Source organism: Phyllobacterium sp. UNC302MFCol5.2 (assembly GCF_000686005.1).
GTDB classification, from domain to species: domain Bacteria; phylum Pseudomonadota; class Alphaproteobacteria; order Rhizobiales; family Rhizobiaceae; genus Phyllobacterium; species Phyllobacterium pellucidum.
Genome location: NZ_JMLL01000015.1, coordinates 1 through 113,681, shown reverse-complemented (window position 1 = coordinate 113,681; position 113,681 = coordinate 1). Strand labels below are relative to the sequence as shown.

The 113,681-nt window shown below is 59.0% G+C and carries 110 protein-coding genes (1 of these 110 running past the window's edge); 70 read left to right on the top strand and 40 right to left on the bottom strand.

Going from position 1 to position 113,681, the window contains the following annotated elements; genetic code table 11:
• From BR48_RS0119925 to BR48_RS0119905, 5 genes are all read left to right on the top strand, one after another.
• Positions 1-1,016, top strand: partial view of a patatin-like phospholipase family protein gene (locus BR48_RS0119925; RefSeq protein ID WP_197030374.1) — the end only. It extends 1,432 nt beyond the left edge of the window; the window shows 1,016 of its 2,448 coding nt (coding positions 1,433-2,448); its start codon lies beyond the left edge, outside the window; the stop codon is at positions 1,014-1,016.
• A 281-nt stretch (positions 1,017-1,297) separates the two neighbouring features.
• On the top strand, positions 1,298-3,007 hold the full coding sequence (locus BR48_RS0119920; RefSeq protein ID WP_027232924.1) for a thiamine pyrophosphate-binding protein: 1,710 nt from the start codon (positions 1,298-1,300) through the stop codon (positions 3,005-3,007).
• A gap of 52 nt (positions 3,008-3,059) precedes the next feature.
• A complete protein-coding gene (locus BR48_RS25585; protein ID WP_027232923.1) occupies positions 3,060-5,912 on the top strand; it encodes a peroxidase family protein in 2,853 nt (950 codons plus the stop codon).
• Positions 5,909-7,306, top strand: a complete 1,398-nt coding sequence (locus tag BR48_RS25070) for a hypothetical protein (protein ID WP_036815087.1) — start codon at positions 5,909-5,911, stop codon at positions 7,304-7,306. Before BR48_RS25585 ends, BR48_RS25070 begins: the two co-directional genes overlap by 4 nt.
• A 151-nt stretch (positions 7,307-7,457) precedes the next feature.
• The gene (locus BR48_RS0119905; RefSeq protein WP_027232922.1) at positions 7,458-8,267 is read left to right on the top strand and encodes a DUF2189 domain-containing protein; all 810 of its coding nucleotides are present in this window, start codon (positions 7,458-7,460) and stop codon (positions 8,265-8,267) included.
• An 80-nt stretch (positions 8,268-8,347) separates the two neighbouring features.
• Here BR48_RS0119905 and BR48_RS0119900 read toward each other — a convergent pair whose 3' ends face one another.
• From BR48_RS0119900 to BR48_RS0119860, 9 genes are all read right to left on the bottom strand, one after another.
• Positions 8,348-8,683: a cytochrome C oxidase subunit IV family protein gene (locus BR48_RS0119900; protein WP_027232921.1), complete on the bottom strand. Its 336-nt coding sequence runs from the start codon at positions 8,681-8,683 to the stop codon at positions 8,348-8,350.
• A 10-nt stretch (positions 8,684-8,693) separates the two neighbouring features.
• Entirely contained in the window at positions 8,694-9,362 is a 669-nt protein-coding gene (locus BR48_RS0119895) for a heme-copper oxidase subunit III family protein (protein ID WP_228017047.1), read from the bottom strand.
• A 67-nt stretch (positions 9,363-9,429) separates the two neighbouring features.
• Positions 9,430-10,134: a cytochrome c oxidase subunit 3 gene (locus BR48_RS0119890; RefSeq protein ID WP_027232919.1), complete on the bottom strand. Its 705-nt coding sequence runs from the start codon at positions 10,132-10,134 to the stop codon at positions 9,430-9,432.
• Positions 10,131-11,906, bottom strand: a complete 1,776-nt coding sequence (gene ctaD / locus BR48_RS0119885; RefSeq protein WP_027232918.1) for a cytochrome c oxidase subunit I — start codon at positions 11,904-11,906, stop codon at positions 10,131-10,133. Before ctaD ends, BR48_RS0119890 begins: the two co-directional genes overlap by 4 nt.
• A 49-nt stretch (positions 11,907-11,955) precedes the next feature.
• The gene (locus tag BR48_RS0119880; RefSeq protein ID WP_027232917.1) at positions 11,956-12,771 is read right to left on the bottom strand and encodes a cytochrome c oxidase subunit II; all 816 of its coding nucleotides are present in this window, start codon (positions 12,769-12,771) and stop codon (positions 11,956-11,958) included.
• A gap of 398 nt (positions 12,772-13,169) precedes the next feature.
• Positions 13,170-15,065 (bottom strand): adenylate/guanylate cyclase domain-containing protein, encoded by a 1,896-nt coding sequence (locus BR48_RS0119875; RefSeq protein ID WP_027232916.1) that lies wholly within the window; start codon positions 15,063-15,065, stop codon positions 13,170-13,172.
• A gap of 4 nt (positions 15,066-15,069) precedes the next feature.
• On the bottom strand, positions 15,070-15,603 hold the full coding sequence (locus tag BR48_RS0119870; protein ID WP_051615269.1) for a FecR domain-containing protein: 534 nt from the start codon (positions 15,601-15,603) through the stop codon (positions 15,070-15,072).
• Positions 15,604-15,755: 152 nt separating this feature from the next.
• Positions 15,756-16,505 (bottom strand): polysaccharide deacetylase family protein, encoded by a 750-nt coding sequence (locus BR48_RS0119865; protein ID WP_245273615.1) that lies wholly within the window; start codon positions 16,503-16,505, stop codon positions 15,756-15,758.
• Between the two features lie 88 nt (positions 16,506-16,593).
• A complete protein-coding gene (locus BR48_RS0119860) occupies positions 16,594-17,541 on the bottom strand; it encodes a LysR family transcriptional regulator (protein ID WP_027232913.1) in 948 nt (315 codons plus the stop codon).
• A gap of 120 nt (positions 17,542-17,661) precedes the next feature.
• Between BR48_RS0119860 and BR48_RS0119855 the strand changes: the two genes are divergently transcribed.
• Genes BR48_RS0119855 through BR48_RS0119815 form a run of 9 tightly spaced genes read left to right on the top strand, consistent with a single transcriptional unit; the run spans position 17,662 to position 26,827 of the window.
• The gene (locus BR48_RS0119855) at positions 17,662-18,711 is read left to right on the top strand and encodes a class 1 fructose-bisphosphatase (RefSeq protein ID WP_027232912.1); all 1,050 of its coding nucleotides are present in this window, start codon (positions 17,662-17,664) and stop codon (positions 18,709-18,711) included.
• 12 nt (positions 18,712-18,723) lie between these two features.
• The gene (locus tag BR48_RS0119850; protein WP_027232911.1) at positions 18,724-19,596 is read left to right on the top strand and encodes a phosphoribulokinase; all 873 of its coding nucleotides are present in this window, start codon (positions 18,724-18,726) and stop codon (positions 19,594-19,596) included.
• A gap of 10 nt (positions 19,597-19,606) precedes the next feature.
• Positions 19,607-21,625 carry a transketolase gene (gene tkt, locus BR48_RS0119845; RefSeq protein WP_036815039.1) on the top strand — a complete coding sequence of 673 codons (2,019 nt, stop codon included), beginning with the start codon at positions 19,607-19,609 and terminating at the stop codon, positions 21,623-21,625.
• Positions 21,626-21,630: 5 nt separating this feature from the next.
• On the top strand, positions 21,631-22,710 hold the full coding sequence (gene fba, locus BR48_RS0119840; protein WP_027232909.1) for a class II fructose-bisphosphate aldolase: 1,080 nt from the start codon (positions 21,631-21,633) through the stop codon (positions 22,708-22,710).
• A gap of 31 nt (positions 22,711-22,741) precedes the next feature.
• The gene (locus BR48_RS0119835) at positions 22,742-24,202 is read left to right on the top strand and encodes a form I ribulose bisphosphate carboxylase large subunit (protein WP_027232908.1); all 1,461 of its coding nucleotides are present in this window, start codon (positions 22,742-22,744) and stop codon (positions 24,200-24,202) included.
• 9 nt (positions 24,203-24,211) lie between these two features.
• Positions 24,212-24,631 carry a ribulose bisphosphate carboxylase small subunit gene (locus BR48_RS0119830; protein ID WP_027232907.1) on the top strand — a complete coding sequence of 140 codons (420 nt, stop codon included), beginning with the start codon at positions 24,212-24,214 and terminating at the stop codon, positions 24,629-24,631.
• Positions 24,624-25,565, top strand: coding sequence for a CbbX protein (gene cbbX, locus BR48_RS0119825; protein WP_051615267.1), 942 nt, complete (start codon positions 24,624-24,626; stop codon positions 25,563-25,565). Before BR48_RS0119830 ends, cbbX begins: the two co-directional genes overlap by 8 nt.
• A complete protein-coding gene (gene rpe, locus BR48_RS0119820; protein WP_027232905.1) occupies positions 25,565-26,254 on the top strand; it encodes a ribulose-phosphate 3-epimerase in 690 nt (229 codons plus the stop codon). Before cbbX ends, rpe begins: the two co-directional genes overlap by 1 nt.
• A 15-nt stretch (positions 26,255-26,269) precedes the next feature.
• Positions 26,270-26,827, top strand: coding sequence for a thioredoxin family protein (locus BR48_RS0119815; protein WP_027232904.1), 558 nt, complete (start codon positions 26,270-26,272; stop codon positions 26,825-26,827).
• Positions 26,828-26,867: 40 nt separating this feature from the next.
• Here BR48_RS0119815 and BR48_RS0119810 read toward each other — a convergent pair whose 3' ends face one another.
• Positions 26,868-27,257 (bottom strand): cytochrome c family protein, encoded by a 390-nt coding sequence (locus BR48_RS0119810; RefSeq protein WP_027232903.1) that lies wholly within the window; start codon positions 27,255-27,257, stop codon positions 26,868-26,870.
• Between the two features lie 571 nt (positions 27,258-27,828).
• On the opposite strand from BR48_RS0119810, the gene BR48_RS25065 reads away from it, so the two are divergent.
• The 5 genes from BR48_RS25065 (at position 27,829) to BR48_RS0119780 (ending at position 32,187) form a co-directional block, all read left to right on the top strand.
• Entirely contained in the window at positions 27,829-28,773 is a 945-nt protein-coding gene (locus BR48_RS25065; RefSeq protein WP_245273627.1) for an ABC transporter substrate-binding protein, read from the top strand.
• An 81-nt stretch (positions 28,774-28,854) separates the two neighbouring features.
• Positions 28,855-29,589 carry an ABC transporter permease gene (locus tag BR48_RS0119795; RefSeq protein WP_027232901.1) on the top strand — a complete coding sequence of 245 codons (735 nt, stop codon included), beginning with the start codon at positions 28,855-28,857 and terminating at the stop codon, positions 29,587-29,589.
• Positions 29,549-30,307: an ATP-binding cassette domain-containing protein gene (locus tag BR48_RS0119790; protein WP_027232900.1), complete on the top strand. Its 759-nt coding sequence runs from the start codon at positions 29,549-29,551 to the stop codon at positions 30,305-30,307. Before BR48_RS0119795 ends, BR48_RS0119790 begins: the two co-directional genes overlap by 41 nt.
• A 38-nt stretch (positions 30,308-30,345) precedes the next feature.
• Positions 30,346-31,254 (top strand): quinoprotein relay system zinc metallohydrolase 2, encoded by a 909-nt coding sequence (locus BR48_RS0119785; protein WP_245273620.1) that lies wholly within the window; start codon positions 30,346-30,348, stop codon positions 31,252-31,254.
• A gap of 81 nt (positions 31,255-31,335) precedes the next feature.
• Complete coding sequence (locus BR48_RS0119780) at positions 31,336-32,187, top strand: quinoprotein dehydrogenase-associated SoxYZ-like carrier (protein WP_051615265.1); 852 nt, start codon at positions 31,336-31,338, stop codon at positions 32,185-32,187.
• Positions 32,188-32,190: 3 nt separating this feature from the next.
• Here the strand turns inward: BR48_RS0119780 and BR48_RS0119775 are convergent, their stop codons facing one another.
• Positions 32,191-32,541, bottom strand: a complete 351-nt coding sequence (locus BR48_RS0119775; RefSeq protein WP_027232897.1) for a hypothetical protein — start codon at positions 32,539-32,541, stop codon at positions 32,191-32,193.
• Positions 32,542-33,041: 500 nt separating this feature from the next.
• On the opposite strand from BR48_RS0119775, the gene BR48_RS0119770 reads away from it, so the two are divergent.
• The 9 genes from BR48_RS0119770 (at position 33,042) to pqqE (ending at position 40,416) form a co-directional block, all read left to right on the top strand.
• Positions 33,042-34,895, top strand: coding sequence for a methanol/ethanol family PQQ-dependent dehydrogenase (locus tag BR48_RS0119770; protein WP_036815081.1), 1,854 nt, complete (start codon positions 33,042-33,044; stop codon positions 34,893-34,895).
• 168 nt (positions 34,896-35,063) lie between these two features.
• Complete coding sequence (locus tag BR48_RS0119765; RefSeq protein WP_051615263.1) at positions 35,064-35,588, top strand: c-type cytochrome, methanol metabolism-related; 525 nt, start codon at positions 35,064-35,066, stop codon at positions 35,586-35,588.
• A gap of 1 nt (position 35,589) precedes the next feature.
• Complete coding sequence (locus BR48_RS0119760) at positions 35,590-36,453, top strand: substrate-binding domain-containing protein (protein WP_027232894.1); 864 nt, start codon at positions 35,590-35,592, stop codon at positions 36,451-36,453.
• Positions 36,454-36,468: 15 nt separating this feature from the next.
• Positions 36,469-37,020: a PQQ-dependent catabolism-associated CXXCW motif protein gene (locus BR48_RS0119755; RefSeq protein ID WP_027232893.1), complete on the top strand. Its 552-nt coding sequence runs from the start codon at positions 36,469-36,471 to the stop codon at positions 37,018-37,020.
• A gap of 77 nt (positions 37,021-37,097) precedes the next feature.
• Positions 37,098-37,193, top strand: a complete 96-nt coding sequence (locus tag BR48_RS26355; RefSeq protein ID WP_113280421.1) for a pyrroloquinoline quinone precursor peptide PqqA — start codon at positions 37,098-37,100, stop codon at positions 37,191-37,193.
• Between the two features lie 115 nt (positions 37,194-37,308).
• Positions 37,309-38,247: a pyrroloquinoline quinone biosynthesis protein PqqB gene (pqqB, locus tag BR48_RS0119745; RefSeq protein WP_027232892.1), complete on the top strand. Its 939-nt coding sequence runs from the start codon at positions 37,309-37,311 to the stop codon at positions 38,245-38,247.
• Positions 38,244-38,999 carry a pyrroloquinoline-quinone synthase PqqC gene (gene pqqC, locus BR48_RS0119740; protein WP_027232891.1) on the top strand — a complete coding sequence of 252 codons (756 nt, stop codon included), beginning with the start codon at positions 38,244-38,246 and terminating at the stop codon, positions 38,997-38,999. The genes pqqB and pqqC overlap by 4 nt, the downstream gene beginning before the upstream one ends.
• A complete protein-coding gene (gene pqqD / locus BR48_RS0119735; protein ID WP_027232890.1) occupies positions 38,996-39,295 on the top strand; it encodes a pyrroloquinoline quinone biosynthesis peptide chaperone PqqD in 300 nt (99 codons plus the stop codon). Before pqqC ends, pqqD begins: the two co-directional genes overlap by 4 nt.
• Positions 39,292-40,416 (top strand): pyrroloquinoline quinone biosynthesis protein PqqE, encoded by a 1,125-nt coding sequence (pqqE, locus tag BR48_RS0119730; RefSeq protein ID WP_027232889.1) that lies wholly within the window; start codon positions 39,292-39,294, stop codon positions 40,414-40,416. Before pqqD ends, pqqE begins: the two co-directional genes overlap by 4 nt.
• Here pqqE and BR48_RS0119725 read toward each other — a convergent pair.
• Genes BR48_RS0119725 through BR48_RS0119700 form a run of 6 tightly spaced genes read right to left on the bottom strand, consistent with a single transcriptional unit; the run spans position 40,406 to position 45,492 of the window.
• A complete protein-coding gene (locus BR48_RS0119725) occupies positions 40,406-41,038 on the bottom strand; it encodes a hypothetical protein (protein WP_051615261.1) in 633 nt (210 codons plus the stop codon). The genes pqqE and BR48_RS0119725 overlap by 11 nt on opposite strands.
• The gene (locus tag BR48_RS0119720) at positions 41,035-41,838 is read right to left on the bottom strand and encodes an ABC transporter permease (RefSeq protein ID WP_051615293.1); all 804 of its coding nucleotides are present in this window, start codon (positions 41,836-41,838) and stop codon (positions 41,035-41,037) included. Before BR48_RS0119720 ends, BR48_RS0119725 begins: the two co-directional genes overlap by 4 nt.
• Positions 41,839-41,897: 59 nt before the next feature.
• Complete coding sequence (locus tag BR48_RS25060; RefSeq protein WP_051615259.1) at positions 41,898-42,704, bottom strand: ABC transporter ATP-binding protein; 807 nt, start codon at positions 42,702-42,704, stop codon at positions 41,898-41,900.
• 33 nt (positions 42,705-42,737) lie between these two features.
• Entirely contained in the window at positions 42,738-43,232 is a 495-nt protein-coding gene (locus tag BR48_RS0119710; RefSeq protein ID WP_027232886.1) for a hypothetical protein, read from the bottom strand.
• Positions 43,233-43,265: 33 nt separating this feature from the next.
• The gene (locus tag BR48_RS0119705; protein WP_027232885.1) at positions 43,266-44,240 is read right to left on the bottom strand and encodes a YVTN family beta-propeller repeat protein; all 975 of its coding nucleotides are present in this window, start codon (positions 44,238-44,240) and stop codon (positions 43,266-43,268) included.
• 19 nt (positions 44,241-44,259) lie between these two features.
• Complete coding sequence (locus tag BR48_RS0119700) at positions 44,260-45,492, bottom strand: ABC transporter substrate-binding protein (protein ID WP_081815969.1); 1,233 nt, start codon at positions 45,490-45,492, stop codon at positions 44,260-44,262.
• A 161-nt stretch (positions 45,493-45,653) separates the two neighbouring features.
• Here BR48_RS0119700 and BR48_RS0119695 point away from each other — a divergent pair, with 161 nt between their 5' ends.
• Genes BR48_RS0119695 through BR48_RS0119675 form a run of 5 tightly spaced genes read left to right on the top strand, consistent with a single transcriptional unit; the run spans position 45,654 to position 50,025 of the window.
• On the top strand, positions 45,654-46,847 hold the full coding sequence (locus BR48_RS0119695) for a (5-formylfuran-3-yl)methyl phosphate synthase (protein ID WP_027232883.1): 1,194 nt from the start codon (positions 45,654-45,656) through the stop codon (positions 46,845-46,847).
• Complete coding sequence (locus BR48_RS0119690; protein ID WP_027232882.1) at positions 46,844-47,479, top strand: hypothetical protein; 636 nt, start codon at positions 46,844-46,846, stop codon at positions 47,477-47,479. Before BR48_RS0119695 ends, BR48_RS0119690 begins: the two co-directional genes overlap by 4 nt.
• The gene (locus BR48_RS0119685) at positions 47,476-48,027 is read left to right on the top strand and encodes a flavoprotein (protein ID WP_027232881.1); all 552 of its coding nucleotides are present in this window, start codon (positions 47,476-47,478) and stop codon (positions 48,025-48,027) included. The genes BR48_RS0119690 and BR48_RS0119685 overlap by 4 nt, the downstream gene beginning before the upstream one ends.
• Positions 48,020-49,420, top strand: a complete 1,401-nt coding sequence (locus tag BR48_RS0119680) for a DUF6513 domain-containing protein (protein WP_027232880.1) — start codon at positions 48,020-48,022, stop codon at positions 49,418-49,420. The genes BR48_RS0119685 and BR48_RS0119680 overlap by 8 nt, the downstream gene beginning before the upstream one ends.
• Positions 49,417-50,025 (top strand): DUF447 domain-containing protein, encoded by a 609-nt coding sequence (locus BR48_RS0119675; RefSeq protein ID WP_027232879.1) that lies wholly within the window; start codon positions 49,417-49,419, stop codon positions 50,023-50,025. Before BR48_RS0119680 ends, BR48_RS0119675 begins: the two co-directional genes overlap by 4 nt.
• Here BR48_RS0119675 and BR48_RS25055 read toward each other — a convergent pair.
• Positions 50,016-51,101: a hydantoinase/oxoprolinase family protein gene (locus tag BR48_RS25055; RefSeq protein ID WP_051615257.1), complete on the bottom strand. Its 1,086-nt coding sequence runs from the start codon at positions 51,099-51,101 to the stop codon at positions 50,016-50,018. The genes BR48_RS0119675 and BR48_RS25055 overlap by 10 nt on opposite strands.
• Between BR48_RS25055 and BR48_RS0119665 the strand changes: the two genes are divergently transcribed.
• Complete coding sequence (locus BR48_RS0119665) at positions 51,100-51,822, top strand: HisA/HisF-related TIM barrel protein (RefSeq protein WP_245273613.1); 723 nt, start codon at positions 51,100-51,102, stop codon at positions 51,820-51,822. The two genes, BR48_RS25055 and BR48_RS0119665, sit on opposite strands and share 2 nt — an antisense overlap.
• A 130-nt stretch (positions 51,823-51,952) precedes the next feature.
• Here BR48_RS0119665 and fae read toward each other — a convergent pair whose 3' ends face one another.
• The 7 genes from fae to BR48_RS0119630 form a co-directional block, all read right to left on the bottom strand.
• Positions 51,953-52,459 (bottom strand): formaldehyde-activating enzyme, encoded by a 507-nt coding sequence (gene fae, locus BR48_RS0119660; protein ID WP_027232877.1) that lies wholly within the window; start codon positions 52,457-52,459, stop codon positions 51,953-51,955.
• A gap of 166 nt (positions 52,460-52,625) precedes the next feature.
• Positions 52,626-53,477 carry a triphosphoribosyl-dephospho-CoA synthase gene (locus tag BR48_RS0119655; protein WP_027232876.1) on the bottom strand — a complete coding sequence of 284 codons (852 nt, stop codon included), beginning with the start codon at positions 53,475-53,477 and terminating at the stop codon, positions 52,626-52,628.
• On the bottom strand, positions 53,474-54,388 hold the full coding sequence (locus BR48_RS0119650) for a RimK family alpha-L-glutamate ligase (RefSeq protein ID WP_027232875.1): 915 nt from the start codon (positions 54,386-54,388) through the stop codon (positions 53,474-53,476). The genes BR48_RS0119655 and BR48_RS0119650 overlap by 4 nt, the downstream gene beginning before the upstream one ends.
• A gap of 11 nt (positions 54,389-54,399) precedes the next feature.
• Complete coding sequence (gene mch / locus BR48_RS0119645; RefSeq protein ID WP_027232874.1) at positions 54,400-55,359, bottom strand: methenyltetrahydromethanopterin cyclohydrolase; 960 nt, start codon at positions 55,357-55,359, stop codon at positions 54,400-54,402.
• On the bottom strand, positions 55,356-56,537 hold the full coding sequence (locus BR48_RS0119640) for an ATP-grasp domain-containing protein (RefSeq protein WP_027232873.1): 1,182 nt from the start codon (positions 56,535-56,537) through the stop codon (positions 55,356-55,358). Before BR48_RS0119640 ends, mch begins: the two co-directional genes overlap by 4 nt.
• Entirely contained in the window at positions 56,515-57,411 is an 897-nt protein-coding gene (locus BR48_RS0119635; RefSeq protein ID WP_027232872.1) for an NAD(P)-dependent methylenetetrahydromethanopterin dehydrogenase, read from the bottom strand. Before BR48_RS0119635 ends, BR48_RS0119640 begins: the two co-directional genes overlap by 23 nt.
• Positions 57,412-57,447: 36 nt before the next feature.
• Positions 57,448-58,413, bottom strand: coding sequence for a beta-ribofuranosylaminobenzene 5'-phosphate synthase family protein (locus BR48_RS0119630; protein WP_027232871.1), 966 nt, complete (start codon positions 58,411-58,413; stop codon positions 57,448-57,450).
• A 103-nt stretch (positions 58,414-58,516) separates the two neighbouring features.
• Between BR48_RS0119630 and BR48_RS0119620 the strand changes: the two genes are divergently transcribed.
• From BR48_RS0119620 to BR48_RS0119600, 5 genes are all read left to right on the top strand, one after another.
• Positions 58,517-58,906 (top strand): 4a-hydroxytetrahydrobiopterin dehydratase, encoded by a 390-nt coding sequence (locus tag BR48_RS0119620; protein ID WP_027232870.1) that lies wholly within the window; start codon positions 58,517-58,519, stop codon positions 58,904-58,906.
• 83 nt (positions 58,907-58,989) lie between these two features.
• Complete coding sequence (locus BR48_RS25050) at positions 58,990-60,081, top strand: hypothetical protein (RefSeq protein WP_081815968.1); 1,092 nt, start codon at positions 58,990-58,992, stop codon at positions 60,079-60,081.
• Positions 60,075-61,709, top strand: a complete 1,635-nt coding sequence (locus BR48_RS0119610; RefSeq protein WP_027232869.1) for a formylmethanofuran dehydrogenase subunit A — start codon at positions 60,075-60,077, stop codon at positions 61,707-61,709. The genes BR48_RS25050 and BR48_RS0119610 overlap by 7 nt, the downstream gene beginning before the upstream one ends.
• Positions 61,697-62,605 carry a formylmethanofuran--tetrahydromethanopterin N-formyltransferase gene (fhcD, locus tag BR48_RS0119605; RefSeq protein ID WP_027232868.1) on the top strand — a complete coding sequence of 303 codons (909 nt, stop codon included), beginning with the start codon at positions 61,697-61,699 and terminating at the stop codon, positions 62,603-62,605. Before BR48_RS0119610 ends, fhcD begins: the two co-directional genes overlap by 13 nt.
• Positions 62,602-63,417: a formylmethanofuran dehydrogenase subunit C gene (locus BR48_RS0119600; RefSeq protein ID WP_027232867.1), complete on the top strand. Its 816-nt coding sequence runs from the start codon at positions 62,602-62,604 to the stop codon at positions 63,415-63,417. Before fhcD ends, BR48_RS0119600 begins: the two co-directional genes overlap by 4 nt.
• Positions 63,418-63,430: 13 nt before the next feature.
• Here the strand turns inward: BR48_RS0119600 and BR48_RS0119595 are convergent, their stop codons facing one another.
• The 3 genes from BR48_RS0119595 to BR48_RS0119580 are packed head-to-tail and all read right to left on the bottom strand — an operon-like array spanning position 63,431 to position 65,895.
• Positions 63,431-64,132, bottom strand: coding sequence for a hypothetical protein (locus tag BR48_RS0119595; protein WP_027232866.1), 702 nt, complete (start codon positions 64,130-64,132; stop codon positions 63,431-63,433).
• 4 nt (positions 64,133-64,136) lie between these two features.
• On the bottom strand, positions 64,137-65,075 hold the full coding sequence (locus tag BR48_RS25580) for a hypothetical protein (protein WP_051615248.1): 939 nt from the start codon (positions 65,073-65,075) through the stop codon (positions 64,137-64,139).
• 1 nt (position 65,076) lies between these two features.
• Positions 65,077-65,895 (bottom strand): hypothetical protein, encoded by an 819-nt coding sequence (locus BR48_RS0119580; RefSeq protein ID WP_027232864.1) that lies wholly within the window; start codon positions 65,893-65,895, stop codon positions 65,077-65,079.
• Between the two features lie 445 nt (positions 65,896-66,340).
• Here BR48_RS0119580 and BR48_RS0119575 point away from each other — a divergent pair, with 445 nt between their 5' ends.
• The 3 genes from BR48_RS0119575 to BR48_RS0119560 all read left to right on the top strand — a co-directional run bounded on the left by BR48_RS0119575 (position 66,341) and on the right by BR48_RS0119560 (position 70,521).
• Entirely contained in the window at positions 66,341-67,441 is a 1,101-nt protein-coding gene (locus tag BR48_RS0119575; RefSeq protein ID WP_051615245.1) for a helix-turn-helix transcriptional regulator, read from the top strand.
• A gap of 274 nt (positions 67,442-67,715) precedes the next feature.
• Positions 67,716-68,468 (top strand): response regulator transcription factor, encoded by a 753-nt coding sequence (locus BR48_RS0119570; RefSeq protein ID WP_051615243.1) that lies wholly within the window; start codon positions 67,716-67,718, stop codon positions 68,466-68,468.
• Positions 68,469-68,892: 424 nt separating this feature from the next.
• On the top strand, positions 68,893-70,521 hold the full coding sequence (locus BR48_RS0119560; protein WP_027232861.1) for an MFS transporter: 1,629 nt from the start codon (positions 68,893-68,895) through the stop codon (positions 70,519-70,521).
• A gap of 6 nt (positions 70,522-70,527) precedes the next feature.
• Here the strand turns inward: BR48_RS0119560 and BR48_RS0119555 are convergent, their stop codons facing one another.
• The 4 genes from BR48_RS0119555 to BR48_RS0119540 all read right to left on the bottom strand — a co-directional run bounded on the left by BR48_RS0119555 (position 70,528) and on the right by BR48_RS0119540 (position 73,185).
• Positions 70,528-70,950, bottom strand: a complete 423-nt coding sequence (locus BR48_RS0119555; protein WP_027232860.1) for a nuclear transport factor 2 family protein — start codon at positions 70,948-70,950, stop codon at positions 70,528-70,530.
• 80 nt (positions 70,951-71,030) lie between these two features.
• Positions 71,031-72,272, bottom strand: coding sequence for an RNA polymerase sigma factor (locus BR48_RS0119550; protein WP_027232859.1), 1,242 nt, complete (start codon positions 72,270-72,272; stop codon positions 71,031-71,033).
• On the bottom strand, positions 72,269-72,643 hold the full coding sequence (locus tag BR48_RS0119545) for a YciI family protein (RefSeq protein WP_027232858.1): 375 nt from the start codon (positions 72,641-72,643) through the stop codon (positions 72,269-72,271). The genes BR48_RS0119550 and BR48_RS0119545 overlap by 4 nt, the downstream gene beginning before the upstream one ends.
• Positions 72,644-72,771: 128 nt before the next feature.
• Positions 72,772-73,185, bottom strand: a complete 414-nt coding sequence (locus BR48_RS0119540; protein WP_027232857.1) for an SH3 domain-containing protein — start codon at positions 73,183-73,185, stop codon at positions 72,772-72,774.
• Between the two features lie 156 nt (positions 73,186-73,341).
• On the opposite strand from BR48_RS0119540, the gene tam reads away from it, so the two are divergent.
• The 3 genes from tam to BR48_RS0119525 all read left to right on the top strand — a co-directional run bounded on the left by tam (position 73,342) and on the right by BR48_RS0119525 (position 76,383).
• Positions 73,342-74,118 (top strand): trans-aconitate 2-methyltransferase, encoded by a 777-nt coding sequence (tam, locus tag BR48_RS0119535; protein WP_027232856.1) that lies wholly within the window; start codon positions 73,342-73,344, stop codon positions 74,116-74,118.
• 294 nt (positions 74,119-74,412) lie between these two features.
• The gene (locus BR48_RS0119530; protein ID WP_027232855.1) at positions 74,413-75,705 is read left to right on the top strand and encodes an NCS2 family permease; all 1,293 of its coding nucleotides are present in this window, start codon (positions 74,413-74,415) and stop codon (positions 75,703-75,705) included.
• Between the two features lie 72 nt (positions 75,706-75,777).
• The gene (locus BR48_RS0119525) at positions 75,778-76,383 is read left to right on the top strand and encodes a nucleoside deaminase (RefSeq protein ID WP_027232854.1); all 606 of its coding nucleotides are present in this window, start codon (positions 75,778-75,780) and stop codon (positions 76,381-76,383) included.
• Between the two features lie 79 nt (positions 76,384-76,462).
• Here BR48_RS0119525 and BR48_RS0119520 read toward each other — a convergent pair whose 3' ends face one another.
• Both BR48_RS0119520 and puuE read right to left on the bottom strand, forming a co-directional pair.
• Positions 76,463-76,948, bottom strand: a complete 486-nt coding sequence (locus BR48_RS0119520) for an ureidoglycolate lyase (protein WP_027232853.1) — start codon at positions 76,946-76,948, stop codon at positions 76,463-76,465.
• A gap of 12 nt (positions 76,949-76,960) precedes the next feature.
• Positions 76,961-78,379 carry an allantoinase PuuE gene (gene puuE, locus BR48_RS0119515; RefSeq protein ID WP_027232852.1) on the bottom strand — a complete coding sequence of 473 codons (1,419 nt, stop codon included), beginning with the start codon at positions 78,377-78,379 and terminating at the stop codon, positions 76,961-76,963.
• A gap of 174 nt (positions 78,380-78,553) precedes the next feature.
• Between puuE and uraH the strand changes: the two genes are divergently transcribed.
• Genes uraH through xdhC form a run of 4 tightly spaced genes read left to right on the top strand, consistent with a single transcriptional unit; the run spans position 78,554 to position 83,606 of the window.
• Positions 78,554-78,916, top strand: coding sequence for a hydroxyisourate hydrolase (gene uraH / locus BR48_RS0119510; RefSeq protein WP_027232851.1), 363 nt, complete (start codon positions 78,554-78,556; stop codon positions 78,914-78,916).
• A 6-nt stretch (positions 78,917-78,922) separates the two neighbouring features.
• Positions 78,923-80,401 (top strand): xanthine dehydrogenase small subunit, encoded by a 1,479-nt coding sequence (gene xdhA, locus BR48_RS0119505; RefSeq protein WP_027232850.1) that lies wholly within the window; start codon positions 78,923-78,925, stop codon positions 80,399-80,401.
• Between the two features lie 10 nt (positions 80,402-80,411).
• Positions 80,412-82,742, top strand: coding sequence for a xanthine dehydrogenase molybdopterin binding subunit (xdhB, locus tag BR48_RS0119500; RefSeq protein WP_027232849.1), 2,331 nt, complete (start codon positions 80,412-80,414; stop codon positions 82,740-82,742).
• 6 nt (positions 82,743-82,748) lie between these two features.
• Positions 82,749-83,606, top strand: a complete 858-nt coding sequence (xdhC, locus tag BR48_RS0119495) for a xanthine dehydrogenase accessory protein XdhC (RefSeq protein ID WP_027232848.1) — start codon at positions 82,749-82,751, stop codon at positions 83,604-83,606.
• 11 nt (positions 83,607-83,617) lie between these two features.
• Here the strand turns inward: xdhC and BR48_RS0119490 are convergent, their stop codons facing one another.
• A complete protein-coding gene (locus BR48_RS0119490) occupies positions 83,618-84,532 on the bottom strand; it encodes a LysR family transcriptional regulator (RefSeq protein WP_027232847.1) in 915 nt (304 codons plus the stop codon).
• 134 nt (positions 84,533-84,666) lie between these two features.
• Here BR48_RS0119490 and BR48_RS0119485 point away from each other — a divergent pair, with 134 nt between their 5' ends.
• Together BR48_RS0119485 and guaD are read left to right on the top strand one after the other, a co-directional pair.
• Positions 84,667-85,908: a urate hydroxylase PuuD gene (locus tag BR48_RS0119485; protein ID WP_027232846.1), complete on the top strand. Its 1,242-nt coding sequence runs from the start codon at positions 84,667-84,669 to the stop codon at positions 85,906-85,908.
• Entirely contained in the window at positions 85,905-87,257 is a 1,353-nt protein-coding gene (guaD, locus tag BR48_RS0119480) for a guanine deaminase (RefSeq protein WP_027232845.1), read from the top strand. The genes BR48_RS0119485 and guaD overlap by 4 nt, the downstream gene beginning before the upstream one ends.
• A gap of 17 nt (positions 87,258-87,274) precedes the next feature.
• Here the strand turns inward: guaD and BR48_RS0119475 are convergent, their stop codons facing one another.
• Positions 87,275-88,105 (bottom strand): IclR family transcriptional regulator, encoded by an 831-nt coding sequence (locus BR48_RS0119475; RefSeq protein WP_027232844.1) that lies wholly within the window; start codon positions 88,103-88,105, stop codon positions 87,275-87,277.
• Between the two features lie 168 nt (positions 88,106-88,273).
• On the opposite strand from BR48_RS0119475, the gene gcl reads away from it, so the two are divergent.
• From gcl to BR48_RS0119460, 3 genes are read left to right on the top strand one after another with little or no spacing between them, the layout of a single operon-like run.
• Entirely contained in the window at positions 88,274-90,058 is a 1,785-nt protein-coding gene (gcl, locus tag BR48_RS0119470) for a glyoxylate carboligase (RefSeq protein WP_027232843.1), read from the top strand.
• A 31-nt stretch (positions 90,059-90,089) separates the two neighbouring features.
• Positions 90,090-90,905 (top strand): hydroxypyruvate isomerase, encoded by an 816-nt coding sequence (gene hyi / locus BR48_RS0119465; RefSeq protein ID WP_027232842.1) that lies wholly within the window; start codon positions 90,090-90,092, stop codon positions 90,903-90,905.
• A gap of 4 nt (positions 90,906-90,909) precedes the next feature.
• Positions 90,910-91,794 (top strand): 2-hydroxy-3-oxopropionate reductase, encoded by an 885-nt coding sequence (locus BR48_RS0119460; protein WP_027232841.1) that lies wholly within the window; start codon positions 90,910-90,912, stop codon positions 91,792-91,794.
• A gap of 57 nt (positions 91,795-91,851) precedes the next feature.
• On the opposite strand, the gene BR48_RS0119455 is transcribed toward BR48_RS0119460, so the two are convergent.
• The gene (locus tag BR48_RS0119455; RefSeq protein ID WP_155810934.1) at positions 91,852-92,742 is read right to left on the bottom strand and encodes an MBL fold metallo-hydrolase; all 891 of its coding nucleotides are present in this window, start codon (positions 92,740-92,742) and stop codon (positions 91,852-91,854) included.
• A 191-nt stretch (positions 92,743-92,933) separates the two neighbouring features.
• Here BR48_RS0119455 and BR48_RS0119450 point away from each other — a divergent pair, with 191 nt between their 5' ends.
• From BR48_RS0119450 to ugpC, 7 genes are all read left to right on the top strand, one after another.
• Positions 92,934-93,854, top strand: a complete 921-nt coding sequence (locus BR48_RS0119450; protein ID WP_027232839.1) for a PfkB family carbohydrate kinase — start codon at positions 92,934-92,936, stop codon at positions 93,852-93,854.
• Positions 93,855-94,014: 160 nt separating this feature from the next.
• Complete coding sequence (locus BR48_RS0119445; protein WP_027232838.1) at positions 94,015-94,905, top strand: dihydrodipicolinate synthase family protein; 891 nt, start codon at positions 94,015-94,017, stop codon at positions 94,903-94,905.
• 39 nt (positions 94,906-94,944) lie between these two features.
• Positions 94,945-95,604: a GntR family transcriptional regulator gene (locus tag BR48_RS0119440; RefSeq protein WP_027232837.1), complete on the top strand. Its 660-nt coding sequence runs from the start codon at positions 94,945-94,947 to the stop codon at positions 95,602-95,604.
• Positions 95,605-95,661: 57 nt separating this feature from the next.
• Positions 95,662-96,990, top strand: coding sequence for a sugar ABC transporter substrate-binding protein (locus tag BR48_RS0119435; RefSeq protein WP_027232836.1), 1,329 nt, complete (start codon positions 95,662-95,664; stop codon positions 96,988-96,990).
• 32 nt (positions 96,991-97,022) lie between these two features.
• The gene (locus BR48_RS0119430; RefSeq protein WP_027232835.1) at positions 97,023-97,928 is read left to right on the top strand and encodes a sugar ABC transporter permease; all 906 of its coding nucleotides are present in this window, start codon (positions 97,023-97,025) and stop codon (positions 97,926-97,928) included.
• Positions 97,929-97,939: 11 nt separating this feature from the next.
• Entirely contained in the window at positions 97,940-98,764 is an 825-nt protein-coding gene (locus tag BR48_RS0119425) for a carbohydrate ABC transporter permease (protein WP_027232834.1), read from the top strand.
• 18 nt (positions 98,765-98,782) lie between these two features.
• Positions 98,783-99,853, top strand: a complete 1,071-nt coding sequence (ugpC, locus tag BR48_RS0119420; protein WP_027232833.1) for a sn-glycerol-3-phosphate ABC transporter ATP-binding protein UgpC — start codon at positions 98,783-98,785, stop codon at positions 99,851-99,853.
• A 15-nt stretch (positions 99,854-99,868) separates the two neighbouring features.
• Here ugpC and BR48_RS0119415 read toward each other — a convergent pair whose 3' ends face one another.
• Positions 99,869-100,618: a ferredoxin reductase gene (locus tag BR48_RS0119415; protein ID WP_027232832.1), complete on the bottom strand. Its 750-nt coding sequence runs from the start codon at positions 100,616-100,618 to the stop codon at positions 99,869-99,871.
• A gap of 10 nt (positions 100,619-100,628) precedes the next feature.
• Complete coding sequence (locus BR48_RS0119410; protein WP_027232831.1) at positions 100,629-101,234, bottom strand: sulfite oxidase-like oxidoreductase; 606 nt, start codon at positions 101,232-101,234, stop codon at positions 100,629-100,631.
• Positions 101,235-101,576: 342 nt separating this feature from the next.
• Between BR48_RS0119410 and BR48_RS25040 the strand changes: the two genes are divergently transcribed.
• Complete coding sequence (locus tag BR48_RS25040; RefSeq protein WP_036815018.1) at positions 101,577-102,329, top strand: FadR/GntR family transcriptional regulator; 753 nt, start codon at positions 101,577-101,579, stop codon at positions 102,327-102,329.
• Positions 102,330-102,356: 27 nt separating this feature from the next.
• Here the strand turns inward: BR48_RS25040 and araD1 are convergent, their stop codons facing one another.
• Complete coding sequence (gene araD1 / locus BR48_RS0119400; protein WP_027232830.1) at positions 102,357-103,349, bottom strand: AraD1 family protein; 993 nt, start codon at positions 103,347-103,349, stop codon at positions 102,357-102,359.
• Between the two features lie 305 nt (positions 103,350-103,654).
• Here araD1 and chvE point away from each other — a divergent pair, with 305 nt between their 5' ends.
• The 8 genes from chvE (at position 103,655) to BR48_RS0119360 (ending at position 113,238) form a co-directional block, all read left to right on the top strand.
• A complete protein-coding gene (gene chvE / locus BR48_RS0119395; protein WP_027232829.1) occupies positions 103,655-104,716 on the top strand; it encodes a multiple monosaccharide ABC transporter substrate-binding protein in 1,062 nt (353 codons plus the stop codon).
• Positions 104,717-104,873: 157 nt separating this feature from the next.
• The gene (gene mmsA, locus BR48_RS0119390) at positions 104,874-106,406 is read left to right on the top strand and encodes a multiple monosaccharide ABC transporter ATP-binding protein (RefSeq protein WP_027232828.1); all 1,533 of its coding nucleotides are present in this window, start codon (positions 104,874-104,876) and stop codon (positions 106,404-106,406) included.
• Positions 106,403-107,602: a multiple monosaccharide ABC transporter permease gene (gene mmsB / locus BR48_RS0119385; RefSeq protein WP_027232827.1), complete on the top strand. Its 1,200-nt coding sequence runs from the start codon at positions 106,403-106,405 to the stop codon at positions 107,600-107,602. The genes mmsA and mmsB overlap by 4 nt, the downstream gene beginning before the upstream one ends.
• 134 nt (positions 107,603-107,736) lie before the next feature.
• Positions 107,737-109,380 carry a N,N-dimethylformamidase beta subunit family domain-containing protein gene (locus BR48_RS0119380; RefSeq protein ID WP_027232826.1) on the top strand — a complete coding sequence of 548 codons (1,644 nt, stop codon included), beginning with the start codon at positions 107,737-107,739 and terminating at the stop codon, positions 109,378-109,380.
• Positions 109,381-109,393: 13 nt separating this feature from the next.
• Entirely contained in the window at positions 109,394-110,773 is a 1,380-nt protein-coding gene (locus BR48_RS0119375; RefSeq protein ID WP_228016824.1) for an aspartate aminotransferase family protein, read from the top strand.
• Positions 110,774-110,780: 7 nt separating this feature from the next.
• The gene (locus BR48_RS0119370; RefSeq protein ID WP_027232824.1) at positions 110,781-111,713 is read left to right on the top strand and encodes a 3-keto-5-aminohexanoate cleavage protein; all 933 of its coding nucleotides are present in this window, start codon (positions 110,781-110,783) and stop codon (positions 111,711-111,713) included.
• The gene (locus BR48_RS0119365; RefSeq protein WP_036815012.1) at positions 111,713-112,216 is read left to right on the top strand and encodes a GNAT family N-acetyltransferase; all 504 of its coding nucleotides are present in this window, start codon (positions 111,713-111,715) and stop codon (positions 112,214-112,216) included. The genes BR48_RS0119370 and BR48_RS0119365 overlap by 1 nt, the downstream gene beginning before the upstream one ends.
• Positions 112,213-113,238 carry a histone deacetylase family protein gene (locus BR48_RS0119360; RefSeq protein ID WP_027232822.1) on the top strand — a complete coding sequence of 342 codons (1,026 nt, stop codon included), beginning with the start codon at positions 112,213-112,215 and terminating at the stop codon, positions 113,236-113,238. The genes BR48_RS0119365 and BR48_RS0119360 overlap by 4 nt, the downstream gene beginning before the upstream one ends.
• Positions 113,239-113,681 lie beyond the last annotated feature (443 nt).

The window sequence follows — 113,681 nt, the reverse complement described above, 5'->3', positions numbered from 1 at the left end:
CAAATACAGCGATCAATCTCGAAGCCTCCGAAGACCTCAACAAGCGCGGGCGCAACGGCGATACCTTCATCTTCAGCCCGTTGCATGTCGGCAGCTGGTGGACGGGATATGTCCCGACGACGCGAATGGAAGCCATCGTGCCGGATTTCAGCCTGGCGACGGCAATGGCAGTCTCGGGTGCCGCCGCCTCGGCGAATATGGGCCGAAATACCATCAAAGTCCTGACGTTCAGCCTGTCGCTCCTCAATATCCGCCTTGGATATTGGCTGGCAAATCCGGCGCGGCTCGACGACTTTCATTCCTGGCGCAATCGCTGGAAGGCTAAACTCGGCACCTGGTTCTTTGCCATGGAGACCCTCGGAAAGCTCAACGAGAAGCGCCTCAACGTCTATCTGACCGATGGCGGGCACATCGAGAATCTCGGCATCTATGAACTGCTGCGCCGGCGCTGCAAAGTCATCGTTGCGGTTGATGCTGAAGCGGACCCCAACATGACGTTCTCTGCTCTGGTCAACCTCGAGGTCATGGCGCGTATCGACCTCGGGATCCGCATCGAACTGCCATGGCAGGCACTGCAGTCCAGCGCAACCGGCGTCACGGCGACGGCGCTCTATGGCCGGAACGGACTTCCCGGCAAGCTTGGGCCGCATGCTGTGATCGGTCAGATACGATACGATGACGGCCAGGGCATCCTTATCTATATCAAGGCGTCGCTGAGCGGTGACGAGAACGATTATGTCCTCGACTACAAGCGCCATAACCCGGCCTTTCCACACGAAACGACGGTCGATCAATTTTTCAGCGAGGAGCAATTCGAAGCTTATCGGTCGCTCGGCTTCCACGCCACGCGAGGATTGTTTGCCGGCGCCGATGATTTTGCCAAGCCACGATCGCCTTCGGCCGAATGGGAAGCGGAGGTTTCATCCGCCCTCCAATTGCTCAACATTCCCTACGATATGCGAACTGCGATCCTTGGGCACATTGCCGAACAGCGAAATCGCGAGGGCGAGGGATAGCGCGTCAACGAAGTTGTGCGGCCTCCAAAAATTGGGCTAATCCCTATGGGTGAGAAACGCTTAAGTTTATCCGAAGAGATTGCAAGTCATTCAAAGAATGCTATGATCCGTAAAGGGTTTCCGCTCGATAAAAGACAGCATTTATTGACAGTCGTGTAAGACAAGTTCTGCCGAAAATACGATCTGTAATGTAAAGTCATCACTCTTGGTCGGGGCGCTTGCCTCGCTGGTGAGTATTTGTTGTGCAGGAGGAAGTCCTGCGCAGCCGGAGAGCGCTCGCAATGAGGATCTACGAGGCGTTGGTGAAGGGCCTGGAGAGCGTTGGCGTCGGCGCTGCGTTTGGAGGCGCCGGCGAGAACGCTGCCCAGCTGATGCTGGCGCTCAAACATTCCAAGACGATCCGGCCGGTGATCACGCGCCACGAACAGGCCGCAGCCTTCGCGGCATGCGGCTACGCCATGTATTCGCGCCGCCTTGGCGTCTGTTTTGCCACGGCGGGCCCCGGCGCCTTCAATCTCTTTTCAGGGCTCGCCGTCGCCATGTCGGACTCCTATCCGATCCTTGCGATTTCGGGTTATTCGTCGCTGGAATGGAAAGGCAAGGGCGCTTTGAACGAGACGTCCGGTGTCAGCCGGACACCCGACTCTCATGCGATGTTTGTGGCGACCACCAAGAAGTCGTTTCTCCTTGAGGATGCGGCCAAGGCTTGCGACGTGCTGGAGGAGGCTGTCAACGTCGCCTTTGACGGCCGTCCGGGGCCTGTTCATATCCACGTGCCGGAAAATCTGACCCATAAGGGCGTTTCCGTTGCCAACTATCGCGACGTCGATTTGCAGATCAAGCCGGTTGTGCCCGAGACGGCAAGGGTCGAGACGGTCGCGGAAATTCTGATCGCCGCTTTGGCAAAAGGCGAGAAAGTACTCGCGCTCATCGGTTTCGGCGCAATTTTGAGCGACGCCGGCGAGCCCCTGCTTCGCCTACTCGAACGCTACCAAATCCCGTTCGTGACGACGCTCGACGGGAAAGGGATTATCGACGAGAGCCACCCTTTGGCGATCGGCGTTTTCTGCGACAGCGGTCACAAAGCGGCGCGGGAAGCATTCAAGCAGGCGCAGATCATTCTCGCGATCGGCAACTCCTTTGCCCAGCATGCGACCTTCAATTTCCGCAACGACCTTCTCAAGGGCAAGAAACTCATTCACCTGAATATTGACGGCGGCGAAGTGGACAAGGTCTACAAGGCGGATGCGGCGATTATCGGCGATGCAAAGCTTGCAATAACGGCGCTCTACGACCGCATGTCGGCCGAACTCGAGCCGCAGCCGAAGCGAACCTTCCCCCGCTACGACTATCGATCCGACAAGATTCACGATCTGGTGGGCAAGATTCATCCGGGCCAGCTTGCCCAGGCTCTCTCACGCCGCCTGCCTGACGATGCCATCGTGCTTGCAGATGCGGGCGCGCATCTCACTTGGCTCGGATATTATCTCGAACTCAAGTCGCACCAGCGGTTTCGCAAGCCGGGCGGCTTCGGGCCTATGGCCGGCAGCGTCAATGGCGCGCTCGGCGTCAAATGTGCTCATCCCGACCGCACCGTCATCGTCGGCTGCGGCGACGGCTGCTATCTGCTTTCCGGCTTCGAATTACTGACGGCGGTTCAGTACAACTTGCCGGTGATCTGGATCATCTTCAATGACAACCAGTTCAAATTGATCAAGATTTACCAGTTATCGACCTATGGCGAATCCGGTCTCGTCGAATTCGAAAATCCGGACTACGTCGCCTATGCCAAGGCGTGTGGTGCGCAAGGTTTCCGGGTCGAAACGGTCAGCGAGTTTGAATCGGCCTTGGACAAGGCGCTTGCCCTCAACAAGCCGGTGCTTATCGACGCCCACATTTCACGCATGGAACTGCCGAAATACAGCTCATCGCCCGAAGGAACGCTCGCCGGATTGGTCGAGCGACTGGGAGAGAGGGTTCGTGCGCACTGAAGGCGTGAAAAAGTCGCATATTTTCTGATGTAGCCTGCGTAGGGGAACAAAAATGTCGACGTGGCGTGAGGAATATCAAGGTAGTGCGGAAGCCGAGCGGCTGACGTTCGAGCGTCTGGCCCAGGACATGATGGATGTTCAGGTCAAGGCAAAGAAGCATGGCAAGGCGCCGGCAATCCAGCGTGCGTTTCACAGCAAGGCCGTCTTTTCCGCCATTGACGCGAAACTGACGTTCGTTGACGACCTTCCGGAGGAATTCCGCGCAGGATTTGCGCAGCCCGGGGCGTCATACACGACGATCGTCCGCTTTTCGAACGCCAACGGCTATGGGCAGCCTGACTACAAGCCCGACATGCGTGGCGTTGCCTTGCGCGTGAAGGTGTCGGACGACGAATTCCACGACCTGCTTGCCACCAATTTTCCCGTTTCGCATGCGCGCAATGCCGAGCAGTTCGTGGCGTTCGCCAAAGCAACGTCCGGCGGCATTTTCAGTAAACTCGCCGGCCTTGTGCAACTCGTGGTTAAATTCGGGCCGTCCGAGGTCATCCGCATGCTCCGCAATGTCACGACCGCACGCAAACGCAAGGTCTCGAGCGTCGCGCTTGAGTCCTTTTGGAGCCGCGGTGCCATCCGTTGGGGTGACAAGCTTGCCGTGCGCTTCATCCTGCGCCCCGCTGCCGACGCGCCCGCCGCACCCGAACCTTCCGACAAGGATCCCGGCTACCTTTCAAACGAGTTCGCGCGCCGTCTTGATCGTGACGACGTCCGCTTCGAACTCTGCCTCCAACCCTACGTCGACGTGGCGTCCACGCCGATCGAGGACACGGCGGTCGAATGGCTGGAATCGGTATCTCGCCCGATCAAGGTGGCCGACCTCACGATTTCGAAGCCCAATTCGGGCATCGCCGAGGCGTTCACCAATGCGAGGGTCATCGACGAGCTTTCGTTCAATCCGTGGAACACGACCGATGAATTTCGGCCCTTGGGCAATCTCAACCGTGCCCGTAAATCGGTCTACGATGCAAGCTCGGCACATCGGCATGTCTATCGCTGGCGAACTGAAACGCCGCTCCGCAACCGCGTGCTCGGTGCTATTGCACGACAGGGCTTTCTGGTCATCAATCGCTACATCGAGTGGCATAAACTATCGCTGCGCCTGAGCCTGCTCAACCTTGACGCGTTTCGCTATGTGCTGCGCGAAAAGAACCTGATCGACACGGAAGTCTATGAAGCACCGCCGACAGCCCGTCCGGTCCCGCCGTCCAGCGTCGATGAGACAGTCCGCCAGGCGCGCACTTACGATGGAACGTTCAATGATCTTTCCCAGCCAAAAATGGGATCGATCGGCTCGGCCTTCGGCCGCAATCTGAAGCCGGTCTTTGAGCCGGATCAGTTCGACAATCCAAATCCAGTCGAGGTGGCTCGGGAACTCCTGCACCGCGACACGTTCATTCCCGCGCGCTCGCTGAACATTCTGGCGGCCGCATGGATCCAGTTCCAGGTGCACGACTGGGTCAATCATGCGCGCAACCCGCTCGGCAAGGACGATGTCATTGTGCCATTGCCAAAGGGAATGACCTGGCAGAGCAGCGTCGGCGGTCCGCGCGAAGACGTCATGCGCATCGCCAGCAACGTGGCCGGGCGCGATCCGGTCGACGGTCAGCCACCCATCTATTTCGGCAATGCTGCCTCTCAGTGGTGGGACGGTTCGGAGGTCTATGGCCCGGACAGCAAGTCCGCCAATCTGTTGCGCGAAGGCCCGAAGCTGCGATTGGTGGACGGGCATCTGCCGGTCGACATGCGCGGCATGGAGGTTACCGGCTTTAACGAGAGTTGGTGGCTCGGTCTCAGCGCCCTGCACACGCTGTTTGCGCGCGAACACAATCTCCTCTGCGACGAGCTTCGCTCGCGGTACCGCAATTGGGATGACGAGCGCGTCTATCATACGGCCCGCCTGATCGTCTCGGCCCTGATTGCCAAGATCCACACCGTTGAATGGACGCCGGCGATCCTCGCAACGAAAGCCATAGACGTCGGCCTATCCAGCAATTGGAACGGTCCGCCAGCCAATGACTGGCTGACCAAGCTCGGCATATGGCTGCTCGACGCGCACGCGCTGACCGGCATTCCGAAGACCCTGCCGGATCATCATGGCGCGCCCTACTGCCTGACGGAGGACTTTGTCACCGTTTACCGGCTGCACCCGCTCCTGCCTGACGATTACTGCTTCTACAACCACGCCAATGGCAGCAAGATCGCGGATAAGGGGTTCCTCGACATCCAGGCAGCGGCGGCCGACGATGCGATGCGGGCGTTCGGCCTGCGCAACACGCTTTATTCGTTCGGCATCGCGCATCCTGGTGCGATAACGCTGCACAATTATCCCCGCTCGCTTCTGGCGCTCGAACGCGACAACGAGATCATCGACCTTTCGGTGGTCGACCTCGTGCGCACAAGACGGCGAGGGGTGCCGCGATACAATGATTTCCGTGCCGGCCTGCATCGGCCGCGATTGAGAAGCTTCGAAGAGTTGACGACGAATCCCGCCGACATCGAGCTCCTGAAAAAGTTCTATGGAAGTATCGACCGCGTCGATACGGTCGTCGGTCTCTTTGCCGAACCCGCGCCCACCGGCTTCGGTTTCAGCGATACGGCGTTTCGTATCTTCATACTCATGGCATCACGCCGGCTGCAGAGCGACCGCTTCCTGACCGTCGATTTCAGGCCGGAGGTCTATTCGTCATTCGGCATCGACTGGATCGCCAACAACAACATGACCAGCGTCATCCTGCGGCACTGTCCGGAACTTGCCTCGGTGCTGCCCCGCACCGGCAGCGCCTTTGCGCCGTGGCGCCCTATCCTGCCGAACAGCACAATGCCGTCGATGACGGGAGCGACGCCGTGACCGAGCCGCTCCCCACCAATGCTCCCGCATCCACCGGACACCGGGGGCTCGATGCGCTCCTGAAGCGGCCGCTTTTAGAGACGATCTGGCGCCGGCGTACGCATCGGGTCAGCCAGGGAAGTACGGTGCTGGCGGGTACGATGAGCTACGAGTCGGACAAGCCGCGCGAGCCGCTCTCCGAACTCGAGGAAGCCGTCCTGATCGCCATGACCGGTTGTACCGGCCTGACCATGCCGGACCGGCCCTTCGAGGATCCTGCAACGCGCAAGCCGATCATGGCCAAGCCCAATCTCAACATGGCGGGACGAACGGCGGGAAGCCCGGACAACGCACAAGGAACGCACTTCTTCCTCATCAACGATTCCGGAACCTATTTCCTGCGCAAGCTGCCGCCGCCGGCAGACGGCAACAGGGCATTCAGCACCGAGCTTCTGTTGGAGCGCGCCAATCAGGCTAAAGTCAAAATACTCGATCACCGCCTCGATGTGCCCAACGGCAAGCGCGACTTTCCGGCCTATCTCGATTCCAACCGCTTCCTTTCGAACCTTCCCGGAACGACGGTGCTGCTCCCGGTGGTTGACCTGTCACGGCAGTATATCAACGGGATGATGTACATCCTGACTCAGCCTGATGGAGCGCGCCCGGCGATTGTCGACGACCGCAACTTTTATCGGTCGGCGGGCGTAAAGAAATGGGTCGAGAAGGGCTTTCTCAACAAGGACCTGAAGGTGCCGCTCGGCGCAATTGGTTCGCTGCGCACGCAGATCGAAGCTGACCTTCTGTTGCAGAATATCTTTCTTGTCGCCGATGCGATGGGGCTCGGCGCCTGGATACACGCCTCGATCAGTCCGCCCGTCTTGGTTGGAGACCCGAAGTTCACCAAGGACTACGGGCCCATGCTCGGACTCGATGTGGAAACGCCGAAGTGGCGCATCATGGATCTTCTGCGCTGGCATGTGCCGCTGCCGCGCCACTCCAACCTCAGGAGCAATCCGATCGGCCTGCGCCACAAGGGCGAGCATCTGATCAAGGGCATGTCACCGCCCTACTACGACTCCATGGCGAGCGCCGTTCAGGAGGTTGTACGCGAAAAATTTGGCGAGAAGGGCGGTTTCTACACAGACAAGGCCCTTTTCGCGCAGATTTACAAAGGCGACTACGGCAATCGGTACCTTTCCGAAGCTGCTGTCTACAGTTCGGATGTGATTGAGTGCGTCCAGGATATCTGCACCTATATCTATGATACCCATGGCAGGTTCCCGGCCCATTGCGATGCGATCCATGTTCCCGGCGTCTGGCTGCAGGTGCATCACGTCGATATCGAATACTATGAACGGTTCTTCCAGAACGGCCTGACCGAAGCACACCATAATCACCATCGGGATTGGCCATAGGACGGGCTTTCTACCAGCGGTTGCCGATAGATCTGGCAAATGCATGCCGATCAGGTTATGTTTTGCTTGTGCAGGTTTAGGTCCCTTGGCCCCGCCTTTGCACGGTGCCCCCGGTACCTTTCCCGCTCGAACGAGATTGGGAGAATTGTTCATGGCACAATTTCACGTGATAGCTGGTGCGAATGAAACGAACGTCTATCCAGAGGTTCGTCGAATTGGTGTGGCCGATGTTTTTGCCGCGCTGCGCGAGGGGCTCGATGATTTCTGGGACAAGCCCTCGCACTATGTCTTTCTCTGCCTGATATATCCGATAGCCGGTCTGGTCCTGATACGGTGGACATCCGGAGCCAACATGCTGCCGCTGCTCTTCCCGCTGATGTCGGGCTTTGCACTGGTCGGGCCGTTCGCGGCGCTGGGCCTTTATGAGATCAGCAGGCGCAGGGAACTCAATCTCGACACGTCCTGGAGCCATGCCTTCGAGGTACGCCACTCGCCGGCAATCCCATCCATCATCGCGGTCGGCGTCATGCTTCTCGTTCTGTTCGTCGCCTGGATACTGGTGGCCCAGACGCTTTATACGAACCTCTTCGGTGACCAGGTCCCAGCATCGATCGGCACATTCATGAGCCAGGTGTTCGAGACCCCGGAGGGCCTGAGGATGATCCTGCTCGGCAACGCCATCGGCTTCGTCTTCGCCGTCGTCGTTCTCTGCACGACAGTTATTGCTTTTCCGTTGCTCCTTGATCGCGACGTCGGCGCGTTTGCGGCCGTCGTCACCTCAGTGAAGGCAACGCTTGCCAATCCCGTACCGATCGCGCTCTGGGGCTTGATCGTTGCCGCGCTCCTTCTCGTCGGCTTCCTGACTTTGTTCGTCGGCTTGGCCGTGTTCATCCCGGTGCTCGGCCACGCGACCTGGCATCTCTACAAGAAGATTGTCGTGCCTGCTCCGACTGCAGCGTAACGACGATCAATTCATTTGGGCACAATGGAAACGGCGCCAGATGGCGCCGTTTCCCGTTAAGCGACGCGCGAGAGCACTAATCACGGACCGGCGCCGAAGAAATTGACCCGTGTCAGCAGTGTATAGTGCGACTCCGAGACCATCATCGCGACGAAGACCAGGACCAGGACGGGCGGTACGATGATGGCGTAGATGAGCGCCAGTCTCTCCCAGGCCATATGCATGAAGACAGCAACGATAAGCCCCGCCTTCAGCACCATAAAGATGAGGATCAGGCCCCACCGCAAATATCCGTGCAGGCCGAAATAATCGACGAGATAGGAACAGACGCTGAGGACGAAGAGCAGCCCCCAGACAAGCAGATAGAGCTTGATCGGATGTTCCTGATGTTCGGCATGTGCTGCAGTCTGTGCCATGTGACCCACCTCACCACAGATAGAAGAAAGCAAAAATGAAGACCCAGACGAGATCGACGAAGTGCCAATAGAGGCCCGTTATCTCGACAATCTCATAGCGTCCCTTGCGGCTCGTAAAGAAGCCGCGCTTTTCCTGATCGAAGTCCCCGCGCCAAACCTTGCGGGCAATGATGATGAGGAAGATGACGCCGATCGTCACGTGCGTGCCGTGGAAACCGGTGATCATGAAGAAACTCGACCCGAACTGGGCTGCGCCAAAGGGGTTCTCCCAGGGACGGACACCTTCATGGATCAGCTTGGTCCATTCAAAGGCCTGCATGCCGACGAAGGTCGCGCCGAAGAGCGCGGTAAGGAGCATGAGCGCGGCGGTCTTGCGGCGGTCTCGCCGGTAGCCGTACATCACCGCCATGGCCATGGTGCCGCTGCTGCTGATCAATACGAAGGTCATGATCGCGATGAGGATCAGCGGAATATCCTGCCCGCCAATATTGAGCGCGAAGACCTCGCTGGGGTTCGGCCAGGGCACGGTGGTCGACATGCGCGCGGTCATATAGGCAAGGAGGAAACATCCGAAAACGAATGTATCGCTCAACAGGAAGATCCACATCATCGCCTTGCCCCAGGAGACATTCTTGAATGCCCGCTGGTCGGAGGCCCAGTCGGAGGCAAAGCCCTGCATTCCGGGAGCGAGCGGAGGAAGGGCAATGCCAGGCTTGGTCTTTGTGGTTTCGTGCATCGTCACACCTCTAAGTCAGCAATTGCCGGCAGATTTCGACGAAATCGTTCGCCCAGCCCGCAAGCAGGGCGAAAAGGATCAGCCATACGAGCAGCATGAAATGCCAGTACATGGCGCACAGATCGACGCTTAGCCGGATCGCCTTGGCTGGCACGCCTTTGAGAGCCCTGAAGGATGTGCGACCAAGTGCGACGAGGCCGCCGAGAATGTGCAAGCCGTGCATGCCGGTGATCAGGTAGAAGAAGCTGTTCGCCGGGTTGTCGGCGACGAGATACCCTGCCGCTGTCAGTTGACGCCAGGCCAGGATCTGACCGACGAGAAAGCCGACCGAGGTTACGAAGCTGAGGCCAAGTCCGGCCTTCACGGCTTCGAGATTATCCCGCTGCGCCTTTGCCTTGGTCCACTGCAAAGCGAGGCTGCTTGCAACGAGCAGGGCAGTATTGAACCACAACAAGCCCGGGATCGGCACGGCCCACCAGTCATTGAGGCCCATGCGCATGAAATAGGCGCTGATCAGCAGCGTGAACAAAGCGCCGACGACCGCGAGGAAGACGCCAAGCCCGATCTTTGCCGTAGGAATGGAAGATCCTTCACGCTGGGGCGTGTCGCCGGCATGCCCGACCTCAAGCCAGGGTTTTGACATGAGTCCTTGTTGCGCCATCCACCAGGTGATGATGACGGCAAGCGCCGCGAGGAAGACGAGGATCGCGCTCAAGACGGTTCCCTCGATATCCGGTCGTCGTTGGGCTGGTTCTGCGGAATGAAATCTTCCGCCGCGCCCGGCACGCTGTAGTCATATGCCCAACGATAGACGATCGGCAGGTCCTTGCCGAAATTGCCGTGCGGTGGCGGTGTCGTCGGCGTCTGCCATTCGAGAGTGGTTGCCCGCCACGGATTGCCGCCGGCGTCCTTGCCGTGCCGGACGCTCCAGAAGAGGTTGAACAGGAACACCATCTGGCCGACGCCGACGATGAGCGCCACGATAGTGATGAACTCGTTCAGCGAATGTGCAGAGGGCGGCACAAAGGCGGTTTCACCCATTTCGTAGTAGCGGCGAGGCATGCCGAGCAGGCCGAGATAGTGCATCGGGAAGAAGATCAGATAGGCACCGAGGAATGTCACCCAGAAATGGATCCGCCCGAGCGTCTCGTCCATCATCCGCCCGGTGATCTTCGGATACCAATGATAGATCGCACCAAAAACAACGAGGATCGGCGCGACGCCCATCACCATGTGAAAGTGAGCAACCACGAACAACGTATCGGACAGCGGAACATCGACGACGACATTCCCGAGGAAGAGGCCGGTTAGCCCGCCATTGAGGAAGGTGACGATGAAGGCGAGGGCAAACAGCATCGGCAGCGTGAGATGGATGTCGCCTCGCCAGAGAGTCAGCACCCAATTGTAGACTTTAAGCGCCGTCGGCACGGCGATGATCAGCGTCGTCGTCGCAAAGAAGAAGCCAAAGTTGGGGTTCATGCCGCTGACATACATGTGGTGCGCCCAGACGACGAAGCTGAGCGCGCCGATGATGACGATGGCCCAGACCATCATGCGATATCCGAAGATATTCTTGCGCGCGTGGGTGCTGATGAGATCTGAGACGATGCCGAATGCCGGCAAGGCAACGATATAGACTTCGGGATGCCCGAAGAACCAGAAAAGGTGCTGGAAGAGGATTGGGGTTCCCCCGGCGTGCTGCAACTGCTCACCCATTTCGACAATCGCCGGCATGAAGAAGCTCGTCCCCAGCAGGCGGTCGAACAGCATCATGACGGAGGCAACGAAAAGGGCAGGAAAAGCCAGGAGGGCCATGACGGTCGCGGTAAAAATGCCCCAGATCGTCAGCGGCAGGCGCATCAGCGTCATACCTCGGGTACGGCCTTGGAGCACGGTGACCACATAGTTGAGCCCGCCCATCGTAAAGCCGATGATGAAGAAGATGAGCGACAGAAGCATCAGGACGATGCCCCAATCGGCGCCGCCGGGGGTGCCTGAAAGAACAGCCTGCGGCGGATAGAGCGTCCAGCCGGCGCCTGTCGGTCCGCCGGGCGTAAAGAAGCTGGCAACAAGTATCAAGACGGCGAGCAGATAGAGCCAGTAGCTCAGCATGTTGGCGTAGGGGAACACCATGTCGCGAGCGCCGACCATAAGCGGTATGAGATAGTTACCGAACCCACCGAGAAAGAGGGCGGTCAGCAGGTAGATGACCATGATCATGCCGTGCATGGTGATGAACTGGTAATAGCGCTCGGCATCGATGAAGGTGAAAACGCCCGGAAAGCCGAGTTGCAGGCGCATGAGCCATGAAAGCACGAGCGCAACGAGGCCGATCGCCATTGCCGTCATCGAATATTGAATGGCAATAACCTTGGCATCCTGGCTGAAGACGTAGGTCGTCCACCAACTGTGCGAATGATAGAGCTCCACGTCTTCGACTTCCGCCGGCGGGATGGGGTCGTCCATGCTGGATGGAATATTGACCATCAATTGCCTCCCTCAATGCTCATCGCTTCGTCTCCCGAAAAGCGCATGCTCAGTTCACGGTCTTGGTCTCTCCCGATGCCATCAACTGCGTAAAGGTCTGCTGCTGCCCAAGCCACGTCTTGTAATCCTCGTCGTTGTCGACGATGACGGTGCCGCGCATCTGCGGATGGCCGACGCCGCAAAGCTCGGCGCACAGCACTTCGAACGTTCCGGTGCGGGTCGGCGTGAACCAGAAATAGGTGACCATGCCCGGTACCATGTCCATCTTGGCCCGGAACTCTGGCACGTAGAAATCATGCAGCACATCAATGGAGCGCAACACCATCTTTACCGGCTTATCCATCGGCAGATGCAGCTCGCCCCCCTGAATGATGATGTCGTCGAGCCCGGCCGGGTCGTTCTTGTTGATGCCCAGCGGATTATCGCTGGTCACATCGCGCGTCTCCGACGTGCCGAGTTTTCCGTCGGCGCCCGGCAGGCGGAAGCTCCATAGCCATTGCTGCCCGACGACCTCGACTTCGGTGGCGTCGCTCGGGACGGTCACGAACTGATGCCAAACGAAGAGGCCAGGCGTAAGCATGGCCGCAACCCCGATGGCGGTTACCGTCGCGAGCCAGAATTCGAGCTTTCGGCTTTCAGGTTCGTAGTGGGCCTTCATTCCCGGCCTGTGGCGGAAACGATAGACGCAGTAGGCAACGAAAAGGACAACCGCGACGAAGACAACGCCGGTGATCCAGAATGTGACGATGATTGTATTGTCGATGTAGTGCCAGTTGGAGGCAATAGGCGTCCACCACCAGGGACTCAACAGATGAAACAGAACTGACGCAACCGCTACTAGAACCAGAATGAGTACGACAGCCATTTCTTGCCACCTCCCTGCCGACATCGGCTGTGGACATGAACATGCAATCTGTAGGCGCCCAAAGGTAGCATTGCACAAAGACGAAAAACAGGCAATGACAGCAAAATTTATACCCTAGGTTGTATTGTCCGCGACCGCGAAAGGTTTTGTGCAGTGCACAACTTTATGTACGGAAGATTTACTGAATGAATACTTATTACCCATCCGGCAGGTGGTATCCGCCGTTAACAGGCAATGACAGAATTTCCCGTTTGGAGTCTGCCCGCGCAGTGAGTTGGCTAAAATATCACAACGGCCGCAGCTGCTTAGTTGCCGTACCATTTGCCTTGATGCCAAGACGGGCCTCATCCGCAGCGACGAAACGCCGTTGCGCGCTATTACGGGCGTCGAACTGATCTTTACTTCGACATTTCAATTTGCCCGCGCGCACTGTCGGAAGCCTTGCCTCGCCATAGCCATATGGCGATTGACCCTGCGCGCCCGCGTATCCGGGTCTCGAGCGGACCGCGAAGGACGCCCGACTTGAATGGATCGGCATTCTCCCCGGCGGCGCGCAAAATTTCTTCGCTCAACGCCAGTTCCGCCCCGTTGCTTGCGGCCACTTCCATCAACCGGCTCGCGACGTTCACCGTGTCGCCCGTCGCGGTGATCTGCTGCCGCGTGCCGCTCCCCAGCCGCGAAGCCACGATCGTGCCGAAATGGGCGCCGACCTTGAAGCCGATACGGGAACTGACGGCCTCAGGCAGCGCATCCAGCCACGCGCGCGTCCGGTCACAAAGGCCAACGCAGCAATGGGCGGCATTGAGCGCGTCATCGGGACGCGACGCGGGCAATCCGAAAAGGATCATGGCGCCATCGCCCATGAAGCTCGTGATCGACCCGCTGCTGGCGGCGACTTCTTCGTCCACCAGCTGGTAGAATCCGTTGAGGAGTTCGCGCGTTGCGTTGGGTCCCAAGGTTTCGCTTAGACCGGTGAACCCTGAAAGGTCGACAAACACGACGGCGGCATCCTGGCGCACCGGCGCTGCGAGGAAATCGGGATTGCGCGCCAGCCAGTTGCCGAGTCCCGGCGCCTGCACTTGCTGCAGAAGCTTGCTCTGTTCAGCAAAATGTTGGGCCCGTCGCCTTCCGATCCACAACTGCGTTGCTCCGAAGGCGAGTGCCGGCGGGATGGCCGCAACCAGCGGCACGGCGGCGCTCAGCCAGACACCGTTGAAGAAGGCGGCGAGGTTGAGTGCGAACCAGGCAAGAACCACGCATAACGCTGCGATAAGGCCAATGGCATTGCGCCGCCAGGCGAGAAGGCTGACCAGGATGACGGGAAGGGCGGCAGCGAATCCCGCATCGACCAGCCTGACGGTGTGATCGCGGATGAGAGCGCCACCGCTCATCAAGTGGGTTATCGCTGTCGAAACAACCTCCACTCCCGGCAATACCGGATCGAAAGGAGTCGGAAAAACGTCGCCGCCGCCGGTAACGGTGGTTCCGATGACGACAATCCGGTTCTCGATGCTTTCGCGTGGTAGTTTACCAGCAAGCACGTCCGCGGCGCTGATGGTGCGGATCGATCCGCGGGTGCCATAGAAACTGAGTGGGAGGCCCTGGCCGATATCGGTTCGGATAATTTCGTCGCCGAGCAGCAATCTGCCGGGTTCCACGGCAGGTTCGACACCTTTTGCAATTGAAACCACCCGAAGCGGAAAGGATGCCTCGATGTCGCCGCCACTCTTGAACAGCATCGGAACGAGCCGTGGCGTTCCGTTTCGATCGGTTGACACGTTAACGACGCCGGTCGCAGCCACATCGCCAAAGGCAGGTAAGGGCAACAGGAAGCGCTCAGCGTCGGGTACGCCCGATAGCGGGTCGGCGGCGTCATTCTGGGTTCGTTGCTGACCCTGCGGAAAAACGGCCGCCGCCGCAAGCACGACCGGCGCTTTGGCCAGAGACTGAACCAGCCGTTGGTCGCCCTCGGCCGGCCCCGGATCGATCAGCAACGTATCCACGCCGATGACCTTGGGCTTCAAGGCGGCAATTGCGTCGATCAACTCGGCAAGCTTTGCTCGCGCCAGGGGATAACTGCCAGTTTGGCTGACAGCCTCGTCGTCTATGGCGACGATGGTGACGACGTCAGGTGCTGGCTTCTGGCCACGGATGACTGTTCGCAGGTCGGTCATTGTCGCTTCGACCCGATCGATGAACCACATGTCGCCGCGTAGATGCGCAAGGCCAAGCCCTGCGCCCCAAATTCCTGCGACAACGAGGGCGATCAGCGTCTGGAGCGCTCTTCCGCTCATGAAATTATTGGCCGAAGCGTGCCATCAATGCCGCTACGCGGGGACGCGGCCAGCGTTTCACGGTGAGGGGGCTCGTGCCTTGATCGACATCGACACCTTCGCCTGGCCCGAGAACGACCCCGGCATTTGCGGAGGGTCGCTGCACGCCGACTTGCCCACGCTCGACGAAGACCGAAGTCTTGCCAGCGCCGACATCTACCGCCCACTTCGTGCCGCGCACCGCAGCGATCGCCTGTGGGGTTGTCACCTGAAACCCGGTGCCGGAACCCGGGGCGAAGTCCAGGAGCAGCGCCTTGCTCTGCAGCCGGACGCCGTCCACACGGTTGTCCCGGTTGCGGTCGACAAGCGAGTAGCGGGCACCCTTTTCAGCAATGATCGTCAAGCCACCCGTGCACTTGAGCATTTGGCGAGATGTGCCACCGACCTGCTGCAGCGAGCAGCCTGACTTGCCGACCTGCGCCGATGCTATGTTCGCCGAAAACAAGATGGCGAACAGCGACAGCGCCGCACCGCGGAAATAACGGGTCATCAGTCCCATGGAAATCTCCTTGCTTGTACCGGCGACTACGATCGTCCTGGACGATGGCACCACGCCCCTCCGTGAATATAGCCAATCCACTGGCTATAGTCCGCCATTTTGCAACTCTTGCGTGAACCAGATATACCAGGGTTGCAAGTTCATCATTTGAACTAGTCGTCAAAAGCAGAAATCTGTCCAAACTTGTAGCTGCGTTTCTTGAGCGACGCGATGAGCGATTGCAGGTTGGCTGTTCCGTTGAAGCTGTCCTGAAACATTTCGTCATGCATGAGCAGGATCAGCTTGTTCGGTCTTGCCAGCTTACCGTAGGCAAAAAGATGCTCGATCTCGCTGACGAGGTGATCGACACTCTGCACCGGCTTGCCGCTGTCGTCGTGTACCCATTCGTGATCCCAGCCGTAAAGATAGTAGCCGGAGGCAGCCACGAATTCGAAGCCGGGCTCCTCGCGGTGATCCTCCGGTTTGCCGATCGCCATGTCGTCGGATGACATGTCGGGCAGGCGGAAGACGTTTCGCCCGGGCAGGCGTGCATAAATCGGTGGACCCTTCAATCCGAGAACCTTGTTCGCCCTGGCGAGGTCGGCAAGGAGCCCTTCGACCGAAGCATAGAAATATTTGTAATGGTTATAGGCATGGCTGTAACTGTGATTGCCGATCGTCACGAAGGGCAGCGACTTCGCTTTTGCCACGAGCGCCTGCCGTTCCTTGCTCGCCTCGGCATGCAAACCGACCATGAACAAGGTTGCCGGCACTTGCTCGGCGTCCAGGACATTAAGGATATTCGACGTTCCGTTGAGCGGGCCGTCGTCGAATGTCAGGTAGATCGTTTTGTCGGCGGCCATTGCCGGCGCGGGTCCGAGCAAGATTGCAAAGAGCAGAGCGCGATAAAACGATGAATTCACGAACGACCCCTACGACAATCAGACTGCAACCTATTGCTCGCGAGCAATGAGTCAACCATCGGGCGAAGCATTTTCCGGTCTGTTTGCGCTATCTGTGGATGCTGCCCATATCCGGATAAAGCTTGTCGAAGAAAGGCAGGCACTGCGCGCCCTTGCGGTTGAGAAAATCCTGGAACGCCTTCATGGCCGGCGACAGGGTGCGGTCGGTGCGCACCACGGAGAACCATTGCCGGCGGATGGGCATGCCGACCACGTCGAGCATGACCAGTTTGCCGACTTCGAGTTCGAGGGCGATCGTGTGAGCAGAAATGAATGCGACGCCGAGCCCGGCCATGACCGCCTGCTTGATCGTTTCGTTCGACGACATTTCGGTTCCAAGATCATCGAGCCTCCCGGGCAACTCGCTCAGAAAGATCTCGAGAGAGATGCGTGTCCCTGATCCGGGCTCGCGTACGAGGAAGTGTTCCTGGGCTATGCGTTCCTTGGTTATGTCACGGCGTTTGGCCAAGGGATGGTCTGGAGCGGCGATGACGACAAGGGGGTGATCGCCGAATACGGCCGAGCGGAGCGGGATATCCTTTGGTGGCCGGCCCATCAGGGCGATGTCGACCTCATGGCTCTTGAGGCTGGCAATGGTTTCGGCCCGGTTGCCGATAAGAAGTTTGATGGCAATATCCGGATGTTCGTTCCTGAAGGTCGCCATCAGGCGCGGCGCAAAGTATTTCGCGGTCGAGACGACCCCTAGGTTGAGGCTGCCGACCCGCACGCCCTTGATTGCGTCAATCTCGTCGTCAAGGACACGCAGCCTCTCTTCGATCATCTGGGCGGCATCCAGAAATGCGAGGCCAGCGGCAGTAGGGCGAAGCCCTTCATTGGTCCGGTCAAACAGCGATACCTTCGCCTCCTCCTCGACGAGCTTCAACTGAATTGTGACCGCTGGCGGGGTCAGGCGAAGCGCGTTCGCCGCCGCAGCGATGGTTCCGTGCTTCATGATGGCCTGGATGGCACGCAATTGCTTGAGGGTAAGATTTCGCATGGAGTGAAGTTAAAATAATTTAGTGATCCAGTAAATATATTAAATTTTACTTACGGATGTGAAGCTGTTTCCATGAACCCGAAGCTTGACACGGGAGACGTCAGGTACGGGAGGAATACGATGACCACGGCGACACTAGACGCGTTTCTTGGGTCCTATTGCGAAAAGGGCGACGAGATCCGCATCGCGGTTTCCGCCGCCGTTCGCCACCTTTCTCTCACCGCCGTCAAGGTGCGCAACACCATCAATCAAGGGGCTCTGGGAAAGGCTTTCGCGAGTAGCCAGGGCAACAGGAATGCGGGTGGCGACACACAAAAGGAACTCGATATCCTTGCTGATGACATGTTCATCGAAGCGATGCGGCAGGCCCCCGTGGCGGTCTACGGTTCGGAGGAACTTGAGCATCCGGCCATTCTCAACCCTTCAGCACCCCTGGCGCTCGCCATCGACCCGCTCGACGGCTCCTCGAACATCGACACCAATGTCTCGATAGGGACAATCTTCTCCATCCTCCCGGTGGCTGGTGAACCGGACAGCGAGCCTGATGCTTCCTTTTTGCAAAAAGGGGAGGCTCAGCTCGCTGCCGGCTTTTTTATCTATGGACCGCAGCTCGCCCTGGTTCTGACCCTCGGCAGCGGCACCCACATCTTTGTGTTTTCCTCGAGGCTCGGCACCTTTGTCCAGGCCTATGAGAGCATCGTCATTGCCGACCGTGCCCATGAGTTTGCGGTCAACACGGCCAACTACCGCCATTGGGACGAGGCTGTACGTCTCTATGTCGACGACTGCCTCAAGGGCAATGAAGGTCCCCGGGGACGCGACTTCAACATGCGCTGGGTCGCCTCGCTTGTTGCCGAGGCCTATCGCATCCTCGTGCGCGGCGGCGTTTTTCTCTACCCCGGCGACCGGCGCAAGAGCTATGGCGAGGGACGGATCAGGCTCGTCTACGAAGCAAATCCGGTAGCTTTTCTGATCGAGCAAGCCGGCGGCGCCGCAACCGACACGCAAAACCGCATTCTCGGGCTGACGCCGCGAGGCATGCACCAGCGGGTTCCGCTGATATTCGGCTCGTCCCGGGAAGTCGCGCGGATCAGCCGGTATCACACGCAGCCAAGCAGCATCGGCGAGCGAGCACCGCTCTTCAGCAACCGTGGCCTGTTCAGGGCCTGATGGGAGACGACCATGTCAGCAAAGCATCCCATCATCTCCATCACGGGATCTTCAGGCGCCGGGACCACCTCGGTCAAGCGCATTTTCGAACTGATTTTCCGGCGCGAGGAGATCGAAGCGGCGTTCATCGAAGGCGATGCCTTCCATAAGTATGACCGTAACGCCATGAAGGAAAAGGTCGCGGAGGAAGAACAAAGGGGCAATCCCAACTTCACGCACTTTCATGCCGATGCAAATGAACTCCACAAGCTCGAGGAAGTTTTCGGGGAATATGGCCGGCGCGGCACGGGCCAGACGCGTAGCTATATTCACGATGAGGATGAAGCGAAGGTGCATGAAGCGCCGGCCGGAACCTTCACGCCATGGCGCAACTTTCCGCCGAGCGACCTGCTCTTTTATGAGGGACTGCATGGTTGCGCCGTGACGGATGAGGTCGACCTTGCCCGCCATGCCGACCTGAAGATCGGCGTCGTCCCGGTCATCAATCTCGAATGGATCCAGAAGATCCACCGCGACCGGGCAACGCGCGGCTATTCGACCGAGGCGGTTATGGATGTGATCCTGCGCCGCATGCCGGACTATGTCCGCTATATCACACCCCAGTTCACACTTACGGACATCAATTTCCAGCGTGTTCCGATCGTCGATACGTCCAACCCGTTTATCGCGCGCTGGATACCGACTCCCGACGAATCGATGCTCGTCATTCGCTTCGCCAAGCCGCGCGGCATCGATTTCCCCTACCTGCTGTCGATGATCCACGATTCCTTCATGTCCCGGGCGAATTCCATCGTCGTTCCCGGAAACAAGCTGGATCTCGCAATGCAGCTGATTTTGACCCCGCTGATCATGCAGCTGATGGAACGCAAGAACCGAGCCTCGTGAGGAGAAGACGATGAACACCCAAGCTTTCCTTCAAGAGACCCCAACCGCCGAGATTGTCAGCGAAAGCGACATGGCCAATGCGATCCGTGCGCTCGCGATGGACAGCGTGCAGAAGGCCAATTCCGGCCATCCGGGCATGCCGATGGGGATGGCCGACGTTGCGACGGTTCTGTTCAACCGCTTCATCAAGCTTGATCCCCTGCATCCACAGTGGCCGGATCGCGACCGCTTCGTCTTGTCGGCCGGTCACGGCTCAATGCTGCAATACGCTCTGCACTATCTGATCGGCTATCCCGATATGCCGATCGAGGAATTGCAGCGGTTCCGCCAGCTCGGCGCCAAGACCACCGGCCATCCCGAGTACGGCCATGCCCAGGGTATCGAGACGACCACGGGGCCGCTCGGGCAGGGGCTTGCAACGGCGGTCGGCATGGCCATGGCCGAGCGGCTTCTGCGCCAGCGCTATGGCGAGGAAATTGTCGATCACTTCACCTATGTGATCGCCGGCGACGGCTGCCTTCAGGAAGGGATCAGCCATGAAGCGATCGATCTTGCCGGACACCTGAAACTGGCGCGACTTGTGGTGCTTTGGGACAATAACTCCATCTCGATTGATGGCCCGACATCGCTCTCGACGTCGATGGATCAACTTGCGCGGTTCAAGGCGGCCGGCTTCGAGGTTGAAGAGATCGACGGGCACGATTTCGAGGCAATTGCCGCCGCCATTACGCGGGCGCGTTTATCCGACCGGCCATCGCTGATCTCATGCCGGACGATTATCGGCAAGGGTGCACCGAAGCTCCAGGGAACCGAGAAAACCCACGGCGCACCACTTGGCGAGGCCGAGATCGCCGCCACCCGGCTCGCCATCGGCTGGCAGCATCAACCTTTCGACGTTCCGGAAGCAATCGTCGAGACATGGCGCAACGTCGCCCGCCGCGGTGCAGACGAACGCCGTGAGTGGTGCGTGCGGCTTTCCGCGTCGCTCCAGACGGAAGCGTTCAAGCAGGAGGTTCAGAAGGAGCTTCCTGCGGAGCTGTTTGACGCGCTGAATGCGTTTCGCCGGGAGCACGTGGAAAAAGCGACCAAGGTTGCAACGCGCAAGGCCTCGGAGATGGTACTCGGCGTCATCAATGGTGCAACGCAAATCACGATTGGCGGGTCAGCCGACCTTACCCATTCGAACCTGACGATTACCCCAGGGCTTCGCGACATTACGCCTGACGATTTTACCGGCCGCTACATTCACTACGGCATTCGCGAACATGCGATGGCCGCCGCGATGAACGGCATCGCGCTGCATGGCGGCTTCATTCCCTATGGCGGCACGTTCCTGGCCTTTGCCGACTATGCGCGCGGCGCCATTCGGCTGTCGGCGCTAATGGGTCAGCAGGTCATCTACGTCATGACGCATGACTCGATCGGCCTTGGCGAGGATGGCCCGACCCACCAACCGATCGAACATCTTGCGATGTTGCGCGCAACGCCCGGCATCAACGTGTTCCGCCCTGCCGACATCATCGAGACGGCGGAATGCTGGGAACTTGCCCTGCGCTATACGGACCGGCCGAGCATCATCGTTTTGTCGCGGCAGAACCTGCCCATGCTGCGCCAAGCGCATGTTGAGGAAAATCGTTCGGCCCGCGGCGCCTACGTCCTTCGCGAGCCTGCGGAGCCCCGCGCGGTCACCCTTCTTGCAACAGGCTCGGAAGTCGAGATCGCCTGCACGGCCGCCGATATCCTGCGCGGGCAGCACAAGATCGCGGCAGCGGTGGTTTCGATGCCGTCCTGGGAGCTGTTCGAAGCCCAGACCCCCGCCTATCGCCGGTCGATTCTCGCTGCTGCGCCGCGCGTTGGAATCGAGGCGGCGGCCCGGCTCGGCTGGGATCGCTGGATCGGCGAGAAAGGGGCCTTCATCGGCATGCAGGGCTTCGGCGCGAGTGCGCCCGCCTCCGATCTTTACCGTCATTTTGGCATCACGCCGGAAAACATCGTCGCGACCGCGCGCAAACTCGTTAACAAGGAATAGCGATCATGGCTCGAATTACCCTGCGGCAATTGCTCGATCATGCGGCCGAGCATGGCTACGGCGTTCCCGCCTTCAACATCAACAATATGGAACAGGGGCTTGCCGTCATGGAAGCCGCTGGGGCATGCGACGCGCCGGTCATCCTGCAGGCCTCGCGGGGGGCCCGCTCCTACGCGAAAGATCTGATGCTGGCGAGCATGATCGATGCGCTGGTCGATATCTATCCTTCCATTCCCGTCTGCATGCACCAGGACCACGGCAACGACGAAGCCACCTGCCTGACGGCGATCCGGCATGGCTTCACCTCGGTCATGATGGACGGATCGCTCGAAGCTGATGCTGCAACGCCTGCCTCCTATGCGTACAATGTCGAGATCACCCGCCGCGTTGCGACGATTGCACATTGGGTCGGGGTCTCGGTTGAAGGCGAACTCGGCGTGCTCGGATCGCTGGAGAGCGGCGCGTCGGAGGCCGAGGATGGACACGGCGCGAGTGGTGTACTCAGCCATGAGCAACTGCTGACCGACCCGGATCAGGCGGTTGATTTCGTCTTGCGCACTAAGGTGGACGCACTGGCGATTGCCTGCGGTACGTCGCACGGCGCCTACAAGTTCACCCGCGCGCCGGATGGCGACATACTTGCGATGGGTGTGATTGAGGAAATCCATCGCAAGCTGCCCAATACCCACCTTGTCATGCACGGCTCGTCCTCCGTTCCTCAAGCGCTGCAGGACGTAATTAACCGGTTCGGCGGAGAGATGCCGCAAACCTATGGCGTACCGGTCGAAGAGATCGAGCGCGGCATTCGTCACGGCGTTCGTAAGGTGAATATCGATACGGACTGCCGCATGGCAATGAGTGGCCAGTTCCGCCGCATCGCTGTCGAGCATCCCGGGGAATTCGATCCGCGAAAATTCCTGAAACCGGCCATGGATGCGATGCGCGACCTTTGCCGCGATCGGCTCGAACGTTTCGGAACCGCGGGCCAGGCATCGAAAATCAAGGTCATCGGCCTCGACGACATGGCCAAACGCTACGCCGCGGGCAAACTCGACCCGCAGATCGCCGCAGCCAAGGCTGCCTGACAGGACCCAATCAACGGAAAGGACCCTACAAATGCTGAACAAGTCAGAGACGGTTACGGGAAAGGAGCGCTACAGATCCGGCGTGATGGAATACAAGAAGATGGGCTACTGGGAGCCGGACTACGAGCCCAAGGATACGGACATTATCGCCATGTTCCGCATCACGCCCCAGGACGGGGTCGATCCCATCGAAGCCGCGGCTGCCGTTGCCGGCGAATCCTCGACCGCCACCTGGACGGTCGTCTGGACCGATCGGCTGACAGCAACGGAAAAGTACCGGGCGAAGGCCTACCGCGTCGATCCCGTTCCAAACGGGGAAGGCCAGTATTTTGCCTATATCGCCTATGACCTCGATCTCTTCGAACCGGGTTCGATCGCCAACCTGACCGCATCGATCATCGGCAATGTATTCGGCTTCAAGCCGCTGAAGGCGCTGCGTCTTGAGGATATGCGCCTGCCCGTCGCCTATGTGAAGACTTTCCAGGGTCCGGCAACCGGCATCGTTGTCGAACGCGAGCGCCTCGACAAGTTTGGCCGTCCTCTGCTCGGAGCGACGGTAAAGCCGAAGCTCGGCCTTTCGGGTCGCAACTACGGCCGCGTCGTCTACGAGGCGCTCAAGGGTGGGCTGGACTTCACCAAGGATGACGAGAATATCAATTCGCAGCCCTTCATGCACTGGCGCGAACGCTTCCTCTACTGCATGGAGGCCGTCAACAAGGCGCAAGCCGCCACCGGCGAAATCAAGGGTACCTACCTCAACGTGACGGCCGCCACCATGGAGGACATGTATGAGCGCGCCGAGTTTGCCAAGGAACTCGGCTCCAACATCGTGATGATCGACCTCGTGATCGGCTACACCGCCATCCAGTCGATGTCGAAATGGGCCCGCCGCAACGACATGATCCTGCACCTGCATCGTGCCGGCCATTCGACCTATACCCGGCAGAAGTCGCACGGCGTCTCGTTCCGCGTCATTGCGAAGTGGATGCGGCTGGCGGGTGTCGACCACATCCATGCTGGAACTGTGGTCGGCAAGCTCGAGGGCGACCCGGCGACGACACGCGGCTATTACGATATCTGCCGCGAGGACTTCAACCCGATGCGGCTTGAGAACGGCGTGTTCTTCGATCAGCATTGGGCATCGCTGAACAAGATGATGCCGGTTGCGTCCGGCGGCATCCATGCCGGACAGATGCACCAACTGCTCGATCTTCTCGGGGAAGATGTCGTCCTCCAGTTCGGTGGCGGCACGATCGGCCATCCGCTCGGAATCGCCGCCGGCGCGACCGCCAACCGCGTAGCGCTGGAGTGTATGATCCTTGCCCGCAACGAAGGCCGCGACATCGTCAACGAGGGTCCCGAGATTCTCCGCATGGCCGCGCGCACCTGCCAGCCGCTCCAGCAGGCGTTGGATATCTGGAAGGACGTCACTTTCAACTACACATCGACCGACTCGCCGGATTTCGTTCCGACAGCAACCGCAGCAGAATAGGAGGACAATATGCGTGTCACACAGGGAGCCTTCTCGTTCCTGCCGGATCTGACCGACGAACAGATCGCAAAACAGGCCCAGTACTGCATCGACAATGGCTGGGCGGTGAGCCTGGAATTCACCGACGATCCGCATCCGCGCAACACCTATTGGGACATGTGGGCCCACCCGATGTTCGACAATCCCGATGCGGCGGCGCTGATGATGGAGCTTAGGGAATGCCGCAAGGTCTATGGCGGCCGCTATATCCGTTTCGTCGCCTTCGATAACAGCCATGGCTGGGAGTCGGTGAAGCTTTCGTTCCTGGTCAACCGGCCGGCGGAAGAGCCCGGTTTCCATCTGGCCCGGCAGGAAGCGGGAGGGCGTGTCGTGCGCTATACGACGCGCGCCTATGCAGCCGACAAACCAGCGGGGCAGCGTTATGGCTGATACGGCCGTCCAGGAACTTCCGGCCGAGGACAGAATCGCGGCGGCACCTGCCGCCGTCGATCTGCGCGCCGAATATGTCGAATCCGGCGCTAAGGACGTGCTTGATGAGCTTGACCGTGAGCTGATCGGGTTGAAGCCGGTAAAACAGCGCATCAAGGAAACGGCGGCGCTGCTCCTGGTCGAGCGCGCCCGCCGGCACATGGGATTGGCGCATGAGACGCCGACTCTGCACATGAGCTTCAGCGGTAACCCCGGTACTGGCAAGACCACGGTCGCGCTGCGCATGGCCGATCTCCTGCATCGCCTCGGCTATATCCGCAAGGGACACCTTGTTTCGGTGACGCGTGACGATCTCGTCGGGCAGTATATCGGTCATACCGCGCCGAAAACGAAGGAAATCCTCAAGAAGGCGATGGGCGGAGTGCTCTTCATCGACGAGGCTTACTATCTTCACCGGCAGGAAAACGAGCGCGACTATGGCCAGGAGGCCATCGAGATCCTGCTTCAGGTCATGGAAAATCAGCGCGACGATCTCGTGGTAATCCTCGCCGGTTATGCGGACCGCATGGACAAGTTTTTTGAAAGCAATCCGGGCTTCCGCTCGCGTATCGCCCACCACATCGATTTTCCTGACTACGGCGATGACGAATTGCTGAGTATTGCTGAAACGATGCTGTCGAAACAGAACTACCATTTCGACGATGAAGCCCGCGCCATCATGGCAGATTACATCACGTTACGCCGGCAGCAGCCACATTTCGCCAATGCCCGTTCCATCCGCAACGCACTCGACCGGGCGCGCCTGCGCCAAGCGAACCGGCTCTTTGAAAGTTCGGATGGTCCCATCGATTCGCGTGCGCTTTCAACGATCACCGCGGCCGATATCCGGGTCAGCCGCGTCTTCGCAATGTCCAGGCAGGAGGAACGATCATGATAGGCCAGAAGACCATCATCGCCCCGTCCGTGCTCTCGGCGGATTTCGCCAGGCTCGGTGAAGAGGTGGAGGATGTCATTGCGGCCGGCGCGGACTGGGTGCACCTCGATGTCATGGACGGACATTTCGTCCCCAATATCACCTTTGGTCCGCAGATCATCAAATCGATCCGCAACCGGACTAAAGCCATCTTCGATTGTCATCTGATGATTGCTCCGGCCGATGCCTATCTTGCCGCCTTCGCCGAAGCCGGCTGCGACATTATCACGGTTCATGCGGAAGCCGGACCACATCTTGATCGCTCGCTGCAGGCGATACGCAGCCTTGGCAAGAAGGCCGGTGTCTCATTGAACCCCTCGACCCCGGAGAACGTCATAGAATATGTCCTCGACCGCCTCGACCTCGTCCTGCTGATGACCGTCAATCCGGGTTTTGGCGGACAGGCTTTCATTCCTTCGGTCATCGACAAGATACGCAGGGTCAAGTCCATGATCGGCAGGCGTCCGATCCATATCGAAATCGATGGCGGTGTCACACCGCAGACCGCGCCACTCGTAGCGGCGGCGGGCGCCGATGTGCTTGTAGCGGGTTCTGCGATATTCAAGGGAAATGGCAAGCTCGCCTATGCTGACAATATCGCAGCGATCCGTCATGCTGCCGACGCGGCAATGCACGCGCGGGCAGCTTGAACGGAGGCGAGGACAATGGCGGCGATCCCACCCGTATGCGATTTCGGCTGGAAGGCTATCGACTCCCGGCTCACCGGTATCGATGGCGAGACACATTCGATCCTGGCGCAGGCCGGTCGAAGGGGACTGGTGGTGGCTTTCATTTGCAACCATTGTCCTTACGTCAAAGCAGTGATCAAACGCATCGTGCGCGATGCCCGGGATCTCAAGGATTTCGGCATTGGTTTCGTCGCGGTCAACGCCAACGATGCGGCGGCATATCCGGCCGACTCTTTCGAAAATATGCAACGCTTCGCCCGGGAACATGACTTTCCATTCCACTATCTTCATGACGCCGATCAAACGGTGGCACGGGCCTATGGAGCGGTCTGTACGCCCGACTTTTTTGGGTTCAACTCTGCTGGGGAATTACAATATCGCGGCCAGCTTGATGCATCGCGCAAGGAGGAAGGCGATACCGATCTTCGCCGCGATCTTTTCGAGGCGATGAAACAGATAGCAAATTCGGGCCAGGGCCCGCGCGAACAGGTCGCTTCGATCGGTTGCTCTATCAAATGGCGCGAACCGGCGTGAATGCGGGGGAACGCCGCCGCGTTCAGCGGCGGCATTGCGCTTATTTCGAATACTGCTTCAGGTAGGCTTCCAGATTGGCGATATCCGTATCATCCTTCAAACCGGCAAAGGCCATCTTGGTGCCTTTGACCTTGGCTTTCGGATCATGCAGGTAGTCTTTCAGGCTTGCCGGGTCCCAGACGAGACCACCCTTGCCAGCCTCGACCATGGCAGTCGAATAACTGAAGCCAGGATGCGTTCCGGCAGTCCTGCCGAACAGGCCGAACAATGAGGGCCCGACCTTGTTCTTGTCGCTATCGGCGACATGACATACCGCGCATTTCTTAAACACCGTTGCACCTGCCGTGGCATCACCCTCCTGGGCCCGCGCTCCAACAGCTGACAACGAAACAATTGATAGACCGATAAGTAGGGCATTCTGGTATCGCATGGCATTTCCTCATTTTCGCCAAGGGTGCCCTGGACGAAGACTGGCACCAATTTCCATGCATTGGTGTCCACCATTTAGAACTCTTCCAGAGTTACCCGCCGTTCCTGAGAAGTCAATCGCTTACACCGAGAAATTGCGGGCCGATTTTTCCATGCTCGCCGTGATTGACGTTCGCATACGGGAACCGTAACCTGTTGCAATATTTCTCATTCGGGCACCTTGAGAAATCCGATCAGCGTGACTGAGTCTTTCTCGCGCCGGACGTGCGGCTGAGCGTAGGAAGACCTCGGCAGAAGGCGGGAGGTGCCGACAATGAATGTGATCGATCTCGTCCTGACAATATGCCTTGCGTCGAATCCTTCGAGTTGTCGGGAGGAGCGGCTGCATTTCGAAGACCGTGGTGGCCAGCTGAACTGCATGTTTCTCGCCCCTGCCGAGATCGCGAAATGGTCGGAGCTCCATCCCAAGCAGAAGGTAGTCCGGTGGAAGTGTGATTATCCGACAGATGAACGCTCACTGTGAGGAGAGCGTCGTGATTCGCGTATGCATACGGGCATTTTTCAGTCTGGCAATTCTGCTTCTGGTTTACGAAGCGGGTATCACCCGCGCCTTGGCTGCCGAAACGGTACGGATCGGGGTTCTCAAGTTCGGCACGGTGAATTGGGAACTTGATACGATCAAGTTTCATAAATTCGATGAGAAGCACGGTATCGATCTCGATATCCGGTTCTTCGCTGGCGAAGATGCCACCAACGTTGCGATGATGGCCGGCGACGTGGATATCATCGTCAGCGATTGGTTATGGGTATCGCGCCAGCGATCCTCAGGCGAGGACCTGACATTCGTCCCATACTCAAGTTCGGTCGGCGCCATCATGGTGCCAGCACAATCGCCCATTAAAAGCCTTGGAGACCTCAAGGGCAAGAAGCTCGGGGTGGCCGGTGGTCCCCTGGACAAGAGCTGGTTGCTGATCCAGGGTCTGGCGAAACAGCAGTACGCATTCGACCTTGCTGCTGAAAACGAGATTATCTACGGCGCGCCGCCCTTGCTGGCCGAAAAGGCGATGCAGGGCGAGCTCGATGCGGTCCTCAACTTCTGGAATTTCTGCGCGCGGCTCGAGGCAAACGGCTTCCGCCGTCTGCTGAGCGCGAATGATGCCGCGAAAGCGCTTGGCGCGTCCGGCACCACTTCGGCCATCGGTTACATCTTTCATGAAAAATGGGCGAAAGCGCATCCGCAGGCCGTTGCCGGCTTCATTGCGGCCAGCCGCGACGCCAAGGCATTGCTGGCAACCTCGGACGAGGATTGGCGGCGCCTCGCCCCCGTCGTGAGGGCCGAAGGCCGGGAACTGGACGTTTTGCGTGATCGCTACCGGGACGGAATCCCCGACGATTCGATCGAGGAACAGCAGGCGGATGCCACGAAGCTTTATTCTGTGCTTGCCGAACTCGGTGGGCCGCGGCTTGTGGGACCGGCCAAGACACTGGCGCCAGGCACGTTCTGGGGAGACGAATGAATGGGGCTGGCAAGCGCTGAATCCGACCGCATGCACCGGGGAAGGGCACCGGCAGATCGCAGCAAACTGACCTCGCCGATCATGATCGCACTGTCTTTTGCTGTCCTTTTGGCCGCCTGGCATTTCGCTGCCGTTACATGGCCAAGCCGCTCCCTACCGGGTCCGTTGCCGGTCTTCCAAACTTTCCTGCGCGAAACGGCGAGCGGTGATTTGCCTTACCATCTTGGCATGACGCTTTGGCGCGTCGCGGCATCGTTCGTCCTTGCCATGGTCATAGGCTCGGTCATCGGTGTTTTCCTCGGCAGTTTCCGGCGCGCCGACCAATTCTTCAACCCGTGGCTCATACTGTTTCTCAACATTCCGGCGCTCGTCGTCATCGTCCTCGCCTATATCTGGTTCGGCCTCAACGAGGTGGCGGCGATCGGTGCCGTGGCCGTCAACAAGATCCCAAACGTCATCGTCACCATGCGCGAAGGCACGCGCGCGCTTGATCCGCGCTATGCCGAGATGGCAGCCGTCTATCGATTTGGACCCCTTGATCGGCTTCGCCATATTCTCCTGCCGCAATTGCAGCCCTACATCGCCGCTGCGTCGCGTTCGGGTATTGCCTTGATCTGGAAGATCGTACTCGTCGTCGAACTGCTCGGCCGGTCGAACGGTGTCGGTTTCGAGATCAACCTCTTCTTCCAACTTTTCGACGTCGCGGCGATCCTGGCCTATGCGCTTGCCTTCGTCGCGGTCATGCTTTTCATCGAACTCCTCCTGGTACAACCCCTTGAACGCTCATCAACTCGCTGGCGCCGCCGCGCGGCTTAAGGTCAACATCGAAGAGAAATCGTTCCGCACCTCGGACGGCGGAACGATCGAGGTGTTGCGCGACCTCAATTTCGAGGTGGGGGAGAATGAATTTGCCTGCGTGCTGGGACCCTCCGGATGCGGCAAGACGACAATGCTGCGCATCCTGCTCGGGCTCGACCGAGAGTTTCGCGGCTCCGTCCAGCTGCCTGGAAAGGTGGAGGCGCGCATGGGTGCCGTATTTCAGGAACCACTGCTTTTGCCCTGGCGGACCGTAGAACAGAACGTTCGGCTTGCCCTCCCGACGCACCTTCGCGACACCAGCCTGGACCAGCTTTTCGCAAGTCTTGGCCTCGCCAAGATGCGCGGCTTCTACCCTTCGGAGCTCTCACTCGGCCTTGCGCGCCGCGCAGCAATCGCCCGGGCATTGGCTATCGAGCCCGATATTCTCCTCCTCGACGAACCGTTTGTTTCCCTTGATGCCTCGACTGCCCAGCAATTGCGGCATCTCCTGCTTGGCGTCTGGTCGGACCGCCCCACGACGGCCTTGATGGTAACGCACAACCTGCAGGAGGCAATCATGCTTTCCGACCGCATTGTCGTCCTCTCCGACAGGCCGACCCACGTCCTTGGCACGTTCGACATCCGGCTGCCGCGCAATTATCGCAACGAACAGATAAATGCCGATCTGCTGCGATCATTCCGGGAGAAATTCGCCGGCATAAGGACTGAACCATGATTTCGGCGCCCACCCGGCGAAGCGTCATCAAGACAGGAATGCTCTTTGCCTGTTGCGGTATGATGCATTCCGGCTTCGCAAGGGCGCAGTCATCGCTGACGGTGACCGAGATTGCTAGCGGGGTTTACGCCTTCAGGGGTGTTCCAGCCCTCATGCTAGCCGCCAACGAGGGGAAGATCTGCAATCTTGGCTTCATCGTTGGCAATGAGAGTGTTGCGGTCATCGATAGCGGAGGAAGCACGGCCGAGGGAAGGGAACTCGTCGCTGCGATCCGCGCCGTGACCGACAAGCCGATCCGCTACCTGATCAACACCCACATGCATCCGGATCACATCTTCGGCAATGCCGCTTTTGCCGAGACGGGCGCGACAATTGTCGGGCACCACAATCTGCCGCGAGCCCTTGCCGCCCGCGGCGAATTCTACTTGCAGAGCTACCGCGATGCCATGGGCGCTGCGCTGATGGCAGACGTCAGGATCATGCCGCCGACACAACTTGTCACCGACGTCGTTGAGATCGACCTTGGCGGGCGCAAACTGACGCTTAAAGCGTGGAAACCTGCCCATACGGACAACGACCTGACGGTTTTCGATCAACAAACCGCGACGTTCTTTACCGGCGACCTTTGCTTTCTCGGGCATCTGCCGACGATGGACGGATCCTTGCGCGGCTGGATGGCCCAACTCGGCGCCTTGGCATCCATCGAGGCCCAACGTGCAGTCCCGGGCCACGGCGACGTGCCCGTGAACTGGCCGCAGGCGCTCGACGCCGAGCGTCGCTATTTCGACGTGCTTGCCGCGGACATCCGCAAGTCGATTGCCGATGGCGTGCCAATGGCCAAGGCCGTCACGACCGCGGCCAGAAGCGAAAGAGATAATTGGCATCTCTTTGACGACTACAATGAACGCAATGCGACGGCAGCCTTCGCCGAACTCGAATGGGAATGACGGTGTTGTTTGCCAGACAGTTCGGCGTGGTGGTATAATGGCAGTTGGCCGGGCACCGCCAAAACTTGGTGGAGGCAAAGCATGACTTTTAATTTCACAGATCGGCGCAGCCGTTTTGCGATCGTTTTGTCGTTGGCATTTCTTGGCGGCTTGGCGCCGAACGCCATGGCGCAGAGCGCTTCAGGGCCGGAACCGACGACCTGGAACAGCCTCAAGGGCGACGTGTTCGGCGCGAAGCCGATCGAGCCAGCCGATGGCATCATCAGTATCGAGGCACCGAAACGCGCGGAAGATGCGGCGATCGTTCCGGTCGATCTGCGTTTCAAGACCGACGCCGCGTCAGGCAGGCTGAAAGCCGTTACCCTTATCGTCGATGAAAACCCTTCGCCGGTCGCCGCGGTCTTTCAATTCGGCAAGGATGCCGGCGTCACGCATCTCGCCACACGTTTGCGCGTCAACGCCTACTCTTATATCCGGGCGATTGCCGAGACCGAGGACGGCAAGCTGCACATGACAGAGACCTTCGTAAAGGCCTCAGGCGGCTGTTCGGCTCCAGCAATGAAGAACCAGGACGAAGCATTGGCTTCGCTCGGCCAGATGAAGCTCAAGGTTTTTCCGTCGACGGCTGCGGGCACTGAGCCGATGACACGCGCCACGGAGATGCAGCTGATGATCCGGCATCCTAACAATTCCGGGCTCCAGATGGATCAGGTCACGCGCTATTACATTCCGCCGCATTTCATCGACGGGTTGACGATCACTCAGGGCGATCGCTTGATCATGTCCATGGTAGGCGGCATATCGATCTCGGAGGATCCCAACTTCCGCTTCGACTTCAATGCAAAGCCCGACGAAGACATCAAGGTCGATGCGGCTGACACGAAAGGTAAGAAGTTCCAGAACGAGTGGCCGATCCAGTCATCTACCCTTTGAGGATCAGAAGCAGCGCACGTCAGCCTCTGCCTGCGCCCGCTTCAACTCTGCGTTTGCAGCCTTGGCCGGCGCACTCTCACGGAACAGTGCGCCGTTCTCGCCAGGAACCAGTCCCATCTGCTTGAAGGTCTCAGCCGCCTCGTAGTGAGGATAGGTCACGACGGAGGCAATAACGTCGATGGAACACGAGCAGCGCTGCAGCATATCCCGGTTTTCGCCATTGGATTTCATGCAGGCGTACACGTATTCTGCGACCGTCGCCGTGGGGTAGTCTGACGCAGCATTTGCCGGCAAACTGAAGCCAGATGCTGCAACTGCTAACATGGCGAATTTGGCAACTTTGAACGCGGCCATGGCATTCTCGCTTTCGTGGTGTTGAAATATACATTTTCCAAGTAGATAGCAAAAGGTAAGAACGATCTGCAAACATTTATGCCGATTTTAAGTATCAAATTGTGTGACAGCCGCAAAAAGCAGAATATATGAATAAAATAGGAGGGTTACTGCAGTGCAATAGAAGTGTATTGCAATGCAGCAAATATAAATTGATAATCCTGCTTGCTTAATGCATTTGTTTCTCCTATCGTCGGTTTGTTTCCGGCTTCAAGGACGTTACCGTCAAGGGAGTGGTGACAGTCTTCGTAGGCCAAGCGGGGTGGGCAGTAACGGTGCCCTCTGCTCGCCTGGCTTAGGTCGTGACACGCTGCCGGAAATACTTCCCATTTGCGTGAGCTGATGGAGCGGAGTCGTCCTTTGAGATGGCGCCGTCCGATGGTTCATTAAAGTGAACTTAGGGAGGACTCAGAATGCGTGTACACAAACACTTCATTGGCATTGCACTCGCTACCACAGCCATGACGCTCTCGTTGGTGGGAGGAGCATTTGCCAATGATGATCTTCAGACCCTGTCTTCGGATGCCAAGAACTGGGCTATGCAGACGGGCGATTACGCCAATACTCGATACTCGAAACTGAAGAAGATCACCAAGGACAACGTCAAGAACCTCCAAGTCGCCTGGACGTTCTCGACCGGTGTACTGCGCGGCCATGAAGGCGGTCCGCTCGTAGTTGGCGATGTCATGTATGTCCATGCTCCTTACCCGAACACGGTCTATGCGCTCGATCTCAACAATGACGGCAGAATCCTGTGGCGGTACGAGCCAAGGCAGGATCCGAACGTCATTCCGATCATGTGCTGCGATACGGTTAATCGCGGCGTTGCCTATGGCGACGGCAAGATTTTCCTCTACCAGGCTGACACGACCCTTGTTGCTCTCGACGCCAAGACCGGCGCCGTTGTCTGGTCAGTCAAGAATGGTGAAGCAGCTGACGGCAGCAAGGGTGAATCCGGCACATCTGCGCCGGTTGTCATCAAGGACAAGGTTCTCGTCGGTGTTTCCGGCGGTGAATTCGGCGTCCGCGGTCATCTGACAGCCTATAATATCAAGGACGGCAAGCAGGCCTGGCGGGCCTATTCTATGGGATCCGACAAGGAAACCTTGATCGATCCGCAAAAGACGACCGCGCTCGGCAAGCCAGTCGGACCTGATTCTGGAACGAATACCTGGGAAGGCGATCAATGGAAGATCGGCGGCGGGACGACATGGGGCTGGTACTCATACGATCCGAAGCTGAACCTGATCTATTACGGCACGGGCAACCCATCGACCTGGAATCCTAACCAGCGCCCGGGCGACAACAAATGGTCCATGACCATTATGGCCCGCGATGCCGACACCGGCATGGCAAAATGGCTCTATCAGATGACCCCACACGATGAGTGGGACTATGACGGTGTCAATGAAATGATCTTGGCCGATGGCATCAAGATCGACGGCAAGGATCGCGATGTGCTCGTGCATTTCGATCGCAACGGCTTCGCCTATACGATGGATCGTGCAACCGGTGAGCTTCTGGTCGCAAAGAAATATGATCCGGCTGTCAATTGGGCCACTGAAGTCGACATGGACAAGAGCAGCAAGACCTATGGCCGTCCAAAGGTCGTAGACAAGTATTCGACCCAGGCTCAGGGTGAGGATACGAATACGACCGGTATCTGCCCGGCCGCTCTCGGTACGAAGGATCAGCAGCCTGCGGCCTATTCGCCGAAGACCAAGCTCTTCTATGTTCCGACGAACCATGTCTGCATGGACTACGAGCCCTACAAGGTCAGCTACACCGCTGGTCAGCCTTATGTGGGCGCCACGGTTTCCATGTATCCGGCTCCCAACAGCCACGGCGGCATGGGCAATTTCATTGCCTGGGATGCTGCCAAGGGTGAAATCGTCTGGTCTATTCCCGAGCAGTTCTCGGTTTGGTCCGGCGCCCTTGCCACGGATGGCGACGTCGTCTTCTACGGCACACTCGAAGGCTACCTGAAGGCGGTCGATAAGAACGGTAAGGAACTCTACAAGTTCAAGACACCTTCCGGGATCATCGGCAATGTCACCACCTACGAACATAAGGGCAAACAATATGTTGCCGTTCTGTCCGGTGTTGGTGGCTGGGCAGGCATCGGTCTCGCAGCCGGTCTGCTCGAAGCCAAGAATGCAGCTGCCTGGCATGGCGCAGTCGATCAGGGCAGGGCCCAGGGCGACGAAACCAAGTCAGTCGGAACTGCAGGTCTCGGCGCCGTCGGAGGTTACGCCGGTTTGGCCGACTACACCACGTTGGGTGGTCAGCTGACCGTATTCACCGTTCCTGAATGACAGGAACGATGTCGGACACATTGGGAGCGTGCGCAGGCAGGCTCTGAACAATAGGGCCCGGTCCTTCCAGGCCGGGCCCTTCGTGTCTCAAATGCCGAAACATTGATCAATAACAACCGTGGGCCTGTATCGTGAGATGCTGACCGCGGATTGGAAAGAGGACTCCGGATGCCCATTCGAAAGACATTGCTTGCCGTCGCTGCCGGACTCGCCCTTCTGGCGAGCCAGGGCAGCACTTACGCCGACGACGCAGCAACCGCTGCAGTCGCATCCGACGCCAACGGCAAATATGCCGACAAAGAGGGAAATCCCACATACAAGATACAGGAAGATGGCACAGTCGACTGGTACACCTATAGCGGCTACCGGCGGTTCAACTCCGAATGCCACGTCTGCCATGGCGCTGATGGTGCTGGTTCGTCCTTTGCCCCGGCCCTCGCAACTTCGCTGAAGTCCATCAACTACGCAGATTTCATGGCGATCGTTGCCGGCGGGCGCAAAAATCTCAGTGGTGGCAATGAGAAGGTCATGCCGGCCTTTGGCGATAACAAGAACGTCTACTGCTACATGGACGATCTTTATGTCTATCTGCGTGCGCGCGCTGTCGGTGACTTGCCGCGCGGTCGCCCGGCAAAGCACGAAAACAAACCCGATGCGGCCAAGGAGCAGGAAACATCCTGTATGGGTGGTTGATATGAATCTGCGCCTCCGCTCTCTTCCGCAATGGATTGCCGCATTATCATTGGCGGCATTCCTGGCATCGCCCTCTACGGCGTTGGCGCAGGGGGCGGGGCTCGGTGCGGCCGGTGAACTTGTCGATCCAGACGTTTTGCGGGTTTGCGCCGATCCCTCCGACATGCCGTTTTCCGACGAGAGCGGCAAAGGTTTTGAGAACAAGCTCGCGGAGCTCGTTGCGGCAAAGACCGGCCGCAAGTCGGTTGCCTATACCTGGTATCCGATGGCAACAGGTTTCGTTCGCAATACGTTGCGTGCGCATCGCTGCGATATCATCATGGGTTACGCCCAGGGCGATGAACTCGTCCAGAACACCAACGCCTATTATCGATCGACCTACGTTCTGATCTATAAGAAGGGCGCCGGGCTTGATGGCGTGGACAGCATCGAGGATCCGAAGCTTGCCAACAAGAAGATCGGAGTGGTTGCCGGTACGCCGCCATCGGTAAATCTCGCCAAGGCAGGCTATATGCGCAACGTTCATCCGTATCCGCTGATGGTCGATACGCGCCTCGCTCCGTCCATGGCCGAAGTCATGATCAAGGAACTGAAGAGCGGTGTCATCGATGTCGCCATTCTGTGGGGGCCAATGGCAGGCTACTATGCCAAGCAGATCGATCCCGATCTCGCCTTCGTGCCGCTCCTGAATGAGAAGTCGGGGCACATGGCATTCCGCATCACCATGGGCGTGCGCCCGTCCGACCAAGAGTGGAAACGGACCCTGAATAAGGTGATCAGGGAAAACCAGGCGGAGATCAACAAAATCCTGCTCGATTACCAGGTTCCGTTGATCGATGAGAACAATAAGCCGGTGACGCAATAGGATGACGGAGGACGCTTGAAATTGCAGTGGAACCGGCTTGTGGCGGCAGTCGTTCTGATAGTGGCAGGGACAGGCTTTGCACTTGCCGCAGAAACGGTTCCCGAGCCCGCCGGTTACAGGACTGAAGCCTACAGGGCGCCGACGCCGGCGACGCTGAAGGGCGCAAAGGTGATCACGACGGACGAGGCGGTCGAACTATGGAAGAGCAACGATGCTGTTTTCGTCGATGTTCTTCCCCATGATCCGAAGCCAGCAGAATTGCCGGCTGGCACGATCTGGAAGGAAAAGATTCGAGAGGACATTCCGGGAAGCATCTGGCTACCCAATGTCGGATACGGGGTCATCAACAAGGAGACTGAGGCCTATTTTCGCAAAGGGCTCAAATCTCGACTGGGTGATGACGTGAACAAGAAGGTGATTTTCTACTGTATGGAGAACTGCTGGATGTCGTGGAATGCAGCCAAAAGGGCCGTCGAATGGGGATACACTTCGGTGATCTGGTTTCCCCTCGGCACCGATGGATGGACCGCTGCCAAGCAGGCCACACAAAGAAATGAACCCTACTGATTTCAATCCTGCGCCATTGTGGCGTATGATGCTGGAGAAAGATCGGGAATGATCTTTGATTTGAGAAGGAGGAAAGCATGAAGAAAACCTGGACAAAGCCAGTCATGTGCCAAGTTGCTGCCGGCATGGAACTTTCGCGTTACCTGCCAGCGGAACTGAAGGCCAAGAAATAAGCCACATACCTCTCGCCCCACGCACATATGGAGCGTGGGGCGGCCTTCTGGTTCAATCGTAAGCTGAAAGCACGTGCTAATGCTTGCTGTTCGGCTGTGAGGATGCGTGCCTGCAATGCGTTTGAAGATAATTGGTTCAGCGGCAGGTGGCGGGTTTCCGCAATGGAATTGCAACTATCGATTGAGCCGAGGTGCCCGGAGCGGCGATATCAATCTTCGCCCCCGAACCCAGTCCAGCCTCATTGCCAGTGCAAACGGCACGGATTGGGTGGTGTTTAATGCGTCTCCGGATATCCGTGAGCAGATTGCCGCGACACCCGAGCTCCAACCTGCTTCTGCAGGCCCGTTGCGGTCTACACCAATCCGCGCGGTCGTTCTGACCAACGCCGACGTCGACCATATTGCCGGGCTTCTCAGCCTGCGCGAACGCGAGCCATTTGCGATCTACGCCTCCCAGCGAATCCTGGAAGTTCTCGCAAGCAATTCCATTTTCAACGTGCTCGATCCAGCGATCGTCAAGCGGTGCGAGCTTCTGCTCGATGAGCCTACGAAAATCGCTGACGCCAGCGGCAAGCCCACCGGTCTCGTTGTCGAGGCATTTGCCGTTCCAGGCAAAGTGGCGCTATTTCTCGAAGATCCAAGTTTGGCCGCGCAGGGTTTCGGCACCGAGACGGGCGACACGATCGGCCTTCGTATCTCGTCGTCGCAGACGCCACATGCAGCATTTTACGTTCCGGGCTGTGCAGCCGTGGACGCCAATCTGAAGCGCCGCCTGTCGAATGCCGATTGCCTGCTCTTTGACGGAACGCTTTTCACCGATGACGAGATGATCACTGCAGGCGTCGGCTCCAAGACCGGCGCGCGGATGGGCCATGTGCACATTTCAGGGCCCTCCGGTTCGATCGATGCACTGAGCAATCTCGGGGTCAAGCGGCGGATCTATGTCCACATCAACAATACCAACCCGATCCTGGATGAAGCATCGGCGGAGCGCGCCGCGGTCGGGGAGGCGGGATGGGAAGTCGCCCATGACGGCATGGAGGTAAGGCTTTGAGCGATTTCAGCAATGCGGCGGGAAGCGGCCTTTCGCCGGCGGAACTTGAGAACGTTCTGCGCGAAGTGGGGGCGGTCCGCTATCACAATCGCCATCCCTATCATCACCAGATGACCAGCGGAGCGCTGACCAAGGCGCAGATGCAGGCCTGGGCGCTCAATCGCTACTGTTATCAGTCGGTGATTCCGCGCAAGGATGCCATGATCATCGCACGCGCCGAGGACCCGGAATTCCGCGCCGAGTGGCGCAAGCGGATCGAAGACCATGACGGAAGTGATGGCTGGAACGGCGGAATTGCCCGGTGGCTGAAACTCGCAACGGGGCTAGGCCTCGATGCTGACGCCGTCAAAAGCGAGAAGCTGGCGCTGCCTGCGACGCGCTTTGCAGTCGGCGCCTATCTCTCGTTCTGCACCAACCGCACGCTGCTCGAGGCGGTGGCATCGTCGCTCACCGAACTCTTCTCGCCGGTCATAATCGGCGAGCGCGTTCCGGCGATGCTGGCGAAATACGATTATGTTACGCCGGAGATTCTGGCCTATTTCGACAAACGTCCGACCCAGGCATCGCGCGATTCCGACTTTGCCCTTGCCTATGTCATGAAACATGCAGACACGGCCGAGAAGCAGCAGGCGGTTATCGATGCGCTGGTTTTCAAGTGCGACGTCCTTTGGGCGATGCTCGATGCGCTGGCGCATGCCTATGGCGAAGCGGGCCACGTTCCGCCAGGCGCCTTCGATCCGGAGAGAACATGATCGAAACCGCCCGTGCCCGTTCGCTCGTGTCGATGCAATCGAAACCGATCCTGAAGCGGCATGTCCGTCTGCAATATGATAGAGTGCGTGAAGCATGGGCCCTCCTGTCGCCAGAGCGCGTGTTCTGGCCCAATGAGGTCAGTCTTGATATCTTGCGTCTATGCGATGGGCGGCAGACCGTGGCTGAAATGATTGCCTCGCTCGGCGACCAATATGGAGCGGACGAAGCGGAAATTGCGCCGGATGTGACCGGCTTTCTGCAAGAATGGTCCGACAAATTTCTGGTGACGTTATGACGGAACCTGTCTTACCCCCGATCGGCATGCTGGCGGAATTGACGCATCGCTGCCCGCTGCAATGCGCCTATTGTTCCAACCCCGTTGAATTGCTCAGGGCCAATCGCGAGATGGACACGCAGGGCTGGGTCTCGCTCTTTGAACAGGCGGCCGATCTCGGTGTGCTGCAGGTGCATCTTTCGGGCGGCGAGCCGACCTTGCGCGCTGACCTCGTTGACCTCATCGCGTGCCTTGCGCGGCGCGGCGTCTATACGAACCTTATCACAGCGGGTGTCGGCATTGCTGAGGGCCGCATCGAGTCCTTTGCTGAAGCGGGACTTGATCATGTCCAGCTGAGTTTCCAGGGAGCGTTTGCAGCGACGACCGAAAAGATCGGCAATGCGCGCGGCGCACACGAAAAGAAACTGGAGACGGCGCGACGCATTCGCGCCGCCGGCCTGCCGCTGACCATCAATGCGCCGATCCATCGGCACAATATGGAAGAGGTGCCCGACTTCATCGATCTCGCACTCTCACTCGGTGCCGAGCGGCTCGAAATCGCCAATGTGCAATATGCGGGCTGGGCCTTGCTCAACCGCAATGCGCTGATGCCGGAACGGGAAGCTGTCGAACGCCAGGTCGAGGTGGTCGAGGCAGCGCAGGAGCGGTTGCGGGGCATCATGACCATCGATTTTGTCACACCCGATTACTTTGCCATCTATCCAAAGCCCTGCATGGGCGGATGGGCCCGCGACGCCTTCATGGTAGCCCCTGACGGCACTGTGCTTCCCTGCCACGCCGCCGCTACCATCAAAACCCTGAATTTCGAACGCTTCGGCGATTGGACTCTAAGCCGCATCTGGCATGAATCCTCAGCTTTCAATGCCTTCCGTGGTACCGATTGGATGCAGGAGCCGTGCCGGAGCTGCGAGCGGCGCGAGATCGATTGGGGCGGCTGCCGCTGCCAGGCGCTGGCGATCGCCGGCGATGCCGCCGCTACCGATCCAGCCTGCATCAAGTCTCCGCTGCACGCACGCATGGGCGCGCTCATCAACGAAGCGGCGGGAACCAGCACGTCGGCGAATGGCGCCGAAACATTCACCTATCGGCGAATCGGACGGGTCACGGAGCCTACGGCTTGACCAGCGACTGGCTGATTGTCTTCGCCAAACCGTAGAGGCGCTGCTCGATGATCGTCGGAACCTCACAGACATAGGTCAGGGATTGCACGCGCTCGTCGAAGATGCGTGTTTCCCATTTCAGACGTTCGTCCTGCCGGTCCAGTTCTTCCGGATCCGCATCTGGCTTGGCACGCATGGCATCGACAAGTGCGGCTTCCTTGCGCAGGTCCTCCGCCATGTCACGCTGGCGCATGGCGTAGCGTGAAATACCGGTCATCACCTGTTGGCGCTCGCGGCTGAGCGTGTCGAAGACCCCCTGAAAAACCTGAAAGAGCTTGTCGTTGGCCTGGTCTTTGGGAAGTCCGGCGGCAAATTCCGTTATCTGTTTCTGTGCGGCGTCGAGCGGGTTACGGCGGGCAGCAATCTCGCTGACCAGATCATCTATCTTGGGATCGTTGCCCCAGTCGCTGGCTGTTTCGGGAATTTGCGGTCCGTTCCAGACCTGCCCGACCGAAATTTCCGGCACTTTGCGCTGGATGCAGGGCCAGTCCGGATCGTTGCTCGCCGCCGCATAAGCGGGAAGCGTAGCAAAAAAGGGAAGAAGCGTTGCCGAAATCAGGGCAATATTGCGCGCTTGTCTCACGTATTTCCTCCCTCCTGCTTGCGAATGGTGAGACCCCTCGAAGGGTCGTAGGCAATGATGGCGCCGGTCATGAAGGCAAGCGTAAATCCGCAGACGACGGCAAGCGAGGTCCATTCGACCTGCCCATAGAAGGCAAACCGGATCAATTCCACGGCATAGGTAAACGGATTGAGCTGGCAGATTTTGTAAAGCAGCGGGCTTGCCTCCTGTACCCGCCACAGCGGATAGAGCGCCGACGAGGCGAAATACATCGGGAAGATCACGAAGTTCATGATCCCGGCGAAGTTTTCGAGCTGCTTCACCACCGAAGACAGCAGCATGCCAAGCGCGCCTAGCATCATGCCGGCAAGGAAGAGGGCGGGGAGGGTCAGGAGATAGCCAATGGGCGGCGCTTTGACACCCCAGAACCATGCAATGAAAAGGAAGGCATAGACCTGGGTGATCGAAACGGCGACACCGGCCAGGAGCTTCGCAACCAGCAGGAACCACCGCGGGAAAGGGCTGACGAGGAGCGTGCGCATGTTTCCCATCTCGCGGTCATAGACCATGGACAAGGATGATTGCATGCCGCTGAACAAAAGGATCATGCCGCACAGGCCGGGGGTGATATAGACCTCATAGAGCACATAGGTCTGATAGGGCGGGATGATCGAGACACCGAGGACCTGGCGAAAGCCGGCCGCGAAGATGAAGAGCCAAAGCAGGGGCCTGACCAGCGAGGAAATGAACCGCTCGCGCTGGTTGAGATAGCGGAGGCCCTCACGGATAAGAATGCCCTTGAGGCAGACAAGATATTGCATCAGGCCGAAGCGTTTGCGCGCCGAGGACCGGGGAAGCGGTACGTTTCCGGCAATGTCCGTCATGGTTTCAGCCCTGGGGTTAACGCCACGATGCCCGTAAGCCGCGAAAATGCTTCGTTGATCGTCTCGGCGCCCGCGCGTTTGATGACGTCGTGCACGGGGCCATTGGCGACGAGCTTGCCCCGATCGAGCACGATCACCTGGTCGGCATGGCTGACCTCGTCGATGAGATGGGTCGCCCAAAGTACGCTGATGCCCTCGTTCTGGACGAGCTTGCGGATATCGGAAAGGATCGTTGCGCGCGACTTGATGTCGAGCCCGACCGTCGCTTCGTCGAGCAGCAGCAGCGACGGCTGGTGCAAAAGCGCGCGTATGATTTCGACGCGGCGAATCTGGCCGCCGGAAAGGCTGCGCGCCTTCTCGTGCAGGCGGTCGCTCATGTCTATCGACATCAGGAGTTCATTGATGCGCTGGTTTGCCTGCCGCGAGCCAATGCCGTGGAGCGAGGCGTGGTAGGCGAGGTTCTGGTGTACGGAAAGGTCGAGATCGAGCGTTCGCGCCTGGAAAACAATTCCCAGGCGCCGAAGCGCGTCGCCGGACTTGCGGTTTATATCGTGCCCGAAGACCTGAATATTCCCTTGCCGCGTGGCAAAGAGGTGGCTGATCAATGAGAACAGCGTCGTCTTGCCCGCTCCATTCAAACCCAAAAGAACGGCAAAACGTCCGGGCGCAATCGAGAATGATATGTCATCCAGCGCTTGTCGTTTGCCATAGGCGTAACTCACCGAAGTCAATTGCAATGCGGGAACGTCTGCTTCCGGCAAAGTCCTGCCTTCGATACTTCTCAGTCCGGCATTTGTACCCATTGAGCTCCACCCTGGTACCGTATGCGGTATCACTTATTTGACGGTAATCTTACCCTTCATTCCCTTGTCGGCAAGGTCGGGAACCGACCATGTGTATTCGCCCGGGCGAACCGCGGTGAATTGAACATTGATCGTGCCGGGTGAATCGAATTCGAGCCAGGCGGGTGCCCCGTTCATGTGCACCTCGAGCTCGTTGATGACGATCTGATTCATCCAGACGTTGCGGAAAAGGTCGGTAAAGAACTTGTATTCGAAACCGGCGGCCGAGGTGATCTTCCAGCGGTAGCCTTGTCCGGCGACAAGCTCGAAATCCTTCTGGTTTACGGCGAAGTCGTCGGTCTTGGAGCCAAGAATGAGTTCCGGGAGGTTCTTGCTCGCACGCGTGACCGCCGGTGCCTTGGTTTGTGCTTCGGCCTTCGGCTTCGGTGCCGCCTGATCGTCGTCGTCATCATCGGCCTGTGCAAATGCCGTTTGGGCGGCCACAATGCTCAGGAATGTCGCGAGGGCGACCGTCTTGAAATTTCTCATACTTTTCCTCCCTTGATATGCGTCATTCATTGGTCAGTTCGGCGCCACCACGACACCCCAGGGCAGTTGCCCGACGGTAACGGACTTTATCGGCTCGTCCGTGGCCGTATCGATGAAGGTGATGTCATTCGAAAGCCCGTTGGTGCTGATGATGTTCTTGCCATCCGGTGTGAAGGCGAGCTGCCATACGCGTTGCCCAACGAGGATGTATTTCTCCACCTCGTAGGTTTCGGCATTGACGACCGCGACGCGGTTGGCCGGTCCGAGAGCGACATAGGCTTTTTTGCCGTCGGCGGTGATGCGAATGCCGACGGGCTGGATCTGTTCCGACCGCAACCCCTGGATCTCGAACGTGATCTTGTGGGTCACTTCGCGCTTGGCGTTGTCGATAACCGACACGGTGCCGCCGACTTCGGCTGACACCCAGACCTCGGAGCCGTCAGGTTTGAACTGGGCAAAGCGCGGGCGGGAGTCGACAAGGACATTATCGGTGATTTCGTGAGTGTCGGTATTGATGAAATGCGCCATGTTGGTCGTTTCCGACGTGTTGACGATGGTCTTGCCGTCAGGGCTGACACCCATGCCTTCCGGCTCAACCCCGACCGGTATCTCGGCGATGACATTCTTGCTCTCGATATCGATAACCGTGACGAGATTGTCGTCTTCATTGGCAATGTAGAGCTTCTTGCCGTCAGGCGAGAGCACGAAAAGTTCGGGATCAGGGCCGGAGGGAAGCGATCCTACGATCTCGCCGGAGGCGGTATCGATGATCTCCACCGTATCGTCGTCGCTGGCGCAGACGTAGACGAATTTACCGTCCTGCGAGATGGTAATTCCCCGCGGCCTCTGTCCGACTTCGAGCGTCTTGACGACTTCCATTGATTTCGAATCGACGACGGTGACCGTGTTGTCTTTCTCGTTCGACACGTACACCATATTCGCAAGGCTTGGGCCCGCAAGGAATGGCACCGCCGCGGTCGCGGCGAGCAGGCGTAAGGTCCGTCGCATTCAGTCCTCCCAGTATTTTCTAGTTCAGTTTACACTTGGTCTCCGGCCTGTCGACGCCGAGCGTATCCAGCTCGGAGAATTGATGCAGGAAGCCCTCCTGCGGCGAAGTCGACACCACCCCGTGGCCATCGCCGATCAGAACAGGTTGGCGCAACTGCCAATTCCAATTGCGGAAGGTCAGCTTTTGGCCCTTGAACGCGGCAATCGAGAAACCATCGGACTTGATGTAGTCCTCGACCTGCCTCGGATCATTGGCTTTCGTGCGTGTGACCGCCTCACCGACAATGCGGACCGCAGTCCATGCCTGCATGTCCTTTGATAGCATCCGGCGACCCGTCGCCTTGGCGAAACGGTTCTGGATTTGCGATCCGCCCCATTGTTCGCTGGCGGGATGCCAGCTCGAAGCCACAAGCCCCGCCGTGCCTGCAACTGGACGCGGCGTCCAGGTCCGATAGGGCACATAGCTGCCGAAGACCTCGCTTTCATCAGCAACGATGACGACGTCATGCTCGGGCAGGTTCTGGGTGAAGACCGGCATCTGCTTTTGAACCTGGATGACGCCTGTGTCAGTGCGGCGTGCGGTGCCCTTGTCCTCGTAAAGCCGCTCTTCGACGATGGTCGCGCCGAAACGCGTGGCGGCGCGCCTGATCGCATCGGCGTAAAGCTTGTCGCCGTCGTGGGAGCCATAAAGCAGCACCCATTTGCGCCATTGTTTCCAGACAAGATATTGCGCGAGGCCGTCAGCCAGCATCGAGCGGGTGGGCGCCGTATGGAAGACATTCGAACGGCATTCCTCTTCCCGAAGCGAATCGTCGGTGGCCCCGACATTGAAGAGGATTGCGCCATTTTCCTTGGCAAGATCGGCGATCGAAAGCAGTTGCTTGGCTGAAATGTCGGCGAGGATAAAGCGATCGCCCCGCGCCAGCATTTCCTTAAAAACGGGCACAATGTCGGCCTGCGGCTTGGCTTCCGTTACATCGAGAATAAAGGATTGGCCGAGAAACTTGCCGGTCGTATTGTTGTCGTTAATGGCAACGTTTGCGCCGGCCACGCCCTCGTCGCGCGGCGGAATATCGAGTACGGAGAGCGCAAGTTGCGGCTCGTAGGCGCGCAGATAACCGATGCGTACATCAACCGCAGGTTTTGCAGATTTGTCGGGTTGTGTAGCTTGTGCGTTTAGGGAAGGGACGTTGACGAAGAGCAAAAAAAAGCCGAATAAAAACACGAGAGTGTTTGGCACCGTACTCTTCATGATCATACCATTCCGTTTTGCCGCCATTCGCGTCATGGCGGTCGCTTAAGAACAGAGGTGCCCAGAGTGTTTTTAAACAAGCCCGCCGAAATCTCAACCCACCGTGTCAGCTTTTCTCGCGCGTTGGTTGATGTGATGTGCATTCTGTCGGGAGCGCGCCAATGACGCAGATGCTGGCCAGCGTAAGGGATCGCCAGGAAGCGGAAATCGTCTTTCTGAACGGCGCCGATATCATCGATCTGAAGGATCCGGCAAACGGTGCCCTGGGCGCGGTGGAACTATCCAAGCTATTGGAAGTAAAGGATTATATTGCCGGGCGCCGACCGCTAAGCGCTGCCTGCGGCGATCTGCCGATGCATCCGGACACAATCCGCAGCAAGGTCGAGGAAATTGCGGCGACCGGGATCGACTATCTCAAGGTGGGGTTCTTCCCGAACGCGCAGCTCGATGCCTGCATCAAGGTGCTGAAGCCGCTTGCAACGCACGGAAAATTGATTGCCGTTCTCTTTGCGGATCATGTCGCGGAATATGATGAAAACCTCGTCGAGAAGCTGGCCGCGGCGGGGTTTCATGGCGTTATGATCGATACCGCGGAAAAGGCCTCGGGGCGTCTGCTCGACCACATGACGCCGGACCAGATCGGCCATTTCATCAAGGAGTGCCATTCGCACGAACTGATGTGCGGCGTAGCGGGATCGCTCGAGGCGCCGGACGTTCCACGGCTCCTTGTCTTCAAGCCGGATTTTCTCGGATTTCGCGGGGCGCTGTGCGCGGGGCTCAGCCGTAATTCGCCTGTTGACGCGCAGGCGACAGCGAAGATACGTGGCCTTATTCCGGAAACGGAGGGGCTGCGTGCGCCTCCGGGTGTCGACTACAAGCTGCTCGCCGCCCGCGCCTATTTTCCCGATCCCGCAGAAGCCGGCCTCGGAACCGACAAGATCTTCGTCAGGGATTTCGTCGTTCCCGTGCAGATCGGCGCCTATAGTTTCGAACACGGCAAGAGCCAGAAGGTTCGCTTCGATGTTACTGCGGATGTGCTCCGCGTGACGCGCAATCCCGAGGACATGCGCCATGTCGTTTCCTACGACCTCATAATGGACGGCATCCGGGCGATCGTTGCGCAGGGCCATGTCGAGCTCGCCGAGACATTGGCGGAACAGGTGGCGGCGCTGGTTCTGGAAAATCCACGCGTGACCCGTGTTGTCGTCCGGGCGGAGAAACTGGAACTCGGGCCAGGCGGCGTCGGCGTCGAGATCGAGCGCAAGAACGACATGCGAAATTCGGCCAAGTCGAGACAGGGCAAGGCCGAGCAGGTGCATGTGCATGGAGGTAGGAAGGGCGGCGCCTCCTCATGAAACCCCTTGTCGTGAAGCTCGGTGGGAGCACGGCGGGAAAGGCGGAAATGCAGCACTGGATCGACGCTCTGGCGAATTCGACCTTTCCGCTCGTAATCGTCCCCGGCGGTGGCCCCTTTGCGGACCAGGTGCGGCTTGCGCAAAAGCGGTTCGGTATTTCGGATGACGCTGCTCACGCCATGGCGATCCTCGCCATGGATCAGTTCGGCATGGTGCTTGCCGAGCGCCATGACAGGCTTCGCCTTGCCAGAACTGTCGGCGAGATAGGTGAAGTGCTTGCGGCGGAACGTATTCCCGTCTGGCTGCCTTCGACCATGACGATCGACGCAGCGGATATCGAGCGCTCTTGGAATGTGACGTCCGATTCGCTGAGCGCTTGGCTCGCAGGAAAACTTGGTGCCAAAGCGCTGCTTCTCATCAAACAAACGGACGAATACCTGCATTGCGCATCGCTTTCCGCCCTTGCTGACGCCGCTATTGTCGATCCGCTGCTGGACAAGATGCTTGCCCCCGACATTGATCTTTATATTGCCGGTCCGCAGACACTCGACGCGTTGAAATTACCCTTGGCAACGATCCCCGGACACCCGATCATGCGTTACAGTATTGTTGAAGACATGGGTGCTCAATGACACAACTTCATACGCCGCGCTGGGCCTGGGCCCTTACCGGCTCGGGCCATTTCTTCATCGAAAGCTTCGAGTTGATCCGTACGCTCGAACACTGCGATATATTCGTATCCAAAGCGGCGAATGAGGTCCTGCGCATGTATGGCCTGAAGCTCGATTTCCCCGATACGATGCGCGTTCTCCACGACAAGACGGCCAGTTCCATCCCGATCGGAGGGTTCTACCACGGCGTTTATCATACGGCAGTGATTGCACCGGCTACCTCGAATACGGTGGCGAAATGCGTGGCTGGCATATCGGACTCCTTGCCCACCAATGTTTACGCGCAGGCCGGCAAGTGCCGCGTGCCGTCGATCGTCTTTGCCTGCGACACCGCGCCGGAACTTGAAACCATGGCGCCGGGCGGCATGGTCAAGGTCTATCCACGGCCCATCGACCTGGAAAACACCGAGCGCCTGAAGGCCTATCCCCGTACCAAGGTTGTGGAATCACTTTCCGAACTGCAGGGGCTCATCGCACAGCGGCAAAATGAGATTGCCAGCGATGGCTGAGCGCCTGCTGTTCCTGACCGGGCACTTGGCGCGCTCGCGGCTGGAGCGGGTTCTCGCGGACCTCGGGGAAACGACTTTTTCCTATGAGATCGTCGATATCGGCGTGAAGGTCGCGGCCTTGATGACCGAGGAAATAATTTCGCGCCGTTTGAAGCCGCCGTTCACTGCGGACCGCGTGATCCTGCCTGGGCGCTACCGGGGTGATCTTGCGCGGCTGAGCGACAGGTTCGGTGTGGCTTTTGTGCGCGGTCCGGATGAGGTGGCCGATCTTCCCGCCTTCCTTGGGAGGTCCGGTAGGCCGGTCGACCTTTCGCGCCACGACATGAGGATTTTTGCCGAAATTGTCGACGCATCGACATTGGGCATCGAGGCGCTGGTGCGGCGTGCAATGACGCTCAGCGCCGCTGGCGCCGATGTAATCGATCTTGGTTGCCTGCCGGAAACGCCGTTTCCGCATCTCGCCGAGGCCGTTCGCAGCCTGAAGGCATTGGGCCTCAAGGTCAGCGTTGATTCCGCCAATATCAAGGAGCTGGAGGTGGGGGCCGCAGCTGGCGCCGACTATCTCCTCAGCCTGACTGAGGAGACCGTTTGGCTTGCCGAAAAATATCGTGCGACCCCCATCCTCATCCCCGCGGCTGCCGGCGATCTCGATTCACTCGGCCGTGCGATTTCAGCGGCGCAGACGGCCGGTGTCTCCTTCATAGCCGATCCGGTTCTCGATCCCATTCATTTCGGCTTTGCGGCCTCGATTGGCCGTTTCATCGAAGCGCGGAAACGCTGGCCGGACATTGCCATGATGATGGGCACAGGCAATCTCACCGAACTTACCGACGCCGACTCTTCAGGGGTTACGGCAGTCCTCGCCGGACTATGTTCCGAGCTCTCGATCCAAAATGTGCTCGTCGTCAACGTCAGTCCGCACACGGTGCGCACCGTTGAAGAGCATGACCGCGCCCGCCGCATGATGTTCGCTGCAAAGGGGGATCACGCCTTGCCGCGTGGTTACGATGCTGGACTGTTGCAGGTGCATGATCGCAAACCCTATCCGCACAGTATTCAGGATGTCGATACGCTTGCCGCTGACGTTCGCGATGCGAATTTCCGCATTATGACCGCGCCGGACGGCGTCCATATTTTCAACGGCAAGGGCCACCGGACAGCGCAGGACGTGTTCGAACTTTTCCCTGGTCTCGGCGTTGAGGCTGATGGCGCGCACGCCTTCTATCTCGGCGCGGAACTGACCAAAGCGGAAATCGCCTGGAAGCTCGGCAAGCGTTATGCGCAGGACGAGCCGCTCGCATGGGGCGCTGCTGCGCCTGAGAAACAAGAGGACCGCACGAGGCTGGCCGAGGCCGGACATACGTTGCGGACAAAAAAGGATGTGGCGCCATGACCTACATCAGGGAAACGATCGTAACGACCGTGGACAATCAAGGCGCGGTGCATATCGCTCCGCTCGGCATTATCCAGCAGGACGACAAATGGATCATTGCGCCGTTCCGGCCGTCAAAGACGCTGGAAAACCTCGCTGCGGTGCCCTATGCAATCGCCAACTACACGGACGATATGCTGGTTTTTGCCGGATGCCTGACCGGGCGCAAGGACTGGCCCACTGTCGCCGTCAAGGGTTGCAAAGTTCCCCGCCTCCAATCGGCGCTCAGCCACTCGGTTCTGAAGGTTGTTTCGGTCAATGATGACGGCCTTCGACCCCAGCATCTTTGCGAGATCGTGTCGGAAGAGACGCACGCTCCGTTTACCGGGCTCAACCGCGCCAAGGCAGCCATCCTCGAACTCGCGATTCTCGTCAGCCGATTGCACATGCTGTCATCGGAAAAGATCGAGGCCGAGATAAAATATCTATCGATAGCCATGGAGAAAACTGCCGGCCCTGACGAGCAACAGGCCTGGTCATGGTTGATGCAAAGAGTGAAAGACCATCACGATGCCCGCGATGCGAAAGGCAAGGATGCCATCCATCATGAGCATCATCACGGCTGATCGGGCGCTTCAGTTCCTTTAAGATGCATTGAGCCCAAAAGTGCGACCGCAGCAGCCGGCGCCGCCTTGCTCGCATCATCGCGCGCAGCATCGGTTGCCGGGATAAGCGATCCGAAATCGAGAAAGGGGCGTTCAAGTCGCGCTGCAAGACGCTTGATCTGCGGCCGGCCAATGCCCGCACCGACGATAGGTGCCGCATAATTCGACCCTATGCGCCGCGCGACGCGGAAGGCGCCGTCATGGATCATCCGCAGCTGATGCTCGCTGCACCACCGCGCGATATCCACCCACTCGTCGTATTCCAGATCGGCACTGTCGCGCCCGACCATGCGTGCGAGACGCGCCATAGAGCCGGCGACAGACTTTGCCTGGCGATCGGCCGATGGATATTTGTCGTCGGCTTCATCCAGCGTGCCGAGAATGCGGCCGAGATCGGCGGTGTTGGCGAAATACTCGTTCATCAGGGGTGTCATGCGGCCTTGCACCGGCACCAGTGCCGCGATGCCGATGAGCGCCGAACGGGCAAATCCGGTATAGACCAGTTCCCCGGTCAAAAGCCGCTCAGCGTCGGTATAGCCGCCGTTCGCGAGCTCGCCGGCCTTGAAGGCAAGGATGTCGGTGGTCGTCGAACCCATATCGACGAAAAGCCCGCTGTCCAGGAGCTTGGCGCTTAAACTTGCCGTCGCGTGCCAATTTGCAGAAGCGATGTCGCTTCCAAGCCCGCGTGCCGTCGTGATATCGCAAAATCCCGCCCGGCCCGCATAGATGAGCGTTTCATCACTGCCGAACTCGGCTTCAATAAGATCGAGCAGGCTGGCGATCCCTGCGTCGCGCGACGCAAAGGTGTCGGAAAGTTCGCCGGTCATGGTGAAGGCATTGACGTTGCCCGCTTCGCGCAAAGTTCCCATTTCACGCAGCGCTGTGCGCAATTGGTCGATGCCGAGCCATAGTGGGGTCTTTACGATTTGCGCGGAGACGATCTCACCGCTCAGGCATTTCGCCTGTTTCAGATGCGCGCCGCCAAGATCCCAACCGGTTACGAGGGGCTTTCTTTCGTTGGCAAATCGCGGTTTCATGGCACTCTCATCACGTGGATTCGACCCTGTGCATATCATTCCGGTAATCGACATAAAAGACGGCCGCGTGGTGCGGGCGCATCTTGGCGATCGCGCCAATTATCGGCCGATCGAGACCCCGCTGAGCCCGACGGCCGAGATAGGCGATGTCGCACGGGGCCTCGCCTCGCTTTATCCGTTTCCACTTATCTACGTCGCCGATCTTGATGCAATCGAGGGTCGCCATCGGCCACTTCACCTCGTGTCGAAACTACAGGACGCCCTCGCACCCTCAACCATCTGGCTTGATGCCGGATTCTCGGCACGCGAAGAGGTTGAACAAGCACTGTCGTTCAAGGGAATTGTTCCCGTCATTGGTTCCGAGTCCCAGCGCGATTTGGCGCTTCTCAAGACGCCTGGCATTGTTCTGTCCCTTGATTTTCGCGGCGAGGTATTTCTCGGTCCGGAAGCGATCCTCGCGGATGCCCAAAGCTGGCCGTCGCATATCATCGTAATGACCCTTGGCAACATAGGCGCGAACGCCGGACCGGACTTCAGTTGGCTAGCTGACATAAAGTGGCGTGCCGGCAATCGATCGGTCATCGCCGGCGGCGGTGTCCGGGATGCCAACGACCTTCACCAGCTCGCCACGATGGGCATCGAGGGCGCACTTGTAGCCACGTCGCTCCACAATGGTGCTCTCGCCTCACAGGCGATCGCATCTTTCATGAACAAAGTGTGAAAAGGCGCAGAGCATTCGAGGAAGAGGGTGTCCCCTTCCTCGAAACCTAGAATCCCAAGAGTTTTGCCAACCGGCGCAGCAGGCCATCCGGTTCAACAGAGGGCGCGCTCTGTGCGGGGTTGTCTCTTGTCTATGCGCTGAAGGGGTGCTTCACGGAATCGCGCTGGGCGGTTGCTTCCGCGGCCGTCGGCTTGCCCGTTACTGCGCGTTGGATTGCTTCCTTCGTGGCGCGATAGTTGTAGTCCTGGATCTTCGCGTCGCTCTCTGCTTCCCAATGGATGAAAACGCCAACGCAGATGAAGATATCGTCGGCTTCGTCCGCAGGAATCGTTCCGTCGGCAACACTATCCTGAACCGCCTTGGCAACAGCATGCTGTGCCGGTCCGAACATCTGGACGGCCTGCTTGGCGCCCTTGATGGTAACCTTGTTGAACAGGATCGTATTGGGTTTGCATGCGAGGTTCGGAGCAATGACGGCAAGTAGGGAGGTGAACCCATCCTTGTTGTTCGTCAACGCATTGCAGAATGCCGTCTCAACGGCACTGCCACGCGGCCCGATCAGAAGATCGATATGCGCAACTTCATTTCCGTCGCCAACCAGCGACTCGCCAACCATAACTTTATTGATTTTCGCCACAGCCTATTTCCTCCCTATAGCGGTCCCAAATGGTTCGTCCAAAGATGCCGCACCTCGAGACACGACGCTCGATGGACAGCTATCCTTGTTCGCAGCACCCTTGAGTTGGGGGTCGGTTGGCCAGATAGCAGCGGATGAAATCCACTAACGAAATTCAACCATTTACCTAGGGAATATGCAAGACCAAGTTGAGTTGTAGCGCAAAAAGGGTTGCAACGGTGAGGTCGGCGGACGTGCCCGGGTTGATGCCATCATGCTTGAGCTCGGCATCGAAGGCGAGGAGCAGCTTTTCCCGTTCAGTGCCGTCCTTAAGAGCGTGTACACGCTCCAGTATATGCGCTGCCTTCTTGCGTGTTGCTTCAGCGCGCGCCGCACCGAACTTGCGAGCGATGTGGCTGTCGGCAAAGGCCGACAGGTAATGGAGATAGACGAAAACGACGGGCCACATCTGCTCCTCGCCCGCTTGGACAGCGGCAGCGTGCGCGGCGAATCCGCCGCTGAAGATATCAGCAAAGCCGGTGGCATATTGCCGGGCAATCATGTCACGGTCGGCGGCTTCGCGCATCGCTTCGAGAAGCGTGACTGCGGGTTCTTCTGCCACGTCATGCCTGGTGGCGGAGCCGAGCCCGCCGGGCTGCGCAAGGACGATCGCGGCGAACGCATTGCGCGCGTCATCGATGTCGAGCGCCGCAAGCACGGCATCAAGGTTCGCGCGCAGGTCGGCGCCGCCGCGCTCCGCAGCCTGTGCCAGCGGCGCGCAAAGGAGAACGATGCCGAGATTGGTGTTGGTTTCGACCTTCTGCCGCGTAGCCCTGATCGCGGCAAGGATGCGCGCACCAATGGCAAGTTCAGGGTCCGCAATCGGCGTAGCCGAAGCCTGCGCGCTTTCGAAGAACTGTGCGGCGCTCATCTTGTGGCCGTCAGCAAATCGATGCACGTTTCCCGGTTTGAGCGCGTCGATCTCGTGATCACAGGCATCGATATAGGCACGCCTTATCTGCTCCCGTGTCGGTTTCACGCTGCAGGCCTTTCATCGAGTGCAGGAGCGATGCGGGCGGCGAGGGCACTGGCGATACGATCGGCAATGCGCACCGGCACGACCGATTGCAAGCCGGTCCAGGCGGGCATGCTGTTGACCTCAAGGACTAGAAGGCGGCCATCGGCGGCAGGCACGATATCGATGCCGGCAAAGTCCGTGCCGATGGCTGCAGACGCGGCGAGCGCCAGACCTTCGAGCAGCGGGCGCACGGTACCGATGACGCGTTCGGCCTTGGCGCCCTTGGCCATGTTGGTGATCCAGCCGTCGGCGCGGCGCGCCATCATGCCCAGCACCTCACCCGCGCACGTAAAAACCCGGTAGTCGCAGAAGGGCGGTCCCGAATGCGCAACGTAACGCTGCAGGTAATAGATGTCGTCGACTTCCTCGGGCTGGGGGAGGTCATCGACGCTCCTGATCAGGCGAAGGCCCTTGCCCTGCGATCCAAATAGCGGTTTCAGCACCAGGGGGCCGTGCCCAAGCTCGCGCTCGGCAACGTCGCGCGCGTTGGCGAGGTTCTCGACGGCAAAAGTCTGCGGCGTCGGCAGACCGGCATGCGCCAACAGAAAGGTGGTCGTCGATTTGTCGACGCAGCGCTCGATGGCCTTGGCCGAGTTCCACACCGGAACGCCCATTTGCGCGAAGGCATGCAAAATGCCGAGCCTTCGGGTAATCGCCTCGAACGATCCTGATGATATCGAACGCACGATGACACCCGCTGGCAAAGCGCCGTTCAATCCCGGGATCGCAAGTCCCGATGAGAAACGGGTATCGAAAGCGATATCGGCAAGGTGCAAGGTGAGGATATTGAAGCCGAGACGCTCAAGCGAAGCCTGTAATTGTCTGACCTGCCGATCGGCCCGGTCGGATAGGATCAGTATCGTATCTGGCATTTACGGTCGTCTCACCCCAAGGATTGCTCGAGCATTTCATCATCGCGGCTGCCGCTGCGAAACGTATCGCCGGTTTCGATTGCGGTTACAATCACCTCGGCAGGGCTGAAGAGATGCGGATCGATTGCGTAGAAGTCGCCTTTGAATGCCTTGAATATGTCGGCGAACGGCCGTCCATGGTCGCGTGAACGGTGGCTCGGCAGCTGTTCGGCAAGGTCGCGGGCCGCTTGCGAACTGCCACGCACATAAAGCTGGACGATGCCGCCGTAGATAATGGCGTCGTTGGTTCGGCCCATGGCCTTCAGAAAGTCCGGATGCGGGGCAGGTATTGGAGCCCGTCCCGCGCCGTCGACAATGGCATCAAGCGGAAAGTTGAGATCGTGCGCCTTGTGGAGCGCGACTTCGAGGACCCGCCCGACGATCTGCATCGAACCGGTGAGGCTCTGCGTCGGCGCATAGATGAAGGTCAATTGCGATGGGTCGAGCTTCGTCGCCTTCGCTACTTTTTCGACGATTTCCGCCGGGGGTGGCGTCGCTGCTTCAAGCATCACCACGGAAGACTGCGCCTCGAGCTCGCGATAGGGAATATCCTTGAATAACGGCTCGACTCGAGCGAGAGCCCGCACCGGTCCCGATCCCATGGCGAAGTATTTTTCGTGCGACAGATTCCACCCGGCGTACTGACTGGCAAGGCAGGCAAGGACCGGCTGCGAAGAACGCACGTCCACTGTGTATGGCCATTTGCCAAAACTGCGATCGAGGCTGGCCGAGACGGTGGCAAGCCCGCCCATGCAGATTTCGACAATGCGCAGGCCGGCTTCTATGCCGCCGCGAGCCTTGGCCCCGGCGTCGATCAAGTGTTCGCCGAGACTGCCGCGACCATGGCTTATCCCGAGCCGATCGGCGTCCTCGATCATCGCGTCAGCGAGGCGCTGCGCATTCCTGTTCAGATAGGCATGACCGTCCCTCATGCGAAATCCTCCTCCCAATTGATCGCCAACGTCCTGACGCGGTGCCTCACTGCGCGCTCGGCTGCTGCTGCCGAGGACGCCGAGGCAAACACGGTGCAGACCGGATCCCCCGCACTGAGTGGAGTTCCGGATGTCTGGTGATCGGCTGTCATCGCCGGCCAGTCGACCGGCGGAAAGGCCCTGATTGGCCTATTGGTGTAAGCGATGGCCGATGCGGCCGAGCCACGATAGGCAGGAACCGAAATTGAAGCGCCCGCAACTGCGCGCAAATGTTCACGCAGCAGCGGCGTCCCGTCGCTGTCGAAAATGTCGAGTGTTGCCCCCGGGCGGGGATTGATTTCGATAAGACTGAGACCGTTTGCAGCCTCGATGAAATCGGCGCTGCACAGACCGACAAGGCCGGCGCGCTGCGTCAGGGCGGAGAGCCAAGCCTCAATTTGTAAAGCCTTGCCACGGTCGTAGCGGCGCAGCCGAACCGCGCCGCCATAGCGAAACGGCGCACCGGGATGCGGCGATGGCCACTGCCGACTGAAGCCGACAATATGCGCCGTCGTTGCATCTGCAAGGAACAGCGCTGAAAGGTTTTTGCCTTCGACGAAGCGCTGGAAATAGTGTCCCGTTTGCGGGCTATTATGTTCGAAACGGCTCCCCTCCGTCACCGATAGGGGGGGCTGGATGGCACTATGCCCATTCAAACGTTTGACATGTGAGCCGCCTGCTCCCCCGCCTAGTTTTGTCAGCCAGCCCGTTGCTTCCAAGGGATTGTCGAAGCGAATCTCCGGATGTGGGATGGAAAACTCATGGCAGAGGCTTGCGAGGCTGGCGGGTTCTTTCATCAGCCGAACAGTGCCTGCCGCATTGCCGCCAAGCGAAAACCTCTTGGCGATTGCTTCCAGCATTTCGGGTCGGCGCTCGAACCCCGATCCGTACACCAGCGCGACTGGTTGGGCCTCACCGGCAAGTCCGGCAAGCGTCTCGACGATTGCATGCGGATCTATACCGGCCTCAAGGCTGCCGTGAAGCTTGACGGCCCGTTCAGCAAGCTTGAGCGTATCGGCATCGTTGAAAAGATCGGCAACCAGTGGCCGCAGACCGGCGCGCCGAGCGGCGGCCGCCAGCGAGCGCCCGGATATCGCGGCGATCAGGATCGCGGCATTATTTGGCAAGTTCGCGAGCAAGTGTGAAAGCGTCCCGGAAATCATAGACGACCGGCTTCTTGGCCTTGATCATCTGTTCGAACAAACCAGCCTGCGTCTTGTATTTGACGTTGCCGATGGAGAGTGGACCAATGCCGACAGCCTGTGTCGCATCGAGCGGTTCGCCGTTGGCATTGACCTTGAGCCCTTCAATGCCGGCCGGAGGTACCGCGTTGACGTCGGCGGCGACGAGCAGCCCGCCTGCCGATCCGAGTTGCGCCTTTGACAGGACCTGCACGCCGGCCTTGGCGGCGGCGAGCACCACCTCTGTTGCGCGCACGATGGCGGCTTTGTACGCATCGGTCGAGCCGTCTGCAGGCTCGACCACGACGCCGAAACGCTCCTTGATCGACGCTGCGATATCCGTCACGCGATCAATGCCGTCATGGCCAACGATGGTAACGTTGGCGCCTTCGCTGGCGGCGATCACCGCCGTGCAATAGCCAACGACCCCGGTTGCGCCAAACACGGCGACAGCCGTTCCGGCAAGGCCGCGATCATGGTGTTTGATAAGGGCCTTTTCCACCTTGGCGACCATGGCAGCGGCAGTGGTGAACGATCCTGCCGGATCGGCAAATACCGAGACCTCGAACGGCGGAACCATGGCTTTTTTTGCTGCACCCAGCATGTCAAGCGCGAGCGGCGCATCCTTGCCGGCGATGAAGATGCCGGTTGCGACGCCGGCATCGGGCGGGCGGGAAAAAATCGCATCCTGAACAAGGTTGCCGATATCGGCGAGGCCGACTTCCGTATAGGGAATTGCCGCATCGAAACCGGCATCGAGCGCCATGTTCACATCGAACGGGCTCATGTGCCGGAGTGGCGTCAACATGTGAAGGATCGTCTTGCGGCTCATCGTGCCCGCTCCTTTCTGGCTGTGGCGCCCATGATTTCAAGCTCTGGCGAGATTGAGGGCGCTGTGCGTGATCTCCGCGCCCGCGTTCCGGCCCGCAACGATCTGGATCGTCGTGCCGGGAGCGCGGCCGCCAATGGCGCTGACGATACGTTCCGCCTCGGCTTGCGTCTGTGCAAAGGCAAATCCGGTCGGACCCCAGGAACTTTGCCCAATGCCAAGGGCGCCCGCGTCGGCGAGCCGGTGCAATGTCGCCTCGACCTTGCGACTCGTGAAAACGCCCCCTTGGGCCGGCGCGAAATAGCTGCCGATTTCAGTCTGGATGGACGCAATCCCGCGCGCGAAGGCAGCAAGGTCGCGCTCGACCAGTGACGGCATGATCCCCAAGAGTACGGTGCGTGCGATCGAAGCGGATGTCGCGACAGGAAACAGAGGAAGCGCGCGGAAAGCAGCGATCTCGGCCTCGCCGTGGATGCCATGTGCAGCATTGTCGAAGACGAGAATGATGCGCCAGGCGTCGGGAAATGCGAAACGGGCAACAACTGTCGGTGCCCGGTTGGTATCGCCTTTCCCAGCGTCGATGATGACGCCGCCTTCCTCGAACGCCGCAATCCCGATGCCCGATCGCGATCCGCGCTTCAAGAGCACGGCATCGTTGGCTGGCTCAAGCGGTAGTCCGTGGAGAGTGCGCAATGCGGCTGAAACGGCGAGGGCAATCTGCGTACCGGAGCCAAGACCGATGTGGCGGGGGATCGCATGTTGGATGCTGATCCTGTGGTGCGCCTTGATGCCGAGATATGTGCAGAGCGTTTCCAGGTGCTGGGTGATACGCGCCTGTTCGTCGCCGGCCACATGCGTCTCGGCGCTACGTGCAATCGTCAATGTCGTCGCAATGTCTTCGACGGGCAGGCCAATGCTGCCGAAGCGATCGTCCCGCGAGCGGGGAATATCGAGAAAACCAAGATGCAGGCGGGCCGGGACTTTGATAGTGACGGAATCCGACATTTGCTTATTCTTTACATAATCTCAAAAATCGGGCCCACCGCTATGATATCGTCTTTCGAATTCGGCGCAAGCGCGATGCGCGACGAAATAGGGAGGAATGCCAATGACCGATGAACCGAAAATCAAGGAACGCGTCTATTCCGAAAGCGAAATCGTCGCAAAGCTCAAGGAAGAACTGCCTCACTGGCGCTACGAGAACGGTTGGATTCGCCGCAAATACAAAACGCATAGCTGGAAGTCGACATTGATGGTCATCAACACGATCGGTCATCTCGCGGAGGCCGCATGGCACCATCCGGATCTTAAGGCGTCCTATGCCTGGGTCGAGGTCCTGCTCCAGAATCACGCGGCCAAAGGCATTACCGACAAGGACTTCGAACTCGCCAAGAAGATCGAAGGTGTGGTCCAGTGGCAACCCGGCAAGGAGACGGGATCGCTGGAAGGAACGCCGCAAACAGACCAGCGCTTTGCCTATGTAAAATACGACGATTGACCGCGTGATTTTTGCCTGGCGTCAGGGTTCACAATCGAAAAAGAAGTAGCTAAGTTAATCTTGGCACCAGAAAGATGCGGAATATGTCGGTTGCATGGATTGGCAGCCAGCCGGTATCCTTGATGGATGCGATACAGAACGTTGCAAAGCTTCTGGTATCAAGCCGCTGTCCAGTATTCACCATAGATGCGGATGTGCATGGTACGCGCAGTGCGATCGCACTCGCGGAAAGGGTAGGCGGCGCCTTTGATCATATTCATGGCGACATGCTCGCAAGGGAAGTGGCGCTGTTCGCCGATCAAGGCGCCATGATCACAACGCCGGGTGAGACGCGGCGCCGTTCCAGCCTCGTCGTTCTCGTCGGTGACATTCCCGTTGCCCATCATGAACTCCTCCTCCATCTGGCAGGATCCAATCCTGATCTCGGCGATCGCAACAAGCGGGTCTGGTTTCATGTCGAGGGCGCATTGGAGCCCCCCTCAGACGCGTGTCGCCTCCATCGCAAGCTCAGATCCGTTGCGATCGGTGGGGAGGGTCTCGGGCTTGCGGGCGTGCTCGCTGCCCTGCGCGCGGATTTGCTGGGGCGAAATCAGACTGGTTCGCTGGCAAATGTAGATCGTCTGAAGAGCGCGCTCGGCAAGAGCCGGTTTCCGGTTTTTGTCTTTTCCGGCACTATGAATTCGCCGGACCTTGCCATGCTCCAGGGACTGGTGGCCGACCTCAACAAGCAAGGTCGCGCCAGCAGTCTGTTTCTTCCCACGGACGATGATGCCTGGGGTACCGCCCTCACATCACTGTGGATGACCGGTTTTCCGCCCCGTACAGGATTTTCCGATAGCCTCCCAAGCTATGACCCCGTGCGATGGGACACCCAGCGTATGGTTCGCGACAAGGAAGCGGACCTTCACGTCTGGGTGTCCGCACGGGGAACAATGCCCCCGAAAGGCAGGATCGGGTTGGTCTCTTTGAGCCGGACGGAAAAGCGGACGGAAGGGGCTGCCGTGACGATATCGGTCGGCAGGGCGGGAGTCGATCATGACGGGGTTGCCTTCTCAAGCAGGATCGGCACGTTTCATTCGCTGACGGCTTCGGCACCGTCCGAATTGCCGAGCATAGCAAGCGTGCTGCAGCAGCTTGCGCTTGTTTATCCCGGGCGAATGGGTCTGCCATGCTGATCCGTCTCGTGGGGGGAGACGTGATAGATCCGGTCAATGGTACAAGTGGCCGCCGTGACCTGTGGATCAGGGACGGTGTTATCGTGGAAGCTCCCGAGGGCGGCGCAGCAGACGAAACGCACGATGTATCCGGTTGCATCGTCATGGCGGGCGCAATCGATATTCACTCGCATATCGGCGGCGGCAATGTGAATACCGCCCGGCTGCTGCTGCCCGAGCAACACGCGGCGCATCAACCACGCCCGGCACACACCCCGCTTTCCAATGCGGGCTGGTCGACCTATCAGACCGGTTGCCTCTACGCGCAGATGGGCTTTACCACGGTCGTGGAGCCGGCCATGGCCCCGAGCACCGCCCTTCACACGCATCTTGAGCTTGCCGACATACCCATCATCGACAAGGCGACGCTCGCCATTCTCGGTAATGACGACTTTACCCTTTCGCTGCTGCGCGATGAAAAATCGACGGCCATGCTCGACGATTATGTTGCCTGGATCGTCGCTTCTTCCCGTGCATTGGGTGTCAAGGTAATCAATGCCGGCGCGGCCGCTGCGTTCAAGGACAATGTGCGATCGTTTTCGTTCGACGACATCGTGCCGGAATATGGTTTGACCTCGCGCGGCATCGTCAAGGCGCTGCAGGCATCGGTCACGCGGCTCGGCATTCCGCATCCCTTGCATGTCCATTGCAACAATCTCGGCATAGCCGGAAGCGCCGACACGGCCGCGGCGACGATTGCCGCTACCGAAGGCACGCCCCTGCATCTGGCGCACCTGCAGTTCTACGGCTATGGGACGGAAGGCAAGCGCAAGTTCTCGTCCGAGGCCGCGCGGCTTGCGGAACTTGTCAACGGCAACCCCGACGTGACGATCGATATCGGCCAGGTGATGTTCGGCCAGACAGTGACGATTTCTTCTGACGTGATGCGTCAGTTCTCGGCACTCGGTAACGCTAATCCGAAGAAATCGGTCATTATCGACGGTGACGGCAATAGCGGTGGCGGCATTGTCCCCTATCGCTACAAGCACGACTACTATGGCTCGCTGCAGTGGGCGGTAGGGCTCGAGCTCTTTCTCCTCATTACAGATCCATGGCGCGTGTTCTTTACGACCGATCATCCCAACGGTGCGCCCTTTACCGCCTATCCGGAATTGTTTGAACTGCTGATGAGTGCCGAGGCGCGAGACGCCAAGGCGACCGAGCTCAATGCCGGAGCATTGGAGCTGACGACGCTGGCTTCGGTTCGGCGCGAATACACATTCGAGGAGATCGCCATCATGACGCGGGCCGCGCCGGCAAAGCTTCTTGGCCTCAAGGATCGGGGCCATCTCGCGGCGGGTGCGATCGCCGATATTGCCGTTTACAGGCGCGGCAAGGACATCGCGAAGATGTTCCGCGAAGCCGCGCTCGTCTTCAAGAACGGCGAGGTGGTCGTCAAGAACGGCAAGGTGACCAAATACCGTTGGGGCAAGGCGTTGCGGCTCAATCCGCCGGCGGACAAGGCCATGGTAAAACGCATGCGGGACTATCACGACGAGCGCTACGGCCTGTCGCTGGAGTGGTTCACCTTTGCTGATACCGCGATTGCCCGCGAAGAGCCGTTTGCGGAGGTTTCATGCAAGAGCTGAGCCGCAATGGGGTCGTTATCGACGATACATTTGCCGAGGCCTTCGGCATGCGGGCCACCGCAATCCTCATTACGGCGCCGACACTGAAGTGGGCTCGTCAGGCAGCGATCACCATGACCGGCTTTGCGACGTCCGTGATCGGCTGCGGATGTGAGGCCGCCATCGATATGGACTTGCCGGAGACCCAAACACCGGATGGCCGGCCGGGCTGCCGCGTCATGATCTTCGCAATGAGTACTGACGATCTGCAGAAACAGCTCAAGACCCGGCTCGGCCAATGTGTGCTGACCTCGCCGGGGAGCGCGTGTTTCGCCGCGCTCGACGGAACAGTGCGGCTCGACCTTGGCAATTCGCTGCGCTATTTCGGCGACGGCTGGCAAATCTCGAAGAAGTTCGGCGACCGCCACTACTGGCGCGTGCCGGTCATGGATGGCGAATTTCTGTGCGAAGCGACGACGGGCCTTACCAAGAATGCAGTCGGCGGCGGCAACCTGCTTTTCCTTGCGGCGGACAATGCCAAGGCGCTGCACGCCGCCGAGCGAGCGGTCGCCGCCATCGAAAAAGTGCCGGGTGCAATCATGCCGTTCCCAGGCGGTATCGTTCGGTCTGGCTCGAAAGTCGGCGGGAAATACAAGGGCATGATGGCTTCGACCAACGATGCTTTTGCGCCGACGCTGCGCGGCGTGGTGAATTCCTCACTCACGGCGGACGTCAACGCCGTTTTGGAGATCGTCATCGACGGCGAAACCAGCGATGCGGTTGCCGCAGCGATGCGCGCCGGACTGAAGGCGGCGATCGATCTTGGCCCGAAGCGCGGGGCGCTGCGGATCAGCGCTGGCAATTATGGCGGCAAGCTTGGCAAGTTTCACTATCATCTGAAGGACTTGTTGCCATGAAAGCCATGACCTTCACCCTGCTGTCCGAGCCCGAAGAGCGCCTTGATCTCTCCGTCCTTACGCCAACAGACATATCAGGGCTCTCGCTCGCACAGATTGAAAGGGTGCGCGTCGGTACAAGCCGCAAACCAGCCGTCGTCGGCGACCTTTTCAAATTGGCCGGAAAAGATGCCGAAAACCTCATCGTCGAGGGCGGAAGCGCCCGGTTCGACCGTGTCGGGGCCGGTATGGGTGCTGGCAGTCTGCGCGTTGTTGGAAATGTCGGGAGCCAGGCCGGCCGCAAGATGTCCGGGGGATCGCTGCTGATCGAAGGGAACGCTGGCGATCATTTGGGATCTGGCATGGCTGGTGGACGAATCGAACTTACGGGCAACGCCGGCAATCACGTCGCCGCACCGCTTGCCGGCGAGCTTGCAGGTATGGAAGGCGGTGTCCTTATTGTTCGGGGCAGGGTCGGCAATTACGCCGGCGACCGGCTGCGTCGTGGCACGGTCGCAATCGGCAAGGGCTGCGGCGATCATGCGGGCTATCGCATGATCGCAGGAACCATCGTGGTTACGGGCAAGGTCGGTGCAATGCCGGGCTACCTTATGAAGCGCGGCTCGTTGCTCTTTGACCGCCACCCCGAGGCACTGTCGCCGACCTTCATCCCTTGCGGGCGGCCGGATATCGCTTTTTCCGGCCTTTTCGACCGCTACCTCATCGCGGAAGGCATCCTCGACCGCCCCCTGCTTGGCAACAGGCCGGGGAAATATGCGGGCGACAATTCCGTGTCGGGCAAGGGCGAGATCCTGTATCGCAGCGCGCGCTAGCCTCCGGACGATACTATGAAGCCTTCCGCGCCGGCCGGGTTTCGACGATACGCGGCCGTTGAAAGCGGATGCGCCCCTTGTCAGGTTCAGCCTTACGCGCTTCCTTGCGGCTGATGACGATACGGGCATCGGTTTCGATGCGGAATACGAGCCCTTGCGTGGCGATCAGCTTGAAGTTCTCGGGGTCGAACTTTTTTCCGGCCGTCACCATGACAGGCTTGAGTTCGCTCAAGCGCTTCGCATCCCCCTTGCTGAACTCCACCGTGACGGAACCCTTCGCACTGCCGAGTTTGTTCTCGATGCCGTACCGGGTTGGCTCGAGCAGGGTTAGGGCAAAAATATCGCCTTTCGTCAGACGTGTGCTGTCAAAGCTCGCCTGCTTGCCTTCGCCAACATGTACCGACCATCCCGTGCCGGATGTCGTGTGAAAGACGACATAGCCCTTTGACGACACAGGTTGGCCGGCTTCCGTGCCGCAGCAACAGCCATCTTTCGAGCCTTGCTGGGTCTTGGCGAGATCAATGTCGAGTTGCATTGAGGTCGCATCGTCGCGAACCTCGAAACTGACATTTCCCATGTGCTTTCCGTCTTTGCGCACGGTTGCCGAATAGATCCCGGCGACCGTGAACTGATGGACAATGCTGGTGGTGAGCCCAAGCGCCCCGCTGTCAAAAACGGTAGCCTCGAACAATTGCCGGTTGAGGGTCGCTAACATCGTTTCATCCTATATCTGCTTCCAGAATCATCTCGACATCGTTGTTGAAGACGTTGAGTTTCCGGATCGGGACCTTGACGGGCATGAGCATGGAGGGACCGAAATTGTTCGGGTTGGTGGTTTCCGGCAGCAACGGGTAGGGATCTTCAATTGCCGTCAGCGGAGTTTTGTCACCGAAATAATCGATGATGAACTGGGCGACGATGTCGAGCAGTCCGAAGCTGACATTCAGAAGGTCCGAGATCCATTCCTGAATATCGTCAGGAATGTCGAGGATCGCCCGAACGAGATCGATGACCGGCCCGAGTATCCCCTTCACGATATCCCTCGCCCAGCCGGGAAGGAAAAAGAGAAGGTTGTCGACCGCTGCGTTGACCGCTGCCTCCAACAAGTCGCCGACGGTATCACCGACATCGATAGGGTCAATATCGACAATCGGATCATCGAAGAACAGGCGCCATTCGCTCGCCAGGGAAGGCACGGCGTCCTGGGCATCCCAAGCGTTCATCCCGGGTGGACGCGCCGGATTGTCAAAATGGCGCATGACAAGGCGCCCGGTCAGCGACACTTCCGAAACGAGACCGCCGAGCGGCAGCGTGATCGCGATATCGGGATCGTCGTCGAAGATGCAGATTTTCGGCAGGCGAAGGGCACAGCCGAATGGCGTCGGGATGATGCACCAGCCGCCAATGCAGATGCTCGGTATATCGATGCCGAGCGACAGGTCGAGCTTGTCCCATTTGATGTCGAGTTCGTCGATCTTGACCGTATTGTCGCCGCGAAGATCGACATTGCCGTTCTCAAGGTGGAAGGCGACGTCATAACTTGCTGTGAAAGGTCCAAAGTCGGCGCTGTCAGCGTCCGCAAAGGTGAAGTTGTCGCGGATGGCGTTGAAGAGGCGAACGAAGCTTGCTTCGGAAGCGGCAATGGTGAGGTTGGCCATTTCAGATCACCTCCAGGTTGATGAATGCCTTCAGCTGGTCGTCCTCGATCGCCGGATTGTTCGGAACCGCCGCCGAGATCGGCGTTGGCTTGACGACGACGCTCACGACGTTCTTGATGATTTCCAGCGGCGCCCGTTCGAGCAGGATGCGGAGTTTTGGGATGAGGCCGAGCTTCAGCATCATCTCCAAATAGCATTCCAGTATCGCTTCAAGTTCGTCGGGGCGTATATCGACAATCTCGATCCGGTCGAGAAACGGCTCCAGATAGGGCTTGCCGTTGTAGAAGCGGATCCGCACTCCGCCCACGGCGAAGACTTCCAGACAGAAGCACATCAGGCTGCGCACGGGCAGCGGTCGCGGCGGTACCGGATCCCGGCCCTTGTCATCGCGGTCGGGTTTGTCCTTGGGAGGATCAATTAGCCTGTCGACAGGGAAATCACGCGGGCAGCCAAGACCAAGGCATACCCCGAGCGCCATTGCGAAGCGTTGCGGCGCGAGCTTTCCGAGTTCCGGGGGTAAGGCAATCCCTTTGCCTGGGTGAAAGTCGATCTTGGCCTCGGTGACCTGAACGGCGAGTTCCATGGCGAAGTTGGTCCCCGGTATTTGCAGCGGGTCGATGCGCGTCATCATTGGATTGTTGCGTTGGGCAACGACAGGGTGCGCATCGATCTGCCGGCACAGCAGCCCAGGATTGGCAATGACGCCAAGCGAAGCATAATTGAACAATGACGGCCGCTGCCGGCGCACGTGTCCTATTACTGCATTGAACGCATCTTCATGAAACGAGGCGAAGATGTCGCAATTATCCGTAAATGCCATGTTGGTTCCCCCTCGAATGGCAGTCGCAGCAAAGCACAGGCGGCCGAATCGCTCTCCGCGAGATGAATGAAGATTATCTTGCGATGCTGCTAGAAGTCGTTGGCGGGACGGGACCGCCTTGCGCTGTGAAATAATCTGTGGAATATTTACAGCTGCAGGTTGAATATGGCATGTACGCTCGTTTGTCTCAAATAATACATCGTAGTGCGTTTGATCTATCAATGTTATGAGAAAATATACTGACAGTCGAACCAAATAATGGGCTAATCGGTAATCAGTTGGGGTTATATATTTAGCTAATCGGCTTTGTCCGTACGGAGTTCCCGCGGTCTTGGAGCAAGTTGGCGCATCGGAGCCATTGCTCCGATTATCTAGGGTTGCTGTGGAAAAATTCTCTCGCAGCGCTATACTCGCGCAAGATAAGACAGTTCAGCGGCAAAGTGGGATGAAGCACGACTTGAAGCTTATCGACGACGAGTTCATTGACCTCGTATATGCTTCCCTCCTGGGTGAAACCAGCTGGCAGCATTTTCTCGATCGGCTTGCGGCGACCCTTCCGGACGGCAAATCAACCCTCTTTTATCACGATCAGTACAAGGCAACTGGCGCCTTGTCATTAACCTCCGGAATGACCTCCAAGCAGGTCAACCAGTACGATACTTATTTCTGCCGCATCAATCCTTGGATGCCGAGGGCCGCGAACCGCAAGATCGGAATCGGTGTCACGGCGGAACAGATGCTGCCCTATGACCGGCTGGTGAAGACCGAGTTCTATAGCGACTTTCTTGTGCCGGCCGGCGCCGAATCGGCTGTGGGCGTTACGATCGTCCGCACTGAAGGGCGGTCTTTTCTTTTAAGCATTCTGACCAGCGAGCGAGAAACTGAGCGTACTGCCGAAGCGGCCGAATTGCTGACCCGACTGGCGCCGCATCTCAACAGGGTCTTCAAATATTATCAGAACCGTTCATTCAACAGGTTCAGCAAGGAAGCCCGGGGTCTTGCCTTCGACGCCATCGATGTCGGGCTGATTATCGTCGGCGACAGCTCCCGGATAAAGTCCGCCTCGGAGACCGCGCAGAAGATAATGGAGCAGGGAAACTGTGTGCGCACCTCCGCGCTGGGGAAACTGCACATCGCCTCCCACGATGCCGAAGCCATGTTGCAGAAGATGCTCGATCGCACGTCGCACGAACCGAAATATGCGAGTTTTCAGGTCGATGACGTCAAGGTGACGTTGATCCATGTTCAGAAGGACAGGTTCTCGTTCTTCTTCGAGGGGCCGACTGTCGTCGTGATTCTCGAGCCGCAACGCACGACGCCACGCGTATTCGACCTCGCGGAGTTCCGCGAAATGTACGCGCTTACCGGTGCGGAAGTCAGGGCCTTGAACGGGTTGATCGGCGGCCGGACTGCCGATGAAATCGCGGCCGAGGCGGGGCTCTCCCGAGAGACGATCAGGTCGCAAATCAAGAGCTTATATGCAAAGACCAATGCCGCAAACCAGGTCGAATTGATCCGGATGGTTGCAGGTCTGGAAGGCCTTTAAACTTCCTTTCAAACAAAAAATTTGCAGTTTTTTTTGTTTCACCCCGCAGGGTGAAGCGCTTTGCCGGAAAATCGACAACTATGAGCTTCCGTTAGACAATTCGCTCCCTGAAATATTCAGGCAAGTGAAGGAACGGACACCAAAGTGGAGTAAGCCGTGGCCGGCTGAAAAGTGCTCAAGAGGTCTACCGGCCATCGCAGTAAATCATGTCGTACAACTTAGAGTTACAAACAACTGATGGAAAATCAGTGAGTAAGTTTTAGGGGTGAGTATCATGTCAGGAATCACGTATGAGCGAATACCGGATGGCAGGCCAATTGCCGACCGACGTACAGCTGCCCGTCGTGCCACGCTGCATATCGCTTCGGAAAATCCACGGCCGCAAAAGTCGCTTGCCATCATCGACGGGCGCGTGCTCTCTCGCGAGCACCTCTCCTGGGGTCTCCTTGCGAATGGGCTCGGCCTGCATATCGTCAATTTCGGCTCGGTGAATGATATCGAAGACTTCGATGCCTCGGAGTTTTCAGCCATTCTCGTGTGTGTCGACGATTCAAGATTTATGGATAACTCGATTGTGCTCGAAATCGAGGAACTGGTGCTGAGATTCCCGAACGCACCGGTTATCGTCCAGGCCGATATTTGCGGCTTCCAGCAAATACTGACCGTTCTCGAGCATGGGGCACGGGGCTATCTTCCAGGCAATGCCGGCATATCGGTCTGCATGGAAGCAATTTCGATGGCGTTGGCCGGGGGTGTGTTTGTTGCGGCCGAAAATCTGACTGACATCCAGCGCATCCTGGGGACGAGGCGCTACCAATCCAAGCGGGGGGCGATGTTTACACCGCGCGAAGAGGACGTCATTCAGGTGCTGCGGCTCGGTAAGGCGAACAAGTCAATTGCGTATACGCTGAACCTTGCACCGAACACCGTCAAAGTTCATGTCCGCAATATTCTCAAGAAGCTGCGCGTCACGAACCGTTCGGAAGCAATCTACAAGATCAACGCGATGTATGATGAGGTGGCGTGATGTTTAGCCTCGGCATTTTCTTCGCATTGACGACTTTCCTCATGGTGAGCCTGTTGGATCAGGTACTGCGCCAAACCAGTGGGGACCTGGCGGAGAGCCGGGTGGCCAGGTGGTACCGATCCGACGGGGACGAGGCTCGCCATGGGGAAACCATTTGAACAAGGGGCGCGCAAAGCAGCAATTGCACCGTAGATGATGAGTGCAATGCTCAATCGAATTCAAGGGACGTTCGCAATGATGCGGCGTCCCTTTTTTATTGGGCGCCGTCCCCTCGACAAGGGAGAGGAAGGGCGAGCCTCACCCACACTTCCTTAAGACCGAAAACGTAAGTTGAACGGACCGGTCGTTCACGAGAACTGGAATTCGCGGCAGGCTCGCCTATAAGGGCACTACGAGCCATCACCGCAAATAGGAAGCATTCGAGGTGCCAGACCGAATATCGCCACTCGCGCCGTTCAGACACGAAACGTTCCGCACGATCTGGATCGCCAATCTCTCCTCGAACTTCGGATCACTCATTCAGGCGGTCGGCGCCGCATGGATGATGACCACGATCTCGAGTTCGGTCGATATGGTCGCACTCGTGCAGGCATCGACCGCCCTGCCGATCATGCTGTTTTCGCTCATTTCCGGTGCGCTCGCGGATAATTTCAATCGCCGTGCTGTCATGATCGTGGCGCAGACCTTCATGGTCGTCATTTCCGTGCTCCTGACTGTCTTCGCCTATCTCGGACTGATCACGCCCTGGCTCCTCCTCGCATTTACTTTCCTGCTCGGTTGCGGAACCGCGCTCAACAATCCGTCGTGGCAGGCTTCCGTCGGCGACATGGTGCCCCGCGACGATCTCCCGGGCGCCGTTGCACTCAACAGTATGGGCTTCAACATTACGCGCAGCGTCGGCCCGGCGGTCGGCGGTGTTATCGTCGCCGCAGCGGGCGCGGCGGCGGCCTTTGCCGTCAACGCGGTCAGCTACTTTCCGATCATATTCGCCTTGATGCGCTGGCAGCCGAAATACCCGCCCAATACTTTGCCGCGCGAGACGATGGGGCGGGCGATTTCCGCGGGCCTGCGCTACGTTGCGATGTCGCCGAATATCGGCAAGGTGATCTTCCGTGGCTTCATCTTCGGTTTTTCGGCGAGCGCCGTGCTGGCGCTGCTGCCGCTCGTCGCGCGTGATCTGGTGGGCGGCGGTCCGCTCGTTTATGGCGTCATGTTGGGATCGTTCGGGATCGGCGCCATCGGCGGGGCGCTCCTCAGCGCGCGGCTGCGCGAATTCCTGTCGAGCGAAGCAATCGTCCGCATCGCTTTCGCCGGATTTGCCGTGAGTTCAGCCATTGCAGCCGTAAGCCCGAGCGCCTGGCCGACCAATGCAGCCCTTCTTGCTGCGGGCGCCTGCTGGGTACTCGCACTCTCATTGTTCAACGTCACCGTCCAGCTTTCGACGCCGCGCTGGGTTGTAGGACGCGCCCTGTCGCTTTACCAGACCACTACCTTCGGCGGAATTGCTGCCGGCAGCTGGCTTTGGGGTGTTATGGCCGGTGAATATGGGGCCGACAAGGCGCTGCTCGCATCGAGCGTCATCATGCTTGCGGGCGCCGCCATAGGTCTCCGCTATGCCCTGCCGGAATTCAAGACGCTCAATCTCGATCCGCTCAACCGCTTCAGCGAGCCCCTGCTGGCGCTCGATCTGAAACCGCGCAGCGGCCCTATCGTCATCATGATCGACTACATCATTGCCGAGGAAGACGTTCCGGAGTTTCTTAGCGTCATGGCCGAGCGGCGGCGCGTGCGCATTCGCGATGGCGCGGGCCATTGGGCGCTGATGCGCGATCTCGAAAATCCAGAAGTGTGGACCGAGAGCTACCACACTCCAACCTGGGTCGAATACGTCCGGCATAACCAGCGCCGGACGCACGCCGATGCCGAGATCTGGGATCGTATCCGCAAACTTCATCGCGGCGAAGACAATCCGCGCGTGCATCGCATGGTCGAGCGCCAGACCATCGTCCCGCATGATATCGAGGCGCACAAGACCCCGATCGACATGGCTTGATGTCGTTTACGGCTTGAGGTCGAAAGCGCCCTTCATGCTGCCGTCCATGTAAAACGGTACTGAGCTGTGGACATGGGCGATCCTCCAGGTGCCCTCCTGCTTGACGAGGCCAAGGGTCTGGCGGAACCAGAGATCGACATTCTGGCCGTCAGTCTTCGTGCCGGTCATGCGCACGAGGCTCGTTGCGAAGGCTACGTCGCCGCCGACTTCAATGCGCGTATCGCGCGCTTCGCCGCCAATCGGTCCTTCCCAGGTGGCGAACCAGCCTGCAAGATCTTCCGCGTCCTTGCCTTTGTGCTGGAGCGGCGGTGCGAGGGTGAATTGTACGACGTCGTCGGTCAGGTTCGAAACGACGTTTGCGGCATCCTTGGCAGTTATGGCGCTGGACCAGGCCTTGATGGTCGCCTCGACTGCATGTCTCTCGTTCATGGGATTTCTCCTTGATTGATGAACCTCAACTCAAGGACGAACGAAAAGCCGCCAAACCGACAGCAACTGAAACAGATTGTCTAGCCTTCGGCGAGCCTGTCGAGATGCATCCTGATATGGGCCGCTTCGGCCGCCGTATTTGCCAGCGAAATTGCATGATTGAAAGCTTCGCGTGCTTCCTTGGTGCGTCCGACCTTCATCAACAGGCCGCCCTTGACGCCGAAGAAGTGGAAGTAGCCTGAAAGTCTTTCCTCAAGCGGCTCTATCAAGGCAAGGGCGGCTTCCGGACCCTTTACCTTCGCGACGGCAACGGCCCGGTTGAGAGTAACAACTGGCGAAGGGGTCAGCCGTTCGAGCGCGGCGTAAAGGAGATCGATTTCCCTCCAGTCGGTATCCTCGGCCCGCGCGGCCCTCGCGTGCAGCGCGGCAATCGCCGCCTGGATCTGATAGGGACCGGGGCGGCGATGGCGCATCGCCTTGTCAATCAATGCGAGGCCCTCGGCGATCATCTTGCTGTTCCACAGGCGCCTGTCCTGATCTTCGAGAAGAATGACCGCGCCGTCGGCGTCGAAGCGGGCGGCACTACGCGCACTTTGCAGAAGGAGGAGGGCGGTGAGCCCCATGATTTCAGGTTCGGCCGGGAAGAGGCGCAGTAGCAGCCGCGCCAGCCTTATGGCCTCATCGCAGAGCGGGAAACGCGCCTGCTGCTGATGGCCGCCAGCCGAATAGCCTTCGTTGAAGATAAGGTAGACCATGGCGGCAACGACCGCGAGCCGTTCGGAACGCTCGACGGGCCCTGGCGTTTCGAACGGAACATCGCCGCTGCCGATACGAGATTTCGCCCGGGTGATGCGCTGTTCCATGGCGCTCTCGCTAACCAGAAATGCGCGCGCAATTTGACGGACGGACAGCCCGGAAACGATGCGCAGGGCGAGCGGGATCTGCTGGGTTGCCGGAAGATCGGGATGGCAGCAGATAAAAAGTAGTCGCAATATATCGTCGCGATAGTCGGAATTGTCGATCTTCTCGGCAATCGCGGTCTCGCGGTCGCCAAGGTCTGACAGCAATTCCTCGGGCGGCAGCGGCTGTTGCTTCGCCTGACGCCTGACGCCATCAATGGCGCTATTACGCCCAACGAAGATCAGCCAGGCTGTGGGATCGCGAGGGGGCCCGTTCGTCTGCCAGTTTTTCAAGGCACGCAGGCATGCCTCCTGAAAGGCTTCTTCGGCGATATCGAGATTGCGGAAATAACGCAGCAGCGCACCCACCGCCTGGGGGCGGGCGGCCGTCAATGCTGCGTCGATCCAGCACCCTTCGCTCATGTCAGATCGACTCCGGGCCGGAAGATGGAGACAGGGCGTATTTCGTAGGAACCGGTGCCCGGATTGGCGACGGCAAGATCCCTTGCCGTGTCGATGGCCTCTTCGAGCGATGCGCACTCAATGATGTAGAAACCGAGCAATTGCTCCTTGGTCTCGGCAAATGGGCCATCGATGATAATCGGCTCGTCACGGCCCTTGCGCAACGTCGTTGCAGCAGTCGTTGGCAACAGACGCGCGACGGGCCCGAGCCGGCCCTGCTCCCTAAGCTTGTCCTGGACTTTGCCAAGCCGCTCCATGACTGCATCGTCTTCTTCCTTGGTCCAGGCGCCGACGACATCCTCGGGATTGTAGCAAAAAATGGCGTAGAGCATTCGCGTTCGTTCCTCTCTGAGTGATGACGAACAGGTAACGCCAATCCCGACAGCGGGTCGAGAATTTTATGCGATTTCAGTCGAATAAACCCTGATGCGCCGCCAGCGCGACCAGCCGGTCGCTTGCATTACGGACAGGGGTAGCCCGGCGCGATCCGGCAGTTCGGCCGAGGCCGATAATAGGGTGGCGGCGGACGGTATGCGGGCGGGCGATAATATGGAGGCCGGTAGGGCGGCCTGACGACGATCGTCGGCTGGATGACGACTGCCGGCGGACGCGTCGAAACGGCGCGATCGATGTAGTTGGCCGACAGCCAGCCGCGCAGCCCCTGATAGCCGACGCGGCACCAACTGCCTTCGCAAGCGAGAACATCGACCCGCAACCCTGGCGCGAGAGTCGCGACTTTTGCGTAGCCGGTGCCCGGACCCGTGCGAATGTTCACGTTGCCCATTGTATAGGCGGTATAGGCAGCAGCATAAGCGGGCCAGGCGAGAACGCCGAAGCAAATGAAAATAATCGACAGAATCCGTTTATGCGTCATCGTCGCTTCCATCCCGGTCTCTACAACTTCTGTTTGCAATGAGATTCTGTTTTGCTGAGCTTGTCCAGCCGGTTCGGCCTGTTGATCAATAATGGCTGTAATCCCGGGACCCTTCGGATATCCTGCAGTCGAATCTTTGAAACGGAGGCGCCAAAAGTGGCAAAGGCTGTGTGGTCGCCAGACCAGTATCTGAAATTCGAAGACGAGCGCACGCGCCCGGCCAATGACCTGCTGAACGCTATTCCCAATCAGAACGTAAAGGGGGCAGTGGATCTTGGCTGCGGTCCGGGCAATTCGACCGAACTCCTCGTCAAGCGATATCCGGGTGCGGTCATTGCCGGCATCGACTCGTCGGCGGAAATGATCGATCAGGCAAAACGTCGCCTTCCGGACCTGTCATTCGCCGTGGCCGATATCGACGCCTGGCAACCTGGGGAGAAGGTTGACCTGCTCTATGGCAATGCCGTCATGCAATGGCTGCCAGATCACGACCAGCTTTTTCCGCGGCTGCTCGGCTTCCTCAATGAGGGGGGCTCGCTGGCCTTGCAGATGCCCGACAACCTCGAGCAACCCACTCACGTGGCGATGCGCGAGGTGGCGAGGGAGGGCGCATGGGCCAAGAAGATGGCGCAGGCCGATCTTTCCCGCACCAGGGTTGGCGACGCCTCATTCTACTATCAGTTGTTGCGGCCATTGGCGCAACGCGTCGATGTCTGGCGCACGACCTACCATCATCCCCTGCAAGGTCTTGATGGGATTATCGAATGGTTCAAGGGTTCGGGCCTGCGTCCTTATCTTGCGGCGCTTGACGAAGACGAGCGTTTGGGTTTTCTTGAGAAGTACAGGGAGCGCATCGCCTCACAATATCCCCTGATGCGCGATGGCACGGTCTTATTGCCTTTCCCGCGCCTGTTCATCGTGGCAACGCGCTGAACGAGTCTCGAATCTCCAAGGCTGACGGCATTTTCTTTGGCTTTCGAAATCAAGAATTTATTGAAGGTGTTTCGCAAATGAATGCGGAATGGGCACCTAGCATCCATTGTGCGAAAAACGCACAATCGGCTTTGCGGTGGCGACACCGGGAGAATGATGCGCGTGCAGAGGAGTGCACGACAATCATTTTTTCAAGTGGAGAACTATTGAAAATCAGAACGGATGCCATGCTTTCTGGTGCATAACGCACCGGGCGGCAGCCGGAGACTCGGCGTTTTGCCAAGGGGAGGAACAATGCTCGACAGGCTTTTCAAGCTCAAAGGCCACAACACGTCCGTACGCACGGAAGTGCTGGCCGGTATCACGACATTCCTGACGATGTCGTACATCATCTTCGTCAATCCAGAGATCCTGTCCTCGACCGGCATGGACCGCAACGCCATATTCGTGGCGACCTGTATCGCGGCCGCCTTGGGCTCTGCCGTCATGGCCCTGGTCGCTAACTGGCCGATCGGCATGGCGCCGGGCATGGGTCTCAATGCCTTCTTCGCCTTTACGGTGGTCGGGGCCATGGGCTTCACCTGGCAGCAGGCGCTTGGCGCCGTATTCATCTCCGGCTGTATCTTCCTGCTGCTGACGATAACCGGGGTGCGCAGCTGGCTCGTCGCCGGCATTCCCAAATCGCTGCGCAGCGCGATCGCCGCCGGTATCGGTCTGTTCCTTGCCTTTATTGCCCTTAAGACCTCAGGCATCGTCGTTGCCAATCCGGCTACATTCGTTGGGCTGGGTCATCTCGGCGCGACGGGCACGCTGCTTGCAATTCTCGGCTTCTTCATCATTGCCGCGCTTGACGCCATGAAGGTACGTGGATCGATCCTCATCGGCATTCTCGCCGTGACGGTCCTGTCGGTGCTGCTCGGCGTCAGCGAATTCAAGGGCGTCTTCTCGGCACCGCCGAGCCTTGCGCCGACATTCCTGCAGCTTGATGTTCTCGGTGCACTGCATACGGGTTTCCTGCAGGTCATCCTCGTCTTCGTTCTGGTCGAAGTCTTCGATGCCACCGGTACACTTATCGGCGTCAGCAAGCGCGCCGGGCTCATCGAAGAAGGCAAACCGAACAATCTTGGCCGCGCCCTCTTTGCCGACAGCACCGCGATTGTTGCCGGTTCGCTTCTCGGCACCAGCAGCACCACGGCCTATGTCGAGAGCGCGTCGGGTGTGCAGGCTGGCGGACGTACAGGCCTGACGGCACTGACAATCGCGGTTCTGTTCCTTGCTGCCCTGTTCATTGCGCCGCTCGCTGCATCCGTGCCGGGCTATGCAACGGCGCCTGCGCTGCTCTATGTCGCCGGCCTCATGATGCATGAACTCGTTGACATCGAATGGCGCGACGTGACTGAATCGACGCCGGCCGCCCTGACCGCATTGATGATCCCGTTCACCTACTCGATCGCCAACGGTCTCGCTTTCGGCTTCATCAGCTATGTCGTGCTGAAGACGCTGACCGGACGCGTAAGCTCGATCCATCCCGCGACATGGCTCGTAGCTATCCTCTTTGTCGTGCGGTTCGCCCTGTTCCCGGTCTAACAGTGCAACCTGGTCCGGGCGCAATTCAGCAGCCCGGACCAGGTCGTTTCAACCCGAAAAGAAAGACCAAAAATGCCATCAGAAACTTCAACCACAAAGGTGCTCGACGCATTGCTCGATGCAATGGAACAAAAGATCATTCCGATGACGGAGAAGGGCGTTGCGGCCGGAAACAAGATTTTCGGCGCGGCGCTCTTGCGCAAATCGGATCTGTCGGTCGTCTTGGCCGAAACCAACAACGAGACGGAAAATCCGCTCTGGCATGGCGAAGTCCATACGCTGAAGCGGTTCTACGAGGTCGATGGCGACAAGCGCCCGGATTCCCGCGATCTCATTTTCCTGTCGACGCATGAGCCATGTTCGATGTGCCTTTCGGCGATCACCTGGGCCGGCTTCGACAATTTCTACTATTTCTTCAGCCATGAAGATTCCCGCGATGCCTTCGCCATTCCGCATGACCTGAAGATCCTGAAAGAGGTCTTCACGCTGGAGCCCGGCGGCTATAACGCCGAAAACGCCTTCTGGAAGAGCTATTCGATCCACAAGCTGATTGCGCAGCAACCGGAACCGGATCGGACGAGGTTGCAGGAGCGGGCCGCTTCGATCGCGCGCAAGTATGATGATCTGTCTGCGCAGTACCAGGCGAGCAAGGGCGGCAATTCGATCCCGCTCAACTGACCCATCCGATTACAAAAGAAGGCCGCCCGTGTGAGTTCGGGCGGCCTTTCTGTTTAAAGGGCAGGGCATGCTCTCTCGATCAGCGGACCAGGAACGGCTCCGCATAGAAGTGTTCTTCGATGTTGATTCCGTCGCCGCCCCGGTCGATCACGACGAAGTCGCTTTCACCGCCAAGCGGTGTGAGGATGCCGTGCCATACGTTGCGATGAATGTTCACGCCCTGGCCCGGAGAAGTGATGAAGGCGACCGGATCGCTGGGTCCGCCACGCTCGTCATGCGCAGCAACCACCAGGAACGGATTGGCCGAGAGCGGCACAAAAGCCTGGCTCCCGAACGGGTGGCGTTCAACCATGCCAAGCTCCAGCGGCAGTTCGTAAGGCTTGCCGCGCAGGAGGCTTATGAGCGTGCGGGCGTTGTCACCCGTGGTCTCGACCTTGGCAAGGTCATGGTAGCGGGTGCACATGCCGTGATTGATGGGAAAGCTGTGCGCGCCTTCCCTCTCGATGACGTCCCCGAAAGGTGCAAAGGCTTCCCGCGTCAGTTTCTGGATCAGTATTTCACGCATATCGGCCCTTCCTCAGTCCGGCAACATGTCGCGCAACCGCAGCAGGGCAATCTTTTCGACCTGGCGGCAGGCTGTGTTGAACTCGGTCTCGCCATCATTGGCGATGCGGGTCTGGAACGCTTTGAGGATCGCTTGCTTGTTCAGTCCCCGCACAGCGATGATGAAGGGAAAGCCGAACCGCCTGACGTAGTCGGTGTTCAGTTTCGTGAATTCGGCCCGTTCCTCGTCGGTCAGGGCGTCGAGCCCCGCGGAAGCCTGCTCCTGCGTCGAACTTTCGGTCAGGCGCTTTGCCTGCGCCAGTTTGCCGGCAAGATCGGGGTGGGCATTGAGGACGGCGAGCCTTTCCTCTTGCGTGCCCATGCGAAACACTGTGCGCAGTGCCGCATGCAGCCCGGATGCCGTGTCATGGGCGGGCGAAAGCTCCCCGGCAAAAGCCCGGCGGGCAATCCACGGCGAATGTTCGAATACGCCGCCGAAGCGGTCGACGAAGGTCGTTTCGTCAAGTGCGGATGGGCGCGCGGCCTGAGGCTTGTAGGGATGGGTGGCGGCCCAATGTTGCGCGATGTCGACGCGGCGGGCGAGCCACACTTTTTCATGGGATTGGACGTAGTCGATGAAGCGTGCGAGCGCGGCGCTGCGGCCAGGACGGCCGATGAGCCGGCAATGCAGGCCAATGCTCATCATCTTGGGCGAGCCGGCTGCGCCTTCTGCATAGAGCGTATCGAAACTGTCCTTCAGATAGGCGAAGAACTGATCGCCAGAGTTGAACCCTTGTGGGGTCGCGAAGCGCATATCGTTGGCGTCGAGCGTATAGGGAATTACCAGCTGCGACTTGCCATTGTGCTCATACCAGTAAGGCAGGTCATCGGCATAGGAATCGGAAACATAGTCGAAACCGCCTTCGTCGGTGACAAGATCAACGGTATTGACTGACGTGCGGCCGGTGTACCAGCCCTTGGGCCGCTCGCCGGTTGCGGCAGTATGGATGCGGATCGCCTCGAGCAGGTGCTCGCGCTCGGCCTCCGGCGTGAAATCCCTGTAGTCGATCCATTTCAGCCCGTGCGAGGCGATTTCCCAATCCGCATCGAGCATCGCCGCAACCTGGGCCGGTGAGCGCTGCAATGCCGTGGCTACGCCATAGACGGTGACGGGTACATTTTTCGAGGTCAACAGCTCATGCAAGCGCCAGAAACCGGCGCGTGCGCCATATTCGTAGATGGACTCCATGTTCCAGTGGCGCTGGCCCTGCCAGGGCTGCGCGCCCACAATCTCCGACAGGAAGGCCTCGGACGCGGCATCGCCATGCAGGACACAGTTCTCGCCGCCTTCCTCGTAATTGACAACGAACTGAACGGCGATGCGCGCATCGCCAGGCCAATTCGCGCGCGGCGCTTTTCCGCCATAACCATGCATGTCGCGGGGATATCTCACAGAATTCTCCTCCTCAGTCCTTCACTCCGTTTTCTGATTACTCAAATTACCGGCGAAGCATTCCCCCTGAAAAATTTGAAAGTCCCTTTACCAAGCTCCGGCTACCCCGCGAGCACGCCAAACGACAAACTGAGTGTTGGATATTTTAAGAAGTTCTCCACGGGAGGAGGAACGATGCATTCTCACAACGATGCGACCGGGCGCTTGACGACCCATGTGCTCGACACGGCGAGCGGCAAACCAGCCGCCGGACTCAAGGTCGATCTCTATCGCATCGAAGGCGATGCGCTGCAGCCTTTGCACAGCACCCTTACCAACGATGATGGCCGCTGCGACAGTCCATTGCTTTCGGGTGGGAGCATGCGTTCAGGGGCGTACGAGCTTCGTTTTCATGTCGGCGCCTATTTCGGCGGTAGAGAAGCGACGCCGTTTCTCGACGTCGTGCCGATCCGCTTCGGCATAGACGACGAAAAGGCCCACTATCATGTGCCGCTGCTTGTGGCGCCTTTTGCCTATTCGACCTACCGCGGGAGCTGATGCGACATGGCTAGCAAGATCCGCAATTGCGTCCGCTTTGTTCTCAACAGCACCCTCGTCGAACTCAGCAATATCGCCGCTACCGAAACCCTGCTCGATTTCCTTCGCCTCGGCCGGAAGCTGCGTGGCACCAAGGAAGGTTGCGCGGAAGGCGATTGCGGCGCGTGCACGGTGCTCGTCGGCCGGCTGCTCGATGGCAGGCTCAAATATGAGTCGGTCAATGCCTGCATCCGTTTCGTCGGTTCACTCGATGGATGCCATGTGGTGACCGTCGAGGCGCTCGCGGCAAAGGACGGCAGCCTCCATCCCGTCCAGCGCGCCATGGTCGACACGCATGCATCGCAGTGCGGATTCTGCACGCCGGGTTTCGTCATGTCGCTTTACGGCCTCTGGATGGAAGATCCGCATCCCGGCGTCGAGGCCATCGAAAAAGCTCTGCAGGGCAATCTTTGCCGCTGCACCGGCTATGCCGCGATCATTCGCGCCGCCGAGAGCATTTCAGCGGCGGGCGATGCCAGCAAGGATCCACTCGTCACCGAACGAGCGCGCATTACGGAGCAATTGCTCGCCCTCAAGGACAACAAGCGCGTTGCCATCGGCGAAGGCAAGCAACAGCTCATTGTCCCGGCAAATGTCGACGATCTCGCTGACGTGCTCGAAGCCCATCCTGGTGCAACGATCGTTGCGGGTTCGACTGATGTCGGCCTTTGGGTGACGAAGTTCATGCGCGATATCGGCCCGGTCGTATTCCTGTCGCGGCTCGATGGTTTGCGTCAAATCACGGAGGAGCCGAACCATCTCGTCCTCGGTGCGGGCGTTACCTACACCGAGGCCTATCCGGCCATCACCCGCCATTTCCCGCAGCTGAAGGAGTTGTGGAACAGGATCGGCGGCGAGCAGGTCCGCAATATGGGGACGGTGGGCGGCAACGTCGCCAATGGTTCGCCCATCGGCGATACGCCGCCCGCACTGATCGGTCTTGGCGCTTTCGTCGAACTGCGCAAGGGCAATGTCAGGCGTTCGGTTCCAATAGAGAAATACTTCATCGAGTACGGCAAACAGGATCGCACCCCTGGCGAGTTCGTCGAAGCCATTCGCATTCCACGCCTCGCGTCCGATGATCTCTTTGCCGTCTACAAGATATCGAAGCGGCTCGACGAGGACATCTCGTCCGTATGCGGCGCTTTCCGGGTCCGGCTCGACCAGCAGGGACGCGTCGAGAGTGCAGTGATCGCCTTCGGCGGCATGGCCGGTACGCCGAAGCGTGCCGCTGCAGTCGAGCAGGCTCTGGTGGGTGCGATATGGGACGAGGCATCGATTGAGGCTGCGATCCAGCAATTCCCGCAGGATTTCACGCCGCTGACGGATTGGCGCGCTTCCGCCGATTACCGGATGCTGACCGCGAAAAACCTCTTGCGGCGCTTCTATCTTGAATCCGCTGGTGAGAAGCGCGTGCGGTTGAACCGCTACGCCGTGGCTGGTTGAGGAGGATGCGATGAATTCGATACAACCGATCACAAGCATCCGTGGTGGCGTCCACGAGAAACTGCCGCATGAGTCCGGTCACAAACATGTCGCGGGGACCGCCGAATATATCGACGACATGCCCGAACCGGCTGGCACGCTCCACGCCTATCTTGGCTTGTCGCAGCGCGCACATGCCGAGATCGTCTCGATCGATCTCGATGCAGTCGCTGTCTGCGAAGGCGTAGTCGGCGTGCTTACCGCAGACGACATTCCCGGCCACAACGATGTGAGCCCTGCCGGCAAGCACGACGATCCGGTTTTTGCGGTTGGCAAGGTCGAGTTCCATGGTCAACCGATTTTCGCCGTCATCGCCGAAACCCGGCAGATGGCGCGCCAGGCCGCCACAAAGGCGAAGATAGAATATCGCGATCTGGACCACGTTACGGATGTTCTCGAGGCGGAGAGGGCCAACTATCCCCTTGTTATCGATCCGCTGAAACTCGAACGCGGCGACATTGTCGCGGCCATGTCCAAGGCAAGGAATCGCCTCGTGGGCGAGATGCGCATCGGGGGACAGGATCATTTCTATCTCGAAGGGCATATCTCCTTCGCCATTCCCGGCGAGGACGACGAGGTTATCGTCTATTCCTCGACCCAGCACCCGAGCGAGACCCAGCACATGGTCGCTCACGTTCTCGGCGTTCCGTCGAATGCCGTCACGGTCAACGTGCGGCGCATGGGCGGCGGTTTCGGCGGCAAGGAAACGCAGGCCAATCTTTTTGCTGCCGCCGCAGCGATTGCTGCCAAGAAATACAACCGCGCCGTCAAGATACGCCCTGACCGCGATGACGACATGGTTGCGACCGGCAAGCGCCACGACTTCCACGTCGCCTACGAAATCGGGTTTGACGATGAAGGCCGGATCGAGGCCGTAGACGCGACCTATTCGGCCCGCTGCGGTTTCTCCGCTGATCTGTCGGGACCTGTTACGGACCGCGCGCTCTTTCATGCCGACAATTGCTATTTCTATCCGCATGTCCGGCTTCGCTCGCGCCCGTTGAAGACCAACACAGTCTCCAACACCGCGTTTCGCGGCTTCGGCGGTCCCCAGGGCATGGTCGGGGGCGAGCGCATGATCGAGGAGATCGCCTATGCGCTCGGTAAAGATCCACTCGACATCCGCAAAGCCAATTTCTATGGCGGCGAAGGCAGGAACGTCACGCCTTACCACCAGACGGTCGAGGATAACATTATCCCGCAGATCGTGGCGGAACTCGAGGAATCGTCCGATTACCCTGCACGGCGTGCGGCCATCCTCAATTTCAACCGCGAGAGCCGCATCATCCGCAAGGGCATCGCGCTGACGCCGGTGAAATTCGGTATTTCGTTCACCAAAACCGAGTATAATCAGGCAGGCGCCCTCGTTCACGTCTATGCCGATGGCTCGATCCATCTCAATCATGGCGGCACGGAAATGGGGCAGGGGCTCTATACCAAGGTTGCGCAGGTTGTGGCCGATGAGTTCCAGGTCGATCTCGACCGCATCAAGGTCACTGCGACGACGACGGCGAAAGTGCCAAATACCTCTGCGACAGCAGCCTCGTCGGGCTCTGACCTAAACGGCATGGCTGCCGCAAATGCGGCCCAGCAGATCAAGGCGCGCCTTGTCGACTTCGCTGTCGAGAAATTTGGCGTTGCGAAGGAAGAGGTTTTCTTCGAGCCGAACACGGTGCGGGCCGGCGACAATCTCATTGCCTTCAACGAGTTCATCAGGGCGGCCTATGGCGCGCGCGTGCAACTTTCCGCCGCCGGATTCTACAAGACGCCGAAGATACATTGGAACCGGTCCGAAGGTCGCGGCCGCCCGTTCTACTATTTCGCTTACGGTGCATCGGTATCGGAAGTCAGCATCGATACCTTGACCGGGGAATATCAGGTCGACCGGACCGATGTGCTCCACGACGTCGGGCGCTCGCTTAATCCGGCGCTCGATCTTGGCCAGGTGGAAGGCGCCTTCGTGCAGGGCATGGGCTGGCTGACCACCGAGGAACTCTGGTGGGATGCCAAGGGGCGGCTGCGTACCCACGCGCCATCGACCTACAAGATCCCGCTGGCCTCCGATCGGCCACGTCAATTCAATGTCAATCTCGCCAGCTGGTCCGTAAACCGCGAAGAGACGATCCGCCGTTCGAAGGCCGTGGGCGAGCCGCCATTCATGCTGGCGATCTCGGTGCTGGAAGCGCTGTCGATGGCGGTGGCGAGCGTTGCGGACTATCGCCTGTCGCCGCGTCTCGACGCGCCGGCAACGCCCGAACGCGTGTTGATGGCTGTCGAGCGTTTGCGGGAAGCCGGGAGGTGATTTTCCATGCCAAGCAATCGCGACGATATCAGGGATTTCCTCAACCGGCGCAAACGTGTCGTCCTCGTTGAGGTAAAGGCGGCCGATGGTTCGACGCCGCGGGACGCCGGCGCCTGGATGCTGGTGGCGCCGGATTGCATTTTCGGCACGATAGGCGGCGGCCAGCTGGAATACATAGCCATCGATCATGCCCGTCGTGCTTTGAAGCGCGGGAGCGAGATCGAGGCGTTGACCGTGCCGCTCGGTCCCGAAATCGGCCAATGTTGCGGCGGCCGTGTTGCCCTCGACTTCAAGCCTGTCGACCGCGATGCCGCCGCTGCCCTTGTTGAAAAGGTCGACCGCGAAATCGCCCAGCGCCCGCATGTCTATGTCTTCGGCGCCGGCCATGTCGGTGACGCGCTGGCCATGGCGCTTTCGCTGGTGCCGCTCCGGATCATTCTGGTCGACACGCGCGAGGAAGAATTGTCGGCATCACAGGTGTCGGGTGTCGAGACCTGTCTGACCGCCATGCCTGAAGCGCTCGTGCGCGACGCGCCGGAGGGGAGCGCCTTCGTCATCCTGACCCATGATCATGCGCTCGACTTCCTCATCGCCGCCGAAGCGCTGGCCAGAAACGACGCGTCCTATGTCGGCATGATCGGATCGAAAACGAAGCGTGCGACATTCCGCAACTGGCTGACGCGGGAAGTCGGCCGCCCCGAGGTCTTTGAGAGGCTGGTTTGCCCTGTGGGCGGTACAGCCGTCAAGGACAAGCGTCCCCCGGTCATTGCTGCGCTCGCAGCCGCGGAGATCATGACGGCCGCGCTTAACTACCGGCAACGGAACGCCAGCGTCGCCAGCATCAAATTGCGCGTCCCGGCCTGACCGGTCGAGGCTTATTTCAGCATTTCCGTAACGAGACGCTGGCAGCGCTCGGTCATGAAATCGATCATCAGCCGAACCTTCGGATCCTGGAAACGTTTGTGCGGATAGATCGCAGCAAGCTGGATGCTCGCCGGCGGCGTGTCTTCGAGGATGGGTACCAGTTCGCCGTCGTTGAGATGGCTCTTCACTTCGAAAAGCGGCTTGTTGATGATCCCGCGCCCGTCGAGCGCCCAGCGTGTCAGAACATCGCCATCGTCTGAATCATAAGGTCCGCTGACCTCGAGCTTGCGCAAGCCTTCGGGCGTCTGCAGCGTCCAATAGTACTCCTTGGACCCCGGATAGCGCAGAAGCAGGCAGTCGTGATGGTCGGCAATAAGATCATCCGGGGTCGTCGGGATTCCGCGCCTGGCAAGATATTCTGGCGAGGCGCAGATTACCCGCTCGCAATTCATGATGCCGCGCATGCGCAGGTTGGAATCCTCAAGGATACCCAGCTTGAAAGCAACGTCGACGCCCTCGCTCATGATGTCGATGTTGTGGTCGGAAAGACGCAGGCGCACTTCAATGTCGGGGTACTTGTCATGGAATTCGGGAATGCCTGACGCGATGAGCCGCCTGCCTATGCCGAGCGGCGCGGTAATTCGGATCGCGCCTTTCGGTTTCTTGGCAAGATCGGCGATGGCCGCTTCCGCCTCGTTGATCGCCTCGATGATCTTGACGGCGCCATCGTAGAATACTCGGCCGTGTTCGGTGGGTGTCAGCTTGCGCGTGGTACGATTGAAGAGGCGCACGCCAAGATGCCGCTCCAGCTCCTTGATGCGATTGCTCGCAACGGCCGGAGAGGCGCGCTGATCGCGTCCGGCGGCAGACAGGTTTCCGAGTTCGACGACACGAACGAAAACACGAAGGTTATCAAGGTACGACATTGTTTTCGCACAACCCCTACACTGCCCATTGATCTAGCATTTTAAAGTTTTTTTTGAAAGAGATGGGTGCATTAGCCGGTTTCCTCTTGGCATAGGCTTTGGCACATACTCTTCAGACTAAAAGGGAGAGCCACATGTACGAATACGCCGTCGCCTGGGAATGGTTGAATTTCGCCTTCCGCTGGTTGCATGTCATCACCGGTATCGCGTGGATCGGCTCGTCTTTCTATTTCGTCGCGCTCGATCTTGGCCTGCGTCAGCGTCCCGGGCTTCCGGCCGGGGCCTATGGCGAAGAGTGGCAGGTGCACGGCGGCGGCTTCTACCATATCCAGAAATATCTGGTTGCGCCGGCTCAAATGCCCGAGCATCTGACCTGGTTCAAATGGGAGTCCTATGCAACCTGGCTGTCGGGCTTCGCGATGCTTTGCATCGTTTATTATGCCGGAGCCGACCTCTATCTGATCGACCCGCACGTCCTTGACGTATCGCGTCCGGTCGCCATTGCGATTTCGCTCGCCTCGATTTTCGGCGGCTGGGTCGTTTACGACACCATCTGCAAGTCACCGCTCGGCCGCAACGACACGCGGCTGATGGTTCTGCTCTATTTCGTTCTCGTCTTCATGGCCTGGGGCTATACCCACCTCTTCACAGGACGCGCCGCCTTCCTGCATCTAGGCGCCTTCACGGCGACGATCATGTCGGCCAACGTCTTCATGATCATCATTCCCAACCAGAAGAAGGTCGTTGCGGACCTGATCGCCGGCAAGACTCCGGATCCGGCGCTGGGCAAACAGGCCAAGCAGCGTTCGACCCACAACAACTACCTGACGTTGCCGGTGCTGTTTCTGATGCTGTCCAACCACTATCCGCTGGCATTCGGCACGAAATACAATTGGATCATCGCCTCGCTGGTCTTCCTGATGGGCGTCACCATCCGCCATTGGTTCAACACACGCCATGCCCGCAAGGGCGAGCCGACCTGGACGTGGCTGGCAACGGCAATTCTCTTCATCATCATCATGTGGCTCTCCACCGTACCCAAGGTTCTGTCGGGCGAGAGCGCGGAAGAAAAGCTCTCCGCCGTGCAGCAGCCATTCGTCAGTGCCGAAGCCTTTCCAAAGGTTCGTGACACGGTGCTTGGCCGCTGCGCGATGTGCCACGCAAAGGAACCCGGCTGGGAGGGCATCATAACAGCGCCCAAGGGCGTGGTGCTTGAATCGGACGGGCAGATCGCCGCCCATGCCCGGGAGATTTATCTGCAAGCCGGCCGCTCGCATGCCATGCCGCCCGCCAATGTCAGCGGTATTACCGACGAGGAACGCAAGCTCCTCGTCTCCTGGTATGAGAGTGCCGTCAAGGGAGGAACCGTTCAGTGAACAAGCTCATTTTGCGCGGCCGTGTGCTGACATTCGTCGAGGAGCCCACCAGCATCGACGATCAGTCGGCCTATAATTATTTCGAAGATGGCGCGGTCCTGATCGAGGACGGCAAGATCGTCGATGTCGGCGAATATGCCGCCATCGCCCCGGTTGCTGCCGATGCCAAGATCGTCGATCACCGCCCCAATCTTATCATGCCGGGCTTCATCGATACCCATCTGCACTTTCCGCAGACGCAGGCGATTGCCTCGTACGGCGCGCAGCTGCTCGAATGGCTCAACACCTATATTTTTGTCGAGGAACAGAAATTCTCGTCGACCGCCCACGCGGATTTCATCGCGGGACGGTTCATGGACGAATTGCTGCGCAACGGCACGACCTCGGCTGTGGCCTATTGCTCGGTGCACCGCGAAAGCGTCGACGCCTATTTTACGGCAGCGGAAAAGCGCGGCATGCTTATGATCGGCGGCAAGGTGATGATGGATCGCAATGCGCCCGACGCGCTCCGCGATACCCCGCAGTCAGGCTATGACGATACCAAGGCGTTGATCGCCAAATGGCATGGACGCGGCCGCGCGCATTATGCCATCAGCCCGCGCTTTGCCATCACCTCGACGCCCCGGCAGATGGAAATGAGCCAGGCCCTGGTGCGCGAACATCCCGAATGCTACGTGCAGACGCACCTTTCGGAAAACCGCGACGAGATCGCGTTTGCGACCTCGCTCTATCCGTCGGCCAAGGACTACACCGATATTTACGCCGGATACGGCCTTCTCGGCGAAAAAATGCTGCTCGGCCATTGCATCTTCCTGTCGGATCGCGAAATTTCCGTGCTCGCCGAAACGAAGTCGGTCGCCGTTTTCTGTCCTACCTCAAATCTGTTCCTCGGCAGCGGCCTCTTTGACCGAGACCGCTTCCGTTCGCTCGGCGCACGCATTTCTGTCGCGACCGATGTCGGCGGCGGTACAAGCTTCTCGATGCTGGAGACGATGAGCGAGGCATACAAGGTGCTGCACGTGCAGGGCCAGCGTCTGTCGCCATTCGCGTCCTACTACATGATGACGCTCGGCAATGCCCGCGCGCTCGGTCTTGAAGACCGCATCGGATCCCTCCGGACCGGAGGCGATGCCGATATCGTCGTTCTCGACAGCAAGGCGAAGCCTGCGATGGAACTGCGCATGCGAACGGCAACGACGCTTGCCGAAGAGCTCTTCATTTTGCAGACGATGGGTGATGACCGCTCGGTCGCCGAAGTCTATGTCGCTGGCAAGCCGATGAAGAGCAGGATCGACACGGCCGCGCCGCAGGTTAAGGCTCGGGCCTTGCCGGAACTGCAGACCGCGTAGGCAGGTGCGGACGGGTCCTATAGTTCGTCCGGTCGGCGTCCGCCCATCGCCTTCGTCAATTCATCCGCTGTACGGCGTATGACGGGCCCGAGCAGGTTGAGCTTCTCTTTGGGCAGGCGGACGGCGGGACCCGATACCGAAATCCCGGCAATGGCTTCGCCATGTTCATTGAAAAGTGGCGCAGCGATGCAGCGCATCCCGAGCGTGTGTTCCTCGTCGTCGATCGACCAGCCGCGCGTCCGGATGTGCTGGATATCTTTCAAGAGTGCCGGCAGCGTATCGAGCGTATGTGCTGTGAAGTGCGCGAGCGCCTTGCCTGTGAGCGCCTGGGCAATATCGGTATCTGACCAGGTCGAAAGAATTGCCTTGCCTATTCCCGACGCATGAATTGGCCCGCGCCGTCCGGGACGGAAGAAAGCCCGCATCGGCGCATGGCTTTCGATCTGCGAAATGAAGACGACGTCACCTTCATCCTCGATGCCGACATTGGCTGTTTCGCCGCATTCGTCCATCAGGCGCTTGAGAAAGGGGCGGCTGATGGAACCGAGCTTGCGGTAACGCAGAAAGGCGTTGCCGATCTCGAAGGCGCCAACGCCGATCGTCCAGTCACCTGATTCCGGGTCATGGGTGAGCATGCCGTGATTGGCCAGCGAGGTCAGCAGCCGGTGGACAGTCGATGGCGCCATGCCGGTATGGTCCGCGAGATCCATGAGTGTCGAGCCGTCCGCATCCGCGATGAGCTTGAGCAAATGCAAGCTTCGATCCAAGACCTGGACGGAAGATGGAGCCGCGTTCTCATTCGCCTTGCGCCCCCGTTTCCCCTTCAATGACGTGCCCTGCAAAGCCATGATCGCTGTGTGTCCCGTTCGTGTGCCCTCATGTGGCATAGCTGCGCGCAGCTTATTTTACCAGTTTTATTGAAAATCTTTATTTCCATATGATGGAAGTCATTTCCATATTTATGTTGTGAAGTGCCAGATATGGATTATGCTCTCATTGAATTTGGAGGAATGACAATGACAAAAATGCGTGCCGTCGATGCAGCAGTCCGTATTCTGGAAAAGGAGGGGATCGATTGCGCCTTTGGCGTACCGGGAGCTGCAATCAATCCGTTCTATTCCGCGCTGAAGGCGCGGGGTACTGTCCGCCACATCCTTGCGCGCCACGTCGAAGGCGCGTCGCACATGGCCGAGGGTTACACCCGAGCGGAACATGGCAATATCGGTGTGTGCATCGGCACGTCAGGTCCAGCCGGAACCGACATGATCACCGGCCTCTATTCCGCTTCGGCCGATTCGATCCCGATTCTGTGCATTACCGGGCAGGCGCCGCGGGCCCGCCTCGACAAAGAAGACTTCCAGGCCGTCGATATTGCTTCGATCGCCAAGCCCGTTACGAAGTGGGCGGTGACGGTCATGGAGCCAGGCCTCGTTCCTTACGTTTTCCAGAAGGCCTTCCATATCATGCGATCGGGTCGTCCAGGTCCGGTGCTGATCGATCTGCCGATCGACGTGCAACTGGCAGAGATCGAGTTCGATCCCGACACCTACGAACCGCTCGAAGCCTATAAGCCGGCAGCAACGCGGGCGCAGGTCGAAAAGGCATTGACGATGCTCAACCAGGCCGATCGGCCGCTGATCGTTGCCGGCGGCGGCATCATCAACGCCGACGCTTCCGACCTTCTGGTGGAGTTCGCCGAGATTGCCGGTGTTCCGGTCATCCCGACGCTGATGGGCTGGGGCACGATCCCGGACGATCATCCACTGATGGCGGGCATGTGCGGCCTGCAGACCTCGCATCGTTACGGCAATGCGACCATGCTCGCCTCCGACTTCGTGCTCGGCATCGGCAATCGCTGGGCGAACCGGCATACCGGCAACGTCTCGACCTATACGGAGGGGCGCAAGTTCGTCCATGTCGATATCGAGCCGACCCAGATCGGCCGCGTTTTCTCGCCGGATTTCGGCATCGTTTCCGATGCAGGCAAGGCGCTGAAGCTGTTTCTCGACGTTGCGACCGAATGGAAAGCGGCAGGAAAGTTGCGTGACTGGTCGGCCTGGGCAGAGGAATGCCGTGGGCGCAAGCGCACCATGCTGCGCAAGACCCATTTCGACCAGACGCCGCTGAAGCCGCAGCGTGTCTACGAGGAAATGAACAAGGTGTTCGGCCGCGAGACCTGCTACGTGACGACCATCGGTCTCAGCCAGATCGCCGGCGCCCAGTTCCTGCACGTCTACAAGCCTCGCAACTGGATCAATTGCGGCCAGGCGGGCCCCCTCGGCTGGACCCTGCCGGCAGCACTCGGTGTGCGTGCGGCCGATCCCGATCGTCCGATCGTTGCGCTCTCCGGCGATTATGATTTCCAGTTCATGATCGAAGAGCTCGCGGTCGGCGCACAGCACAAGCTGCCCTACCTGCACGTCGTCGTGAACAATTCCTATCTCGGCCTGATCCGTCAGGCGCAGCGCGGCTTCGACATGGATTTCGAAGTGAGCCTTGCCTTCGACAATATCAATGCGTCAGGCGATGCCGAGAAGGGTTACGGCGTCGATCATGTCGCGGTCGCCGAAGGTCTCGGCTGCAAGGCGATCCGGGTCCGCAGCCCCAATCAGTTCGCCGAGGCTTTCCAGGAGGCGCAGGCACTGATGGACGAGCACCGGGTTCCTGTAGTGATCGAGTTCATCCTCGAACGCGTGACCAATGTCGCAATGGGTCCCGATATCAACGCCGTCGTCGAGTTCGAGGACCTCGCCGAACGCAATGAGGACGTGCCGACTGCGGTTGCGGCCTATCTCGACTAAACCTGCAATTTCATTTCTTCAGGAGGCATGAATGCCTAGATTTGCCGCCAATCTGACGATGCTTTTCAACGAAGTGCCGTTTCTCGAACGTTTCGCGCTGGCAAGCGAAGCCGGCTTTGAAGCCGTCGAATACCTCTTCCCCTACGACTATAATGTCGAGGAGCTGAAACAGGTCCTGGCCGACAACAATCTTGTCCAGGTTCTGCATAACCTTCCGGCCGGAAACTGGGCAGCGGGGGAGCGCGGCATTGCCGTTCTCCCGGATCGCATCGACGAGTTCCGGAGGGGCGTTGCGACGGCAATCGACTATGCGACGGCGTTAGGCTGCAAGCAGATCAACTGCCTTGCCGGCATCGCTCCGAATGGCCTTTCCGAAGATGCGCTGCGCACCACTTTCGTGCACAATCTTCGCCTGGCCGCTCAGGAACTCGCGAAATACGATATTCGGCTGCTGATCGAACCGATCAACACCTACGACATTCCGGGGTTCTACCTCAACACGGTCGAACAGGCGGCCGCAATCATCGAAGAAGTCGGAAGCGACAACCTCTTTATCCAGTATGACCTCTATCACCAGCAGCGGACGCACGGCGAACTCGTCGCAACATATGAGCGCTACAAGCAACTGATCGCTCACGTGCAGCTGGCCGACAATCCCGGTCGTCACGAGCCGGGTACCGGAGAGATCAATTATCCTTTCGTGTTCAAGGCACTCGACGCCGGCGGCTATGACGGCTGGATCGGCTGCGAATACAAACCAAAAACGGAAACGCAACGCGGGCTTGGCTGGCTGAACGAAACATCAGCTGCTTACAAGCAAGCGGATATCATCAGGATGAGGAGCTGAGTAAATGGCTGACATAGGTTTCATTGGATTGGGTATCATGGGCACGCCGATGGCGCGCCACCTGCAGGACGCGGGGCATGTGCTCTACACGTCGAAATTCTTCATCGCCCCGAAGCAGGAACTCATCGACAATGGTCTCAAGATCGTCGAGAGCCCCAAGGCGCTTGCCGAACAGACTGACATTATCATCCTGATGCTCCCGGACACGCCGGAAGTGAAGGACGTTCTTTTTGGTGAGAACGGCGTCGTCCTCGGGTTGAAGCCGGGCAAGCTCGTCATCGACATGAGTTCGATCTCGCCGATCGAAACCAAGGAGTTTGCCAAAAAGGTGCGCGAGACGGGCAGCGAATACATCGATGCCCCGGTGTCGGGCGGCGAGGTCGGTGCCAAGGGCGCAACGCTCAGCATCATGGCCGGCGGCTCGCAGGAGGCTTTCGACCGCGCGCTGCCGCTCTTCAAGCTGATGGGCAAGAACATTACGCTGGTCGGGGATTGCGGCGATGGGCAGGTGACCAAGGTTGCCAACCAGATCATCGTTGCCCTGACCATCGAGGCGGTTTCGGAAGCGCTGGTCCTTGCCTCCAAGGCGGGGGCAGACCCGGCCCGGGTGCGCGAGGCACTGATGGGCGGTTTTGCCTCGTCGCGTATCCTCGAAGTGCATGGCGATCGCATGATCAAGCGCACCTTCGATCCGGGTTTCCGTATCTCGCTGCATCAGAAGGACCTCAATCTCGCCCTGCAGAGCGCGAAAACCCTGGGCGTTTCCCTGCCCAACACGGCGTCGACGCAGGAACTCTTCAACAGTTGCGCGGCCAATGGCGACAGTGGCCTCGACCATTCGGGTCTCGTTCGAGCGCTCGAGCGCATTGCGAATCACGAGGTCGCCTGAGACCTGCATCTTGGGGAGGAGCGAGGCTCGCTATCCTTGCGGTAGCGGGCCTCTTCGCTAATCCCACTTTGCGCCGTCGAGGGCATCTAGCGGTATCTTCAGATAGCGCTTTCCGTTCGATTCCGGCGCCGGCAGTCGGCCGCCATTGATGTTGACCTGCAGCGCCGCAAGGATCAGTCGCGGCATAGGTAAGGTCTTGTCCCGCGCCCTGCGCATCGCGACGAAATCAGCGGCGTCTCGGCATTTGGCTATATGCGTATTGCTCGCCTTCTGTGCGGCGACCGTACTTTCCCAAAGCGGTTCGCGTCCCCCTGGTTGATAGTCGTGGCCAACGAAAATACGCGTCTCGTCCGGCAATGCGAGAATCGCCTGGATCGATTGCCACAATTGTTCAGCGCTGCCGCCTGGAAAATCCGTGCGGGCGGTGCCGCTGTCCGGCATGAACATCGTGTCGTGGATAAAGGCTGCATCGCCGATGACATAGGTGATTGAAGCCAGCGTGTGACCCGGCGAGAACATTACGCGTCCCTCTAGCGCCCCGATGTTGAAGCCTTCGCCCGCCGCAAACAGCTTGTCCCATTGCGAGCCGTCGGCGCGAAAGTCCGGCCAGTTGTAAAGCTTCATCCATAGCTCCTGGACCTCGACGACGTGGTCGCCGATTGCCGTTGGCGCGCCGGTTTTCGATCGGAGATATTGAGCGGCGGAAAAATGATCGGCATGGGGATGGGTGTCGAGGATCCAATCGACCTTCAGGCTGTTGCGGTCGATATATTCCAGGAGTTGATCGGCATTGAACGATGCGGTGGAACCTGATTTTTCGTCGAAATCCAGCACCGGGTCGATGATGGCGCAATGCTTCATCGACGGATCGCTGACCACATACTGGACTGAACTGGTTCGCTTGTCGAAAAGCGCGTAGACGACCGGTTTCAAGGCGGCCTCTTTCATTATGGCGATTCCCCCGTGAAAGTGGGACCAAGTGTCTCCGGTTTCGACGCGGAAAGTCAATTACCTCCAAGGGTTGTAGATCGCGAGCGACCCTGTTGCCAAGCACACCTTATAAACGCTAACTGATGCCTGCCCGCGGGCGTCTCCCGGCGCAACATCGCTGCCAAACTTCATCTGTAAGGTTCCATTCCATGCCCAATGAAGCCACTCCGAAAATTCTCTGTGTGGGCGCGCTCACCATGGACACGATCTTCCGGCTGGACCGGCTGCCGCCCGGGCCCGGAAAGTATATTCCCCTGGAGGCGGTCGAAATTGCTGCCGGCATGGCATCGAGTGCAGCGGCCAGCATCGCGCGGCTAGGCGGCAGCGTCTCGTTGTTCGCCTCGACGGGCGATGACGAGATCGGGCGGCGCGCCGTCGCCGAACTCACCGCCGAGGGCGTCGATTGCTCGCACGTGCGCAGCGTTGCCGATGCCCGTTCGGCGTTCTCTTCGATATTCGTCGACGCGGCGGGCGAGCGGGTGATCGTTCCCTATTACGATGCAGGATTGCTCTCCGCCCCGAGTGAAATCCCGCCGGTTATCGACGGCACCTTCGACGTGGTGATGACGGATGTTCGCTGGCCGCTTGCGGCGGCAAAGGTCCTGAAGGCAGCACGCGAGGCTGAGGTCCATGGTATTCTCGACGCCGACACCGCTTCACTCGAAACGCTGGAAATGCTGCTGCCGCTGGCCTCGCACATCGTGGCTTCCGAGCCGGCCGCCGAACGGGTGACTGGCGAAAGCGATCCCGAAAAGGCGACCGTTGCGCTGGCCGCCCTTTATGGCCGCGATGGCGCGTTTGTGTCGGTGACTGCGGGTAACAAAGGTTCGTTCTGGTACGATGAACTTGAAGGGGAGGTGCGTCATATGCCCGCCTTCGAGGTGGATGTCGTCGATACGCTTGCTGCCGGTGACGTGTTCCACGGCACCTTTGCCTGGGCACTGTCGCGCAATTACCCAATCTATCAGATCATGCGCTTTGCCAGTGCCGCGGCTGCAATCAAGTGTTCCCGCTTCGGTGGCAGAAGCGGTGCGCCGACGAAAGCCGAACTCGACGCCTTCCTGACCTAGACGGGCACATTGGGGACGGGGGCGGACAAATCTACGCAAAAGAAGGAAGCGCCAGCCTAATCAGCGCCAATTTCGCTGACTAAAAAGTCAGGACAGACACGTTGACTTTCAACTAACATGTTAGTATGTCTCTAGTGAGCAATGAGATTGGGAGAAGCAGGTGTCTCGGGCTGAACGATTTGGACTTTCCGCAGCATTGACCATGCCTTTTGACGCCGACATGCGAATCGACGTGCCGAAGGCACTCGCGCATGCGCAGGATTGTCTCGGCCGTGGCTGCCGCAGTGTTACCCTATTCGGCACGACGGGAGAGGGCTCCTCGATCGGTTATGATGAGCGCGGTAATGTCATTCGTGCATTTATCGAAGGTGGGCTTGAGCCGTCGCAGATCATTGTCGGCGTGATGGCCAATTCGTATGTCGATGCTGCTGCGCAGTCTCGGCTCGCTCTTGATGCCGGGTGCCGCGGCGTACTGCTCGCTCCGCCGTCCTACTTCAAGAATGTCAGTGACGATGGGCTTTTTGACTGGTTCTCGGCCGTGTTCGAGGAAATAGGTGCGGGCCTACGCGGGATTATCATCTACAATATCCCATCGGTCACTGCTGTCGAGATTTCGGTCGCGTTGGTCTCCCGTTTGCGCGAAGCGTTTCCCGGTGCGATCGCGGGTGTCAAGGATTCCTCGGGCAACTGGACCTATACCCAGGCACTTCTTGCCAAGCACAAGGATCTCGCCATCCTGATCGGTGACGAACGCACCCTGGCCGCAGCGGTTCGGCTCGGCGCGCAAGGGTCGATTTCAGGCATGGCCAATCTCTATCCTGACCGCCTGCTGCCGCTCATCGAAGAGGGCCGCGACGATCCGGCTGTTATCGAGGCTGTCGAAGAGATTTTGAAGTTCCCGGTCGTGCCTGCCGTGAAGGCCATTCTGGCGCATCATAATCAGGACGATGCTTGGCGCCGGACGCGAGCGCCACTGCAGGGCCTTTCGGATACGGACGCCAAGCGGGTCACCGGCATTTTCGACCGCTTGTTTATTGCTGCCGCTGCGTAATAAGGGAGTAACTGAGGGCTCGGGGGACGGAGATCGCGCATGGATGATGGCAACGAACCGGTGAGACTGCGAGAAAAAGCCTATGCAAGTTTCACGGAGCATCTCCTTGCCCGCGATATCAGTCCAGGGCAGTTCGTCTCACAACGCCAACTCGTGGCGATGACGGGCATGCCGCTCGGCGCGATTCGGGAACTGGTGCCGCGGCTTGAGGCCGAAGGTCTCGTCCGGACCATACCGCAGCGCGGCATACAGATCGCGCATATCGATATCAACCTGATCCGGGAGGCTTTTCAGTTCCGCCTGTTCATGGAGAAGGAGGCTATTGCCGTCTTTTGCGTTTCCGCGTCCGAAGATCTTCTGGCGAAGCTGCGCAAGGAGCATGAGGATACGCTTGAAGAGGCCCTGCAGAACAGGGAAACGCCGGAGCTCGAACTGCGCGCTCAGGCTATAGACTGGGACCTGCATGAAACGATAATCGATTCGCTCGATAACGGGATCATTTCGCGGGCCTATCGGATCAATGCGATCAAGATGCGGCTCATCAACCAGGAGCGGTTCCGCATCACCGGCCGGGTCATTCCGGTCATGCGCGAACATCTCGCGGTGCTGACTGCGATCGAGAGCCGCGATCCGCCGACAGCAATGGAAGCGATAGCCGTGCACATCAACAATGCGAGGAATCTTGCATTGAAGGTTTGAAAGCCCGACACCGGCAATGGGAGTTGCCCCGTCGAAAAACGACACGAGGAGGAGACAATGAGCATGAAATTCCTGAACCCGACACGCCGGCAGTTTCTGGCAGGTTCGGCAGCGCTCGGCGCTGCAAGCATGACCGGCCTGAAGCCCGCATTCGCCAATGTCGACTGGAAGAAATTCGCCGGCACGACACTCGAGGTGAACCTGATCAAGAGCCCGCGCGGCGATATCCTGCAGAAATACCAGAAGGAATTCGAGGAATTGACCGGCATCAAGGTCAATTCCGAACAGACGCCGGAACAGCAGCAGCGCCAGAAGGCGGTGATCGAGCTGACCTCCGGCAAGCCGAGCTTTGACGTCATCCACATCAGCTATCACGTGCAGAAGCGCCAGTTTGAAAAGGGTGGATGGCTGGCTGACCTTACTCCGTTCCTCAGGGATCCGAGCCTTACCGAACCGAGCCTTACCGAGAGCGATTTCGCCGAAGCTGGCCTCGCCTTCGCAAAGGATCAGAATGGCCGTTTCGGCGGGCTCCCATTTTCCGTCGACTACTGGATTCTCTATTGGAACAAGGACCTCTTTGCCGCGAAGGGCGTCGAGTATCCGAAGACGTTCGACGAACTGGTTGCAGCTGCCGAAAAGCTCACCGATGCGGCAAGCGGAACCTATGGTTTCGTCGCGCGCGGCATGAAGAACGCCAACACCCCCGTCTGGGCGAGCCTGATGCTCGGCTATGGCAAGAGCACAGTGGAAAACGGAACCCTGCAGACCGATACGCCCGAAGCGATCGAAGCGGCCACCTTGTACCAGCGGCTGATGACCAAATCGGCACCTCCCGGCGTCACCGGTTTCAATTGGGCCGAGTGCCAGTCAAGCTTCCTCCAGGGCAAGGTTGCCATGTGGCTCGATGGTATCGGTTTTGCACCGCCGCTCGAAAACCCGCAGAAATCGCGTGTCGTCGGCAAGGTCGGCTACGGCGTCATGCCCAAGGGACCGAATGCCCAGGCTGCGCCGACATTCGGCGACGGCATCGGCGTGACGGAAGGCTCGTCAAACAAGGAAGCCGCCTACCTCTATTGCCAATGGGCAATCTCGAAGGAGATGGGTGCACGCTTGCTGCAGACGGGTTCCGGCGTCCCATTCCGCAACTCCATCCTCAACGACCCAGAAGTGCGCAAGAACGTAACCATGCCGCAGGATTGGGTCACGGCGCTTTCGGAATCGGCCAAGGTCAGCAAGCTCTGTCTGCCCGTCATCATCCCCGTCACCGAATTCCGCGATGTGATGGGTGTCGGACTCACCAATCTTCTCGGCGGCGCCGATCCCGCAACTGAATTGAAGCGCGCCACGGAGGAGTTCCGTCCCGTCCTCGCGCGCAGCGAAAGCTAGGCGAAGTCGTCATGACAACAGCTGCCCCGACAATGACCCGTCTTGCGCAAGATGCCAAAGCGAAGAAAGGCAAGAGCAGGCTCAAGCCGAGCTATTGGCCCTTTGTCGTGCCGGCATTGGTCATCGTCGGGGCGGTCATCATTTTCCCCTGGGCGTTCACCCTGTGGATGAGCGCCAATGAGTGGCATCTCGGCGGTGACCAGCGCTTTGTTGGCTTTGCCAACTTCGCCCGCATCGCCGGTGACCAGCGCTTCTGGGAGTCCATGGTTCACACGGTGGTCTACACCGTCTTGTCGGTCGTAGCCCCTCTGGTTCTAGGAACGATTGCCGCCTTGGTCTTTGACAGCAAACTGCCGATGCGCGGCCTTTTGCGCGGTATCTTCGTCATGCCGATGATGGCAACGCCCGTTGCAATCGCACTGGTGTGGACCATGATGTTCCACCCGCAGCTCGGCGTCCTCAATTATCTTCTGTCGCTCGTCGGCATCGGACCGCAGGAATGGATCTTCAACCAGAACACGGTGATACCGTCGCTGGTTCTTGTCGAAACCTGGCAGTGGACGCCGCTCGTCATGCTCATCGTTCTCGGCGGTCTCGCAGCCATGCCGCGCGACCCCTTCGAGAGCGCTGAAATCGACGGCGCCAATGGCTGGCAGAAGTTTCGCTATATCACGCTGCCGATGATCCTCCCGTTCATGATGGTGGCCGTGATTATCCGCTCGATCGATGCGCTCAAAAGCTTCGACATCATCTTTGCCATGACGCAGGGCGGTCCGGGAACCGCGTCGGAAACGATCAATATCTATCTCTACAATGTGGCCTTTGCCTATTACGACATTGGCTACGGTTCGGCCCTCGCCGTCGTGTTTTTCATCGTCATCATCACAATGTCGCTGGCTCTGCTTTATCTGCGCCAGCGGACAAAGTGGAATAGCTGAGGAGACCGTTGATGGCCCGCCGCCGCCTGCTGAAGTCCCTCGGAACCGCCCTTGTCGTGTTCGTCATCGTCTCGCCCGCAATCTTCTTCTTTCTGTGGATGCTGTCGCTTTCGCTGAAATATGAAATCGACAACGGCGCCTATCCTCCGATCTTCATTCCGGAGAATTTTGCCTGGTCGAACTACACGGAGATATTTGCGACAAACGATTTCCTGCACTATTTCTGGAACAGTCTGCTCGTGACAGGTACGGCGACGTTGCTTGCGCTGCTTGTCGGCGTGCCGGCCGGCTATGGCATCGCCCGACTGCGCGCCAACAAGGCAGCCATCGTCGTCATGATCGCGCGCATGACGCCGGGACTTTCCTATCTCATTCCGCTGTTTCTCCTGTTCCAGACCCTCGGGCTGCTCGGAACGCTGTGGCCGCAGATCATCATCCATCTCGTGGTGACTGTTCCGATCGTGATCTGGATCATGATCGGCTATTTCGAGACGACGCCGATGGAACTCGAAGAGGCGGCAATGATCGACGGCGCGACGTCCTGGCAGGTATTTCGTATGGTGGCCCTGCCGATTGCCAAGCCCGGCATCGTCGTGTCGCTCATCCTCGCGGTTATCTTCTCCTGGAACAACTTCGTCTTTGGCATTGTGCTTGCCAGCCGCGAGACGCGGACTTTGCCCGTCGCTGTCTACAATATGCTTTCATTTGAGCAGGTAAGTTGGGGACCGCTTGCGGCCGCCGCCTTCATCGTGACCTTGCCGGTTCTGCTGCTCACCGTTTTTGCGCAACGCCAGATCATCGCCGGGCTTACCGCCGGCGCGGTCAAGGGCGGCTGATTATCCAAGGAGGGTCGCATGGCCTCGGTCTCCATCAAAGACGTCACCAAGACGTACGGCAATGTTAATGTCATGCATGGCGTTTCCGTCGATATCGATGACGGCGAATTTGTCATTCTCGTCGGGCCGTCCGGCTGCGGGAAGTCGACGCTGCTGCGCATGATTGCCGGCCTGGAGGAGATCACCGGCGGCGAAATCGCCATCGGCGATCGCGTGGTCAACGACCTGCCTGCCAAGGAACGTGACATTGCCATGGTGTTCCAGAACTACGCGCTCTATCCGCACATGACGGTGGCCGACAATATGGGCTTTGCGCTCATGCTCAAGAATGCGCCTAAGCAGGAAAAGGCGAGCCGCGTCGGGCGCGCCGCTGAAATTCTCGGGCTCGAGAAACTGCTCGACCGGTTTCCGCGCCAGCTTTCGGGCGGCCAGCGCCAGCGTGTGGCCATGGGCCGGGCCATCGTGCGCGATCCGCAAGTTTTTCTATTCGACGAACCGCTGTCAAATCTCGATGCCAAGCTTCGCGTGCAGATGCGCAGCGAGATAAAGAGCCTGCACCAGCGCCTCGGCACGACCATTGTTTATGTGACGCACGACCAGATCGAAGCCATGACCATGGCCGACAAGATCGTGGTTATGAAGGACGGGTTGGTCGAACAGATCGGCACGCCGCTCGACCTCTACGACTATCCGGCGAACCTGTTCGTTGCCGGCTTTATTGGTTCCCCGGCGATGAATTTTATCAGGGGCAAGGTCGAAGGCGACGCTTTCGTAACGAGTGATGGTGTGCGACTGCCGCTGCCGAAGGGCACGGACAGAGCGTCTTCCAATGAGGCTATCTACGGCATTCGCCCGGAACACATAAAGGTCGCATCCGAGGGCGTCGCGGTAAAGGTAGACGTCGTGGAGCCCACCGGATCGGAAATCATGGTGGTGGGCAGAATCGGTGAACAGGAGATCAACTGCCTCTTCCGCGAACGACTCTCGATCCGGCCCGGCGATATGATTACGGTCTCGATTGACCCGGCACATGCGCATTTGTTTGACGCGAGCAACGGAATGCGCATCGGCAGGCCCGTTGCCCATTAGGCACAGGTTGTCTCGCTAGACGCCGTAACGCTCCACACGGATGGAGCCGGCGGGTGTACCGGCCGCGACCAGCGCGTCGGCAGCGGTGGTGACGAATGCATTGGAGCCGCAGACAAATGTTTGCTTGGGCGAAGCCGGAAGGCGGGCCAAGGTCTCCGTGACGATGGATGTATCGATTCGACGGGTATAGTGGTTTGCGCGCGCCACCGGCTCGCGCGTCAAGGCAAGCGCCAAGTCGAAATTGTTTTCTGACTCGGCAAGGGCAAGCAGTTCATCACGGAAAATCAGTTCATCCCAGCTTCGCGCCGAATAGAGAAGAAGCGCCGGGATAGTCGAAGTCCGCGCCTTTCGATGGCGCAGCATGGAGACGAGGGGCACGACGCCGGAGCCCCCACCGACCAGCAATATCGGCCCGCCATCAGCGACGGTCCAGATGAAGTGTCCGCCGATCGGCCCGCGCAATTCGATCTCGTCGCCGATCTGCGCCACGTCATGAAAAAAGGTCGATACCTCGCCATCATCGAGCCGCTCGATGGCAAGCTCGATCGTTGCGCCGCTATCGGGAGTAGAGGCGATGGAATAGCTTCGCTGCGTTTGATAGCCGTCCGGCGCGCTCAGCCGGACATCGACGTGTTGGCCGGCCGTGTAGACAAATGGTACGGACGGAGCGAAGAAAAAGCTGCTGACGCGGGCTGTCTGGCGCACGACCCCGGTTATGGTCGCCGTTTGCCATTCAACCCGCGCGTTCGCCGACTGGTCCTGCACGGTTCAGGCCCTAATCGCCGGTGTAACGCTGTTCGCGCCACGGATCACCATAGATGTGATAGCCGCGCAATTCCCAGAAGCCGGGTTCGTCGCGCGCCGTAAACTGCAGGCCGTTGATCCATTTTGCCGACTTCCAGAAATAAAGGTGCGGCACGAGCAGCCGCGCTGGTCCGCCATGATCAGCGGTCAGCGGCTTGCCGCCGTAGGACGTTGCGATCATCGCCCTGCCACCGGTAAGATCCTTGACCGGCACGTTTGTCGTATAGCCGTCGTAGCCATGCGCAAGAAGAAAGTCGGTGGGCGGTTCGAGATTGGCTTCGGCGAGAATATCGTCGATCAGCACGCCTTGCCAATGCGTATCGAGCTTCGACCAGGCGGTCACGCAATGAATGTCGCGGGTAAGCTTCGTTTGCGGCAGCGCGTTGAACTCGTCCCAGTTCCAGGAGATGACCGGCTTCGGTCCAACTTTGAGGGTGAACTTCCAATCTTCTGTGCGAACCCGCGGCGTTGGACCGGCAGAAAGAACCGGAAAATCTTCTGTCAGCGATTGCCCCGGCGGGACGCGATCCTTGATTTCAGGGGATTGCCCCCGGCCCGTAAAGCCGCGTGTCGTCATGTCTACTGTCTCCTTCGATTTATAAGAACACAGCTTCCAGCCGCGGCCAAGTGCGCGGCATCAACCGTGCCGTGCATCCAGGCGCAAGTTGTTCGGAAAAGCGATCAAATAATGCAAGTGGTGACGTGCAAGTCCCTCGGTTTGCGATAATAGGGACGTCGAACGACCGATCAAAATGACTGATTCGGGTGTGCATAAAGCTTTGTAGATTGTTATTGATATTATTATATTATAAATAGAGGCAAGAGGTTGGGAGGACAGCTGGGAGGCATTGCCGCTTACGCGCTAAGCAGCGGCAAATGTTGGCTGATTTTGCCCACGAAGCACATAGCAGGCAAAAAGTTGGCAGACAACGATCTCCTCAACTATGACTTCCGCACGGCGGGCCAATCACGTACCCATCATGGCCACGTCATGCGTGATCTCGGCCTGAAGATCATCAGCGGCGCTTACCCGGAAAACACGATTCTGCCCGGCGATGCCGAACTCCTGGATCGGTTCGGTGTCTCGCGTACTGTTCTTCGTGAGGCGCTGAAAACGCTTGCTGCCAAGGGCCTCATTCAGCCGAAAGCCAAGATCGGCACGCGGGTGCGCGAGCGTTCGCACTGGAACCTGTTCGATCCCGACATCCTCGTCTGGCATTTCGAGGCAGGGGCAAGCGCCCATTTCCTTTCGAGCATCGTCGAGATGCGGCTGGCTCTGGAGCCGGAAGCGGCGGGCCTTGCTGCCTTGCGCCGCACCGAGGATCAGCTTGAAACGCTCTACCACTGGGTTGGCAGGATGGGCAGCGCGAGCGAATCCGCGGCCGATTTCGTCTACAGCGATCTGCAGTTTCACATCGCCATTGCCGAGGCCTCGGGAAACCCCTTCATGCGATCCATCAGTGCGCTGATTGAAGTCGCGCTTGTTACTACATTTACCATCAGTTCGCCGATCCCGAACTCCGAAAGTCACGTGCGTTCCGTCGCAAGGCACGCGGCAATCGCCGACGCCATCAAGGCCGGCGATGCGGAGGCGGCGAAAGAGGCTATGCGTGTGGTGATACGCGAAGGCGCCGAGCGCGTCGTCGCCGCGGGGCAGGGGACCGCCGGGTAGAGTCGGCGATCCGCTATTGCGCAGAGTCTATAGAGCCTTCACTTTCACCTTGGACGGCTTTTCAACCTTGAGCGGGTTGCGAAGCGGCAAACCGAACGCCGGCGCTTCGATTTCGAAGATGTCGCCATTTTCTGCCTTCACACCGTCGGCAAAAGAGAGCGTTGCCGTCCCGAACATATGCACATGAACATCGCCGGGCTGGCGGAAGACGCCGTATTTGAAATGATGGTGCTCGAGATTGTCGATCGTGTGGGACATGTTGTCCTCACCCGACAGGAACGGCTTCTCCCAGATGGTCTTGTTCTTGCGCAGTATGCGCGACGTTCCGCGGATATCAGCAGGCAGGTCGCCGACGATCAGCTCTGGACCAACAGAACAGGGCCGGAGTTTGGAATGAGCCAGATAAAGGTAGTTGACGCGCTCCATGACGTGATCGGAGAATTCGTTCGCGAGCGCAAATCCAATGCGAAACGGCGAGCCGTCAGGGCCGATGACGTAGATACCAGCGATCTCTGGTTCCTCGCCCGCATCGTCAGCGAAGGCGGGCGACAGGAGTGGCTCGCCCGGTGCCGTCAGCATCGATCCGTTGCCCTTGTAGAACCATTCCGGCTGCACGCCGGTCTGGCCCTTCTTGGGCTTGCCGTTGTCGAGACCCATGCGGAACATCTTCATCGAATCGGTCAGCGTCTCTTCCTTGGCGTCGCCGATTTTGCGGTGCATTGCGTCGCGGGTCGCCGCGGAACCAAGATGCGTAAGGCCGGTACCTGTGAGGTGGATATGCGCCGAATCATGGGTATCGATCGGGGCAAGGAGGCGGTCCTCCCGATAGGCCGCTTCGACGTCTACCTTCTTGCCCAGGCCGCGGCTTTCGACAATTTCTGCGATATTGGTCTTGGCCTCGATGGCAGCATGAGCGAGTTCGAGCACAGACTTTGTGCGCTTTACGTGCCGGAACTCATCGCCAACACGTGCGGCAACCTGCCGCTTTCCATTGGCATTGATCAATTGAACCAAATTCAAGGCTTTCCTCCCGCATATTTGGGTATATGAATTATAGGTCCCACACATAAGCGGCCGAACCTTCTTCCAAAAATAATATAATAGTATTATATTGATGTAAACGGCTTGGCCGGCTAATGCCGCCGAGCGTCGCCAGGGGGTCGCGACATTTTTTCGACACACGTAAAGGCCTATTTCAAAAGTAATACTTTTGCGATAAGTGTTGTGCGACCCCGCTCTGGGAGGAACTGGTTCGGTGCACAAAATCCAACGGCTGAGGCTCGGATTGCCGCATCGAATTTGATGGAAAACTGGGAGGAACAGACGTGAAAATCCTGAAACTATTTGCTGCAAGCCTGCTCGCATTGAGCGTGTTAGGCGCGCAAAGCTTTGCTGAGGACAAGGGCACTGTCGGCATTGCGATGCCAACGAAATCCTCGGCCCGCTGGATCGCCGATGGCGACAACATGGTCAAGACGCTGAAAGAGCGCGGCTACAATACCGATCTGCAGTATGCGGAAGACGATATTCCAAACCAGCTCGCCCAGATCGAGAACATGGTCACCAAGGGTGTCAAGGTTCTGGTCATCGCAGCGATCGACGGTACGACCCTATCGAATGTCCTTCAGCAGGCACATGATGCCGGCATCAAGGTCATCGCCTACGACCGATTGATCCGTGACAGCCCGAATGTCGACTATTATACCACGTTCGACAACTTCCAGGTTGGCGTGCTCCAGGCCTCGTCACTGGTGAAGGCACTTGGACTGCCGGACGCAGCCGGCCCGTTCAACATCGAACTCTTTGGCGGTTCGCCTGACGATAACAACGCCTTCTTCTTCTACAATGGCGCAATGTCCGTCCTGCAGCCGCTGATCGACAGCGGCAAGCTCGTCGTACAATCTGGCCAGATGGGCATGGACAAGGTCGGTACGCTTCGTTGGGACGGCGCCGTCGCCCAGGCGCGCATGGACAACCTTCTCTCGGCCTACTACACCGACAAGAAGGTCAATGCCGTTCTGTCGCCCTATGACGGTCTGTCGATTGGTATTCTCTCGTCGCTGCGCGGCGTCGGCTACGGCACCAAGGATCAGCCGTTCCCGTTCGTTTCCGGTCAGGATGCGGAAGTACCGTCGGTCAAGTCGATCATTGCCGGCGAGCAGTATTCGACGATCTTCAAGGACACGCGTGACCTTGCCAAGGTAACGTCCAACCTGATTGACGCCGTTCTGAAGGGCGACCAGCCGGAAATCAACGACACCAAGACGTACAATAACGGCGTCAAGGTCGTTCCGGCTTACCTGCTGAAGCCAGTCGAAGTCGACAAGTCCAACTGGAAGGAAATTCTCGTTGGATCCGGCTACTACAAGGAAGACCAGGTGAAGTAATCAACCGAACTGAAGCGAACCCTGCGCCTTACCGCGCGGGGTTTGTTTTCTTGACAAGTGGCTTTGGCGGAATCCGGTGGTAATGCACCGCAAAGCCCAATAAAAATGCAAAGGGAGCGATGCCGGACCAGCGGTCGCAAGGGCATCGATGAGGACCTTGATGGATACTATCCTCGAAATGCGCAACATCACCAAGACGTTTCCTGGTGTGAAAGCGCTCAACAATGTCAATCTCAATGTGCGCAAGGGTGAGATTCACGCGCTCGTCGGCGAGAACGGCGCCGGCAAATCGACGCTGATGAAAGTGCTGAGCGGCGTTTATCCGCATGGCAGCTACGAGGGCGAAATCCACTACAAGGGTGAAGAACAGCACTTTCGCGATATCGCCGACAGCGAGCGCAAGGGCATCATCATCATCCACCAGGAACTGGCTCTGGTTCCCTTGCTGTCGATTGCGGAGAACATTTTCCTCGGTAACGAACCGGCAAAATTCGGCATCATCGACTGGCATGTCGCAGAATCGCGTACCCGCGAACTCCTTGCTAAGGTCGGGCTCAAGGAAGATCCGCTGACGCTGATCACCAATCTCGGCGTCGGCAAGCAGCAGCTTGTCGAAATCGCCAAGGCGCTTTCCAAGGAGGTCGAGCTGCTCATTCTTGATGAGCCGACAGCGAGCCTCAACGAAAAGGACAGCGACGCGCTGCTTTCCCTCCTATTGGAATTCAAGGCGCACGGCATCTCCTCGATCCTGATTTCGCACAAACTCAATGAAGTCGGTAAGGTTGCCGATCGCATCACCGTCCTGCGCGACGGCGCGACGATCGAGACACTGGACAAGAAGGACATTTCCGAGGACCGCATCGTAACCCTGATGGTCGGGCGCCAATTGGCGGATCGCTTTCCGACGCGGGACCCCAACATCGGCGAGGTGGTGTTCGAGGTGAAGGACTGGGTCGTTCACCACCACATCCATGGCGACCGAACCGTCGTCAACGGCATCAATCTCAATGTGCGCAAAGGCGAGGTCGTCGGCATTGCCGGGTTGATGGGCGCAGGGCGCACGGAGTTCGCCATGAGCGTCTTCGGCAAGGCCTACGGCCAGAAGATCAGCGGCGAGGTTTTCATCAAGGGCAAGAAGGTCGATGTCTCGACGATCGGCAAGGCGGTCGACAACGGCATTGCCTATGTCACGGAAGATCGCAAGACCTACGGGCTCAACCTGATCGACCATATCAAGCACAACACGACGATCGCCCATCTCGACGGCGTATCGAAGAATGGTGTCATCGACGACATGGCCGAACTGAAAGTGGCGAATGAATATCGCCGCAAAACGAACATCCGCTCGTCGAGCATTTATCAGAAGACGGGTAACCTTTCCGGCGGCAATCAGCAGAAGGTGGTTCTGTCGAAATGGCTCTTCGCCAATCCCGAACTTTTGATCCTTGACGAGCCCACGCGCGGTATCGATGTCGGCGCAAAATATGAGATATATTCAATCATCAACCAATTGGTAAGCGAAGGCAAAAGCGTCCTGATGATCTCGTCGGAAATGCCGGAGCTGCTTGGCGTCTGCGACCGGATCTATGTGATGAACCAGGGCAGGCTCGTCGGCGAAATGCCGGCCAGCGAAGCCAGCCAGGAAAAGATCATGCGCGCCATTATCCGTGCTGAAGGGAAAGCATCATGACTATCGAAACAGCAGCAACGCAGGGAAAGAAGGATTTCAAGACCGACGGATCGGCCGTGAAAGGCAATTTTCGCGAATACGGTCTGGTGCTCGCCCTGATCCTCATCATGATCTTCTTCCAGTTCACCACGAACGGAACGCTTTTCCGCCCGGTCAACCTGACGAATCTGGTGCTGCAGAACAGCTATATCATCATCATGGCGCTGGGCATGCTGCTCGTCATTGTGGCAGGGCACATCGACCTTTCGGTCGGCTCGGTCTCGGGATTTGTCGGCGGGCTTGCCGCCGTGATGATGGTGCAGTGGCACATCCACTACATTCCCGCGACCATCCTTTGCCTGATCATGGGCGGCGCCATCGGCGCGGCGCAGGGCTATTGGGTCGCTTATCACAAGATCCCGTCATTCATCGTGACGCTCGCCGGCATGCTTGTCTTCAAGGGCCTTGCACTCTGGCTGCTCGGCGGCCAGTCGGTGGGACCATTCCCGCAGCAATTCCAGCTTTTAAGCTCGGGTTTCATTCCCGATGTTTTTGGCGGAACGACCTTCAACATAACCTCGATGCTCATCGGCATCGTCCTCGTCGCGCTCATGATCTATTTCAGCATTCGCGGACGCGCCAAGCGCGAGAAGCATGGCTATCAGGGTGAGCCCTTTGCGCTCTTCGTCGCCAAAAACCTGATCATTGCCGGTATCATCCTTTATCTGACCTATCTGCTCTCGTCCTATAAGGGGCTTCCCAACGTCCTCATCGTCATGTCGCTTTTGATCGCGCTCTTCGTGTTCGTGACCAAGCGCACGACCATCGGGCGGCGTATCTATGCCATGGGCGGCAACGAAAAGGCGGCGAAGCTTTCCGGGATCAAGACCGAGCGCCTGACGTTCTTCACCTTCGTCAACATGGGTGTGCTTGCGGCTCTCGCCGGACTGATTTTCGCGGCGCGGTTGAACACCGCAACGCCGAAGGCCGGCCTCGGCTTCGAACTCGACGTTATCGCGGCCGTGTTTATCGGCGGCGCTTCGGCTATGGGTGGTGTTGGCCAGGTCATGGGGGCTGTGATCGGCGCCTTCATCATGGGCGTCATGAACAACGGCATGTCGATCATGGGCGTCAATATCGATTGGCAGCAGGTGATCAAGGGACTGGTTCTCCTCGCAGCCGTGGTCTTCGACGTTTACAACAAGAACAAGGCATAGTCGCTTTTCTGAAAACAAGAGTCGACCGGGCGTGCAAGGGTGCGGCCGGTCGTTGATAGCTCCGGCATTGCCCCGCCGCATTTTGACTATTCGTCACGGGGGATGCATGAATGTGAACGATCCTGGCCAGGGAGGTGGCCATCGTGCACGTAAGATCTGATTTTCCCGACTTTGGACTGACCGAATCCGAACGGCGTGAAGCCGTGCTCGGCCATTATTACGAATATCCGGGCATGGATGGCGATCGCGGCGAAATCTGGTGCTACACCGACGCATGGTCCTATGAGCCGGGCGCACGGGTGACGCTTTTCGTCAGCTCGACGGCGCCGACCTTCGCTATAGAAATCTTCCGCGATGGTGCCTCTGTCGAGGTCGTCTTCGAAGCCGAGAATATCAGTGCTTATTGGCAGGAAACGCCGGATCAATGCTCGGTCGAAGGGTGCGGCTGGGCGGCGGCATTTGATTTCAATATAGGAGCGGAGTGGCCGTCCGGTGCCTACCGGGTGCGATTGACCGCGGAGGGCCGCAAGGGCGCGCCCATCGCCTGCGACCATCTGTTTATCGTGCAGCCGGCGCCAGGGCGAAAGGCCGGCCGCATTCTCCAGGTCGCGGCCAGTGGAACATGGGCTGCCTATAACAGCTGGGGAGGCTCCAACCACTATCAGGGCATAACCGGCCCGGAACGTAATCAGTTTGCGCCGATCGTGAGCATGGAAAGACCGTTTGGGCGAGGCTTCGTGCGCCTGCCCGCGACAGCCCCGCGGGTGCCGCTCGAAATCACGCTTCCGCCTGCGACGGTGCCCCGCTATCCGCACATGGAGTGGGCCTATGCCAACGGCTATTCCAAGAAATATGCCTCGGCGGGGTGGGCCAGCTATGACAGCCACTTTTTTCGCTGGGCGGAGAGTGCAGGCTATGGCATCGATCTTGTCACCCAGCACGAACTGCATTTTTCCCCCGATCTGATCGGCTTTTATGACTGCGTCGTCTTCGTCGGCCATGACGAGTACTGGACCTGGGAGATGCGCGATGCGGTTGACGACTATGTCGATCGCGGCGGCCGTGTCGCCCGCTTTGCCGGCAACTTCATGTGGCAGACCCGCCTCGAGAACGCCGGCAAGCGTCAGGTCTGCTATAAATATCGCGCCCGCGCCGAAGACCCCTTCTATCACGCGGGCGATATTCGCCGCGTCACCAATTCATGGGAGGCGAAGGAAATCGGCCGCCCGGGCGCCGAGACCTTCGGCCTCAATGCCACGTATGGACTTTATGCCGGCTGGGGCGGCTGCGCACCGCGGGGCGCGCGCGGCTTTCCAATCTACCGGCCGGAGCATTGGGCTTTCGCGGGGACGGGCATCTATTATGGCGACGTCCTCGGTGCAGATAGCCACATTTTCGGCTACGAGGTTGATGGCCTAGACTACGTGATCCGTCGCGGGCTGCCGGAGCCGACCGGCGAAGGCAACCCGCCGGAAGGGTTGAAGATTCTTGGCCTTGGTCTCTCCTCGCTCAAGGAGGAAAGCGCAGATATCCCTGCGGACACCCAGTTCCTCGGCGACGAGGATGCGCTCTTCGTTGCCAATGTCCTTGCCGGCAATCATGGCGACGCTGCCGTAGAGCGCTACAAGCGCGGCGCTGGCATGATCGTAAACTTTCCACGCGGCAAGGGCGAGGTCTTCCACGCCGGAACCTGCGAGTGGGTTTCCGGGCTCTTGCGCCGCGATCCAATGGTCGAACGTGTCACTGCCAACGTCCTCGACCGCTACCTTCAACGATAACAACGGAATAAAGATGTCCAGCCAGCCAATGCCGAAGATCACGCCTGCACCGCGCGCCGCCTCGCACCTGTTCTACCAGAGCCGCTTGTGGCGTCCGCTCGTCGACCGGGCCGAGGGTATTTACCTGTGGGATCAGGCGGGCAACCGCTACATCGACGGTTCGAGCGGCGCCATGGTTGTGAATATCGGCCACGGCAATCGCCATGTGATCGAGACGATGAAGAAGCAACTCGACAAGGTCACGTTCGCATATCGGCTGCATTTCGAGAACGAGCCCGCCGAAGATCTCGCACGCCGCATCTCCACCTATATGCCGGCGGGCATGGACAAGGTTTTCTTCGTCTCGGGTGGTTCGGAAGCAGTCGAATCCTGCCTGAAGTTCGCCCGGCAATACGCGCTGGCGATTGGCCAAAGCCGGCGCTGGAAGGTCATATCGCGCTTCCCCTCTTATCACGGCGGCACGCTGGGTGCGCTTGCGGTTACGGGCTATGCGGCGCTCACCGATCCATTCCGGCCGATGATGAAGGAAATGCCGAGCATTCCGGCGCCCACCGCCTATCTCGACCGCGATAATTTCTCGATGGAGGAACGGGGCCTGCGCTACGCCGACAAGCTCGAAGAAGCCATTCTCGCAGAAGGGCCGGAAGAAGTCCTTGCGTTTATCATGGAGCCGATCGGCGGCGCATCAACCGGCGCGCTCGTCGCACCGGACAGCTATTACAGCCGGGTTCGCGAGATTTGCGACCGCTACGGCGTGCTTTTGATCCATGACGAAGTCATGAGCGGCGTTGGCCGCACCGGCAAGTTCCTCGGCGGCGACCACTGGAATTGCCGGCCGGACCTCATCGCCCTTTCGAAGGGTTTCGGCTCCGGATATAGCCCGCTCGGCGCCATGGTAGCACCCTCGCGCATGGTCCAGCCGGTGCTTGACCATGGCGGCTTCCAGCACGGCTATACCTATGCCGGAAATCCGCTGGCCTGCGCTGCCGGCGGCGCGGTTCTTGACGAGATCGAGCGGCATGATCTCGTCGGCAATGCCGCGGCCATGGGCGAACTTCTCAAGGCCGAGCTCGTTGCGCTGGCCGCCCGCTATCCGTTCATCGGCGATGTGCGCGGCAAGGGCTTGCTTCTCGCTGCGGAATTCGTCTCCGACAAATCGACGATGCGGCCATTGCCGAAGGAGAAGAACGCCTTCCAGCGCGTCGTCGATATCGCATATGACAAGGGCCTCATCATCTATTCGCGGCGTACGCGCGGCGGAGTCGAGGGCGATCATTTCCTGGTATGTCCGCCGATGATCATTACCCGCGACGAGATCGTGGAAATCGCAAATATGCTTGACGATACGCTGCGCCAGCTCGCAAGCGAACTCGATCTTCCCGTCAACGGTTGAGGGCGATATGGCGAGGAAAAAAGTCATCATCACATGCGCGGTCACCGGTTCAGTTCATACGCCGACCATGAGCCCGTACCTTCCCGTCACGCCGGACGAGATCGCGACGCAGGCCATCGATGCGGCGGAGGCGGGCGCTTCGATCCTGCATCTGCATGCGCGCGATCCGCAAAGCGGCCGGCCCTCAGCCGATCCGGCCGTGTTTATGCAATTCCTGCCGCGCATCAAGCAGGCCTGCGATGCCGTCATCAATATCTCGACCGGCGGCAGCTCGGTGATGACGCTCGACGACCGCCTCGCTGCGGCGCTTCGCGCCGAACCGGAAATGTGTTCGCTCAATATGGGCTCGATGAATTTCGGGCTTTTTCCTGCCCTTGACCGCTACACAGCGTGGCAGCACGAATGGGAGCCGCAACTCCTCGAAGCGACGCGCAGCACCATCTTCAAGAACACGTTCGCCGACATGGAGGATATTTTGAAGCGGCTCGGCGAGGGCTGTGGCACGCGCTTCGAGTTCGAATGCTACGATGTCGGCCATCTCTATACGCTTGCCCATTTCCGTGATCGCGGGCTTGTCGCTGGGCCGCTTTTCATCCAGTTCGTGTTCGGGGTTCTCGGCGGCATCGGGGCTGATCCTGAAAATCTTACTCATATGAAGCGTATTGCCGACAAGCTCTTCGGCGACAGCTACGATTTCTCGGTGCTGGCAGCGGGTCGACACCAGATGCCGATGATTTCGATGGCCGCCGCGATGGGCGGCAATGTGCGGGTCGGCCTCGAGGACAGCCTCATGCTCGGGCGCGGCGAACTTGCTCGGTCCAACGCGGATCAGGTGCGGCGCATCCGGACGGTTCTCGATGCCCTGTCGCTCGATGTGGCGACGCCTGCCGAGGCGCGCAGCATGCTCGCCTTGAAGGGCGGCGACCGGGTGGCCTTCTGATGGCGCCGGTGTCCATTCGCCTCGCCGAGGCGAGCGACGTGCAGCTCTTGCATCATGCGATTGTTGCGATGGCACGGGGCATGGGGTCTGAAGCGCGGGTGACGAGTTCGCCGGAGGATCTTGCGCGCTACGGTTTCGGCGACAAGCCTGCTTTCGAAACGCTCATCGCCGAGATCGGCGGCGCCTTTGCCGGCATGTGCCTGTACTTTCGAAGTTTCTCAACCTGGCGCGGCAGGCCCGGCATCTATGTCCAGGACATTTACGTCGAGCCGGCCTTTCGCGGCAGCAGGGTCGGGGAGCGGCTGCTCAAGGCGGCTGCCGCCCGCGCCCGCGAAAACGGTGCCGCTTACTTGCGGCTTTCCGTTGATACGGCCAATCTCGGCGCCCAGAATTTCTATGGCCGCCTTGGCATTGAGTGGTCGCAAGCCGAACATATCCACGCCATATATGGCGACGCCTTTGTCGCATTGGCGGAACATGAGATCGACGAGGAGAGGCGATGAAAACGTTCTACGCGGAAGAGCAGCGGCGTCACGACCCGAAGGGCTTCCTTTCGAGCGGCGCGCCGCAGCCCAATCCGGAAAAACCCGAACGTATCGATCGCCTGCTTGCCGGCGCGCGAGCCGCAGGTTGCAGCATTCATCACCCGTCCGATCATGGCCTCGCCCCGATCGCAGCGGTGCATTCGCCGGAATATCTCGAGTTCCTGCAAAACATCCATCGGCGTTGGCAGATGATTCCGGGCGCCTCGCAGGAAGTCATTCCGAATATTCACCCGATCAATCGCTTCGGCAGCTATCCGGCCTCGGCCGTCGGTCAGGCCGGCTACCATATGGCCGATACGTCCTGCCCGATTTCCGCGGAAACCTTCGGGAGTGCGTGCTGGAGCGCCTGGAGCGCGGTGGAGGCAGCCGCAACGGTCATGTCGGGTGAACCAGCCGCCTATGCCCTCTGCCGGCCACCCGGTCATCACGCCTTCGCCGACGTTGCCGGCGGGTTCTGCTTCATCAACAATTCTGCGGTCGCCGCGCAAACGCTGCGCAAGCATGCTGATCGCGTGGCTATTCTTGACGTGGATCTGCATCATGGCAACGGTACGCAAGGGATTTTCTATGGCCGAGCCGACGTCCTGACCGTGTCGATTCATGCCGATCCGGTGCGCTTCTATCCATTCTTCTGGGGCTATGCCGACGAGCGCGGCGAGGGGGCAGGGCTCGGCTATAATTACAACCTGCCGCTCGCACGCAAATCCGGCGACGATATATTTCTGGAAGCTCTCGACTCCGCATGCCGGCGCATCGAGGCCTTTGCACCGCAGGCGCTCGTCGTCGCCCTTGGCCTTGATGCCTTCGAGGGCGATCCTTTCGGCGGGCTCTCGGTATCCACCGCGGGATTCGCAAGAATTGCCGAACGCATTGCGGCCTTGCGCCTGCCGTCCGTCATCGTTCAGGAGGGCGGCTACCTCTGCGATGAGCTTTCCGACAATCTCACCTCGTTCCTGACGGGCTTTGGCTCGATGCGCTGAGGCGGCCGGACATTTGGTGAAGAATGCGTTGTCGGCAGGCATGAAATTGCGCTTATCCACAGTGTTGGTTGGTGGTTGGAAAAAGTTTGGAGAAATTGAAAAAGGCGTGTTGACAGTTTTGTTGGGTGGGGTCTATATACCGGCACAACGAGGGCGGGGCGCCGCTGGCGGTTGCTGAATGCGCCCTAAGGTTTGCAGGATGGTTGGTTGCGAGACTGACGTGTTGATGCAAGCGGTCCTTGGCAAGGTTTAAGGGATTGTTGCGGAAGTGACATTCCTTCGGGTTTGGCCGGAGGGTTGAATTCGTGCCGGTTGAAGCCGGTTTATTGACGGTGGTTTATGCCATGGTCGGTTCTTTGACAATTTCATATGGAAGAAAGAGAAACGTGGGCGGCAGGGTCCTGCGGAACTTCGAAAGAAGTTCAACAGATACTTTGGCGGAC

What these genes read in the sequence shown, in the direction of transcription:
- BR48_RS0119920 (WP_027232924.1), top strand. Translation starts at nt 1,298, where the DNA reads ATGAGGATCTACGAGGCGTTGGTGAAGGGCCTGGAGAGCGTTGGCGTC.
- BR48_RS25585 (WP_027232923.1), top strand. Translation starts at nt 3,060, where the DNA reads ATGTCGACGTGGCGTGAGGAATATCAAGGTAGTGCGGAAGCCGAGCGG.
- BR48_RS0119905 (WP_027232922.1), top strand. Translation starts at nt 7,458, where the DNA reads ATGGCACAATTTCACGTGATAGCTGGTGCGAATGAAACGAACGTCTAT.
- BR48_RS0119900 (WP_027232921.1), bottom strand. Translation starts at nt 8,683, where the DNA reads ATGGCACAGACTGCAGCACATGCCGAACATCAGGAACATCCGATCAAG.
- BR48_RS0119895 (WP_228017047.1), bottom strand. Translation starts at nt 9,362, where the DNA reads ATGCAGGGCTTTGCCTCCGACTGGGCCTCCGACCAGCGGGCATTCAAG.
- ctaD (WP_027232918.1), bottom strand. Translation starts at nt 11,906, where the DNA reads ATGGTCAATATTCCATCCAGCATGGACGACCCCATCCCGCCGGCGGAA.
- BR48_RS0119880 (WP_027232917.1), bottom strand. Translation starts at nt 12,771, where the DNA reads ATGGCTGTCGTACTCATTCTGGTTCTAGTAGCGGTTGCGTCAGTTCTG.
- BR48_RS0119875 (WP_027232916.1), bottom strand. Translation starts at nt 15,065, where the DNA reads ATGAGCGGAAGAGCGCTCCAGACGCTGATCGCCCTCGTTGTCGCAGGA.
- BR48_RS0119870 (WP_051615269.1), bottom strand. Translation starts at nt 15,603, where the DNA reads ATGGGACTGATGACCCGTTATTTCCGCGGTGCGGCGCTGTCGCTGTTC.
- BR48_RS0119860 (WP_027232913.1), bottom strand. Translation starts at nt 17,541, where the DNA reads ATGCGAAATCTTACCCTCAAGCAATTGCGTGCCATCCAGGCCATCATG.
- BR48_RS0119855 (WP_027232912.1), top strand. Translation starts at nt 17,662, where the DNA reads ATGACCACGGCGACACTAGACGCGTTTCTTGGGTCCTATTGCGAAAAG.
- BR48_RS0119850 (WP_027232911.1), top strand. Translation starts at nt 18,724, where the DNA reads ATGTCAGCAAAGCATCCCATCATCTCCATCACGGGATCTTCAGGCGCC.
- tkt (WP_036815039.1), top strand. Translation starts at nt 19,607, where the DNA reads ATGAACACCCAAGCTTTCCTTCAAGAGACCCCAACCGCCGAGATTGTC.
- fba (WP_027232909.1), top strand. Translation starts at nt 21,631, where the DNA reads ATGGCTCGAATTACCCTGCGGCAATTGCTCGATCATGCGGCCGAGCAT.
- BR48_RS0119835 (WP_027232908.1), top strand. Translation starts at nt 22,742, where the DNA reads ATGCTGAACAAGTCAGAGACGGTTACGGGAAAGGAGCGCTACAGATCC.
- BR48_RS0119830 (WP_027232907.1), top strand. Translation starts at nt 24,212, where the DNA reads ATGCGTGTCACACAGGGAGCCTTCTCGTTCCTGCCGGATCTGACCGAC.
- cbbX (WP_051615267.1), top strand. Translation starts at nt 24,624, where the DNA reads ATGGCTGATACGGCCGTCCAGGAACTTCCGGCCGAGGACAGAATCGCG.
- BR48_RS0119815 (WP_027232904.1), top strand. Translation starts at nt 26,270, where the DNA reads ATGGCGGCGATCCCACCCGTATGCGATTTCGGCTGGAAGGCTATCGAC.
- BR48_RS0119810 (WP_027232903.1), bottom strand. Translation starts at nt 27,257, where the DNA reads ATGCGATACCAGAATGCCCTACTTATCGGTCTATCAATTGTTTCGTTG.
- BR48_RS0119795 (WP_027232901.1), top strand. Translation starts at nt 28,855, where the DNA reads ATGATCGCACTGTCTTTTGCTGTCCTTTTGGCCGCCTGGCATTTCGCT.
- BR48_RS0119785 (WP_245273620.1), top strand. Translation starts at nt 30,346, where the DNA reads ATGCTCTTTGCCTGTTGCGGTATGATGCATTCCGGCTTCGCAAGGGCG.
- BR48_RS0119780 (WP_051615265.1), top strand. Translation starts at nt 31,336, where the DNA reads ATGACTTTTAATTTCACAGATCGGCGCAGCCGTTTTGCGATCGTTTTG.
- BR48_RS0119775 (WP_027232897.1), bottom strand. Translation starts at nt 32,541, where the DNA reads ATGGCCGCGTTCAAAGTTGCCAAATTCGCCATGTTAGCAGTTGCAGCA.
- BR48_RS0119770 (WP_036815081.1), top strand. Translation starts at nt 33,042, where the DNA reads ATGACGCTCTCGTTGGTGGGAGGAGCATTTGCCAATGATGATCTTCAG.
- BR48_RS0119765 (WP_051615263.1), top strand. Translation starts at nt 35,064, where the DNA reads ATGCCCATTCGAAAGACATTGCTTGCCGTCGCTGCCGGACTCGCCCTT.
- BR48_RS0119760 (WP_027232894.1), top strand. Translation starts at nt 35,590, where the DNA reads ATGAATCTGCGCCTCCGCTCTCTTCCGCAATGGATTGCCGCATTATCA.
- BR48_RS26355 (WP_113280421.1), top strand. Translation starts at nt 37,098, where the DNA reads ATGAAGAAAACCTGGACAAAGCCAGTCATGTGCCAAGTTGCTGCCGGC.
- pqqB (WP_027232892.1), top strand. Translation starts at nt 37,309, where the DNA reads ATGCGTTTGAAGATAATTGGTTCAGCGGCAGGTGGCGGGTTTCCGCAA.
- pqqD (WP_027232890.1), top strand. Translation starts at nt 38,996, where the DNA reads ATGATCGAAACCGCCCGTGCCCGTTCGCTCGTGTCGATGCAATCGAAA.
- pqqE (WP_027232889.1), top strand. Translation starts at nt 39,292, where the DNA reads ATGACGGAACCTGTCTTACCCCCGATCGGCATGCTGGCGGAATTGACG.
- BR48_RS0119720 (WP_051615293.1), bottom strand. Translation starts at nt 41,838, where the DNA reads ATGCAATATCTTGTCTGCCTCAAGGGCATTCTTATCCGTGAGGGCCTC.
- BR48_RS25060 (WP_051615259.1), bottom strand. Translation starts at nt 42,704, where the DNA reads ATGGGTACAAATGCCGGACTGAGAAGTATCGAAGGCAGGACTTTGCCG.
- BR48_RS0119710 (WP_027232886.1), bottom strand. Translation starts at nt 43,232, where the DNA reads ATGAGAAATTTCAAGACGGTCGCCCTCGCGACATTCCTGAGCATTGTG.
- BR48_RS0119705 (WP_027232885.1), bottom strand. Translation starts at nt 44,240, where the DNA reads ATGCGACGGACCTTACGCCTGCTCGCCGCGACCGCGGCGGTGCCATTC.
- BR48_RS0119700 (WP_081815969.1), bottom strand. Translation starts at nt 45,492, where the DNA reads ATGAAGAGTACGGTGCCAAACACTCTCGTGTTTTTATTCGGCTTTTTT.
- BR48_RS0119695 (WP_027232883.1), top strand. Translation starts at nt 45,654, where the DNA reads ATGACGCAGATGCTGGCCAGCGTAAGGGATCGCCAGGAAGCGGAAATC.
- BR48_RS0119690 (WP_027232882.1), top strand. Translation starts at nt 46,844, where the DNA reads ATGAAACCCCTTGTCGTGAAGCTCGGTGGGAGCACGGCGGGAAAGGCG.
- BR48_RS0119685 (WP_027232881.1), top strand. Translation starts at nt 47,476, where the DNA reads ATGACACAACTTCATACGCCGCGCTGGGCCTGGGCCCTTACCGGCTCG.
- BR48_RS0119680 (WP_027232880.1), top strand. Translation starts at nt 48,020, where the DNA reads ATGGCTGAGCGCCTGCTGTTCCTGACCGGGCACTTGGCGCGCTCGCGG.
- BR48_RS0119675 (WP_027232879.1), top strand. Translation starts at nt 49,417, where the DNA reads ATGACCTACATCAGGGAAACGATCGTAACGACCGTGGACAATCAAGGC.
- BR48_RS0119665 (WP_245273613.1), top strand. Translation starts at nt 51,100, where the DNA reads ATGGCACTCTCATCACGTGGATTCGACCCTGTGCATATCATTCCGGTA.
- BR48_RS25055 (WP_051615257.1), bottom strand. Translation starts at nt 51,101, where the DNA reads ATGAAACCGCGATTTGCCAACGAAAGAAAGCCCCTCGTAACCGGTTGG.
- BR48_RS0119650 (WP_027232875.1), bottom strand. Translation starts at nt 54,388, where the DNA reads ATGCCAGATACGATACTGATCCTATCCGACCGGGCCGATCGGCAGGTC.
- mch (WP_027232874.1), bottom strand. Translation starts at nt 55,359, where the DNA reads ATGAGGGACGGTCATGCCTATCTGAACAGGAATGCGCAGCGCCTCGCT.
- BR48_RS0119635 (WP_027232872.1), bottom strand. Translation starts at nt 57,411, where the DNA reads ATGAGCCGCAAGACGATCCTTCACATGTTGACGCCACTCCGGCACATG.
- BR48_RS0119630 (WP_027232871.1), bottom strand. Translation starts at nt 58,413, where the DNA reads ATGTCGGATTCCGTCACTATCAAAGTCCCGGCCCGCCTGCATCTTGGT.
- BR48_RS0119620 (WP_027232870.1), top strand. Translation starts at nt 58,517, where the DNA reads ATGACCGATGAACCGAAAATCAAGGAACGCGTCTATTCCGAAAGCGAA.
- BR48_RS25050 (WP_081815968.1), top strand. Translation starts at nt 58,990, where the DNA reads ATGTCGGTTGCATGGATTGGCAGCCAGCCGGTATCCTTGATGGATGCG.
- BR48_RS0119610 (WP_027232869.1), top strand. Translation starts at nt 60,075, where the DNA reads ATGCTGATCCGTCTCGTGGGGGGAGACGTGATAGATCCGGTCAATGGT.
- fhcD (WP_027232868.1), top strand. Translation starts at nt 61,697, where the DNA reads ATGCAAGAGCTGAGCCGCAATGGGGTCGTTATCGACGATACATTTGCC.
- BR48_RS0119600 (WP_027232867.1), top strand. Translation starts at nt 62,602, where the DNA reads ATGAAAGCCATGACCTTCACCCTGCTGTCCGAGCCCGAAGAGCGCCTT.
- BR48_RS0119595 (WP_027232866.1), bottom strand. Translation starts at nt 64,132, where the DNA reads ATGTTAGCGACCCTCAACCGGCAATTGTTCGAGGCTACCGTTTTTGAC.
- BR48_RS25580 (WP_051615248.1), bottom strand. Translation starts at nt 65,075, where the DNA reads ATGGCCAACCTCACCATTGCCGCTTCCGAAGCAAGCTTCGTTCGCCTC.
- BR48_RS0119580 (WP_027232864.1), bottom strand. Translation starts at nt 65,895, where the DNA reads ATGGCATTTACGGATAATTGCGACATCTTCGCCTCGTTTCATGAAGAT.
- BR48_RS0119575 (WP_051615245.1), top strand. Translation starts at nt 66,341, where the DNA reads ATGAAGCACGACTTGAAGCTTATCGACGACGAGTTCATTGACCTCGTA.
- BR48_RS0119570 (WP_051615243.1), top strand. Translation starts at nt 67,716, where the DNA reads ATGTCAGGAATCACGTATGAGCGAATACCGGATGGCAGGCCAATTGCC.
- BR48_RS0119555 (WP_027232860.1), bottom strand. Translation starts at nt 70,950, where the DNA reads ATGAACGAGAGACATGCAGTCGAGGCGACCATCAAGGCCTGGTCCAGC.
- BR48_RS0119550 (WP_027232859.1), bottom strand. Translation starts at nt 72,272, where the DNA reads ATGAGCGAAGGGTGCTGGATCGACGCAGCATTGACGGCCGCCCGCCCC.
- BR48_RS0119545 (WP_027232858.1), bottom strand. Translation starts at nt 72,643, where the DNA reads ATGCTCTACGCCATTTTTTGCTACAATCCCGAGGATGTCGTCGGCGCC.
- BR48_RS0119540 (WP_027232857.1), bottom strand. Translation starts at nt 73,185, where the DNA reads ATGACGCATAAACGGATTCTGTCGATTATTTTCATTTGCTTCGGCGTT.
- BR48_RS0119530 (WP_027232855.1), top strand. Translation starts at nt 74,413, where the DNA reads ATGCTCGACAGGCTTTTCAAGCTCAAAGGCCACAACACGTCCGTACGC.
- BR48_RS0119525 (WP_027232854.1), top strand. Translation starts at nt 75,778, where the DNA reads ATGCCATCAGAAACTTCAACCACAAAGGTGCTCGACGCATTGCTCGAT.
- BR48_RS0119520 (WP_027232853.1), bottom strand. Translation starts at nt 76,948, where the DNA reads ATGCGTGAAATACTGATCCAGAAACTGACGCGGGAAGCCTTTGCACCT.
- uraH (WP_027232851.1), top strand. Translation starts at nt 78,554, where the DNA reads ATGCATTCTCACAACGATGCGACCGGGCGCTTGACGACCCATGTGCTC.
- xdhA (WP_027232850.1), top strand. Translation starts at nt 78,923, where the DNA reads ATGGCTAGCAAGATCCGCAATTGCGTCCGCTTTGTTCTCAACAGCACC.
- xdhB (WP_027232849.1), top strand. Translation starts at nt 80,412, where the DNA reads ATGAATTCGATACAACCGATCACAAGCATCCGTGGTGGCGTCCACGAG.
- xdhC (WP_027232848.1), top strand. Translation starts at nt 82,749, where the DNA reads ATGCCAAGCAATCGCGACGATATCAGGGATTTCCTCAACCGGCGCAAA.
- BR48_RS0119490 (WP_027232847.1), bottom strand. Translation starts at nt 84,532, where the DNA reads ATGTCGTACCTTGATAACCTTCGTGTTTTCGTTCGTGTCGTCGAACTC.
- BR48_RS0119485 (WP_027232846.1), top strand. Translation starts at nt 84,667, where the DNA reads ATGTACGAATACGCCGTCGCCTGGGAATGGTTGAATTTCGCCTTCCGC.
- BR48_RS0119475 (WP_027232844.1), bottom strand. Translation starts at nt 88,105, where the DNA reads ATGGCTTTGCAGGGCACGTCATTGAAGGGGAAACGGGGGCGCAAGGCG.
- gcl (WP_027232843.1), top strand. Translation starts at nt 88,274, where the DNA reads ATGACAAAAATGCGTGCCGTCGATGCAGCAGTCCGTATTCTGGAAAAG.
- hyi (WP_027232842.1), top strand. Translation starts at nt 90,090, where the DNA reads ATGCCTAGATTTGCCGCCAATCTGACGATGCTTTTCAACGAAGTGCCG.
- BR48_RS0119460 (WP_027232841.1), top strand. Translation starts at nt 90,910, where the DNA reads ATGGCTGACATAGGTTTCATTGGATTGGGTATCATGGGCACGCCGATG.
- BR48_RS0119455 (WP_155810934.1), bottom strand. Translation starts at nt 92,742, where the DNA reads ATGAAAGAGGCCGCCTTGAAACCGGTCGTCTACGCGCTTTTCGACAAG.
- BR48_RS0119450 (WP_027232839.1), top strand. Translation starts at nt 92,934, where the DNA reads ATGCCCAATGAAGCCACTCCGAAAATTCTCTGTGTGGGCGCGCTCACC.
- BR48_RS0119440 (WP_027232837.1), top strand. Translation starts at nt 94,945, where the DNA reads ATGGATGATGGCAACGAACCGGTGAGACTGCGAGAAAAAGCCTATGCA.
- BR48_RS0119435 (WP_027232836.1), top strand. Translation starts at nt 95,662, where the DNA reads ATGAGCATGAAATTCCTGAACCCGACACGCCGGCAGTTTCTGGCAGGT.
- BR48_RS0119430 (WP_027232835.1), top strand. Translation starts at nt 97,023, where the DNA reads ATGACCCGTCTTGCGCAAGATGCCAAAGCGAAGAAAGGCAAGAGCAGG.
- BR48_RS0119425 (WP_027232834.1), top strand. Translation starts at nt 97,940, where the DNA reads ATGGCCCGCCGCCGCCTGCTGAAGTCCCTCGGAACCGCCCTTGTCGTG.
- ugpC (WP_027232833.1), top strand. Translation starts at nt 98,783, where the DNA reads ATGGCCTCGGTCTCCATCAAAGACGTCACCAAGACGTACGGCAATGTT.
- BR48_RS0119410 (WP_027232831.1), bottom strand. Translation starts at nt 101,234, where the DNA reads ATGACGACACGCGGCTTTACGGGCCGGGGGCAATCCCCTGAAATCAAG.
- mmsB (WP_027232827.1), top strand. Translation starts at nt 106,403, where the DNA reads ATGACTATCGAAACAGCAGCAACGCAGGGAAAGAAGGATTTCAAGACC.
- BR48_RS0119375 (WP_228016824.1), top strand. Translation starts at nt 109,394, where the DNA reads ATGTCCAGCCAGCCAATGCCGAAGATCACGCCTGCACCGCGCGCCGCC.
- BR48_RS0119370 (WP_027232824.1), top strand. Translation starts at nt 110,781, where the DNA reads ATGGCGAGGAAAAAAGTCATCATCACATGCGCGGTCACCGGTTCAGTT.
- BR48_RS0119365 (WP_036815012.1), top strand. Translation starts at nt 111,713, where the DNA reads ATGGCGCCGGTGTCCATTCGCCTCGCCGAGGCGAGCGACGTGCAGCTC.
- BR48_RS0119360 (WP_027232822.1), top strand. Translation starts at nt 112,213, where the DNA reads ATGAAAACGTTCTACGCGGAAGAGCAGCGGCGTCACGACCCGAAGGGC.